We start from the raw sequence: 115,343 nt of genomic DNA, 5'->3' as shown, positions 1-115,343 counted from the left end.
CTTTCCACACCGGCTATAAACGTGCGGCTGCTGGATACCGGTTGTCCGTTCAGGATCAGGTCCTGGCGTACAGGTTTGGTATCAAACTGGAAAAAGGACTGTCTGAAATCATTATCTCCCTGCAGCGGTTGTAATCCTGCGTTAGCGAACTCTTTTTCCAGGAATACAGCGGCTTTTTCCGCACCCGATTTAAACGTTTCGCGGCCTTCCATATCGTCTGCCGCTAAAGTTGACAGGATACGTTTCACCTCCGCTTTCTTTATTTGCTGTCCCTGAGCAAACAGGGCAGCCAGGCATAGTGCAGGTAGTGTTATAAAGTGTTTTCTCATGTTGTGACCTTTCCGGGTTACGGTTGATTTTGGGTTCAATATATACAATATAGCAAACAAAGCGGTACCGGGAGTATGGGGACAGCTAATATTTTTGGTAACTTTCACCCCGATATGTCTAATCCGATAAGACCAGATGAACACCGCCAGAGTGCGGCAGAAAAGGAATTTGAGAATAGTATCCGGCCCCGGGAGATCGTAGATTTCTCCGGGCAGGACCAGATCATCGAGAACCTGAAGATTTTTATCAAGGCCGCCAAGATGAGAGGGGAAGCACTGGATCATATCCTGTTCCATGGACCTCCCGGACTGGGTAAAACGACCCTGTCCCGCATCGTGGCTAACGAAATGGGGGTAAACATCAAAGAGACCTCCGGACCTGTTATAGAAAAACCCGGCGATCTCGCGGGCCTGCTCACTAACCTGGAAGATAAAGACGTGCTCTTCATCGATGAAATACACCGGCTCAGTACTGTAGTGGAAGAATACCTGTATTCTGCCATGGAAGACTACCGCATTGACATCATGATTGACACAGGCCCCAGTGCCCGTTCCATACAGATTACCCTGCATCCTTTCACACTGATCGGGGCTACTACGCGTTCGGGTTTGCTGACAGCTCCGCTCCTGTCCCGTTTTGGTATCAAATCAAGACTGGAATACTATAACGCAGCCACACTGCAGAAAATCATCTGGAGAGCCTCCGATATACTACATACAAAGATCACTTCAGATGCAGCCATGGAAATAGCCCGCCGTTCCCGTGGTACTCCTCGTATCGCAAACGGATTACTCAGACGTGTACGTGATTTCGCACAGGTAATGGGGAATGGTACCATCGACCTGGAAATAGCGCAATTCAGTCTGAAAGCCCTGAATGTAGATGAATACGGACTGGACGAAATGGACAACCGTATACTGCAGGTGATCATTGAAAATTTTAAAGGTGGCCCTGTAGGTATTACCACCATCGCTACAGCAGTAGGTGAAGAATCAGGTACGCTGGAAGAAGTATACGAACCGTTCCTTATACAGGAAGGTTTTATCAAACGTACGCCAAGAGGCAGGGAAGTAACAGAGAAAGCCTATATACATCTTGGTAAAGCGCCAAGGGGCGGAAGCGGTCCAGGGTTATTATTCTGATTACATTATTTACAAGCCGGTATAAAAAACTTAAGGGAGCAAAAGCTCCCTTACTTGTTTCCTCCATATAACACTCTATATCCATGTTAGGACCGCGTCTGGCGCAATAATTCTCCCCTCCCTGATTCTTTGATTTAGTCTATTATTCAAATACGCCAGAGCGCTATCCCTCCTCCAACAGAGTAAGTGTAGGTTGTACAGCTATATTTTTACATCACGTAGAACTTATGATCAACATTTTGCGTCGTTTCCGGCAAATGATGATCGTTCAGCAATTGCTTAAGATCACGTTCAATGTTTCTTGAAATTGTTGTCATCGGCGTATCCGTTGGTTTATTATCAAACGGATCCTGCAGATGAATGGCCATCTTTTCTATCAAGAGGAAAGATGCTGCAATGGCTACTACCAATGGTACTTCAATCAAACCGAAATACTCTATCAGTGCAAACGGTAACAGCAGTATGAAAAAGTTCATTGCAAAATGAATATACAGACTGTACGTAGCCGGGAACACGGTGTTTTTAATACGCTCACATTTACCCATTGCATCACACAGACGGCTTAATGTCTGGTCAAGTGTTACCTGCTGGAATTCATTGAGCCAGCCTTTTTTCAGGGCATAGTTCAGATCCCTTGCATGCAGATCGAGCAAGGCCATTGGTATGTTTGCGAATCTTGATACGTAAGCAACCTCTCTTTTAGAGATATGCTTTTCCAAACCATCTTTTCCATCCAGTCCTCTCAGTGACTGACTAAGTGCGTAACACCAGGCTATCTGTCTGCGTACCATTCTCTCTCTGAAGTGATTGATTTCCTCAGATTCATAGGCAGAGTCGTCAACAAAGGACAGCACCTGTCGGGTAAAAGATCTTGAATCATTTACTATCGCACCCCATATCGTTCTTGCTTCCCACCAGCGGTCATACGCCTGGTTAGAGCGGAAGGCGAGCAACAGAGATATTACAGTACCCATTATCATCGGCACAGACAATGGAATTGCCATGTGCTTCAGGTTAAACCTGTCATGCAGTATTACTATGATTAACGTATATACCGCTACAAGCAGGACCTCATATTTGATTTTCCCGAAAACGTATTTAAACGGGATATTGTTTTTCAATAACATCGGTAACGGTTTTAATTGGTCTATGCTTCAAATAGCTCAGACATTGCAGATACCAGGAACTTCTCTTTTCTTGGAGCCAGTGGTACCTGATGTACAGGATATTTGCTTTTCCGGATCAGCTCAGCAGGATTGTAACTGTTGGGACCTGCTTTGCGGAATTCTTCTTTTGCGGCACATGCGATCACATCTATGTTGTGATACAGCAGGAAATTTCTGAATATTCCTTTGCCATTACCTATCAGGAACTCTGTTTTCATGGATTGAATAACAGAGGCATATTTGTTTTTGATGATCTCACATGCATCTTTATAATCTGCCGTGATCAGATCCTGGTGCGCTGATCTCCGGGAGAGCATCATCAGGTCCATGATCGATGTCGGCATTTCTATCGCGTGCATCAGAACTATGTTTAACGGTTCACCTCCAAAGCGCTCAACCACACCGTGTACTACGCGCAGAGACCTGATAGAAAAATCCGTTGGAATCAATACGTGCTTCATTGGTAATTATTTTAACACAAAGCTACCGGCACGAGGTTAGCAACAGGTAAGGAACAGATAAAAGTTGTTTAAAAAAGAGGTAAAAATGCTGTAAGAAAAACAGCGTTAGGTAAGAAAGGCACCAAAAAGCGGTAAGAAAACGGTAAGAATCACCTGGAAGGAGTATACGTAGGAATGGTGATGCGGATCTCCGTTCCCTGGTTCTGGTGGCTGTTTACAATGATATTTCCACCATGTAGGCGCACGATATTCCGCGCCAGCGGTAAACCGATTCCATACCCTTTATAACCGCTGGTGTTAGAAGCGCGGAAGAAAGGATCATATATAAAGGGCAGGTCCTGGGTAGGGATACCGATACCATTATCTTTAATAATGATGATATTGTCGTGATCGGTAGCAGCCAGGGCGATAGATGCCGGGCGGTTATCTGAGTATTTGCAGGCATTCTGCACAATGTTGCTCAATGCCAGCTGTAGGAGCTGCGGATCGCCCAGAATGACCAGTTTATCTTCTTCTTCCGGCAGCATAGAATAGTCTATTTCTACCTGGTTATCAGGATTGATACGGTCAATCGTTTCTTTTACAGTGAATATGAGCTCGTCCGTACGAATATGTTCCAATCGCTGTTTCTTATCGGTAAATCCGGTTTGGGCGAGACTTAACAGACTCTTTGTGATATGTTCCAGTCGCTCTGCTTCCTTCAGGATAACAGAGAGGGACTGCTGGTATTGCAGTTCGGAGCGTTGTTTGTTGAGCGCCAGTTCTGCTTCTCCGATAATAGCTGTGAGGGGCGTTCCCAGTTCATGGGAGGCATTGCTGACAAAGTTATTCTGTGTTTCAAACGCCGTTTCCAGGCGGTCCAGCATATTATTGAAGGTCATCGCCAGTTCACTCATTTCGTCATCACTATCCGGCTTATCGAGGCGCAGATGCAGGTTATGTGCCCTGATATCCTTTACGCGGGAGGTGATCAGTCTGACGGGCCGCAGGATATAACGGGAGAAAAACAAGCCTGTTGTGACAATGACTATAGCTGCAATGATCAGACAGATCAGCAATGTTCTCCTCAGTTCGGTCATGAACTCCTGTCCGAAGACGTTACTGGCGGAAACAATGACGATATAACGGCCGGATTCATTCTCAAATAATACGCCCTGGAAGAACGTATCCCTGAAGCGATAAGTGGCTTTACCAGATGATTTTACTTTATCATAGAAGGTATTGCGTAAGGGTGATAGTTCGGAGTAATGTGGCGGTTTACCGGTTGTGTCCAGCCGGATGAAGTATTCCCGTTCATGTGGCAGCCGTTCCAGGTGTTCATTCCTGATCTCGGCATAGGCCGCGCTGTTTCCCTCATCCTTTGTCAGTCTGGCCCTGGCGGCGATATACGCCCTGATCTCAAGGCGTTTGTAGAAGTCGTCGAAGGACTGTCTGCTAATAAGAAAATAGGCAAATGCGACCATCATGAGTATGATAGAAACAGTCAGACCGGTAAAAAGGCCCATTATCTTATTACGTATCGTCATTCTTCTTCTTTAAGCATATATCCCATACCGACCACTGTCTGTATCAGTGCCGGCTGGTCTTTGCGGTTTACTTTTTTACGCAGGTAATTGACGTATACGTCCACTACTTTGGTATTCATATTAAAGTCAACGCCCCAGACGTTTTCCAGTATTTCCATCCTGGATAATACCCTTTTGGGATTGCGCATCATATATTCCAGCAGCCGGTATTCGGTAGCGGTCAGCACAATGGTTTGTCCGTATCTGCTGGCGCTTTTGGTATTGAGGTCCAGTTCCAGATCGGCTACTTTCAGCACATTACCGTTACTCTGTGTTACAGCTGGTGTAGCTGCGGCAGCTGTGTCATTGTTACGACGCAGCAGGGAGCGGATACGGGCCAGTAATTCGGCCTGTTTGAACGGTTTTACCAGATAGTCGTCAGCACCGCTGTCAAGGCCTGCCACTACGTTTTCGGTGGAGCCCAAAGCGGTCAGCATAAGGATAGGCGTGGTTAATTGTTGTTGTCGCAAAGCCTTACACACGGCAATACCGTTCATACCCGGCAGCATGACATCGAGGATGATCAGCTGAAAGTTATTTTCGGTGGCCATCTGTAGTCCCGACTGACCATCCAGTGCAACACTGACATCATAGCCGGCTTCTGCAAGATAGCGCCGTATAAAGGAGACTACCGACGGTTCATCTTCTATTAGTAAAAGTTTCATTACATCTCTGATATGCTTTGCTACAAAACAAAAAACTCCCGGCGCGGAGTGATAAAACCTCGTTCGCCGGGAGCTTTCCCATTATACTCTCGTAATATGATCAGTCCTTTACTACCAGGCGGAAACCATTACCATGGATATTGACGATCTCGATATCCGGGTCTTCCTTCAGGTATTTACGCAGTTTAGCGATATAAACGTCCATACTGCGGCCGTTGAAATAAGTATCGCTGCCCCAGATCTTTTTCAGGGCCAGCTCTCTTGGCAGCAGGTCGTTTTTATGTTCGCACAGCATACGCAGCAGTTCGTTCTCCTTAGGAGATAAAGTGTGTGAATCGCCGTCTCTGGTGAGTGTACGCAGGCGTGCATTGAATGCATAACGACCGATGCGGAACTCGTGCTGTTCTTCTTCTTTGCTGTTCAGTTCCTGGTTACGTTTAAGGATCGCTTTGATTTTGAGCAGCAACAGTTCACTGTCAAAAGGTTTGGTGATGTAATCATCAGCGCCCAGTTTGTAGCCATGGATCACATCTTCTTTCATTGTCTTGGCAGACAGGAAGAACAAAGGAATATCCGGATCAACGTCGCGGATCTCTTCTGCCAGTTTAAAACCATCCATATTAGGCATCATGATGTCCAGCAGGCAGATGTCAAATTTCTCGCGTCTGAACGCTGCCAGCGCGAGTATACCATCACGGCACAGTTCTACGTCGTAGTCATTCAGTTCGAGATAATTCTTCAGTACCATACCCAGGTTGGTATCATCTTCTGCCAGCAATATTTTTGGCTTACGCTCTTCCATATTCAATAAAGTATTAATGTGCAAACAAATATAGGTATTATTATAGTCCGCAAATGGCAGGCCATTGCATACAGAACGTTAAAATTAGGTAAAAAGAGGATGACAGCCGTCAGGAAGGGGGGTTATTTACTGATCAGGGATGTAAAGTTATAACGGAGGTTTTTGTATTCGACCATATCTACCTTGATACTGCCTACAGAGATGGGACTATCTACGCGCAGCGGTACTTTATTCCCGTCATCGCTCACCCACACCAGCATTTTCTCACCACCTTCAAACATAGTACCCTGGATCAGCAGGGGAGCAAATTTGATCGCGCGGAACTTACCGAACTTGGTGGATACGGTTTCCTTACCGATATAACGGATATAGATATTGTATAATTTTTCATCCAGGTACATATTGAAGTAGATCTTGTCACCTGGTTTATACTTATCAAAATTAATGTTACGGGCGTAATAGATAGCACTGATCACGTCCTGCGTACACTTAGGTATCTTCAGGGTAGACTCGTTACTGACAGCGGTATTTTCTGCATGATTGAAGGTAACGTTCTGGTATATCTTATAACCGCCTTCATTTACATTTCTGATAAAACGCAGGGGTTGGAGGGAGGCGGTATCGACAAAGCTTTCATATTTATCCCTTACTTTAAAGAACCAGTCGTAGGTGCGGAATGTTTTACCATCTCCGGAGATGTGGTATACGTCTCTTCCGTTCAGTTTCTCCAGGTTACAGGTAAATGTAGCTTCTCCGGCTCCTACGAAGAGTTTTCCCAGGTTGTAATATACCTTGAACGTGATAGTTTCACCTGCCCGGAAGCTGGTATTGGTAAGTCCGCAGAATTCATTCTGATTCTGGGCTGATACAGGGCGAATAGTGGCCAGACAAACGATTAATAGTAGAAGGAACCTCATTTTGATGAAAGCTATTTTTCCTTAAAAATCTTTATTCCGAGCAACAACACACTTCCTAAGATGGCTGGCAAAACCAGGTTGATTACCCAGATGCATACAGTGGCAGCGATAATTCCCGGACTATTGGTACTCAGTAATCCCATAAAGTACAGGCTGACTTTCCCTCTGAGTCCAAGTTCCGCAATAGCGATAGTAGGTACCAGGGCCATTACAAGATAAACAACAGCATTCATCAAAAAACCTTGCCACCAGAGCATCTCAACGCCCAATGTGTCAAGCAAAATCAAATACTGTGCCGAGAAGACTACGTATCTGACAGCTGAAAGCAGGAGTAAATGTTCAAGGTCACCGGCTGAGTAACGAACAATGATCTGTACAAATACCCGGGCTTTTCTCAACAATGGGATCTTTTCAAATATCGCCAGGATGATCTGTAGTCGAAAATATAACAATATGACCAAGGCGCAAATAACTATTAGCAATCCTAACAGGATTTTCTCCCAGAAGTGAGGGGCGAAATAACCATTTCCCTTTACCAGCGGGAATTTGTTGATATAGTAGCAGAGACCTGTTAACCCAAAAATAATAGTGACAAGCAGCTGACTGAAGCTACCGACCATGGTAGCGGCAATTCCTTTCAGTTTGCTGCGGTTGTTCCGGAGGTATAGTACCCTTCCTCCATACTCACCGATACGGTTAGGGGTATTGATGGAAAAGGAGACGCCGGAAAGCACTGCGCTGAAAGCGCGAAGAAATGATATATGTTGTAACGGCCTGACTAACAGCTGCCATTTACGGGCTTCCAGCCCCCAGTTCAGCAACATGCCAATGAGTACCAGTACTACGGTGAGTGCACCTTTCTCTTTCAGGGTGGCCATCATCTGCCATAAAGAAGCCTTCAGATTAGGCTGATGCAGCAATTGTGTATAGATGGAATAGGCTAACCACGTAAAAAGCACTGCTCCCAGCAGGTAATTGAGAATTATTTTGGTATTTTTGTTCAGACATCAAGATTTTGGCAAAAATAAACTGTGGTTGGCAAACAAGTCAAAAATAATTCTGGGCATTGACCCCGGTACGCTTGTGATGGGTTACGGACTGATACTTGTGGAAGGGTCTAAGGCCAGCCTGCTGGACATGAACGTACTCAAGCTGTCCCGTCATAAAGACCACTACGAAAGGCTACAACTGATACACGCCCGTGTACATGAACTGATACGCGAGCACAAACCGGTTTCCTGCGCAATTGAAGCTCCTTTCTTTGGTAAGAATGTGCAAAGTATGTTAAAGCTGGGCCGCGCTCAGGGCGTAGCGATAGCGACTGCAATGCAGGCAGGAGTACCCGTAACGGAATACGCTCCAAAAAAAGTCAAACAGTCCATAACAGGCAATGGTAATGCCGATAAGGAACAGATTTGGCAGATGTTACAAAGAATATTACATTTCAATGAACGTCCTGAATTCCTGGATGCTTCCGATGCGCTCGCAGTAGCGGTTTGTCATTTCTTCCAGGAATCAAGCGTAATACCGGATACACGTAAAGCCAAAGGATGGGAACAGTTCCTTCAAAAAAACCCCGAAAGGATTGTAGGATAATATTTTGTATGACAGATAATTCCAGGTTTAACGCTGACGTTTTTCCAGAAGTTCATAAATTGTATTTACTTTGAAGTAAAATCTTCATAGAGGCCCCTGTAAGGTACTCGGGGCTTTACACCATTAATATGGTATTTATATAATCAGCATCACAAGCTATGAAAGCAAGAATCCTATTGGTGGAAGATGATCAGAATGTTGGTGCGGTAACAAAGAAACGACTGGAAGAAGCGGGCTACGACGTGGTACATAGCACAGACGGCCAAATGGCCTGGGAGCAATTCCAGTCGCGGACCTTTGACATATGTTTACTGGATGTTGTTATGCCTAAAAAAGACGGCTTTACACTGGCAGAACAGATCCGTAGAAAAAATGACTTCATTCCCATACTCTTTCTGACCTCGAAAGCGCTGGATGAGGATAAAATCAAAGGTTTCAAGACCGGCGCAGATGATTACATAACCAAACCTTTCAGTATGCAGGAACTCCTGCTGCGAATAGAAGTATTCCTGAAAAGGAGTAAAGCCGCTCACAACACGTCAGAAAAGCGCACACAATACAATATAGGCAAACTCACCTTTGACTATAATGATCTTATTCTCCGTGAAAAAAACGGAGAGGTATCAAGTACACTTACACAAAAAGAAGCCGACCTGTTAAAGTATCTGTGCGATAATGCTAACAAGACACTCAAACGGGAAGAAATATTATTTCACGTATGGGGCAAGGATGATTATTTCCTTGGCCGCAGCATGGATGTGTTTATCACCAAACTCAGGAAACATTTTAAGTCTGATCCTTCTGTCAAATTAGAAACCCTTCATGGGGTAGGGTTCCGCTTTAACGTTCCAGGCCAGCTATAATCTGCTGCTGTACAGCCTTGAATTCCTCTTCTGTCATTTTCAGCTTGGGCCGCGCAAAATTCATATCATCCGCCGTGTTGATAGGTATCAGATGCATGTGCGCATGAGGCACTTCAAGCCCTACAACGCTTATACCTACACGATTACAGGGAAAGTTACGCTCTATCGATTGTGCAATAGGTTTCGCAAACAGCAACCACTCACCCAGCAGATCATCCGTTACATCAAAAAACTTGTCTATCTCTACTTTAGGCACTATCAGCGTATGACCTTTCACTAACGGAAAGATGTCCAGAAATGCATAAAAACTATCGTTCTCGGCTATCTTATAACTGGGTATTTCGCCTTTGATGATCTTTGTGAAAACAGACATGGGTTTTGTTTTAATCCGCATAAAGTTATAAAAAAAAGCCCGCCCTTGCTTGGAAACAAGGGCGGGCTTTTTATGTTAAAAAACGCTTAATTATATAGTGATGTTCTCGATCTTGAACTTCAGGCTGCCATTAGGCGCATGCACATCAGCGATCTCACCTACAGCCTTTCCTAACAATCCTTTCCCGATAGGAGATGTCACAGAAATCTTGTTCAGTTTCAGATCAGCCTCCTTCTCTGAAACCAGCTGATAGGTAACTGTCTTCTTATTAGCCATATTTGTAATAGTTACCTTACACAATATGGATACTTTAGAGGTATCAATAGAATCTGCTTCTACTATTCTTGCTGTTGCAATAGCGCTCTCCAGTATGGCCACTTTTGCTTCGTGCATACCCTGGGCTTCCTTTGCAGCATCATATTCAGCATTTTCTTTGAGGTCACCTTTTTCCCTTGCTTCCGCAATAGCCCTGGCAATTTCTGCGCGGCCCTTGGTTTTCAGGAAACTGAGTTCCTCACGCATCTGGTCAAGGGTCTCTTTGGTAACGTAGTTTATACCAGACATAACGTTATGTTTTAGAATAAAGAAAAAAAATCAACGCCTCCGTTTGCACAGAAGCGTTGCAAGATTGGTATACCGCAAATATAATATTTTTTACATCACCTCGCCGATTTCATGACATAAATATTGTCATATATACGGTATTTATAATAGAATATACGGGCGATTCCCTCCCTTAAATAATGTGCAATTTCTCTAATACAATCCTCGCCATTTTGATGCTGGCTTCATGAGAATAACCTCCGATATGCGGCGTCATTACGACATTCGGCATATGAAGCAATTTTTCAAACTGTGCTTTTTCCGCTGCACTGTAAGTAGCCAGTTTCTCATTTTCCAGTACATCCAGACAAGCGCCTGCGATGGTGCCTGCCTCCAATGCTGCAATAATGTCAGGCGTGTTTACGATCTTTCCTCTCGCCGCATTAATAAAACGGATAGGCTTTTTGAAGGATGCAAAGAATGTCGTATTAGCCAGGTGATGTGTTTCATCCGTCAATGGCAGGTGCACACTTACCACGTCTGCTTTCTCATACAGCTCTTCCATTGTTGCTTCCTTTACATATTCATCACTGAACCCGGTCTTGTATTTATCATATGCCAGGATCTCCACATCAAAACCTCTCAGCTTACGGGCAAAAGCACCACCGGTATTACCATAACCGATGATACCTACCGTTCTGCCACCCAGCTCAGTAGCCCTGTTGCCATCACGCTCCCAGATTCCTTCACGCAGCTCCAGGTTGCTCTTCAGAATATTGTTCATCAGTACAAGCAACATACCCACTGCCTGCTCTCCTACTGTATCTCTGTTGCCTTCCGGACTGCTTACACAACGGATGCCTTTGCTTTCTGCATAATGCACATCGATCAGTTCCATACCGCTTCCCAGTCTGCCAATCCACTCCAGTTGCCCGGCGCGGTCCAGCATACTTTTATCCACTTTGATCCTGGTCGTCACAATCATACCGGTACAATCCGGGACGGCGGCCACCACTTCATCATATGTAATAGACGGCTGGTAACTAACTTCGAATCCTTTTTCTTCCAGCTTGTGAATCAAATAATTATGCACCCTGGCGGTGATTAATACTTTCCTGCTCATAACATCTTATGGGATAATGCTGCAAAATCAGCCACACTCAACTCTTCTGCTCTTTTGTTGAAAATGCTGTCCTGCAAAACTTCTTTAGCAAATAAACCCTTTAACGGATTACGCAACTGCTTGCGCCGCTGTCCGAAAGCCGTTTTTACCAGCACAAAAAACTTCCGTTCACTGGCGATATCATACGACGTTTCCAGCCTGTCCAGCCTGATAACGGCGGATTTTACCTTCGGCGGCGGATTAAAACAGTTCTCATGCACTTCAAACAGGTATTCCACCTTGTAAAATGCCTGTGTCAGCACACTCAGGATACCATACTCCTTCCCTTTCGTAGCCGCAATGCGCAATGCTACCTCCTTCTGGAACATACCCACCACGGAAGGTACCTGCTGGCGCCATTCCAGGACACGGAACATGATCTGCGAAGAAATGTTATAAGGGAAATTGCCGATCAGATTGAACTCGCCCTGGTAAGGAACAGGGGTATCGAGAATACTTTCATTGATGATCTTGCCCTGAATAGCGGGATAGGTCTTTTCCAGGTACTGTACCTTTTCAGTGTCCAGCTCTACTGCCTTGAAGTGAACATCCGGTATCTGCAGCAGGTATTTGGTGATGGCGCCTGCTCCGGGGCCGACTTCTACTATCTGCTGCCCGGGATTTACAGGTAATGCCTCCACAATTTTCCTGCAGATATTTTCATCCTTCAGGAAATGCTGTCCCAGCGATTTTTTGAGTGTATACATGATTAGCCTGCAAAATTAAGGAAAACTTAGCAGCAAAGCTGCAAGATAGAGAGGGTATGCCTGTACAGCTCCCGGCTAATATTCTTATATTTGCCCATTATTCTCAATTTAGCATGAGTAGCAACACCCATACAAATAAACCGGTTATCGGCATTACAGTTGGCGATATCAACAGCATAGGCACAGAGCTTATCATCAAAACCTTTGCTGACGCCAGAATGCTTGAGTTCTGCACGCCGGTGATATTTGCTTCCAATAAAACCATCAACTTCTACAGGAAGCTGATGAACGAAAATAACTTCAACTACCAGAGCGTGAAAGAATTCGCCCGCCTGAACCACAAACAGGTGAACGTCTTCAACTGCTGGGAAGAAGAAGTACAGATCACTCCCGGCGTACTCAACGAAGTAGGTGGCAAATACGCCGCCCGCTCTCTGGCAGTAGCCATCGAATGCCTAAAGGAAGGACATATTCAGGGTCTGATCACCGCTCCGATTCACAAAAAGAATATCCAGGGCGAGCAGTTCAACTACACCGGCCATACGCCTTACCTGCGCGATGCCTTCGACGCAAAAGACGTGCTGATGTTCATGACAGCCGACAACATGAGAGTGGGTCTGCTGACGGAACACGTTCCTGTAGCTGAGATCTCCAAATATGTGAAAAAGGACAACATCCTGGCGAAACTGCAGATGATGGAAGACAGTCTGATCAAGGACTTCGGTATTGACAGTCCACGCATCGCTGTACTGGGCCTCAACCCACACGCCGGCGACGATGGTCTGATTGGCCAGGAAGAGATCACAGAGATCATTCCTGCTATCAAACATGCCAAAAACAATGGTCTGTTATGCTTTGGCCCTTACAGTGCCGACGCCTTCTTCGCCCGCAATATGCACGAGCAGTTTGACGGTGTACTGGCAATGTACCACGATCAGGGACTTATACCTTTCAAATCTCTGGCAACAGGAAATGGTATCAACTATACGGCCGGTCTTCCGATTGTACGTACCTCTCCTGATCATGGTACGGCATTCGATATCGCTGGTAAAAACCTGGCTGATCACAACTCTTTCCGTCAGGCTATTTTCACCTGTCTGGATATCCTGGAAAAGAGAGAAACATATGCGGAAAACACCCGTAATCCGCTGAAGAAAATAGAACTGGCTTCCGAATAGGAAAGCCTGTAAATACAAAGAGAAAGGGAGTCCGCCATTCTGGTGAACTCCCTTTCTCTTTATAATCATATCTATATATGAAAGGATATAATTTCCAGCATTCCTTTCCGCTCCCCTTTATACACCCGGTTCTGCCCATTCAATGCCAGTTCTGCCGCCTGCATATCATAAACTTCAATCAGATCAGCATCTAACAGGGATAAGAGATTCAGAATCTTTTTACGGCTGAATTGCTGTAGACGGCTGCCTATATAACTCTCCATCGTATCAAGCATCTCTGTGGCTTTAGATACCGAACCTACCGGCAAACCTTCCGCATATTCCATATAGTCCATGATCACCGCATTCTGTTTGCTGCTACTGGTGAAATTGCGCATAATACTCAGGAACTGCTCTTCAGAAATATAGTGCATGATACCCTCAAAGATGATCAGCGCCGGCTGCTGCGGATCATATCCGGCATCTGCCAGTGTGCGCATCAGCTGAGCAGTATTATTGATATCCGCCTGTAAGGTGTGGAGTCTTTCATCAGAGAAATGAATCGCGGCATAGATCTCCTGTTTCTCCCGCATATTGGAACTATCCACCTCATAAATAGTCAGATCGCGATCAGGGAAATACTCCGTGATCTGCAAACCCAGGGGGTCCAGTCCGGCGGCCAGGATACAGATCTGCGGCCGCGGATGTTGTGTCATCAGTTGTCTGATTATCTGCCGTATGATCCTTTTTCTGATCAGTAATGCTTCTCTGAATAAGGGCGTGATCCTGCTCAGTTCATCCGCCAAACCTTTTACCTGGCTAAAATCAATGTGGGACAGATACGCCTTTCCAAGGCCTTCTTCATACAAACTTTTGACATAGGTCAGTACCAACGCCGAAGTGGAAGCCACGCTCAGCTTATTCACACCAGTTTTCATGGAATTTACATTTTCAAGGTTAACAGATGACAGGGCTAGTTTGTTAACGTGTTTTTAAAGATACTACGGAGGACTGACATCGCCTTGCAGGCAGAAACTCTGAAACAATTAGGAATTAGGAATTAAGAATTAGGAATTAACGGGCAATAGCTTTATTAGTATGGAATAAACTGCTGATATAATTGACACAATAAAAAAGGCCGGACTTGTGATATAGTCCGGACCTTGAAAAAGCAATTCTTAATTCTTAATTCTTAATTCCTAATTCCTAATTCTACTTGATTTGTGCAAGCAGCCCCTTCGTATACGCTTCCCCCCAGTGTGGTGCAATACCGCTGGCTGGCTTGAAGGAACTGAATTTCTGTAAGGCTACTTCAAACTTCTTCTTTGCTTCTGTTTTGCTACCACCAAACTGCTCTGGTGTATAGAATAAAGACTGGCCCTGCAGCATGTATACTCTTGGATTCTCCTGATTGATCTGATTAGCCTGTACCAGCAGATTGGCGGATTCCATACCGTATTTCATACCTCTGTTCATCGGGTCTACACGGATACGGGAAGTAGCGATCAGTGATTTAATACAGTTGATCTCATCGTTCTTAGGACTGATAGCCTCTGCCTGTTCGATATTCACCGCTGCCTTATCAGCCAGATCGTCTACCTTATCATTGTCTTTCTGCATAAATGTGCTCATCACATAGCAATAACCTGCATAATAGAAGGGCAGCCATTGTGATTTTTCAGCAGCACCGATACGCTCAAATGTATTGGCAATTTCAAGTAATCTGTCAGGGGTAAAATTGGTGGAATCATCCAGCATGGCTACCTGTTTGGACATTGCGCCTTCGTATTGTGCGCTCTGCGCCATGGAGGCAGAAGCCAGACCAACTAACAGACAAATGGAAAATAAGATACGCTTCATTGTGAGTGGTTTAAAAGTGTTTAAAGTGTTTATATATTGGTTTTAGAATGGGCTACATGTTGTTGATTACATCCTGTCTTCTGTCAATACCGAAGTTCATGAACATACCGATATAGATAAATCGTGGCATATTCGGAACGATCTCTTGTCTGCGCAGTTTATCAGTTGAATAACGGTAACCATATACCTGTTTGATATTAGGCGCATTAGATACAGACAGGACGAAGATGGTGAACGCCTTACGGATAGAAGTCAGGTAACTGGCACTCAGTCCGACAGAGTTGTACGTCATCGTTTTTTCTGACATGAACTTATTTTCCGGCAGATTCGGATTGTAATATGGTCTGCCTGTGGAAAAGCTGTAAGTCACACCCAGATTCGTAGTAATAGCCGGGATATAGTATTTGTATACTACGCTCACGGTATGCTTTGCAGCAAAATCAGGCTGTACTTCAAACGGATAATTCAGGTAATTACGTTTGGTATCCAGGTAAGAATAAGAGATCCAGTAATCGGTATTCTTAAAGGTCTTTTTATCACGCCAGAACAGCTCAATACCTTTGGCATAACCTGTACCTGTCGTACTGGTATCCATTCCGGTTTTAACCAGGTCGTGATACTTTTTGTAGAAGGCTTCCACACGCAGTGTATAGTTCTTGGCTACGAGCTGATAACTGGCAATGTAGTGTGTGGCCTTTGTGAATCCCAGGTCATTTTTAAAGCGCAGGTACTGTTGTTCAGGTTTCTGGTAGAAGTCACCATAAGCCAGCGACACCTGACTGTTACCTGTCAGTCTGTAAGCCAGTGATGCACGGGGAGCGAAATTAGCTTTCGCCAGTATGGAGGTATATTCTGCTCTTCCACCTACACGACCCAACAGTCTTGGGGTGAAATAGATATCGCTTTCTACGAATCCTGCGGTATAATTATCTATATAGTTAGCCTGCCATCCACCGAAGTCTGACTTTTCAACACCATACTGGTATTCCCCGCCGAAACGCAGTACAGAATACTGTCCGAGTCCCTTAGTAAGCACCAGGCGAGTCTGTGTCAGCTGCGATACATTTTTACCATGTAAAGGATTAGATTTCTTCAGGGTATCGAGGTTCAGGTCATCCGAATTGGAGCTGAAAGAGAAACCGGCATTCAGTTTCCAGTCATGTCCCAGACTTTCTTTATAAGTCAGGTTAGTATAGACGTTTTTATTTTTCAGTTCAAAGAGTTCATCAAAACCGGGGTACTCCAGGCTCGGACGGATAGTGCCCATATTAGTCTGGTTATAGTATCCATAAAATTTGATCATACCGGTAGAAGAGGTTTTCCTTCTGAAGTTGGCGGAAGTACCAATGATTTCCGGGTCTTTGCTGAAAGCGTATTTCGGCTTTACCACACCGAGGTAAGGTCCGAGATTGGTATAGTCAGCTTCTACCCCATATGATCCTTTTTTATCTTTCATCAGTTCTTCCAGTCCGCCGCTCACACCGATTACGGAAGCACCCAGGGTATAGGAAGAGCGTTGTGGCAGGTCAGTTGATTCCAGGATCAGTGCGGAGGACAAGCCCTGGCCGTACTGCGCGGAATAACCGCCGCTGCTGAAGGTGGTTCCTTTGAACAGGAAAGGAGAAAAACGGCCTCTTCCTGGTTGGTCAGGCAATCCTGAAAAGAAAGGGTTACGTACCATCATTCCGTCGATAAAGGTCTGTGTTTCGTAACCGGTACCACCACGTACAAACAGACCTTCTCTGTCATTCGTCTGTTGTGTACCCGGTAAGGTCTTCAGTGCATTCACGATATCTGCACCGGCGCCGGCGGTGGTGACGATATCCAGCGGTTTCAGGACGGTGGTTTTACCTTCGTCGCTGGCTTCAAAGCTACCTGCACTGATAGTCACTACTTTCAGATCGTTCACATTATTTCTCATGACAATATTGATCTCCTGAGGACCAGTAATGAAGATCTTCTGTTCCTGGCTGGTAAATCCGAGCAGGGTGGCGGTGATATATTGCGTTCCTTTTGTGTCGGTGGTAAATGAGTATGAACCATCTGCTGCGCTGGTAGCCCCGTCGTAAGAGTCTTTAATAGAGACGTTTACCCCTTGCAACGGGCGCTTTTTGCTATCAGTGATCTTACCGGAAATCCGTTGCTGTCCCATCATACAGACCGGTAAGAGCATTGTTAACAGAATCAGGTTAAAGTGTTTCATGGGGGAGTGTGAATTTTTAACAAAACTACTTGGGCTGCCGTCCCTTTTCAACCCATTAAAGGCAAAGGGAGGGAATAATATCGGTGAAAACAGGGGAATTGTCGGTAGGAATAGCGCGTAAAGATAGGGAAATAAAAAAGCCCGTCGGTAAAACCGGCGGGCTTGATAAAAGATTATGCTGATTAAGCGAATCTTGGTTTCAGTTCGTTAGCCAGAGTTACCATGCGTTTGATACCATCATCAGGCAGGTTACCCTTCTTGAATTCACCCAAAACTTCAGGCAGACGTACTTCCATTTCGTTCAGGAACGCTTCTTCGAATGCTTTTACATTCTTAACAGGAACGTCACGCAGCAGACCCTGTGTACCCAGATAGATCATTGCTACCTGTTTTTCCACAGCGTATGGAGTAAACTGTGCCTGTTTCAGGATTTCCACGTTACGGGCACCTTTATCGAGTACTGCTTTGGTTGCAGCATCCAGGTCACCACCGAATTTGGAGAACGCTTCCATCTCACGATATTGTGCCTGGTCCAGTTTCAGGGTACCAGATACTTTCTTCATGGATTTGATCTGTGCGTTACCACCTACACGGCTTACGGAGATACCTACGTTGATCGCCGGGCGGATACCTGCGTTGAACAGGTTGGATTCCAGGAAGATCTGACCGTCAGTGATGGAGATTACGTTTGTCGGAATGTAAGCGGATACGTCACCAGCCTGTGTTTCGATGATAGGCAGCGCTGTCAGGGAACCACCACCTTTTACCAGGTGTTTGATTGACGCTGGCAGGTCGTTCATCTGTTGAGCGATGTCATCCTTGCTGATTACTTTCGCCGCACGTTCCAGCAGACGGGAGTGCAGGTAGAATACGTCACCAGGATAAGCTTCACGACCAGGAGGACGACGGAGCAGCAGAGATACCTCACGGTAAGCTACCGCCTGTTTAGACAGATCATCATAAACGATCAGTGCAGGACGACCGGTATCACGGAAGAACTCCCCGATGGCAGCACCAGCGAATGGAGCGTAGAACTGCAGAGGAGCAGGATCTGCCGCAGAAGCTGCAACGATGGTAGTGTAAGCCATAGCGCCTGCTTCCTGCAGGGTTTTCATCACACCAGCGATGGTAGATGCTTTCTGACCTACTGCTACATAGATACAATATACTGGTTTACCAGCGTCGAAGAATTCTTTCTGGTTGATGATAGTGTCAATACAGATCGCGGTTTTACCGGTCTGACGGTCACCGATCACCAGCTCACGCTGACCACGACCAACCGGGATCATCGCATCAATCGCTTTGATACCTGTCTGCAGTGGTTCTTTTACTGGTTCACGGAACAGAACACCCGGAGCTTTACGCTCCAGTGGCATTTCGTACAGTTCGCCAGTGATTGGGCCTTTACCATCGATAGCAGCACCCAGCGTATTTACAACACGACCAACCATGCCTTCACCCACTTTAATGGATGCGATCTGGCCGGTGCGGCGTACTTTAAAACCTTCTTTAATCTCTCCGGATTCACCCATCAATACCACACCTACGTTGTCTTCTTCCAGGTTCAGTGCGATAGCTTTTACGCCGTTTTCGAACTCAACCAGTTCACCGTAACCAACGTTGTTTAATCCATAGATACGAGCGATACCATCTCCAACCTGCAGTACTGTACCTACCTCTTCCAGGTCGGCAGCAGCATTGAAGTTGCTTAGTTGCTGGCGTAATATCGCCGAAATTTCATCAGGTTTTATCTCCACCATAATGTATACTTTTTAAAAATAGTCGTTAGAAGAATGAATATAACGACAACAGCTTTGCGTGTACGCAGCGGCTGCTGTTAATTGTATTATCTGATATTGTGAACGTAAATATTCTCAGCAAATTGCTTTTTGATATCGTTCAGATCACGCAATACAGAAGCGTCGAACAGGTTGTTATTTGATTCCAGTACGAAACCGCCGATCAGGTCAGGGTTTACGGCTGTTTCCAGTGTCACCTTTTTATCGGTACCAGCCTGTACTTTGGTTTTGATAACATCCAGTATAGCTGCATCCAGTGGAACAGCGGTAGTGATCTTTACTTTGCTGATGTTTTTCAGCACATCATACTGTCTGCTGAACTCCTGCGCTATTTCAGGCAGGTTACCTTCCCTTCCTTTCACTACCAGCAGCTTTACGAAAGCAGCAGTAATAGCGCTCACTTTACCGTCGAAGATAGCAGCAAGGATCTGCTGTTTCTTGTCAGGCTTGATGATCGGACTTCTCAGCAGAGCTACTACGTCCGGGTTGGTTTTGGACAACTGTTGCAGGAACTGCATATCAGTGTGTACAGCTTCCAGCTGACCCTTTTCGGAGGACAGATCTACCAGAGATTTTGCGTAGCGGGATGCTAAACGGGGATTCTGCATATTATATATCTTTTGGCCTTTCAAGCTGAAAGCTACAGGAAAAGGACAATCATGTCATCTATCTCCTGTAGCTTTCGCCTTTCAGCCTATCGCTTTAGTTTAATTTGATTTCTCCTGCCAGTTCTTTGATGTAGCTTTCCTGAGCTGTTTTGTCAGTCAGTTCTTTGCGTAACACCTTCTCAGCTACTTCAATTACCAGTTTACCTACTTGGTTTTTCACATCTGTCAACGCAGCCATCTTCTGGTTGTCGATAGCAGTGTAAGCTTCGCTGATGATTTTCTTAGCTTCCGCCTGGGCCTGAGTTTTAGCTTCGCTGAGGATCTGATCTTTAGCATCTTTTGCCTCTTTCAGAATCTTGCTTCTCTCAGCTTTTGCCTCTGCCAGTACGTGCTCATGTTCAGCTTTCATCTGAGCCATTTCTTCCTTTACTCTTTCAGCAGATGCGATAGCATCAGCGATAGATGTTTCCCTTTCTTTCAGCGTAGAGAGGATTGGTTTCCACGCGAATTTCTTCAGGATAAGGAATACTATTACGAATATGATTAATGAAATGAAAAACAAGCCTAACGCGGGCTGTAACAGATCCATGAGTATGAATATTTAATTTGTTCGCAAGTTGTTTGATAAGCAATCAGGATACACATCCTTAAAGTGAAGATTACTGCATCCTTTGCCCTGTGCGCCAGATGCAGTAATAAGTTAGCCTTACAGCACTACTGCCAACAGACCAGCGATAACGCCGAACAGGGCAACACCCTCTACCAGCGCCGCAGCCAGGATCATGTTTGCACGGATGTCGTTCGCAGCTTCTGGCTGACGAGCGATAGACTCCAGCGCGCTCTTACCGATGTTACCTACACCGATACCAGCTGCGATAGCAGCGATACCAGCACCGATAGCACCACCAGCTTTAGCCAGACCTGCTGAAGCAGCAGCAGCAGCAGCAGCTTCAGGAGCAGCCTGCAATAAAACAGTTAAAATTGCCATAATGAATGTGTATTTATAATTGATTACTAATTTGTCCTAATGAAATATATTAATGGTGCTTGTTGTCACCTGCATGATGATCATCGTGGTGAGCCACTTCCATACCCTGACCGATGAATACCGCTGTCAGGTTAGCGAAGATGAATGCCTGGATAAAAGCAACCAGCAGTTCCAGCATCATCATGACGATGTTGAACAGGATGGTGATCGGTAAGAAACCGTAACCAGCCGCCTTGTTGATGGAACCAAAGATGAATACCAGGGAGATAATGCTCAGGATGATGATGTGACCTGCCAGGATGTTGGCAAACAGTCGGATCATCAGAGACACCGGCTTAGTGAAGATACCGATGATCTCTACAGGCACCAGGATCGGTTTAACCCAGCCTGGAACCGGTGGGTTCAGTATGTGAGACCAGAAATGCTTATTAGCACTAACCATAGTTGCAATAAAGCTGATCAGCGCCAGGGCGAATGTCACAGCAATATTACCGGTTACGTTAGCAGAACCTGGTAACAGACCCAGCAGGTTATTGATTAATATAAAGAAGAAGAAGGTCAGAATGAACGGAGTATAACGTTCTGCACTGAGACCTGGAATGTTCGGTTTTACCACTTCATCACGGATGAAGATGATCACCGGCTCCAACAGGCTCTGCAAACCTTTAGGCGCTTTCTTGGAACCTCTTGTTGTATAAGCTTTCGCTACAGAGGTCATCAGCCAGATCAGCAGGATCGCTCCGATGATCATGGAAGTGATGTTCTTCGTGATAGACAGATCGTAGATTTCAGCTCCGGTCGGATTATCATTTGCATCTACTGCAATGATCCTCTCGTCAGGATACTTTGACTCTTCGAGCCTCTTTTCCTCACGGTAGTGCTTGTTTACCAGACGATAACCTTCATGAGACGCATGGCCATGATGGAACGCTGAGGAAGAAAAGCTGCTGATGCCTTTCTCTTTGCTGTAGATAATAACAGGCAGAGGCAGAGTCACATGTGACTCTCCAAGGCTGAACAGGTGCCAGTCATGGGCATCCTTAACGTGGCCAAGAAGTACCTCTTTGGCGTCAAAACCCTTCTTCGGCTCCTCATGAGCTTCTGAAGTATTCGCAAACGTGTTAAAACCGCTTATGCAAAATGCAAGAATAAGGGCTACCAGTCTATATTTGGACAGAGTGTAGGAAATCACCGCTTTCTGAAATTTTGCGCAAAGATAGCAGTTTTATTATCAAAAAGGTGAGCGATTCCAAAAAATATATACAACTAAAGAGGGACCGTCGAAAGCGGTCCCTCTCGCGCATAACATATTGAATTATTTACTTAAATGAAACATATTTCTGCTCAGCGGCTACAATTAAATTGAAGAATTCTTTCATCTTCGGGAACGCTTCCGGCTGTATGTTGTCCCGGATATTTGTTTGAAACACCCGCTTGATTAACAACTTATTAGGAGCAGGTTTAATATATGTCAGCTCATATTTCATATTCCCGAAGCTCGCCTGCACGTCGGAAGGTACCTGATCAAAGGCTTTTCCCGCCGGCAGCTCTATCTCCACTTCCGTGTTATAGCTGTCTACATTCTCATACTTCCAGTACTCAAACGGATACTGACGTGCTTCGTTATTGAAGATATCCACCGTCGCTACTATGTCCAGTAACGGCGGCTTCAGCATACTCAGGTCCCCTACGCTGATGACGTCATTCTTTACTGTATAGGTTTCATCCATCGTCACCGTATCACTCAGATTGTCCAGGTTCCGGAAAGCAAACTTCTCCAGTGTCACCGGATTACGGAACTGTCCGGACACCGCTTCCTGCAGATCCTGCTTCAGCTCGTCCTGCGCTTTTTCGCCATAACTGTTGCGAAAACCGGACGCGACCTCCCCATTGGTAGTCACCACCGTATTAATATGCAGGTCAGCGTTATCTACCAGGATCTTACTACGACGATGCTTGATGACGTTGAAGTTAGCTGTAGGCTCATATAACTGTATGAGCTCTCCGCTTTTATACTCATAAGGAATATTCAGTACCTGTGCCCCTGCCAGACTCTGTGGCATCGCATTGAATGGCAGGTGATTATCCGTCAGTTCCAGTGTACGGTAGTTCGCCCCATCCTTATACCTTGCTACACAATGGTTAAACTCCATGGATGGCAACTGCATACTGCGCTGACCATTACCACGGGTGCTCACCAGTACCAGGTTAGCATCCATACCCGCCTTACGGGCAAACGATACAAATAACGCTGATAAATCTTTACAGTCACCCAGACGGGTATTCAGCGTTTTAGAGGCTCGCTGTGGGATGTAAGCACCCTGTCTGAAGGAAACAGAACTGTAGCTGATGTTTTTCTCTATGTAATTGTAAATACGCTGCGCCTTCTCATACTCGTTCAGCCCTGCAATACCTGAAGGGAATATCTCTTTATAGGCAGCATTGATGTCAAAGTCTTCTTTGGATTGAATACGTGTGATATCGCTGTACCACTCCGCAATATAATCCCAGGACTTCACAGTAGACACGTGCAGTACACTACCGATATCGCTTGCTGACGGACTATAACTTTCCTCCTTCAACACCGGCAGATTCTTCATTTCCCACGTATACAAACGGAAGTTCTCATGCTTGCTTTCCACCGGCTTGATTCCATTCACATTATTGACCAGCTCATAGTAGATCGGCACCTGGTCTGCTACCAATACGCTATACCTGGCCGTCAGCGTCGGATTGAAGGCTGAGAAATAAAATTTATCCCAGTATTCACGTCCCAGACGACCGATCCCATAACTACTGAGTTTATAGCTCAGGTACACGATATCGCCTGGTTCCAGACGGGTATATACCAGCTCATTGTCATATGTCTCAGCAGGTATCTTCGCACCACTCGCCTTCACCACTTCTGCTTTAACAATCGTCAGATCTTCATACACACTGTTGTAAGGAATACGGATTTCCTTCCAGTAATCCAGCCCTTCTTTGTTGTTGATATAGACCGCAGAGTTCATCACGCGTTCACTTGCGCCTTCTCCATACAGCACGACTTTATTGTCATTGAATACGTAACTGTAACTCTTTGCAGTGTCTTTCTTAGACTTCAGGTATTTACTGATCTCTGCATAGTAATCGGTCTGCGGGAAGTAACTGAACACATCCGGTTTATTTTCCAGTTCACGTATTTTCTCGCGATATGTATAAGCGCCGGAATACAGGCTCAACGCCTGTTTGTAATATTCAAGCGCCTTCTGCTTATCCCCTTTCTGTAAATAAGCACTGGCAATATCACCCAGCGGCTGATGCCGGTAAGGACTGATCTGATGTTGTATCTGCAGATAGTAGATGGCAGAATCATATTCCTGCCTTGCAAAGAAATGTTTTACCAGCGGCTCATACACATCAATATCATAAGGCGCCATAGCCGCCATACGTTTCAATGTCGCCACTCCTTTTGCCATTTCATTCTGCTGAAAATACACATTCGCTAATTCATACCCAAGCTCACTGTTGAAATACGACGATTGATAGGTCTCCAGTACTTTCAACGCTTCTGCGGGTTCTTTTACCATCTGCATTTTGTACTGATACATGATCGTCGCTATCGCCGGATGCGATGGATACTTTTCATACGCAGTCTTCAACAATGCAATCATGCTGTCTATGCGTTGCAGATAAGCATTCAGATATAATTTCTTCAGTACAGTTGTAATCTTCTCGCCATTCGTTGCTTCCATCTTATTCACAAGATCGAGCGCTTCACTGTACTTCTTTTCCTTTTCCAGCTGACTTTCTTCCGTTGCTCTTACCTGGTAGTTTTCAGGATCCAGCAGTTTGATTTTCTCTGACAATTCTGAAATAGCCGTTCTGTCGTATTCATAAGACAAGCCCTCTATGTATTGATACAATACCAGCGGATTCTCCGGATACTTTACAAACAGACCATGCATGGCCTCCTTGGCCTTATCATGCTCTGTATTACGGGTATATACTTTAGCAAGCAGCATTGGAAAAATCGGATCCTGCGGATACTTTCCCATCTGCTCTTTAAAGTACACTTCTGCAAAATGCGGCAGTCTGATTACGGCATCCGTGCTTTTGTCAACCTGGTATTCCTGCAGATCGCTGGTACCAGTGATCCCCTTTAATGGTGCATATTTATCATCTGTTAAGCGAACTATAAAATTGGGTATGTTATCATTGGTAAAACCGATCTGTACCAACACACGGTTATATCCTTTTTTCAGATGACATCTGGCGCTGTATTTATCCATTTCTGTGGTCAGCTCTTCCTCTTCTGACATGAGCAATTTATCATTGACCCATACCTTCTGAGAACCTCTGCCTCCTGTGGAAATGATCGCATCTTTATCTGCATCCGCGTACACAAATGTCTGCGCATATCCTACGCCCGTTTTGGAAGCGAATAATGAACCCACAAATGACCATCCGGCATCATCTGCAAATAATGGCTTAAACCAGTCTATAGTAGTATTGTTGTAAGAAGAAAAGCCCTTACCAGCCTTAGATTCCTTTACAGGGGCGTAGTCTTTATTGAAACCACTTCCGCTGATGTTATCAAACACGCCGACAAACTGCCAGTTACGTAAGGCGCCGATCCTCGCATAATACCATTCAGCACTGTCCCGGCGCTGTCCGTGAATAAAATGCAGCCCTTTGTAGTAAGTAGCGGCAGCTTTCAGTGAACCATTGAAGCGGGGTTCATTGAGAATCCTGTTGAGATTGGATAATTGTTTTCCGGTCTTGAACCCATATTCGCCAAGTACAGCATCATTAAACCACAAGGCATATACGTAAGGGTTTACTTCAGTCAGTACATCCAGGGGATTGGGATACTTGTCAAGAAACGTTTCACTGTTGCTTTCGTAAGCCTCCAGTAATATCAATGCCGCTATGGCATTGTTCTTTTTCGCAGGATCGCTTTTCAGCGCTTTCCTGAAATACTCGACTGCGCGAGTTTTGTCCTTTTTGTTAAGTGCGTCCCATGCTTTTTCATAATCTCCTGCGAAAGCGGCAACAAACGAGAAGAGCGATAACAGCGTACAGACAACAATAAACTTTTTAAAGCAGCTCATAAAATAGGTAGGGATTATAGTTGTTTCACTACCTCTAAAATAATGAAACTAGCTCATATTCACCCCTGTCTGCTTAAACTGCATGCTGTGTAACTTATAGTAGAATCCTTCCAGTTTCAGAAGCTCTTCGTGGGTACCCATTTCCCGGATCTCCCCTTTATCCAGCACAATGATCTTGCTGGCCTTACTGATAGTAGATAACCTGTGCGCGATGATGATAGAAGTTCTGTCAGATATCAGCTTGTCAATAGCGCGCTGGATCAGCATTTCAGACTCTGTATCTACTGAGGAGGTAGCTTCGTCTAATATAAGGATCGATGGATCGTACAATAATGCACGTACAAAGGAAATCAGCTGGCGCTGCCCCAGGGAAAGGGTACTTCCTCTTTCCATTACCTGGTAGTCATAACCGCCTGGTAACTGTAAAATGAAGTCATGCAGTCCAATCAGGGTTGCGGCCTGCTCCACCTGCTCCCTGCTGATAGCCGGATTACGCAGCGTTATATTTTCATACACCGAACCTGCAAACAGGAACACATCCTGTAACACTACACCTATCTTACTGCGTAACGCTTTCAGTGTAAAGTCCTTAATATCTGTTCCATCCAGCAGTATACGGCCTTTCTGTATTTCATAGAGGCGGTTCAGGATGCTGATAATAGTTGTTTTGCCCGATCCTGTATGGCCTACTATAGCGATGGTATCTCCCGGATTAGCGCTGAAGTCAATGTCTTTCAGCACATATTCGGCATCCTTATAGGCAAAATACACATGATCAAAGGTGATAGCGCCTTTCATACCAGCGGCATCTTTAGTGCCATTGTCGGCAATATGATCGTCGCTGTCCATGATACGGAATACGCGTTCGCTGGCCACCATTCCCATCTGCAGGGTATTGAACTTATCCGCGAGCATACGCAGCGGACGGAATAACATGTTCAGGTACATGATAAAAGCAATCATCACACCTTGCGTGACCTCATAGTTCAGCACTTTATTAGCGCCCCACCATACCATCAGACCAAGGGAAATAGCCAGTATTATTTCCACAACCGGAAAGAATACGGAGTAAGCGAAGATGGCGTCAATATTGGCAGTACGGTGTTCTTTGTTGATCTGGCGGAAGCGCGCATATTCACGTTTCTCACCAGTGAAAGCCTGTACGATGACTACCCCTGTCAGGTGTTCCTGTACAAAGGCGTTCAGTGCCGATACCGCATTTCTCACCCGGTAGAAAGACTTGTTGACGCTTTCCTTGAAGATGTAAGTAGCGATGATCAATACCGGGAAAGGAGAAAGACTTATCAGTGTTAAGCGCCAGTCTTCGATGAACATCACCACCAGGATGGCAATGATCATCAGCATATCGGCGATAATGGAGATCAGTCCTTCTGAGAAAACATCGTTAATGGCCTCAATATCGTTGATGGTACGGGTTGTCAATGTACCAATAGGCGTCTTATCAAAAAAGCCAAGGTTCAGGTGTACGATCTTTCTGTATACTGCCACACGAAGGTCTTTTACGACCGACTGCCCCAGCCAGTTAGTGAGATAGGAGAAATAGAAACGCATGACCGTTTCCAATAACAGGAGAATGACCTGTACGATAGTGATATAGATCAGCATCTGCATCACCTGACCCGCAATATATTTATCAACTGTTAGCTGTATCAGGTATGGCCGCATGGGCGATATAACGGCAAGTAACACCGTCAGGAACATCGAAAGATAGAACGAGCGCCTGTATGGAACTGCATAAGTGAATATCCTCCTTAATAAGCTAATATCAAAAACCTTCTTGACCGCTGTATTTTCCACCGTACAAAAGTATAAAGAAAAAGCCCTCCGGCAACATTGCCGGAGGGCTTTTTCTTTATTTCATAATTCCTTTACTTGTCTTCCTTCATGATCTGTTTGTAGGCCTTGATAAAAATAGCGCCCAGGTTTTTGTGCGGAGGCACATAGTCGCTGAACAGCTCCTTGTTACGGGCGTCGCCTGCAAAGCGTTTGCCCAATACTGCCCACATCTGTACCCAGTCAACATTCTTACCGGCACGGATCGTCTCGTCCAGGGTGCGGATAATCGGTTCATTCACGAAACGCGTACCCACCTGCTTAGAAGAGATGATATGTGCTTCAGGCGATTTCTGCAATACAATCGCAAGGTTATGATAACCACCACAGGAACCCAGTACAACAATCTTCGCAGAGCTCTGTAAGTTATCCAGTGTTGTATTCACATGATAACTGTGACCGCGGTGGATGAATACGGTCGGATGAATATCATTTTCATCCAGGTATTCACTCAGCTTTTCGATCGCTGTTTTATCTTCCGGCTCTTCCAGTGGCAGGTTGGCGTAGATGGTGATCGGCTTGCCTTTGGTAGACTGAATAGTTGTCCAGTATTTGTTTTTACTGATCTTCCACTCGCTGGCAGGGAAGTTACCCATGAAGCTCACGTATGAATCATGACCATCTTTATCTCCATAGAAGAATACCTGCTGGTATACACGGCCGCTATCGCTCAGTAATGCGTTATAAGTCACGAAGTTGATCGGGGGCAATTGCAGTTTGGCGGCCATCTGACTCGCTTTGGTAGAATCGCTGCCGCTGTTGTTTTCCGTATCGAAAAGACTGCCCAGCAATTCATAGATCACGGTACCTCTTCTGTCTTTCTTACGGGATACGAACGTATAGTTTTTCTGCACTTCTTCACGCAGGAAAGCCAGTAATTTCGGATCGCGGATACTACCAAATGAGTTGGCTACGTCCACCGCATCTTCCAGGTCTTCTGTTTTCTCAAGACTGCTCACATACTTCTTCATGAGGTAGTTTGCATTCTCCGGCGCCATTGACTTCAGGAAGTTGTCCAGGGTATTAAAACCGGCTGCCATAGCGATGAACTTTTTGAACCTGTCAAATTCCACCAGCATCAGCAGACTGTCTCCACGTGGAGGTTTCATACGCGCCATCATCTGATCGTATAAACCGGCGTTATTATGATTAGTATAACTGGAAGTATACAGCTCTTCCTGACCGTTTACAATCAGGTAGTACAGTTCTTCCGGGCTAAAGTCTTTTACAATTCTGAAACGCACATTGGCAGGCTCTTCATGCAGGTCGTTCATCTCACGGATGTAACGCAGGGAGCGTGCCTGCATATTTTCCAGCATGGCTTTCAGACCAATGATGTTTTCTCCGTTGTTCTTTCTGTGCTGCAGCACAATGGCGCTTTTCACCAGTTGTCTGAAGTATTTATCCTCATTTTCTACTACGGCAGAAAGTTTGTCCACGGTTGTTGTTCCTGCCATCAGTTCATCGATAAACGGAAGGATCAGTGTAGAATTACCGGAATTACCTATCTGTACGATCAGCTGTACGATCGGATCAGGATTCTTTTTAATGGCGGTAGCCACCGGCGTATATGAAGTAGCGTAAGTCAGCACCTGGTTAGGATACTTCCTGGCTACGGCTGCAATAACAGAGTCTGTAGCCGGATATTCCAGGTAATTGCCTATCTGGGACATCACCGTTTCCAGGTTATTGAAAGCAAATTTTGCAAACAATACTCCGCGGGCGTCTTTATACCCCGGGTTGTCTTTGAATGGCTCTATCATACGTTCACCTGCGTCGAAAGACAAAGGATAAACATAAGGTAGAATACTTTGACCCTTTATATCAGCCTTCATCATCTCACGGTAAGCGGTCACCATCACGGGCGCCTCCTCCGGGGCGATCCGGGTGTAGGTACGTTTGATGTTATAATCGTGGATCATCACATAGAGCCCGGACAGGTATTTGATCTTCAGACGATGGTCCAGGGCAGAATCCAGTTCAATCTGGGTCTGCATATCGTCAATCTGTTTGATGAGCGCATCCGTCACCTGCAGATTGATCGTCTGATCATCCGAAACACGTACCAGGTCGTCCGCCTTTCCGTCAAATTTCAGTGCGGCAGCCTGTTCTTTATCGATATTATCATGGAAACCAATTCGTCCGATAGGTATATCAATTTTCTGAGTCGTCTGAGCATGCACCAGGGTCACCTGTAGGGTAACCAGCAATAAGATAACAGTTATAAATCTTTTCATTAATGTAAATAGGCTTTACTCTTACTTTATAAAGCTAGTATAGCAAATTTACGACCAAAATACTACAGCGCCGCATTTCCGGCCTTTTAGGCGTATTTTTGAGCATCCAAAACAGTGAGTGTCACATGCAAACGTTTATCAGTGATCTATCCGGGAAAACATACCCTGCTTCTGAGAAGGTTCATTGCCGGGCTGTCAGCAAGAATGTCCTGGAGCTTTTACAGAAAGAGCACCCTCAGATTACCAGTAAATCCCACCTCGCAGTCTCCGAAATAAATGAGTACCGGCAAAAGTACCTGGAACACCTGTTTTCAAAGGAAATCGGTGCGTTGACGGAGATGGAGAAAATGGTGCTGGATAAGCTAAAAGAGCATCAGACGCTGACTGATAAACTGGATGACGGAGAAAACCCGGCCACATTTTCCTTCGGACAGCGGGTAGCCGATAAGATCGCTTCTTTTGGCGGTAGCTGGACTTTCATCATTTCCTTCCTGGTATTCATTCTGCTCTGGATGGCGGCCAACATTTACTGGCTGGCTAACAAGGGCTTTGACCCCTACCCTTTTATCCTGTTGAACCTCATTCTGTCCTGTCTTGCTGCCTTACAGGCGCCGGTAATCATGATGAGCCAGAACCGGCAGGAAGAAAAGGACCGTCAAAGGTCGAAAAACGATTATATGATCAACCTTAAATCCGAACTGGAAGTAAGGATCCTGCATGAAAAGATCGATCACCTGATCCTTCATCAACAGCAGGACATGATGGAGATACAGCAAACACAGCTGGAAATGCTGAATGAAGTGAACCAGGCATTGAAAAAAATCGCGGGAAACGGTAATAACCATAAACATACGAATGAAAAACCTGTTTAATAATACTATAATACCATAGACAAAGGCAGGCAGAAATGCTGTACTTTTGGACTACTTATATCCCTGTACTGTTCTACGTTGTGATCGAATTAACAATTAGATAATGTTAATTTTTCATTAATAGCAAAGCCGGCGTTATAATTTTGTGTCGTCTTTAAAAAGTCAAAGTATATGATAGACCAAGCGGTTGCAGGTAAAATATTGGTGGTGGACGATGAAATCGACATTCTGGAAATTATCAGCTATAATCTGAAGTCTGCAGGATATGATACCATTACGGCAAAGGATGGCAGTGAGGCTGTACAGAAAGCGAAAGTATTCCGCCCCGACCTTATCATGCTTGATATCATGATGCCAAACAAAAACGGTATCGATACTTGTCGGGAAATAAGAAAATTGCCTGAATTTAAAGATACGATGGTGCTGTTCCTGACAGCCCTGAATGATGAAAAATCAGAAATTGACGGTCTGAATATGGGTGCAGATGACTACATCGCAAAACCAATCAAACCAAAATTGCTGGTAAGCCGTATCAACGCGCTTTTCCGCCGTCTGCACAAACCTGAAGATACACAGGTACAGCTGGGCGATCTGATCATCGACCGTGAAAAATTCACTGTAACATACAAGGGCCAGGAAATCATACTGGCTAAGAAAGAATTTGAGCTGTTGCAATTACTGGCCTCAAAACCCGGCCGTGTATTCCTCCGCAATGAGATTCTCAATCAGGTGTGGGGTACGGAAGTGATTGTAGGCGATCGTACGATCGACGTACATATCCGTAAAATACGCCAGAAAATAGGTATTGACCTTATCACCACTGTTAAGGGAGTTGGTTACAAGTTCGAAATGTAAGCCGCTACTCAGATCTCTACCATTTAACCACCATTATTCGTAACGGCGATACGCTAACGGGTATTGCGTATCCAGTCTTGTGTGTTATGTCAAGTGAAAAATTTGGTTTAATTTCCCGCTATTATAGCAATTACTCACTATGGAGTATGTTTAAAGCCAAAAATCTTTCTCCGCAGAAACTGGCAGGTTTTACTGCCCTTATACTTTCAGCCATCATTACGCTGGGCACGGTGCTGATCAATGCTCCGTGGAAGATCGTTCTGATAGCTTTTTTACTGACGTTCCTCGTCTCTTATTACCTGTATCTGTATACGTTACAGAACTTTATCTACAGGAAAATAAAACTCATTTACAAATTCATTTACCAGACCAAAGCGTCCAAGAGGGAAGAATTCTTTAACAAGAATATCCTGCCCCTGAAAACGATCGAAGAGGTAAGTGAAGATGTAGAGAAATGGGCCAGCCAGAAAAAAGAAGAACTCGACAACCTTCGCCGTAATGAGGAATTCCGTAAAGAATTCCTGCTCAACCTCAGTCATGAGCTGAAGACGCCGATCTTCGCCGTGCAGGGGTATATCCACACACTGCTGGATGGCGCACTGGAAGATCCGAATGTGAATAAGCTGTTCCTGAAGAACGCTACCAAAAATATCGACAGACTTTGCCGTCTGATTGACGACCTGGACGAAATATCCAAACTGGAAAGTGGTGAAATGACCATCAACGCGGAGAACTTCGTTATCCAGGATCTGATCAAAGACGTATTCGATACCCTGTCTCTCAAAGCCAACACCAAAGGCATCAAATTCAACGTGAAGAAAGGCTGTGAAGCACCGATACACGTATTAGCCGATAAGGAAAAGGTAAGACAGGTACTGATCAACCTCGTAGATAACTCTATCAAATACGGCCGTACTGATGGCCATACCGTCGCCAGTATCTATGTAATGGACGACAAACGAGTATTGATGGAAATATCTGATGATGGTATCGGTATTGCAGAAGAACACCTCCCACGTGTATTCGAACGCTTCTACCGTACAGACAGAGCCCGCAGCCGCGATATCGGCGGTACGGGTCTGGGCCTGGCCATCGTGAAACATATCATTGAAGCACACGGTCAGACCATCAACATCCGCAGTAAACCTGAAATCGGCTCTACTTTCGGCTTTACACTGGAATCAGGAGAATAAACTTAGAAACGGTATTGCAGTCTGCAGGTAAACACATTATCCGGCAGATCATCTGTATATCCCTCTAACGAAGTCCCTTCATTCTTCACAATGTCGTAATACAACATCACCTTCATATTAGGGTTGAAATAATGCACATACCCCAGTCCAAAGGTATTGTAACGGATATCCGCAGCTGACATTCCACTGCCGGTTGCGCCGATCTCTTTCCCTTTTGCCTGTTTGTTAGGATCATACCAATCGTATTTTAGTACGATCAGATCTCTCGGATTACCAAGGTTTTGCATATAATACAGATACGCTCCATCAAACTTACGGATATACAGTGGTGAATTGACCCCTCCACTGGCGGGAATAGTTCCCGGCGTCTCTGAAGTAGTGGCAGTAGCTGTCTGTGTACCACGCAGGTACTCCAGACGGAATTCAGTCGCTCCCTTGCCCTTTCCGTTCGGGATACGCAATTGCATATCTGCTCCATAGTAATGCCTTGGAGCAATCTTACCCATATTGGTCGCTGTAGAGTCAACATAATAAGCAGGTTTGCCCGATTGCAGCCCTGTTCTGTAGATATTCCGGGTGAACTGCTCCATCCCGCCATACAATATGGAAACAGCTCCGGATAAGCGCCAGTTACGACTATTCAGTTTTATCGGTTTAACCGCCCAACGGGTGATGATGTCCTTATGACTGTCAAAGTCGCTGGTTGCTGTAAGACCTTGTCCATTGAACAGCCCGACGTCTATCTTCATAAACTTCAGCGGGTGATTAGGACGGCGGGGTTCAAAACTCACCATGGCCCCGATATCACGCTCCGTACGCATCAGAATCTGCGACATACGGCCACGTTCAGGGGTCTCACGATCTCCTGATGACAGATTCACTTCATAACTGATCGGACGGGCAAACATACCCGCCGTCAGGGAAAACACATCCCATTTATTTTCGAAAATACGGCCGAAGAAGTCTCGGATAAACACCCCTCTTTCTGTTCCATCAAACTGGAAAGCGAATTGCACCATCGGCATATGATCGTCATTATAACGGGCATAATCCAGGCGAAAACGGCCACGGCGTAAAGAGAACCTGTTATCTACCTCATCAGGAAAATTCCCTGCGGCGTAACTGTTTATCCCCTTGTGTGTGGCATACTGAAACTGTGGCTGGATATAGCCACTAAAACGCACAGCGTCATACTTCTGATAAAGAGAGAACATGCCTTTACCCACGCTGGTGGTAGTATCGATCATGTCCATCAGAAACTGGCCCCGGGCAATCCCGGAACATAACAAAGGCAAGCAAATGATTGCCATATGTTTTAGTCGCATTCAGGAAAATTTGCGCAAAGCAACGGAAAAAGAATCTGATAACAAAAACTTAACAAACCAAACAGCTCGTCAGTTGTATAATTCCTCTAAATAAAAAGGGCTATCCGCCTCTAAGCAGGATAGCCCTAACATATTTTTATGCCCGGAGGCGTCGTTTTTAGAACTGCAAATAAATAGGCATCATGGTCTCGGAAGACTTCACCTGGATCAGGATCCAGAAGAAGATCACCATAATCGCCACATTCGCTACCACAGGTACCTTTGACAGGGACTGTTCTGTAAATACTTCCGTACGTTTCGGCAGGAAATGCAGTATAAAGCCCAGCAACATTACCCAGAATACTGCGGTGTAACCATTATAAAGCTCCAGCCAAACTTCCGGTTGAAAATCAAACGCTACCTGGTGCAACAGGCTCCAGGCGTCCTGGAAAGTGCTGGCTTTGAAGAATACCCAGCAGAAGCAGACGAAATGAAAGGTAACAATGATACCACCCACTTTCAGGACATTCCCCAACCAACCGGTAGCACCGCCACCGCGTTTCTTCAGCCAGTCCAGGCGTACCTTATCTACTGCCAGTGCGCCACCGTGCATCGCTCCCCAGAAGATGAAATTCCAGTTCGCACCATGCCAGAAACCACCAATCAGCATGGTCAGTCCCAGGTTAATGTACTGACGGAACTTCCCTTTACGGTTACCTCCCAGCGGGATATACAGATAGTCTCTCAGCCAGGAAGACAAGGAGATATGCCAGCGACGCCAGAACTCTGTAATATTGGAACTCTGGTAAGGAGAATCAAAGTTTGGCGGAATCTTAAAGCCGGTCCAGCGGGCGATACCTATAGCAATATCAGAATACCCCGAAAAGTCACAATAGATAATCAGCGCATAACCATATACACCGAGCAGACATTCCAGACCGGTGTGTTTGGAAGGATCATCGAAAATATATTGTACAAAGTTCTGGTAGATAAAGTCGGAGATCACCATCTTCTTGAACAGACCGGCCATGATCAGGTACATCCCTTTTCCGATGTCTTCGGAATTCAGTTCATACGGCTTATCGATCTGCGGAATAAAGTCATGTGCCCTTACGATCGGTCCCATCATCAGTTTAGGGAAAAATGACAGGAAGAAAAGGTAATCCATGAAACTGTCCACCGGCTTGAATTCTTTCCTGTATACGTCTACCGTATAACTGAGGTTCTCAAATGTATAGAACGAAATACCGATTGGCAGCATCAGTTTCAGGAGAGGAATATCTCCGTTGGATACCTGGTTGACGATACCAATAAAGAAGTCGGTGTACTTGAAATAAAACAACAATCCGAGGTTCAGCACGATACTGAGTATCAGCAGCCCCTTTCGTTTTCGGTCATCTTCTGACTGGTAGATCCAGCGGGACAGATTAAAGTCAACGATCGCTGAAAGAATTACAAGCCCGACAAACATGCCGCAGGCTTTATAGAAGAAATAAAGTGAAAAGATGGTGAATACAGCCACCCTCCCTTCTTTACTTCTGGATACCGCCAGGTAGCAGAGTAAAAAAGTGGCAAAGTAATACAGGAAAAAAGCGCTGTTTAACAGTAATGGATCATCTTTATGGTACAGTAGGATATCCAGCAGCTTATTTACATCGATCATTCAGCGATATTTTTATGAGTCTTTTCTACTTTTAAATATTTGTCGTAGCTGTTCCGCAATGCCTCGTACAGCAATTTACCCTGCAACTGATACCCACGGGCGTTGAAGTGGATATGATCGCCAGACCAACCACCCGCGAAGGCTTTTGCCATCGTTTTATTAACGGCGTTGAAGTTCCAGCAGGCCAGTCCGTTTTCCCGGCAATAGCTCATCATTTGCTGTGTAACGACGGCTATATAAGGGTTCGGATAATATGCGATACGGTAATACGTCTTATATTTTTTACCCACCTTCTTCCGGAAAGCCTTTTTGCTGACACGCTTACACTCAGGAGGCGTGGTCATCACGATACAGGCATTTGGCTGATGCTTCCGGATCATATTCACGGCATCATCCATCTGTGTACGGAATACCTGTGAGTTCAGTGCGCCATAGGCTTCGTTGGTACCCAGAGAAATAACAACCAGTTGCGGCTGCATTACCTCCATTTCGGAAATGAGGGTGTTATTGTTGTCGTTGTAATGCTGAAACATGGCTCCGTTGATCCCTACGGCGCTATACAGCACCCCATTATGCCCGTTCTGGAGTAATGCTCCATAAAAGCGGAATGGCGCTGTATTCTGACGGTCCCATCTTACCTGGAAGGATTGTACCGGCTCCGGAAAGGTAACAGAAGCCTTTCTCAGGGTTGTACCGGCGCCTTCAAACGGTGTGGCGGATATATCTACACCTGCACCGGGGATCGTAACCGGTGCATCGTTCGGACCAGCATCATAAAACAGTTCTGCCTGACGGATATTGTTATCCATTTTTTCGTCGTCCTCCCGGCCATTATAGGCCAGTGCCGGCGCTTCATTCCTGGAAGTGAGCACGATAGCGCCCGGTCCCAGTATATCGGTAGACTTATTCCTGTCAATGATCTTGTCTACATCCCACCTGCCGGTACTGTTCCAGCGATAGTCTGAAGGACCATTTGTATTGGCAAGATTATAGGGGAATACCCATCCCCGGCCCGCGCTTCCAAAATCCTGTTGCAGGAAAAAAGCAGTCGTAAACGGAAAGAAGCCTGCCTGTATATGGGAATCTCCCAGGTGCAGAACAGATACTACGTTGCTATCAGCATGGTGCAGTGCCTTGAAAAAACGGTATAGCGCCGTATCCTGGGCAATAGTATTGCTCTGACCCGCAACGACGCTGCTGATGGTAGTCAACACTCCTGTAAATAAACTGATAATTCCTTTCTTACTGGCGTTCCAGCTGCTTATATTCATCCATCATCGCTTTATACAGCAGCGCCCCTACTCTGGCCGCTCCCTGTCGGTTAAAATGCGTGTAGTCCTTATTAGCCAGCACCGTGTCGCCTTCTACCCAACGGATCATGGAATTGTGTCCACCCATTGCAGCATAAAGATTCCAGTAGGCGGCTCCGTGTCCCTTCGCCAGCTCATGCTGTACTTTGAGCAACGCAGTTACGCCTGGTGCGGTTACATAATTTCCACTTTTCTTGTATGATTTATCGGCTGTACTTATTACGAGGAAAGAAGCGTTTGGCAGGTCATTACGCAGTGAATCCAGTACCTTTTTCATTGGGTTGCCATACCAGGAATAATCGGTCAGCTCTGGTTTCCACAATACGTTAGCCCCATAGTGCAGTACGATCAGATCATAGGGATGTTCTGACTGCATCTGCTGTAAGAGTTTACCGGACAGCTTTCCCAACTCAATACCACTGATACCGCGGAAAGAGTAGTTGTCCACATAAACACCGGTGTCTCCTTCAAAGGAAACGCCATACAAGGGCGCTGCGCTACCGCCGGCCCATTTGATAGTCACCTGTTTTGAATTGGCAGAATCCACATGCAGAGACAGTCTGTTCACTGTCTGATGACCGGATAATGCATATGACTTATTATTTATGGAAATATTACCGGAAGCGGAAGGGCCATACAGCACGCTCACCTGCTCAAATTTGCTCAGACCGCGTTTTTTAACAGACTGGTATTTGATCCAGCTGGATTCTCCCGGCATAAAGGTGTGTCCGGAAATACCCAGCGGCAGACTGGCCGGTGGCAATTGTTTATAGCTATAATCTTTCCAGTCTTTAGAGAAGGTATGCGTGATGGTTGTTCTGAAACCGGCTACAACTGAGGTTACGGGTACAAAGCCAACGCCTTGTCCGCCAAACAGTCTTTGCAGACTGTCTCTCAGGTCTTCCGTGATCAGGTCGCCCTCAATCATGGAATCACCGAAGTAAGCGATACGTACTTTCTTTCTTTTTTTAGCTTTCAGTTCATCCAGCGCTACCAGGAAATGCTCCAGTCCTGCCGTAACAGCGCTGTCACTTCCTACTGGCGGATGATAATTCAGAATGCCTGTATAAGTAGCAAAATTATGAAAGTGATCAGGATCGGGTATAGCAGCTGCTGCAGCCAGACTGGCCGAATCTTCTGTTACATTTACAGCCGTATCCGTTGTACCGGGAACGGGTACTGTAGCATAAGCAGTGGTATCAATTTCTTCTGAAGGGGGTACAGGGGCGTCCTTTCTAACGTCGGCCAACAGGTCCAGGGGACGGGTTGTAAAATCTTGGATAGAGAAGCTGTTATTGATAAGTGACAACGCCACTAAACACACTAAAGTCCCCGCGGTGATGTAGAAAGGATAGGCAGATTTATTATTGCCGGACATAGCTGCTGAATCTGATTTGTTCGTATAAAAACTACAAACTATAAATTAACTCCCCGTGTATGCCATTTGCTCATCCAGTTTGTACAATTTATAGCGACTGATCATGCTTGTAACTCTTTTCACCCATTCATGGCCTGCGGACGAATATCCCGCATGGTTCATGTGTTTGAGCCAGAGTTTGTATTCAGTGTTTCCTTTCAATGAAGAGAACCACTTCTTTTTGCTCACCATATTCGCAAAGTAATCAAACGATGCCTCTGCGTTGGCGAACTCTTTGTATCTGGAGCGGTAGGCCACTCCTTTCTGTTTGTGAAGGGTATTACGTCCGACAATCCCGAAATGGTTGTGCAAGTATTTTGCATTCTTACTGGTCCCCATTCCCGACTCAAGCATAGCTACGCCCATTATCACACTTGCCGGTATACCTGTTTCATTCATAATACGGATAGCTGTAGGCTTGTACTTCTTCACATAATTAGTTACCGAACGTTGTGAAAAAGCCGAATTGCCTATCAGCAAAAGTATACCCAGCATTGCACAAAACCATCCCCTGCTGAACATTTTCTTACATGTCATGGCAGAATTGTTTTTTGTTTTGGCAATATAGTTGAAATATTTGTACAATATGACTATAACTTGTTAAAATTTAATAATCTGTTCTAAATTAAATTCCCGTCGTTTAGGGGCTCCTCTTCAGTTAGCACCAATCCCCCTTAACACCGTTTTATCAGCATCAAGGGGGATTCAGTTCTTTGTGCCACCCACTTAGTCAAATTCCATGCCAGTCTATTTCACCAGGCTGATCTTCAGCTCATTCAGCTGAGCCTGATCAATTGCGCTAGGCGCGTCCAGCATCACATCACGGCCGGAATTATTCTTAGGGAATGCTATAAAGTCTCGTATTGTTTCACTTCCACCCAGCAGCGAGCACAGGCGGTCAAAGCCGAAGGCAATACCTCCGTGTGGCGGTGCACCATATTCAAATGCTCCCAGCAGGAAGCCGAATTTATGGTTTGCCTCCTCAGGGCTCATACCGAGCGCTGCAAACATTTTTTCCTGCAGGTCACGCTGGAATATTCGGATGGAGCCACCGCCCACTTCTGTACCGTTCAGCACGATATCATATGCATTTGCCTTGATGTCTGCATATTTGGACAGGTCATTCATCCATTCGATATGCTCCGGTTTAGGAGATGTAAACGGATGGTGACGGGCTACCCAGCGGTTTTCCTCTTCAGCATATTCAAACAGCGGGAAATCGATCACCCACAGTGGCTTAAATACATTCTTGTCTCTCAGTCCCAGACGTTCGCCCATTTCCAGGCGTAACTCACTCATTGCCTTGCGGGTGCGTTCCTCTTTACCCGCCAGCACCAGGATCAGGTCACCTGGTTCTGCCTGACATTTTGCCGCCCAGCCCTTCAATTTCTCTTCATCAAAGAACTTATCGACAGAGCTTTTTATTGTTCCATCTGCATTATATCTCGCATAAATCAGACCACTCATGCCGATCTGAGGACGTTTTACCCACTCAGTCAGTTCATCCAGCTGCTTACGGGTGTACTCAGCACAACCTTTTGCACAGATCGCTACCACCAGTTCAGCATCGTCAAATACTTTGAAGTTGGCGCCTTTAGCGGTATCGTTCATGTTCACCAGCTTCATGTCGAAACGGATATCCGGTTTGTCATTACCGTAGAACTCCATTGCATCATCCCAGGTCATACGCGGGAAAGCATCCTCAAAACTGATACCCTTGATTTCCATGAAGATATGTTTCATCATGTTCTCAAAGGTATTCAGGATATCTTCCTGGTCAACAAAGCTCATTTCACAGTCGATCTGTGTGAACTCCGGCTGACGGTCAGCACGTAAATCCTCGTCACGGAAACATTTTACAATCTGGTAATATCTGTCATAACCACTCACCATCAGCAGCTGCTTGAAGGTCTGCGGAGACTGTGGCAACGCATAGAACTCATTAGGGTTCATACGGCTTGGTACCACGAAGTCACGTGCACCTTCTGGTGTAGACTTAATCAGGAAAGGGGTTTCAATATCCATGAAACCTCTGCTGTCCAGATAGTTACGCGCAGATCTGTTTACACGGTAACGCAGTTCAAGGTTCTGCTTTACGATGTTACGGCGCAGGTCAAGGTAACGGTATTTCATACGCAGCTCATCTCCACCATCCGTATCATCCTGTACAGTGAAAGGAGGCGTTTTAGCTGCATTTAATATAGTAAACTCACTAATCGTGATTTCAATATCACCCGTAGGAATATTTGGGTTTTTATTAGAACGCTCAGTTACAGTACCTTTTGCCTGTATAACGAACTCACGGCCCAGCGGCTGTGCGTCCAGCTGATCATTGAAAGACTCTCCGAACAGCAGCTGTGTAATACCATAACGGTCACGCAGGTCGACAAATGTGATACTTCCGAATTTCCTGATTGTCTGAATCCAGCCAGACAACGATACCTGTGTGCCCTGATGCTCGAGTCGTAGTTCGCCGCAAGTGTGCGTTCTGTACATATAATTATATTATAAAGTTCAACTTTTTGTTTTCCGGGGGGTCGAGGCCCAAACGGTGGGCAAAGATACAGTTTGCCGCCAGCATTTCTAACCCTTATACCTGTTAAAAAAGCGTTTAATGTCTGTATCTGCCCGCAGCGGCTCTTTTTGCAGGATATGTGCCACAAATTCCGCTGCCATAGCAGGCGCCAGGGACGAACCTTTGGTACCAAGCCCGTTAAATATACCTAAAACCGGTGATTCCGGATGTAGACCCATCATCGGACGGCGGTCTGTTCCTGAAGGTCGTACTGCCGCCACATGATCCAATACTTCGTAGGGCACTTTCAATAACTGCTGTACCCCCTTTTCCAGGTATTCCCGCTTATCCGGCGTAGGTGCTTCATCCGGGAAGTCCCAGGCAAAAGTCGATCCTACCCAATACATCTCTTCTTCCCGGGGTACCAGGGACACACTTCTCTTTACAATATCGGGTGTGGAAAAACCAGGTACTTTGATATTCAGCACCTCTCCTTTGTTCAACAGGAAAGGGATGTAGTTAAACCAGGGATTATTGACGATAGCCGCCCCTTCGCAGAAGATCAGGTAGCGGGCGCTGATATCGCCATAGGTGATGCCATCAGCATTTACTTCCAGCCTGGAAAGCTCCATTTTCTCCTCTAGCAGACTATTATGTGCTTTCAGATAATCCCGCCAGGCGGGTAACAGTTTACTGAGAACGACCGTGCCCCCTTTCACAATGGCAGCGCCAAAAGGCTGATCCAGCCATTGCTCATAACGGGCGATCCGCTCGTCTGACGGATCTTCCATATAGGACAATCCCGCCGTCCGCTCCATAAACGCCTGTTTCAGCTGTTCAGATGGCAGTACATTATAGATATCTCTTTCTTTGAAAACGGTAATACCCAGCAGGGCTTCCAGTTCACGGTAGACCTTGACCGCTACCGGATATATTGCATCATACTCCCAGGCGACAGTAAAACGACGGCCAGATACGGGGTTGACTACACCCGCCGCCACGCGGGATGCACTATTGGGTTTATATTCATCCATGACCAGTAATGACTGTCCCGCCTGCATCAGCGTATAACTCAGGACAGTACCGGCAATACCTTGTCCTATAATCAGAAAATCTACCTTCATTTGGGCTGCAAAATACAACCCTTTCCGGCTATTCTGCCCGGAGACTCTTCACAGGATTCATCAGCGCCGCCTTTACCGACTGGAAACTGATAGTCAGTAAAGAGATCGCCACTGCCGCCAGTCCTGCCAGCAGAAATACCCACCACTGTATCGCTACCCGGTAGGCATATTGCTGTAACCAGACTGACATCGCCCACCAGGCAAAGGGGAATGCAACTACACAGGAAATCAGCACCAGCTTCAGGAACTCTCCGGATAATAAGGTAGTGATACTGGCGACACTGGCCCCCAATACTTTTCTGATACCGATCTCTCTTGTTCTTCGCTCGGCAGTATAAGCCGCCAGCCCAAACAATCCAAGACAGGAGATAATCAGCGCCAATATCGCAAATACGCGGGATAAGCGGTTTACCAGCATTTCCGACTGAAACATATTATCGAACTGATCGTCTACGAAAGTATAGCCAAAAGGATAAGCCGGACTCGCCGCTGTAATAACTTTTTCAATCGCCGCTATGGCTTTCTCCGGCGCGACAGAAGCTTTCAGACGCAGATACATCACATTGGCTACCTGCGGCATATTATAAAACAATACCGGATCAGAGGTGCCATACATGTTGCCATAAACATAGTCTTTCACCACCCCTGTCACCGTCAGGAACAGAGGAGCACCATCATCCGTAGTCATCTCTATCGTTTTACCGATTGCACTGCCTGTGCCCATCTTTTTAGCCAGCGCAGCTGTAATGACAACTGATAATTTATCCGTGCTTCCTTCATTAAAGTCTTTTCCATCTATCAGCTGCATCCCCATGGTATTAAAAAAACCGGGACTAGCCAGTCTTGTTGACACCACCAGGTCACTGTTTTCAGGTTTTCCCTGCCAGCTCAGCGAACTGGTATTATTCCCGTCATACAGGGTAGGATGATCTGACAAGCCAATATTTTCTACTACCCCTGTTCTCAGCAATTCCTGTTTGATAGCATCATAGCGATTCAGCATATCTCCCTTCAGATCTATGCTGATCAGGCGCTCCTTCTGAAAGCCGATGTCACGACTCTTGACATAATGTATCTGTTGATAGATCACCACCGTGCAAACAGTCAGGATGATAGATACAGAGAACTGTAATACCACCAGCCCTCTTCTGATAAAACCGGCTCCGCCCAGTTTCAGATTAGCGCCTTTCAATACACTAACCGGGTTGAAAGAAGAAAGATAAAAAGCCGGATAACTACCGGCGATCAATCCACAGAGCAAGGTCACAACAAGCAGAGCTGCAATATGTACAGGATTACCTAATCCTACCACGAGGGTCTTACCCAGCAATGGTCCTGCAACAGGCAATATCAGCGCCAGCAATAATACCGCCAGCGCACAACCTGCTGCTGCCATCAGAATTGCTTCACCAATAAACTGCATCACCAGCCCTTTCTTATCTGCACCCATTACCTTACGTACACCCACTTCTCTTGCACGTTTTTCACTACGGGCCGTAGCCAGATTCATAAAATTGATACACGCGATCAACAGGATAATCCAGGCCAGTATGGAAAACATGCGGACATAGGTAATACGGCCTCCCGCCTGCTTACCGTTATCAAATTTGTTATACAAGCGCCAGTCATTCATACTGAATAAAAACAAATGATTGTTGGTTTCTTTCGACCTGCGCTGTACGAAAGGATAGAGTTGTTTATTAATCGCCGCTACATCTGCACGCGGACTCAGTTCTACGAATGTCAAAGGAGAACAGTTGGCCCATACAGACAACGAAGCTTTATTCTGCTGAAAAAAGAGGTCAAATGATGCCACCCATTCAAAACGAAATGAGCTGTTTTCCGGTTGATCTTTCATCACACCGCTTACCAGGAATTCCTGTTTGTTGTCTACTTTCACCCTTCTTCCTACAATATTCTTATCATCACCAAAGATGTTTCTGGCTGCCTGTTGCGACACAACAATGGAATATGGTTCTTTAAAAGCAGTAGCGGGGTTTCCTTCTATAAAGGGAATAGTGAACATGGAAAAGAAGGCGGCATCGACGTATCTGCCGCTGGCATATACGGGTTTATCACCGGTATTAAAAAGGAAGGAAGGTGAAAAGTCTGTCATACGGCAACTGTTCACGATACCCGGAATCTCCTCCCGGATAGCCGGACCTGCCAATCCCGGCGTAGAGCCGAATGTACGGATATCACCGGCGTAATCGGAGTTGGTCATCACCTCATACAGCCTACCCTTTTTGAGATGCACATTGTCATAATTCAGCTCATCTTCTACCCATAGGAAGATAACACCCGCACATACAATACCTATTGCTAAACCGAATATATTCAGGAAGCTGAAGGTTTTGTTTTTCCAGAGGCTGCGCAATGTGGCTTTCAGATAACTTTTAAACATGTTTGCTCGCTTTTATATGACATCTACCGGGAAAGGCCCCAAAAGAATGCCACTCAAAATACAACTGAATATCAATATCTTAAAAACCATCTATTGTCCGGTTTCGGTACAAATCTGTCCGGTTTCAAAAAAAAAGCGGATGGTTGCCCATCCGCTCTTGCTATCTGGATAAAGGTTTGTTCTACTCGGTCACTTTCACTCTGATACCTTCACTGTGTGCGCTGAACTCAGGCGCATACATACACTGTGCAGTGCTGATACCATTGCTGAAATTACCCTGGTGTGTTACAAACAGGGTGTATTCAAACACATAGGTACCTTTTGGCAAACTGCTAAAGAAGAAATTAGTACTTGCATCTTTCGTGCTTTCGTAATAGCTCACACCATTCTGCCATTTACTGTCACTGATGACGTTTTCAGGTTCAAAGCAGGCGGCACGCATATCTTTCAGGTGTACGTATTCCATGTCACGGTCAACACGCATTACCACACGCACTTTTACTTTGTTGCCCACTTTCAGACTATTGCCATCTTCAATCGCTGTCAGCACAGGACCGCTCGCAGTATTCTTATGGATGAATAACTGTTTCTCCAGTTTCAGCGGTGTTTCAGCACCGGTGATCTTATCCAGCTGCTCAAAATACTGCCAGTAAGCGGCGCCCCATGAAGGCTGTCCTTTGCTGCCTTTCACAGTTACAGCGATGTTGCCCATAGCAGGTTTTACCTCAGTTGTGTTCAGTTGTTTTTTGAAGTACCCCGTACCGGCTTCTGTTTTTTCTGTCGTACTGCTAACAGTCGTATTACCCGCTTTGATCGTTACTTCCGGTGTTGCGTCCAGCCAGTTGCTGCCACCCAGCAACATGGCATAACATGCATCAGCTGTTGCTTTCGTCGTATTCCAGCTATTCGTCTGTTTGTTTTTCAACAACCAGGTTTTCATATCACCGACTGCAACTGAATCATTGCCCACTTCTTTAAAGGCAGCGATCAGCATCGCCTGTGTTTCAACCGGTGCTTCATACCACCAGTAACCACCACGCAGATCCTTCCAGGTCATACCAGTTTCAGGATTATTAATCGCACGTTCTTTCAGGGAACGTACGATATCTGTCGCTGTTTTATTATCTCCGCTTCTGTTGAATACAAATGCGAGCATTCCCTGTTGATAGATACCCATCTTCGTCCAGTATTTCTTCGCCTGTGTGATATAATACTGATAAGACTCTCTGAATTCAGCAGGAAGGGGTTGCTGATCTTTCAGCAGACTACGGGTATACAGATAATGTGTTTCGATATAACCGATCTGCTGTGCATTCATATCTGCCTTCAGCTGTTTCAGCCTGTGGTAAGTATCATCGGTTGCTTTATCTGCATAGTGGATACCTTTGGAAAGGATATCATCTGCATCTTCCAGTTCTTTCTGTCCCAATGCGTCTAATTCACGCAGACGGCCTAAACCGGCAAGGATATATTGTGTGATATAACGGTCTTCCCACATGCCGTTGAACCATGGGAATGCTCCGCTGTTCAGCTGACGTTCCTTTAACTGTTCGATCGCTCTGTGTTGCTCGCTGCTCATACGTTGCAGATCAAACAGCAATGCAATACGTCTCTTCTGCTCTGCTTCATTTTTCGCTTCCAGTACCCATGGTGTTTCCTGCAACAATACTGATTTCAGTTCTTCATTTTTCTGCAGGTTACTCTGCAATGCAGCAGTGTCTGTTGTGCGCCATTTTTCAAACATACTTTTTACACCTGGCAATGTATTCGCGATATGCGAAGCAAGCGTATTTGCATAGTACCTGTTAAAGATCTGTTCAGAACATTCATAAGGATATTCCATCAGGTAAGGCAGTGCCTGTACAGCATACCATGCAGGATTTGAAGTAAACTCCAAAGTAAAGGCATGTTGCTGTAAAGTCTCAGATTCTCCGCTTTTCAGCAGCTTAGGCATGGTGAAGTTGCGCGTACCGTCGCCACGCATAGAGAGTGGTAATGTTTCTGTTACCAGCATGGTATTCGTCAGTACCGGTAATGCATTTTCTTCACCATCGCTGTATTTACCTGCCTGTGCAACTACACGGTATACCAGTGAACTGTTAAAGTTGAATGGTATCTGTACCGGAAAGTTTACAGCGGTGCTTTGTCCTTTCTCAACAGTGAAATGTTGTGTAGGGAATATGTTCTGGAACCAGCCATCTACCGGTTGCATGGTCGTTGCATCCAGCAGTTCCAGTCTTGCTTCACCATGTAAGGAGCTATCAGCCAGGTTGCTGATCTTCGCAGAGAATTCGATCTTATCTCCTTCACGCATGAAACGCGGTGCATTCGGCTGTACCATCAGTGGCTTCTGTGTTACGATGCTTGTTTCAGCAGTACCAAAGGCGGCATCTTTTGTATGCGCCAGTGACAGGAATTTCCAGCGTGTTAATGCTTCCGGAACAGTGAATTCAAACGTGATATTACCATCTTTGTCTGTACGCAGATCAGGCAGGAAGAAGGCTGTTTCGTTGAAGTTTTTACGTGGTTGGACTTTCGCTGTCTCTGCTTCTTTAGCAGCTTTTGTTCCATATCCAACTACTACAGATTCATTGAGTGCTCCCGGTGCTAGCGCCGCCTGATCGGCAGCAAACCCATTACCAGCTACTTCCATCTCTTTCGCCGGCGCTGCCGGAGCAGGTACTGCCATAGCAGCTTCCGCTCTCATTCCACCAGCAAGCGTTACACTCCTCTTCATCATCATTCTTCTTCTCTCCTGCTCATACCCTACTATGCTTATTTCCTGCTGTGTTGCATTTTTTTCCTGCAACAGTACATATGCACCTGATAAATACCAGTCAAACCAATTAATGTCATCATAAGAGAATGGCGTAGCCGGTGGAATTCTTCTATCTCTGATATCATCACGCTGTATAGCACGGGCTGCTTTGAAGTTATCTCCTGTCCAGTACCTGAATGCATCCAGGTAAGGATACAGGGATGGCGCCATCCAGTTCTGCATACGGAATTCATCCAGTGATGCATCATACATGGAGGCCAGCATTTCTGCAGCGACCCGTTCGCCTTTATACCCTTTTATCTGTACCTGCCATTTCTCTTTCTCACCTGGTTGCAGTTTATCGCGATGTGATGCGATCGTAATATCCAGGTCTTTGTTGGTCCATGGCACACTCACCGTTTCTGCAACGGTATACAGTCTGTTATCTTTTACAAACGCATACTGTAATACCACGTTTCCTCTGTCGCTTTCCTGTGCAGTATAGTCTTTGTTTTCAATGCTGCCATTGATATCAAAGCTGCTGAACAGTTCTTTCTTATCAGGATGTTGTGACAACTGTAATACATGTACATCTTTTGCAGAGGAACCGATACGCAGCTGTCTTTTTTCTCCTGGTTCGATACTTTTAATATCGCTGTATTTCCATACATACACAGGATAGGAAGGTTTCTTCGCCTCCAGGTCGATCACTTCAAATACCTGTTTCTGTGTTACTTCTTCACCATACTTATCTTTTGTACTCACTTTCAGTTCGTACCAGCCGGCAGCTAATTTCTGCTTACCTAATGCCACTCTTGATTGTGCACTGGTTGTAGCAGATTGCGTCAGCACTGCATTTTCTCTTGTCCAGCTTTCCTGCTCGTTTTCATCTCTGTAGATATCGTGCGGGAACAGTTTTTCATATTCCGCCTGCGGGATGATAAACTGATCCGGTTTATCCCAGTACCTGCTTCTCAGCAGACGTGCAGAAGGTTTCACCGGACTAACAGTCACCGCCACATCCGCTGATTCGAAATTGCCATTCAGGTTCTGTGTAACGATGCTGACAGAATCCAGGTCTTTCGCCTGTACCCTATCTGCCAGATTGATCCTCACTTCCAATGCCTGATAACCTGCATTCACGGTCTGATCACCGCTATGTGTTTCTCCGTTGAGATCTGTTACTGTTGCTGATACTTCATACGTGAAGATCGGCTTCAACGACGCTGGTATTTTCAGATCAGGTAATGCGGCAAAGGATATGTTGAATGTACCATCTGCACCTGTCTTTGTTTCTCCATGTGCAATCTCATGGGAAGCGCTCTGGTAAGGCATTCTCCACATCATCCAGGGATAAGGGAAACGTGCTCTTCTCACGATCCTGTATTCTACCTTTGCACCATCGATATTATTACCCGCATAAGCCAATGCTTTTGCCGTTACTTTTACGGAATCGTTCACACGGTAAGTACCACGTACCGGCTCAAATTCTACATAGAATTTAGGACGTTTGTATTCTTCTACGTTAAAGGTAGTATACCCTTCCCCGCCTGGTTCCTGGATATGGAATTCACCATTCAGACGGCCTGTTGGCAGTGTGAATTTACCAGCGTAAGTACCAAATTCACCGGTGGTCACTTTGATACTGTCTACCAGTTCTCCGTTTACATCATACAACTGTACAGTGGTATGCAGGTCAGTTACCACACGACTGCCTTTCTCTTTCTTTGCTAATACGATTCCTTTGAAATAAAGCGTTTGTCCCGGACGATAAATAGCCCTGTCGGTAAACAGGAAGCTGCTATGCTTATCCTTCATTTCATCGGACTCCTGCTGGTATTTATAACTATATACGTATTTGTGTTCGTCGATAAACAGGTCGTCATTCCCATTGACCCATTCCATTCTAACATACTCACGGTTATTATCCCACTTCACATCTATTGAGCCATCCTTACCTGCGGTGTATGTCTGAGACAGTGTCATTTTTTCCTTACTTCCTGTATTTTTCTGCGACCATATTTTTAATGTGGTACCAGGTAAAGGCTGACCCGTCTGACGATGGAGCGCGTAATATTTATTAGTGATATCACTTTCGTTATACTCACGCAGTATGTAACTGATGTTAGACACATGTACAAACTGTACTGCCAGCAGATTATCCTTCAGAGAGAATTCTTTTTTCACACTTGCCACAATCATATACATCCCCAATGGCAATGCATCTATTTTGATTTCGGCGGAATGTGAACGGTAATCATCAGCCCCTGTCAACCCCTGCTCCCAGGATTTAACAGGCTGCTTTTCCAGCATCAGCCTCCAGTAACGGTTTGTTGTATCACGATAATCGCTCTGCGCAGCGCGCAATGCAGCACGGAAATCTTCATCGATACGTACTGCTCTCAGATAGATCTTATCAGTATTACGGTAAGTGACCAGGGTACGGAAAGGCTGATCGGGGAGGTTTACCAGTTCCGTTTGCAGTTGCAATTGTTTGCGGCTGATATTTGCCAGCAGGTCGCCGCAACTGGCGCTACCCATTGATCCCGGCGCCAGTTTAACACCTTTTTCACACAATTCTCTGGCTTTCTTAGATGCTTCAGACGGGGTCATTCCATCGATATTCGCAGCATCTTTCTGATTGCTTTGTGTATAGTAATAACTCGCAAGCTGTGCGAGCACCTGCGTTACTTCCTTCTCACCTGCATAAGCCTGTTCCTGTGATTTCAGCAAAGCCAGGTAGGCTGCATCTTTTTCAGGCATTACAGATACCTGGTTCACATAGGCTGTTCTTTCCAGGTCCAGGTTCAGCAGTGATGTTTTTTCTTTCGCGTGCAGACGCATCAGATCCTGTAATAACAGGAGCGCTTTATATTGAAGGGAAACCGTATCGGTCGTAGTGAATGCATGTTGCATAAAAACAGCTGCCGGGGCAAATGCAGCAGGATCTGTCACTTCGAATTGATTTTCCGGACTGGTCACCAGGCTTTCTCCTGATTTGTAATACTCCAGCGCACGGTGTGCAAGCAGGTCATACAAGGTAGGACGCAGTTTACGTGTATTGCCTACCCCTTCTTTTATGATATCATTGTATTGGCTGATATCTGTTTTTTTCAGCAGTTCAACATCCTTCAGGGATGCTGCATAGGCTGATGCTATTTCACGATGAAGACGGGCTTCGCTCCAGGTGGATACATCCATGGAGGTATCGCCCTGTACGTCGGTGCGGTTGTACAATTCATACCTGTTATTCTGCAGGTATCTCAGCAGGGATTCCGCCTGTATACTTTTCAGTATTGCGCGGGAAGCCGGGGAAAACGACTGGGTTTTCCAGCGGGCTACCTGTCCATTTTCGGGGATACCGTCTTCTACCTCAGCTACATACCTGATTCTGTAGATGTACGTTTTAAGTAACTGGGATTCATGCTGTTGTTTTGAGGCATTTTCAGCAATGGCGTCCAGTTCCTGTAGGGCCGATTTGAATAGATTCTTGTCATTTAACTCTTTTACCTTCTTCCAGTGCGAGTCATAATTGAACTGTGCCATAGCGGTTGTACAGCTTAGGATTAATAAAATAAAAGCAATTCCGATTAAACGCATGTGGGATAGCATTTGATATTCAGTTTGTCTCCGGAACAGGATGCAATTTCTGCTCCTATTCCACAGGGTTCCGTTGTAAAAGTCAATAAAAATATGTTGGGGCGAAAAAAAAATCCTCCCACGGATTAAACCGGAGGAGGATTAATATCACATAATCTATTGATTATTATGCCTTAACAGCTTTCAGTACTTCTGCCATTGTTTTACCAATGTTAGCAGGGCTTTCTACTACGTGAACACCACATTCTGCCATGATCTTCATCTTAGCAGCTGCTGTATCGTCAGCGCCACCGATGATTGCACCGGCGTGGCCCATACGACGGCCCGGAGGCGCAGTCTGACCAGCGATGAAACCAACTACTGGTTTAGTACCGTTTTCTTTGATCCATTTTGCAGCGTCAGCTTCCATGCTACCACCGATCTCACCGATCATGATGATGCCAACAGTTTCCGGATCGTTCATCAGCAGTTCAACCGCATCTTTGGTTGGAGTACCGATGATTGGGTCTCCACCGATACCGATAGCGGTAGATACACCCAGACCAGCTTTAACTACCTGATCAGCAGCTTCATATGTTAAAGTACCGGATTTAGATACGATACCGATGTTACCTTTCTTGAATATAAAACCAGGCATGATACCTACTTTAGCCTCTTCAGCAGTGATTACACCTGGGCAGTTAGGTCCGATCAGGCGGCTGTTACGGCCAACCAGGAAGTTTTTAGCCCTGATCATGTCCTGAACAGGAATACCTTCAGTGATACAAACGATCAGTGCGATACCAGCTTCTGCAGCTTCCATAATAGCATCTGCAGCGAAGCCTGGTGGAACGAAAATGATAGAAACATCAGCGCCTGTTGCTTTTACTGCATCGTCAACGGTGTTGAATACCGGACGATCCAGGTGTTTACTGCCGCCTTTGCCTGGCGTAACGCCACCTACTACCTGCGTACCGTATTCGATCATCTGTGTGGCATGGAAAGTGCCCTCTGTACCGGTAAAGCCCTGTACAATCACTTTGCTATTCTTATTAACTAAAACACTCATCGCGCTTGGTTTATTGTTTTATAATAGATATCGGCAAAATTAAAGTCCTAATGCCAATTTCCAAATCAATCTTTTTTTAACTTATTCCGCCAATCCTGACTCTGGAACATTTCCATCTGCCGCATTTCTTTCGCGTCGCGGAGGAAATCGGATGCAAAGATAAAGTCATTCAGCTTCTCATCTTTACTGAAAATGATCTCTTTATTACTTCCTTCCCACTGCTTACGCCCTTTATACATATATACAATATGGTCGCCGCTTTCCATTACGGTGTTCATATCATGCGTATTGATCACCGTTGTGATGTTATACTCCAGTGTTAATTCTTTAATCAGCTTATCTATCAGCAGAGATGTCTGCGGATCCAGGCCCGAGTTAGGCTCGTCGCAAAATAAGTATTTGGGATTCAATACAATAGCCCTTGCAATACCCACCCTTTTCTTCATACCACCACTGATCTCCGCAGGGTATTTCTTAGCCGCATCTTTCAGCTGTACCCTTTCCAGACACTCCATGACACGGTTTCTTTTGTCCTTGATGCTACCCTTTCCGAACATTTCCAGGGGAAACATTACATTTTCTTCTACTGTCATACTGTCAAACAGGGCAGATCCCTGAAACAGCATACCGATCTGCTGGCGGACTTCCTTCTTCTCATGCTCGCTCATATTGGTAAAATCTCTGCCATCGTAGAGTATTTTACCTTCATCCACCGGCATCAGTCCCACCATACACTTCATCATTACCGTCTTTCCACTACCACTGCTCCCGATAATCAGGTTCACTTTACCGGTCTCCATCACGGCAGAAACATCCGGCAGAATGATCTTATCACCAAAGCCCTTCTTAATATTAACCAATTCAATCATAAACAATTACGAATTAGGAACCAAACTACAAAACGCTGAATAATGCCTTTCTTTCTGTCTGTAATGGGCGAATTTTCTTTATAACAGGAGTGCTGCCAGCAGGTAATCCATGAATAATATAAGGACGCAGGTCACCACCACCGCACTGGTACTGGCTTTACCGATCTCTAAAGCTCCTCCCTGTACATTATAACCATAGTATGAGGGTACACTGGCTATAATAAAGGCAAATACGAATGCCTTAAAGAGGGCGAAAAATATATTATATGCTCTGAAGTCCTGTCTGAGACCCTGCCAGTATTGTTCCGCTGAAAGGATACCTCCCAGTTCTCCCGCCTTCTGGCCACCCCAGATACCCAGGAAACCGGCAATGGCAATAAGACAAGGTATCATAATGATAGCAGCCAGGATCTTAGGCATGATCAGGTATCCTTTAGTATTGATACCCATGATCTCCTGAGCGTCAATCTGTTCAGATACACGCATATTCCCCAGTTCTGAGGCGATCTTGGAACCTACCACACCCGCCAGTACGATACAGGTCAGTGTGGGTGCAAATTCAAGTATGATGGTGTCTCTTACTATCTGTGCAATCGTTGATTTGGGAATAACAGGGCTTATCAGCTGATAGGCAATCTGTAGGGTGGTTACCCCTCCCATGAACATCGAAATAATCAGTACAATCCCTAATGATCCGATACCGATATCAACACATTGGCGCATAAACTCCTTCCAGAACATACGCATATTTTCCGGACGGGAAAACATGCCCTTGAGCATAAGCAGGTAGCTTCCGAAATGATGAAAGAATCTAAATTCCATAACTGGCCAAAGATAGGGAAAAATAGTTGGGACTACATAGCCCCCGGCGGGTTCCGGCTATTTAAGACTTTTCACCAGCAGGCGCTTCAGACTACGTTCGATGATCTCACCCATTGTCTTACAACGTGAAAAGACAGCATCGTCATAGTACTCTGCCAGTTCATGCCCCAGCTGACTTATTTTTTCGGGAAAGGACACCCGGTCCGTCATGATCACGTCTCTCAGGTCCTTTATGCGATGCCGTTGGGTTTTGATCCTGCGGGCAATAACAGAACGTTCCTCCTGCTGGTACTGCTTTACTACCTCCGCATTCAGGTGTTTCATCGCCAGTTCCACAAATACCCTGTTCTCCTTGAAAAACTGTGGCATATATAAGGTACGTTTGCCTTCATAGAACTGCTGGTCAAAATCGATTGCCCTGATCCGGAATTGTACATCGTCAAAATCCTGGGTAATGTCAAATACGAAATTGTAGGAACGCATGTCTCCCAGTAAGCGTACAAAACAACGCTCATTGAACTTGACGAATTCCTTGGCAATACGTTTAGGGTTAAACTCCGGCCGGTTCATATACTGTACGATAAACTGATCGCCAGGTACGCCGGCAATATGCTCTTCGATCAGCGTATTGCCATCAACAATAAAATTGATCACGTAAGGAGATAAGATGTGTTCCAGCTCCAGGCCGTAAATACGGGAAGCATCTGCCACTTTTATATAGAAGTAGTCATACACGTCATTGTATGTGTTACGTATCCTGATACGGAAAGGATGGGAATTACCAAAGGTGCAGAAATCAATACGCTCCACTTCCAGGTGTTCCTCCGCGGTGAAATCACCCCCTGCTTTCATAATAGAATAAATCCTCTTCAGGCCCGCGTGCAATTGCTGATGCATACTCTGCGGATAAAAAACTGACTCCCATAGGGTGTCCTTTCCATCCTTATCGTATACCGGAATGCTGTTATCAAAATAACGCATCTCCTCGTAAGAGACAGGTAATTTTACCTCTCGTTCGTATAATTTAAGATACCCTCTGAATGAAGGATTCAGCGGGAAAAAAGCCTTCTTTTTTGATATATGCTGCAAAACAATTAGGAATTAGCAATTAGGAATTAGGAATTGGTAAGCCGCAAAGCATCACTCAGTTCCAAACTTTTTATTAAGTTAATAACTTAATACCGTTATTAACTCCTATTCAGGACATTAATACAGAAATTCCTAATTGTTAATTCCTAATTCCTAATTCCTAATTGAAATTACTTCTTCCCGTCGCAACACTTATGCTGTGCATCCACTACCGCAATATTCACCATGTTCACAATAGAACGAACGGTGCTGCCCAGCTGAAGGATGTGCACGGGTTTCTTCATACCTAAGAGTACCGGACCGATCGCATCGAAGCCCGCTACTTCCTGGAGAAGGTTATATGCGATGTTACCTGCCGCCAGATTCGGGAAAATCAGCGTATTTACCTCCTGTCCCAGCAATTCACTGAAAGGATAACTATCCTTCAGGATCTCCTGGTTAAAGGCCATCGCCGCCTGGATCTCACCATCTACGATCAGGGTTGGATCTTTCTGTTTTACAATGTCACGCGCCTTTGCTACCAGCTGCGCTTCCGCTGTACCGCTGGAACCAAAGCTGGAATAAGACAACATCGCGATACGTGGCGTGATGTTAAATTGTCTTACTTCATTTGCTACCAGCAGGGTGATTTCTGCCAGTTCTTCCGCTGTAGGGTTGAAGTTCACCGTAGTGTCTCCCAGGAACAGCGGACCGCGTTTTGTATTGATGATATACATACCGGCCACGCGTTTTGCATTCGGCTCCATACCGATTACATGTAATGCCGGACGAATTGTATCAGGGTAGTTACGTGTCAGACCGGAGATCAGCGCATCCGCTTCTCCTGTTTCAACCAGCATACAACCAAAGTAGTTACGCTCACGCATTACTTTCTTCGCTTCATATTGGTTAAATCCTTTACGCTGACGTTTTTTGAAGAACAGTTCACCAAAATGATGACGTTTCTCACTCATTTCATCGCTCTTAGGATCGATGATCACCGTGTCATCCAGTTCGATACCGTTTTCTGCTGCCAGGTTACGGATACGCAGTTCATTACCCAACAGGATAGGATACGCAATACCCTCTTCCCTTACTACCTGTGATGCCTTCAGTACTTTCAGGTTGTCTGCCTCCGCGAATACAACCTTACGTGGGTCCTGACGGGCCTTGGTACCGATTACGCGGAACAACTGGTTATCCAGACCCAGACGTTTGTTCAGTACTTCCACATAAGCATCCCAGTCTGTAATAGGCTGCTGCGCTACACCGCTGTCCATAGCAGCTTTTGCTACCGCAGGGGCTACGTGGCTCAGCAAACGCGGATCCAGTGGTTTCGGGATGATATATCGCGGACCGAAAAACAGGTTCCTTTCATTGTAAGCCAGGTTCACGATATCCGGTACCGATTCCTTTGCCAGTTCTGCCAGCGCATGTACGGCTGCCAGTTTCATTTCTTCGTTGATCTGGGTAGCACGTACGTCCAGCGCTCCACGGAAAATATAAGGGAAACCGAGTACGTTGTTTACCTGGTTAGGATGATCTGAACGACCCGTACACATAATGACATCAGGACGGGATGCAACCGCCAGATCATAAGCGATCTCCGGATCCGGATTGGCCATTGCAAACACGATCGGATTATCCGCCATGCTCTTGATCATGTTAGGGGTAACCACGTTACCAACCGACAGACCAACAAATACGTCAGCGCCTTTCAGCGCTTCCGCCAGTTCAGTTACCGTAGAAGTAGTAGCGAACTGTTTGTGCATATCTGACAGATTAGGACGTGTGGTATTGATCACGCCATCCTTGTCAAACATGATGATATTTTCTTTGTTTGCGCCCAGTGACACATACAGTTTCACACAGGCCATGGCAGCCGCACCGGCGCCATTTATAACTATATTAACCTTGTCAATGTCTTTTTTTACCAGTTCCAGGGCGTTCAGCAGAGCTGCGCTGGAAATGATGGCCGTACCATGCTGATCGTCGTGCATAATAGGAATTCTCAGTTCCTTTTTCAGCCGCTCTTCTATCGCAAAGCACTCAGGACTTTTGATGTCTTCCAGGTTGATACCACCGAAAGTCGGTTCCATGGCTTTCACAACCTGTACAAACTCGTCCACGTTCTTTGTGTTCAGCTCAATGTCAAACACATCGATATCTGCGAAGATTTTGAACAATACAGCTTTACCTTCCATTACCGGTTTACCCGCTTCCGGACCAATATCGCCCAGGCCGAGTACTGCCGTACCATTACTGATTACCGCTACCAGATTTCCTTTGGCGGTATATTTGTACACATTCTCTACGTCTTTGGCGATCTCCTTACATGGCTCTGCTACTCCGGGAGAGTAAGCCAGTGAAAGGTCCCATTGTGTCTTGGTGTTCTTTGTAGGTATTACTTCAATTTTTCCAGGCCGCCCCAATGCATGGTAATCCAATGCATCCTGCTTGTTCTGTTTTCTTGCCATTTCAATAAAAGATTGTTCTTGGGCGTGCAATATACGAAGTATTGAAAGAACAGTGAGTACCACGAAAGAGTAGGTTCACAATATTTACTTATTTTTACCCGGTAAATCTCCCTGACAAACATGATACAACGCATTCAAAGTCTTTACCTTTTATTAGCGGCTGCGGCCGGTATCGGTACCTGGTTCCTGAATATCTGGAAAGCTACCCTTAACGACGGATCAATCAGATATTTTAATGCACAGTCGAGCTTTATAGTGTTTCTGGTGCTGATGCTGGTGGTAGGATTGGCCCTGTTTTGTATTTTCCTGTTCAAAAACCGCAAATTACAGTTCAGACTGACCATACTGAATATCCTGCTGTCTGTTGCAGCAATTGCCCTGCAATACTTCAAAGTACAGGATACTGCTAACGATATTCAGTCCCAGGGCAAACTGATCACTACTGCCACCTATCTGCCAGGCGCTTTCCTGCCAGTTCTGATATTTATCTTTTTGCTGATGGCTGCCAGAGGCATTTTCAAAGATGAAAAACTGATTAAGTCACTGGACAGACTGAGATAAATTAGGAATTTTCAATTAGGAATTGGGCTGTCCCAATGTATTTCCATAAAATGAAAAAGCTGCGGAGATCATCTCTGCAGCTTTTTCATTTATCCTGATGCCATTTCAGCACAAACACATTTAATTACGAATCAATGAATTATAGGATTAATTCCTAATTGTTAATTCCTAATTCCTAATTATTTACAAGTATTTTCCTGTATAACTCTCCTTCACATCCTTCAGCCCTTCCGGCAATCCAGCATACAATAACTGTCCGCCACCGGCGCCCCCCTCAGGTCCCAGGTCAATTACCCAGTCAGCACTGCGGATCACGTCAATATTGTGTTCAATTACCAGTACGCTATGTCCCTGATCAATCAGGGCGTTAAAGGAAGCCAGCAGTTTCTTGATGTCATGGAAGTGAAGACCGGTAGTCGGTTCATCGAAGATGAACAGGATATGTCCCTGTGCTTTTCCTTTACCGAGGAAAGAAGCCAGTTTCACACGCTGTGCTTCACCACCACTCAGTGTATCACTACTCTGACCGAGTTTCACATATCCCAGCCCTACATCACTCAGCGGACGAATCTTGTTACAAACGTCTTTTTCATCTTTGAAGAAATCCAGGGACTCTTCCACGCTCATTTCAAGTACGTCATAGATGTTTTTGCCTTTATAGGTCACTTCCAGTACTTCTTCTTTGAAACGGCGGCCACCGCAGGTTTCACATTGCAGGTGAACGTCTGCCAGGAACTGCATTTCTACAATTACTTCTCCTTCTCCTTTGCAGGCGTCGCAACGACCACCGTCCACGTTGAAAGAGAAATGTTTTGGCTGGAATCCACGCATTTTGCTCAGCTGCTGCTTTGCATACAGGTCACGGATTTCGTCATATGCTTTGATATAAGTAACCGGGTTGGAACGGGATGATTTTCCGATCGGATTCTGGTCAACCATTTCGATCTGTGTGATATCATCTACAGCGCCTTTCAGTGCACGGTGCTGCCCTACGCGATCTGCAAATTCACCCTTCAGTTTCATGAGTGCCGGATAAAGGATCTGTTTTACCAGTGTGGTCTTACCGGATCCGCTCACACCGCTCACAACAGTCAGTACCTGTAAAGGGAAATCGACATCGATATTTTTCAGGTTATGTTGACGGCATCCTTCCAGGGAAATCGCTTTTTTCCATTTACGGAGCTTGATCGGCGGCTCAATGCTTAATTGGCCGCTGAGATATTTACCTGTCAGACTTTTACTGTCTTTCAGGATCTCCTGGTAATTACCGGCGAAGATCACCTCACCACCCAGGTGACTGGCCAATGGTCCCATATCGATGATATAGTCGGCTTCTTCCATCATCATTTCATCGTGCTCTACTACGACCACGGTGTTACCCAGGTCACGTAGTTCTTTCAGTACACCAATGAGACGATGGGTATCGCGGGCGTGCAGACCGATACTTGGTTCATCGAGTATGTACATGGAATTGGTCAGATTACTACCCAGCGAGCGGGTCAGCTGTATACGCTGACTTTCCCCACCACTTAATGTGTTGGCCACACGGTTCAGGGTGAGATAACCCAGACCTACATCCAGTAATGTCTTCAGCCGGTGATCAATTTCTACCAGGATTCGCTTTGCTACCTGCTGATCATATTCTGACAGTTGCAGCTGCTGAAACCATTCGTAGAGGTTGCTTACCGGCATATCTACCAGTTGTGCGATATTAACGCCAGCCACTTTAATGTATAAAGCTTCTTTTCTCAGGCGGCCACCTCCGCACTCCGGACAACCAGTCCGGCCACGGTAGCGGGATTGCAGCACACGGTACTGTACTTTGTACAGGTTCTGCTCCACCATTTTGAAAAACTCGTTCAGTCCGTAGAAATGCTCGTTCCCCGTCCAGAGCAACTGAACTTGTTCATCTGTAAGATCAACGATTGGTTTGTGGATCGGGAAATTGAACTTACGGGAGGCTTTTATCAGTGCTTCTTTGTATTCGCCCATCTTCTCACCTCTCCAGGGGGCGATGGCGTTTTCATATACACTCAGGCGTTTGTCAGGTATTACCAGATCGGCGTCAATACCGAGTACCTGGCCGAAACCTTCACATACAGGACAAGCACCGTAAGGGTTGTTGAAGGAGAACAGGTTGGGTACCGGCTCTTCAAACTGCATTCCATCGAGTTCAAAACGGTTGGAGAAGTGTTTCATCTCTTCACCATTTACCTCTACGAGACAGTCGCCCTCGCTTTCATAAAAAGCGGTTTGCACACTATCGCCGATGCGGTGCAGGTCATCCTCTTCAAATTCCTTTGCCACGAGTCGATCCACCAGCAGGTAAGCCTCCTTGGGCAGCGCCGGTTTCTTTTCATCCAGCAATTCTTCGATACGCAGCAGAGCGCCCTTGCCTTTTTCCTTTACATACAGACGGGAAAAACCTTTCTGCATCAGGATCTGCAATTCTTCTTTCACGTCGCGTTTTTCGTGACGGCGGAAGGTAACCAGCAATTGTATCTTGGACCCGGCAGGCAATTTTTTGATATAATCAACCACATCACTCACCTCGTGTTTCTTTACGAGCTGACCGGAGACAGGAGAATATGTTTTGCCGATACGGGCGAAAAAGAGGCGGAGGTAATCGTATATCTCCGTCATAGAGCCCACGGTAGACCGTGGTGTACGGGTGATCACTTTCTGCTCGATGGCAATGGCAGGACAAATCCCCTTGATGTAATCCACATCAGGTTTGTTCATGCGCATAAGGAACTGACGGGCATAAGCGCTGAGGCTCTCCGCATAACGGCGCTGGCCTTCAGCATACAATGTGTCCATGGTCAGTGAAGACTTGCCTGAACCGGAGACTCCGGTTACCACTACCAGCTTGCTTCTTGGAATGCCTACGCTAACATTTTTGAGGTTGTGAACGCGTGCGCCCTTAATGAAAATCTGATCTTGCGTACTAACTGACTGAGCTTCAGTTATTGTTTCCGTTTTCTTCACTTTAGTAGCCATAATAGATGTAAAAATACTGAAAGTAAACCATTCCGGCAGCATTCCATTCTACCTGAATGCGTTATAGGCAAAACCTGCAAGGGCCGCTCAATTCCGTGGGGTTGTGGCTATATTAAATGACAGGAAAATTGCACAAATGAGGGATTGTTTTATTGAACTATTACTTTATATTTGCATTAGATGAAACCTGAAGGTCTTCCCAGGTTCATATTTATAACCGCTAAAACTACCTATTATAGCATAAACTCTACACATTTTTCCTACGACTGTCACAAGTCCTATTTTTATTATAAACCCGCTATTGTAGAAGTTTATGCAAATAATGTACAAACTAAGTGATGAGCAGCTAATTACCCTCTTCAAAAAGGGTCACGCTTCGGCATTGGAAGAATTAGTGCACAGACACAAAGATAAGCTCTATACCTCTATCGTATTACTTGTGAAAGACGCTTTCCTGGCAGAAGACATTTTCCAGGATACCTTTATAAAGATTATAGATACTATCAGAGCTGAACGCTATACGGAAAAAGGAAAATTCCTCCCCTGGGCGATGCGTATTGCACATAACCTGTGTGTGGATCACTTCCGTAAAATCAAGCGTACTCCTATCATCAAGACCAGCGACGACAAAGATATTTTCAACGTATTGAATTTCAGCGAGAGCAGTGCAGAAGAAAAAATGATCACGGCACAGAGCCACGATCGTGTAAGACGTATGCTCGACCTGCTGCCGGAAGAACAGCGTGAGGTGATCATCCTCCGCCACTACGCAGACCTCAGTTTCAAAGAAATTGCCGATCTCACCCAGGTGAGCATCAATACCGCATTGGGCCGTATGAGATATGGTCTGATAAATCTCCGGAAGATGATGACGGAGAAACAGATTTGTTTGTAATCCTTTTTTTGCTTGCCATCAACGGGCGGCCGGGAGACTCCGACCGCCCGTTCTTATTTTCCTATACCAGGTTCTCGTAAATCATCGCGGCGCCCTGTCCTACTCCCACACACATGGTGGTCAGTCCATACTTTGCCTGTGGCCTGCGTTTGAATTCATGCAACAGTGTAGCTGCAATCCGCGCGCCCGTACATCCCAGCGGATGCCCGATGGCGATGGAACCTCCGTTCACATTGATCTTCGAAGTATCTAATCCCAGATCACGGATACAAGCCAGGGCCTGTACGGCAAATGCTTCATTCAATTCAATCAGATCAAGCTGATCTACCGTCAGTCCCGCCCGGTGTAATGCTTTCTGCGAAGCGGGTACCGGACCGATTCCCATAATCGAAGGATCTACACCTGCCACCGCCATTGCCTTTATCTGCATCAATGGTTTCAGGTTATACTGTTTCAATGCCTGCTCTGATACGATCAATACACAGGCAGCACCATCGTTGATACCGGCAGAATTACCTGCGGTAACACTTCCTTCTTTGGCAAAAGCAGGTTTCAGTCCTGCCAGCTTTTCCAGGGAAGTTTCCCTTGGTGGCTCATCATCGCTGATAATTACCTGTCCCTGTTTATTAGGTGTGATAGCGATCGGGATGATCTCTGCCGCCCATTTACCGGCATCATATGCGGTTTTATACTTCAGCTGGCTCTGATAAGCAAACAGATCCTGTTCCTCCCTGCTGATGTTCCACTGACGGGCAACATTTTCTGCCGTTTCGCCCATGGAATAGGGATGATACATGTCTGCCAGCTTCTTATTGGTAAATCGCCAGCCTATTGTAGAATCATACATTTCTGTTTTACGGCTGAAGGCGCCGTCTGCCTTTGGCATCACTAACGGAGCGCGGGTCATGCTTTCCACCCCTCCGGCAAGATATACGTCTCCATCACCACACATAATAGCCCTTGCGGCATCCATAATGGCCTGCATACCGGAGGCACAGAGGCGGTTTACCGTATTACCCGGTACCGTCACGGGCAGTCCGGCCAGTAATGCAGCCATACGGGCCACATCCCGGTTATCTTCACCGGCCTGGTTGGTGGCGCCGGCTATAACATCTTCAATACCAGCAGGATCTAATGTCGGATTACGTTCAAGAATGGCTTTGATCAGGTGAGCCAGCATATCGTCTGGCCGGATCGTACTCAGAACCCCACCATAACGGCCTATTGGGGTGCGGACCGCGTCTACTATGTAAGCAGCTTGCATTGCTTTGATGGATTGCTTTGGTTAATAAAGGTTGTAAATGTAGTGGAATCAAGGGTAATACCAATACAGTAGCCGCTTTCTCCGTTAAAATGGCTTGTTTCTTCCATTAAACCCTTACTACGACGTAATTAGGCCGTTATCTCTCCGTTCATGAACGAAGCGGTAACGGCGTAATGGCGGTATAGTAACGATATAATACGGAGAAATAGCCGGATATTACCCGGAAATCCTTATCTGGAAGGGATCTACCCGTTTTCTGATGGTCCGTGGATAAAATGTCGTACCTTTGCCGCTTACTACCGACTGCCGTAAGGCAGACATTATCTCAATTAAAGGTCAGGAATGAAATCGGGCAAAACAAATATCCGGCACCTCAGCTTACCGGAATTACAGAAATACTTTGGGTCTATAGAGGAAAAGCCTTTCCGCGCCAAACAGGTGTATGAGTGGCTGTGGCTGAAACATGCTACCAGCTTCGACGCTATGACCAACATTTCCAAAGACTTACGCAGTAAACTGGAAGAACATTTCACACTTCCGGCAATCACGACAGATACTACCCAGCACAGCGACGACGGCACCATCAAGAGCCGTTTCAGGCTGCATGACGGGCATATGGTGGAAGGGGTATTGATCCCTACGGACACCCGTCAGACTGCCTGCGTATCTTCCCAGGTGGGTTGCAGTCTGAGCTGCAAATTCTGCGCAACCGGTTATATGGACCGTAAGCGTAACCTGGATTTCGATGAAATTTACGATGAGGTTGCCCTCCTGAACCAGCAGGCAATGGAAGCATATGGCAAGAAGCTCAGCAATATCGTGTATATGGGTATGGGAGAACCACTCCTGAACTATAAAAACGTATTGCAGTCTATTGAGCGCATCACTTCTCCGGATGGTCTGGGTATGTCGCCAAGACGTATCACCGTATCTACTGCCGGGGTAGCCAAAATGATCCGCCAGCTGGGAGACGATAAGGTGAAGTTCAACCTCGCATTATCCCTGCACGCTGCCAATGATGAAAAACGCAGCCAGATCATGCCGATCAATGATACCAACAACCTCAAGGTACTGATCGAAGCATTGAACTACTTCTATAAAGAAACACAAAACCAGATCTCCTTCGAATATATTCTCTTTAAGGACTTTAACGACTCCTTCAAAGATGCCGAAGAGCTGATCCGCATATACCGCCAGGTACCTGCAGATCTGGTCAACATTATTGAGTACAATCCAATTTCCAACGCCCGCTTCATGAAACCTGATGAGGACGTTGCCGAGGCATTCATGGAATACCTGTCCAAAAACAGAGTAAATGCCCGTCTTCGTCGTAGTCGCGGTAAAGACATCGATGCGGCCTGCGGTCAGTTGGCTAATAAAGGTTGATCAGTTTCCTGCAAACAATTTTCAAAAACAAACAGATGAGAAAAAATACACCTGCTAAGAAAGGATTTTCCCCTTTCAAGGAAAATAAAAGCAGCAGTTCCAATAAAGGTGGTCAACGCTTTGGCAACACTGACCGCAAAAGAGGTGATGACGAAAAGCCGGGTCGCGGCGATAAAAGAGGTGAACGCCCTTTCCGCAGCGAACGCAGTGATAAAGAAAACAATGGCCGCGAAGCATCCAAAAGAGGTGAGCGTCCTTTCCGTCCTGCACGTAAGGACGACGATAACAAGGAGCGCGGAGATTTTAAAAGAAACGAACGCCCTTTCCGCCCTGCACGCAAAGACGACGATAACAGGGAGCGCGGAGATTTCAAAAGAAATGAACGTCCTTTACGTCCTGCACGTAAAGACGATGACAATAAAGACCGTGGCGATTTCAAAAAAAGTGACCGCCCTTTCCGTACCGAACGTAAAGAGAATGATGGCGAACACAAAGGTCCACGCGGCTTCCGTAAGGACGGTGGTGAAAAACCAGCTTCTAAACGTCCTGAAAGAGATGAAAACGGCCGCAGACGCCGCATAGAGCCGGTACGCAAAACGGCCAGCGGCAGAACGCCATTCAAACCAAAGCCACAACAGGCGGACGACAGTGCTTTCCATGGCACTGACGATAAAAAAGCCGGTAAACGCGGTAGCAGAGACGAACGTCCTACGCCAAGCGGCTTTAACCGTAAAAAATATTTCGATACTGCTAACGAGCGCTTTGCCGGTAAACAGGATCGTAAACTGGCTACCAGAAGGGCTCGTCATGAAGATGATTCATATGGTAAAAGATCGTCTAAGAATGAAGAATCCGGTAACGCACCAGGCGAAATGCCGCTGAATAAATACATCGCACACTCCGGCCTTTGTTCCCGTAGAAAAGCAGTGGACTTTGTCAAGGAAGGAAAAGTGACCGTAAATGGCGAACTCATTACTGAGCCGGCGTTTAAGGTAACTGCAAAAGACGAAGTAGCGATCAACAACAGGAAGATCAATATCCAGAAAAACCTGGTATATATTCTGTTGAACAAACCAAAAGGATACATCACTACCACTGATGATCCGGAAGGCCGTAAAACAGTCATGGAACTGATCCAGGACGCCACTACAGAAGAACAGCGCGTATATCCTGTAGGCCGTCTTGACCGTAATACATCTGGTTTGCTGCTGCTGACCAATGATGGCGAACTGGCGCAGAAACTGGCGCATCCGAAACACAATATCAAAAAGATTTATCACGTAGGACTGAATAAACCACTGACCAAAGCGCACTTTGAAAACATTCTGCAAGGGGTGACTCTGGAAGATGGTGTGGCCAATGTAGATGCACTTGGATACGTGGAAGCCGGTGATAAAACACAGGTTGGTATTGAAATTCACAGTGGTAAAAACCGTATCGTACGCCGCATTTTCGAACACCTAGAATACGAAGTGGAAAAACTGGACCGTGTTACTTACGCCGGTCTTACCAAGAAGAACATCAACCGTGGTAAATGGCGTTTCCTGACAGAAAAAGAGATCATCCTTCTGAAGCACTTTAAGTAAATTATGCGCATTAACGACATCATCATAAAAGAAACGGCAGACTTTGTTATTCTGAACAAACCTGCAGGTATGCTGACCATTCCGGACAGGCATGATAACCAGCTGGATTCCCTCCAGGGATTGCTGAAAAAGCATTACGGTGAAATCTTCACGGTACACCGCCTGGATAAAGACACCAGTGGCGTGATCCTGTTTGCCAAAAATGAGGTAGCCCACAAATATTATTCGCAGCTGTTCGAAGGCCGTAATGTGAAGAAATTCTATAAAGGCCTGGTAAACGGACAATTACACCCGGAAACCGGCAGCGTGGATGAAGCCATTATGGAGCATCCGACCATCAAAGGCAGAATGGTGACCAACAGAAAGGGTAAAAACGCCCAGACTGACTATCAGGTATTAGAAGCATTTGGCCTCTACAGCCTGGTGCAATTACAGATCCATACAGGCCGTACCCACCAGATTCGCGTACATATGAAGCATCTGGGCCATCCGATCGCCGTAGACGAGCTATATGGTACTGCTGCGCCGGTTTATCTGTCTGCTATCAAGAAGAACTATAAACTGGGTAAAAGAGTAGAGGAAGAACGTCCGCTGCTGAGCCGACTAGGACTGCACGCGTGGCAGTTGCAATTCAAAGATCAGCAGGGAGAAGAAAACGTGATTGAAGCCCCGCTGCCAAAAGATATTCAGGCAGTTGTAACGCAGCTGCGTAAAAACAGCGGCAGAAGCACAGAGCTGGTTTTATAAAAGCGTATACAGACTATTGATATACAGGCGGTTTCGGCAAGAGACCGCCTTTTTTTGTGCCCCGCCCTAGCCTGTTATGTACCTACCTCCTGCCTATCCCCTGCGTATCAAGTCCACCTCCTGTCCATTATAACTTCATCACAACGATATTACCCATAGTACTTAATTAAAATGTTAAAGGCGGTACCTGGCATCGATGCTACCTGGGACCGCCTTTACAGACTGGTATAAAAAGAAAAAACGGGGAGAAATCCCCGTTTCGTAAAAATCAAAAACCAACCATTAAAAAATCTTATGAATAAAAACCTGACACATATAAGGTGCAGGTTTTAAACGAACAAGTTTATCAATTTTCTTACTTGTTAACAGCTTTCTGCCTTATTTGTTCGGCTGAGGCGTTGTTCTTAAGTAAGGCTTAACGATCTTATGACCTTTTGGGAAACGACCCGGAATATCTTCGGTTTTCACCGCAGCGGTCACGATAACGTCTTCACCATCAACCCAGTTTGCAGGAGTCGCTACGCTGTAGTTAGCAGTCAGCTGCAGAGAGTCGATCACACGCAGAATCTCATTGAAGTTTCTGCCGGTTGAAGCCGGATAAGTGATCATCAGTTTTACTTTTTTATCAGGTCCGATAATGAACAAAGACCTTACTGTAAAGGTTTCTGAAGCATTCGGATGGATCATATCATAAAGATCGGAAACTTTCCTGTCTTCGTCAGCGATAATAGGAAACTGAACATCTGTGTTCTGTGTTTCGTTGATATCGTTGATCCAACCCAGGTGTTTTTCCAGTGGATCTACGCTCAGCGCCAGTACTTTTACATTACGCTTTGCGAAATCGTCTTTAAGTTGTGCTGTTTTACCTAATTCGGTAGTACATACGGGTGTATAGTCAGCCGGATGTGAAAATAATACTCCCCAGCTGTCTCCCAGGAACTCATAAAAATCAATATCACCCTGTGAAGTCTTAGCCTGAAAGTTCGGTGCGGTATCTCCTAATCTTAAGCTCATAAGTTCTCTTGTTTTTAGAGTATTCAAAAATAGGATTTTCCTACAAATATTATAGACTTTGCGATGATTTTTCAAAAAAAAAATCCCTGCCTGAAGAACAGGCAGGGCGGAGTTAAGACAAACAACTGGACGCAAAAGGTATTAGGGATAACGCTTACCTAGAAGCGCAACACAACACCGTAGGGGTTACCGGGTCGCTTTTTCGGGGTTATCAGGGTTTTTCAGGGTTCATTCAGGGGTTCACAAGAATAGTATGGGGTACGAGTTTATAAGGTCCTTTCTTTCCAGGCATAATATGCCAGTGTAAACTTAAGATCGTCTGCCAGATCGGATTTTTTACGTGCTGCGTCTTCATCAAATTCCAGTTCAATATAGCCGAGGTACAGTTCATAGCTCTTGTGGAGCATTTCCATACAATGGTCTATTTTTCTGACGTAATGGGGTACGCTGGCAGAAGGTAATGGGGTCACCTGCTCTATATAGTAGCATTCACCTGCTGTATATTCAACCCAGTGGCCGTTCTCGCGGTTTCCGGGGCGGGCTAACCTGAAATACATGTTATCAAACAATACTGCTTTTCCCAGCTCCATCTCCAGATCTATCATATCCGGGATTTGTTCCATGTTTTCCAGCTTCTGTACAATTGTCATCTGCACAGCATCACTTCTGTCCTGTACATAGCGTAACATGGTATTTAACACTTCGTAGGTTGTGATGAAGTCACAACGCTGCCAGGTATCATCTTTTTTGATGTGGCCCCAGAAGGTTAAATAATTGGTATCATCCAGGATGATCTGGCCAACTGATATTGCTTCGGAGGTACTAACAGTAGCGGTATTTGTCTGTTTCATAACCGATTAGTTGTTGATAACGATACAAAGATACCGGTGCAAAACGCAGAGAATTTGCGTAGCGAATTTTAACTATTTTTATCCTCTAAATATTTCCATGCATGCCTAAAAACAAGGATGCTGTTTCGCGTTATCGCTGGATAGACGAGCGTTTACGCAACAAGCGTTTGAGAAAACCCACCCTGGAGGATCTGATTGAATTCGTATCCGGGAAAATGGACACCACCATTTCCGTACGTACGATCCAGAAAGACATCCAGGACATGCGCCATGACCCCGAACTGAACTATAAGGCGCCTATCCTGTACGATCGCAGTACAGGCACTTATCGTTATACTGACGACACCTACTCTATCAATAGTCTGCCCATAGATGAAGCGGATCTCCAGGGGCTGGAAATCGCCATCGGTATACTGGAACAATTCCGCAGTCTCCCTGTCATTGTGCAGTTTGAGGACGCTATCCTCAAAATAGCGACCAGCCTGAAAAAGAACAGGGAAGTACTGGAGCACAAAGGACTGATCAAATTTGCCCGTACCACACAGTACAAAGGCGCTGCGCATATTCCCTTCATCGTAGATGCGATCAAAGGCAGGGAAGTGATACGCATCGCCTATCAGAGTTTTGACCGGAATGAACCGAAAGAACACTGGGTAGAACCGTATCACCTGCGTGAATACCAGTACCGCTTTTACCTGATCGGTAAAAGTCAGAAGGCAAAAGGTGGTACCCTGCTGACATTCGCACTGGACAGGATCGTAGACATCTGGCCGACCAATAAAACATTCGATGAAAAGAACTTCGATGATGCCAGCTATTATCAGCACGCTATCGGCGTGACGGTACCGCAGGGAGAACCAGAAAAAGTGATACTGGCATTTACCCCATTGCAGGGTAAGTACATTAAATCACAACCTATCCATCCTTCACAGCAGGTTGAAAAAGACAATGACAAGGAATGCCGCATTTCTATCAATGTTGTGATCAATCATGAATTACAGATGCTGCTGTTGAGTTATGGCGCAAACGTAAAAGTGCTGCAACCTGCGTCACTGACAGAAAAGCTCTCCGCAGAAGCTAAAAAAATGCTGCAAAATTATTCATCTTAAAATCACAGGGAATGTCCACCTCCTTTCAGATATCCGGTAACCTGATAGATATCCTGCAACAAAAGATCTATCCGGCTACCGTTACCGTTGAAAACGGCCGTATCGCCCGTATTACAGAAGACGCAACGACACATGAACAGTACCTGCTGCCTGGTTTTGTAGATGCACATGTGCACGTAGAAAGCTCTATGCTGACGCCCTCACAATTCGCCAGACTGGCCGTTGTACATGGTACCATAGCTACGGTTTCAGATCCGCACGAAATAGCGAACGTACTGGGTGTACAGGGTGTTGAATACATGCTGGAAAACGGGAAGACCGTTCCCTTTAAGTTCTGCTTCGGCGCGCCTTCCTGCGTACCCGCAACCATCTTTGAAACAGCAGGTGCTGAAGTCACAGTTGCGGATGTAGAAGCATTACTGCAAAAACCGGAAGTACTTTATCTCACAGAGATGATGAACTTCCCCGGCGTACTGCATGAACAGGCAGATGTAATGGAGAAGATTGCAGCGGCAAAACGTATCGGTAAACCTGTTGATGGACATGCACCTGGTCTGCGGGGCGAAGACGCAAAAAAGTATATCGCTGCCGGCATCAGTACAGATCACGAATGTTTTACCGCAGCGGAAGCATTAGACAAACTGCAATACGGTATGCATATCCTGATCAGAGAAGGCAGTGCTGCTCGCAACTTCGACGCGCTCATACCACTGTTACAGGATCATCCTGAAAAGATCATGTTCTGTAGTGATGATAAGCACCCGGATAATCTTGTAGAAGGACATATCGATGCACTGGTAAGAAGAGCATTGGCATTAAAGATTGATCTGTTTAAAGTACTGCGTGCGGCCTGTGTGAATCCGGTATTACATTACAAGATACCTGCCGGATTATTACGCGTAGGCGATCCTGCTGACTTTATCGTGGCAGATCATCCCGACACATTCAACATCAAGGCAACTTATATCAACGGTCAGCTGGTCGCCCAAAACGGAGAAACATTGATCCCTTCTGTCATTGCACCGGTGATTAACAACTTTGCCTGTACACCAAAATCAACAAGCGATTTTCGTATTACCGCTGACGGTATTACGGCGAAAGTAAAAGTGATAGAAGCGCTCGACGGACAACTGATCACCAATAGTTTTACAGAGACATTGCCTGTTGTGGACAATCAGTTATTCTCTTCAACAGAAAAAGACATACTGAAACTGGCGGTCGTAAACCGTTACCAGGAAGCGCCTGTCGCATTGGGCTTCATCAGGAACTTTGGTTTTAAACAGGGCGCTATTGCTTCATCCGTTGCGCATGACAGCCATAATATCATCGTAGTCGGCGTAGATGATGAAAGCATCGCAGAGGCAGTCAATGCAGTCATTACACATAAGGGCGGTGTAAGTGTAGTGAGCAATAGTGAAGTGAGCATATTGCCGTTGCCTGTTGCCGGGTTAATGAGCAACTTAGATGGTTATGAAGTAGCGGCACAATACAGTCAGCTGGACAAAGCGGCGAAAGCACTGGGAAGCAAACTGGATGCGCCTTTCATGACATTATCATTCATGGCGCTGCTGGTTATTCCGCATCTGAAACTGAGTGACAAGGGATTGTTTGACGGAGATCATTTCAGCTTTACAGCAGCTATCTTATAGCATATTGATTATAATTGCAGGTATATGCATACATATACCTGCAATTTGTTTGTCACACTGCCCACAAAGCCCCGCCTACACTATCTTTTTCAGCACCTGTTACAGATGCCAGTGCATTTGGTTCCTGTCTCCAGCGCAATGCCCCCAGTAATGCAATCATCAGCGCATTCCTGAAAGGTTCTTCCTGAACAGTTACCGTAATATTTTGTACCTGTAACGCCTGCTGTATTGTCTCTACCAGGTAGGTATTCTTCGTACCACCACCTGTCAGTAAGAGATTATGCGTTACACCTTCTTCCTGAGAAGCCAGTTGTCGTACGGCTACCGCAATCTGCGCGGCAATGTGCTGCGTATAAGTATTCAGTTTCCCTTGTGTTGACAGCTGATGTTGCTGGATCATCGGCAGAATAGTACCGGTTCCGAATTTTGCTGCCAATGTCTTGGGGTATTTTTCATTGTAGAAAGCCAATCCGTTCAGCGCATCCAGCAGTTTCTGATCGGTCACACCGCCAGCTGCCAGTTTACCTTCTTCATCAAATGCACGGCCCAGCATTCCCGCCAGGGTATCCAGCACATAATTAGCCGGACAAACGTCCCATGCGATCAGCTGACCATCCTGTTCCGCTGCGATAGTCGCATTTTCTCCCAGGTTCACCCGGAAACGGTAATCCGGGAACAGCAGTTGTTCTGCCACCGGCAGTACCGGCGCTCCTTTTCCGCCTAAAGCGATATCCATCGCACGCAGATCACCGATCACCGACAGGCCGGTAACGGCAGCAATAGCAGCGCCATCTCCCAGCTGGGCGGTCATTTTCTGTGCAGGCACATGGAATACTGTATGTCCGTGTGCAGCAATAAAATGTACTTTATGGTCGAGTTCATGCTGTGTAATGAACTGATTGATAGCATGGCCGGTAAAATGTCCATATTCAGCATGGAGCAACAGGTAATCCCGGGCAGACAGTTTTGCCGCAGCACTCAGTTTTTCCTCCCATTCGGAGGTATATGCCAGGCGTTCTGCCGCCTTTATTTCGTAAGTCCATTTTCCACGTACTTCTGTCAATGCCACAAAAACCAGGTCCAATCCTGCCAGCGAAGTACCTGACGTTACACCAATTACATTATAAACCATGCGGTAAAATTTGTGCAAAAGTAAATAATGTGCCGCTTTCATCATTTTTTTTCAGGTTTTATGGAATCAGGGGGTGGTCGTGCATCTTAAATGCGGACTTAAAACAATGTGCCATGCAAAAACATCTCACGCTGCTGCTCCTGGGCTTTATGGCTTTCAGTATTGCAGGTATACCTAATGAAGGATTTGCACAATCGATCGCCAGGCTTTCCCCTGCAACTCAATCTTTTAAAATTACAGGCCGGGTAACCGACCACAATAACAACCAACCTCTTGCCGGCGTCACCATCAGGATACGTGGGAAAGGCAGCAATTCAGGCACAATAACGAACATTGATGGCCGCTTTGAGATGCTGATAGATACTACAACGGTGGTCGACGTGATGTACATTGGATATAAAACTAAAACCCTTACACTGCGAAAAGGCCGGTCCAGATCATCATATATGATTCAACTGGACCCGGTTAATACAAGTTTGCAGGAAGATGTCGTGGTAAACGCTATGATAGTACCAGAGGCGCCAAAAACTGTAGCTGGTTCACCCGTTGTAAACGCTTACATGAAGAGCGCCAGTCCGGCATTTTACGGTTCAAGAGCGCCACAGTTCAATACGGAAGACTATAGTCCTGTGAATGAAAACCGCTTTCATACGGTGGCCAGTGATCCGCTCAGTACCTTTTCCATTGACGTGGACAGAGCTTCTTATTCCAACGTCCGTCGTTTTCTGAATGAAGGCAATATGCCACCGGTAGATGCGGTGAGAGTGGAAGAAATGATCAACTATTTTGATTATAAATACAGTAATCCAACAGGTAACACACCGGTAGCCGTACGCACTGATATGGCCATATGTCCGTGGAACACCGCACACCAGCTGGTGCGCATTGCCTTAAAAGGGAAAGATGTAGCAAAAGATAACCTGCCTCCTTCCAACCTGGTATTTCTGATCGATGTATCAGGTTCTATGAGTGATGCGAAGAAACTGCCACTGGTAAAACAGGCGTTCAAATTACTGGTGAACCAGTTAAGACCTGTTGACAGGGTAGCGATTGTGGTATATGCCGGCGCTGCAGGACTGGTACTGCCATCGACTTCCGGCGATCATAAAACAGCGATTCTGGATGCCCTGGATAAACTGGAAGCCGGAGGATCCACTGCTGGCGGAGAAGGCGTACAACTAGCCTACAAAACAGCTACTGAATATCTGCTGAAGAGTGGCAACAACCGCGTGATCATTGCGACAGATGGCGACTTTAACGTTGGTCCTTCCAGTGATGGCGAACTGCAACGCATCATCGAAAAGAAACGCGAAAAAGGCATATTCCTTTCCGTACTGGGTTTTGGTATGGGTAATTATAAAGACAATAAGCTGGAATTGCTGGCTGACAAAGGAAACGGTAACTACGCGTATATCGACAATTTCGAAGAGGCACGCCGCACTTTTGCCACCGAATTCGGCGGCACTCTGTTCACCATTGCAAAGGATGTGAAGCTGCAGGTAGAATTCAACCCTAAGTATGTACAATCGTACAGGCTGGTAGGTTATGAGAACAGGCTATTGAATAATGAAGACTTCAATGATGATAAGAAAGACGCCGGCGATATGGGTGCAGGTCATACCGTGACTGCCCTGTACGAAGTGGTTCCGGTAGGCGTACAGACCGGTCAGCCGGCCGTAGATCCTTTAAAGTACCAGCAAAATCAACCTGTGTCCGGCGATAACACGGAAGTGCTAACTGTAAAACTGCGGTATAAAAACCCGGCAGACACCAGCAGTCAGCTGATTTCCCAGGTATTGCACTGGAAACGGCAGGATATCAGCGCAGCGCCTGAAGATTTCCGTATGGCCACTGCTGTTGCGGACTTCGGACTGCTGTTGCGTAACTCCGAACACAAGGGGAACGCCAGTTATGAGCAGGTATTGAAATTAGCCGGAAATGCCCGTGGGACGGACGAAGAAGGCTATCGGGCGGAATTTATTCAATTGGTAAAAAAAGCACAATTAATCAGTAACAATCATGGCACTAAATAGTTCGTTTTAGCCGGCCTTTCTTCATTGTTTTTCCCAGGTGGTTCAGGGTTTTAGGATCCTGAACCACATTTTCGTTACATTATTGTTATTAAGCCTTCCGGGCTTTGAAAATTTTGGTATTTTGCACCCATGATAGTGAATCTAAGTAGTACCAATTCGTTAGTGGGAGAATGGCTAAGTGAGATAAGAAGCGCAGAAATCCAGACAGACCGTATGCGTTTCAGACGCAATATGGAAAGAGTGGGCGAAATCGCCGCTTATGAGATCAGCAAAACATTGGAATACGAGGAGAAAGAAATACAGACGCCGCTTGGTATCGCTAATTGCCGGGTATTAAAACAACAACCTGTTCTCGCTACTATCCTGAGAGCTGGCCTTGCATTACACCAGGGTTTGCTGCACTACTTTGATAAAGCTGATCATGCCTTCATTTCTGCGTACCGTAAGCATAAACACGACGGTACATTTGATATCAACCTTGAATACGTATCCAGTCCGTCTATTGATGGCCAGGTAGTTATCCTTTCAGATCCCATGCTCGCTACCGGCGCGTCCCTGGTGAAAACCATCGAACACCTGCAAAGCCTGGGTAAACCAAAGCATATCCACCTTGTAGTAGCCATCGCCTGTACCGTAGGAATTGAATATGTACAAAGACACGCCGACAACAATCTGAGCATCTGGGCCGGTGACATTGATGACGAACTAACGGCCAAAGGCTATATTGTACCCGGACTTGGAGATGCCGGAGACCTCGCATTTGGAAATAAGCTACAGCAGTAAGAACCTATTAATCGTGAGAATGGATCAATTTCAAAAAAATTGAGTAGTCAGCCAAATAAAAACTAGACTGTTTAAGCATTCATTTATAACACTTTAGGGATTTCTCTAACACAATGTTATATATTTTTAATTTGGAATATGAGTAGCATTGTGTACCTTCACATGGAACCATGAGAAAACCCTATACTTATAAGTATTTTTTTATGAAAAAAGTGTTGCTGTTTTTCACGATTGCCCTTTATCTGATGAACCCGGCCAGGGCGCAGGATCCGCATTTTTCGCAGTTCTTCGCCTCCCCACTCACACTTAATCCGGCAATGACTGGCCTGTTTTCAGGCGATTTTCGTGTCTCAGGGAACTATCGTTCACAGTGGAGCAGTATTTCGACTCCATTTACCACCGGGACCGCGGCAGTGGACTTCGGCATTCTGAAGAATGTATTGAATTACACAGACATCTGGGGTGTTGGTGTAATGGCGATGTATGACAGAACCGGCGGTGGTGCACTGACCTCTACATACCTGAGTTTTAGTACGGCCTACCATAAAGGACTGGACCCGGAAGGGAACCACACCCTCGCAGTAGGTTTACAGGCTACCCTGGTACAAAAACGTCTGGACCAGACGAAATTGATATTTGAAAACCAGATCGACAATAACGGGTACAATCCTGCTATTCCGAATGGTGAAACATTCGTCAATCCGACCATCTCTTATTTAGATCCGAATATCGGTATCTTGTATAATGGACTTGTGGGCGAATCATCCAATATATATCTGGGTGCGTCTTATTATCATATTACCCAGCCTACTGAAACCTTCATGGCGCAGAACAACAACCGTCTGACCTCCAGGTATACAGTACATGGTGGTGGTTCTGTACCAGTAAATGGGGCTAACCGCATCCACTTCAGTGCTATATTCATGAAGCAGAGTACTGCATCTGAAATATCATTCGGTGGCGCTTATGGTTTCAACCTGAACGGAGACGATGAAAATCCAACCACGTTCTATCTGGGTAGCTGGTACCGTGTTAAAGATGCGATTAACCCGTATCTCGGTCTTGAGATCGGAGGTTTCACCTTCGGTGCTTCATATGACACGAACGTATCTACGCTGAGACCAGCGTCTAACTATCGCGGAGGTATAGAGTTATCTCTTATCTACATACATAGACGTAACGAAGGAAGCAAATACAGAACACTCTGTCCGAGGTTCTGATCTGATAAAAAGATATTTCAAAAGAACCTGCCAGTTGCATAAGCTGGCAGGTTTTTTATTGTCCGTATATATTTTTTACCATTGTTCCACTGATTTTTAGTTATTTACAACCGGATCAATGCTTATAGCGAATAACTAACCACTAAAATCCAGGATTTTGTTTTCATTCAGAGAAGTACTGGCCGCCATTCAGGCATATGGGAAGGCGCATCAGTTTATTATGCAGCACAGGTTATGGAAGTGGATACTTGTGCCCGGTATCCTTTACTGCATATTATTTATGACGGGCAGCTATTTTGTCTGGGGATATTCCGGAGAGTTTGTTGAATACCTTTTTAACCTGCTTCCGCTTAAAATATGGATCCAGGATCTCGAAAGCACCTGGGTCAGTTTCTTTTTCATTCTACTGGCCTTCTCCATCAGGATCATGATATTGCTGCTGTATTTTTCCTATTACAAATATCTCTTTCTGATATTAGGTTCTCCCTTGTTTGCCTACCTCTCGGAAAAGACGGAGGCTATACTGGAGAGACGTGATTTTCCATTCAGTATGCAGCAGTTCCTCAAGGACATGGGCAGAGGGATCGTTATCTCACTGCGTAACATGCTGTATCAGACTATCTGCGTAATATTCCTGATCATACTCTCATTTATACCGATCGTTGGCTGGATCACACCACTGTTCGCCTTTTTTATAGAATGTTATTTCTATGGTTTCTCCATGGTTGATTACAGCTGTGAAAGGCATCAAATGAGTCCGAAACAGAGTATCAATTTTATCAAAGGACACAGAGGCATTGCATTGGGCAACGGTATGGTGTTTTACATCCTGATGTTCATTCCCGTACTGGGATGGGTAATGGCTCCTTCCTATGCAGTCATTGCCGCAACTATTCACTTATCCGACAAACGATTATTGCATGGCGCAACCTGGTAAGGTATACCTGATACCCACTGTACTCAGTGCAGACACGCTGCATACCATTCCTGCGTATGTGACGCCGGTGGTACAACAGATCAGCGTATTCTTTGTGGAGAATGAGCGTACAGCCAGAAGATATTTAAAGGCGCTTGATAAAAGCATCAACATCGATGCCCTGCAATTATTACTGATGTCTGAACATCAGCCTCCTGATACCGCCCTGGCAAAACAGCTACTGCTTTCCGGTAAGGATATCGGTGTGATCAGTGAAGCGGGCTGTCCGGCTATTGCAGATCCGGGACATCTAGTTGTACAGGTGGCACATGCCATAGAAGCCCCTGTCATTCCTATGGTTGGCCCTAACTCTATGCTACTCGCACTGATGGCTTCCGGTATGAATGGACAGAACTTTCAGTTTGTCGGCTATCTGCCGGTAAAACCACCCGAAAGAATCAAAGCGATCCGTGACCTGGAAATGCAGTCACAGAAGAAACAACAAACACAGCTCTTTATAGAAACACCTTACCGTAATAACCAGTTGCTCAAAGACTTACTGGATAACTGTAAAGACAACACACAGATATGTGTAGCGGCTGATATTACAGGGCCGGAAGAGTTTATCCGGACGAAGACCGTGAAGGCGTGGAAACAGGTATTACCGGAACTGCATAAGAAACCAGCGATATTTCTACTGCTGGCGCAGTAATTCAATTAAGAATTAAAAATTAAGAATTAAGAATTGTGGTAAATGCCTCCAGACCGGATGATTTACCCCTAAGCTATAAAGCAAGAGCCTGATCTGTTATTAGATCAGGCTCTTGCTTTATAGTAAGCTGTAATAATCAGCTTAATTCTTAATTCTTAATTCTTAATTCTTAATTCTTAATTCTTAATTCTTAATTCTTAATTCTTAATTCTTAATTCTTAATTCTTAATAATTGACATCTCTCACCGTAATCACACTATCTACAATAAAATTGCTAAACCCTCTCCATGGCACTGCTCCCAGGTATTCCTTGTAATGCAGTTCTACAAACTTGCCGCTGGCAGTCATTAACTGTTGTGCGATACGCTCGTCGGCCACTGAAAACTGGAACTCATTGGATTGCAGGGCGCCGGGCTGTTTGGAGCGGTAACCACTCTGAATGAGGCGGCCTTCATAGGTTTTGAAGACATAGCCTTTCTCCACGAAGTAGTTGAGTTCTCCGGCTTTCACGCCACGGCCAAATACGAAATAGTATTTGTAAAGGAAGAACACCACTAGTGCCAGGAGCACACCTCCGACTACCATAAAAAGAAATCTGCGCATATTGTTTATTTGATCTGGTAAGGATTACAATCCATATTTATCGATCAGGTAGATCAGTCCTGCCATGCTGAATGCACCCAGTTCCAGCTCTCTCTTGTTCACGGCTTCGAAGGTATCGTTTGCAGCATGATGCAGGTCGAAATAACGCTGGGAATCAGGCATCAGTTCTCCCATTGGGGTACCGATCGCTTCGTACAGTTCTCCTACGTCCACGCCACCGCCAACAGCTGTAAAATCGTATACGTCATATGGCAGGAAGAGTGGCGCCCATGATGCGATCTTTGCACGCTTTTCATCAGGCATCATCAGGGAGAAACCACGTGGGGTAAAACCGCCCGCATCACTTTCCAGTGCGAATATATGATGCTCTCCCTTTGCTTTCGCTACTTCTGCATATTTCTTACCACCACGGGTACCATTTTCTTCGTTTGCAAACAGTACAACACGGATGGTATGTTTTGGTTTAATGCCCAGGGCTTTGAATGCACGCAGCAGTTCTACGGACTGCACACAACCCGTACCGTCATCGTGTGCGCCTTCATTTACATCCCAGGAATCCAGGTGACCACCTACAGTAATGATCTGATCAGGTTGTTCGGTACCACGGATTTCACCGATTACGTTGTGACCAGTGGTATCAGGCAGCATTTTACAGCTGGTACGGAGGTACAATTTCAGGTCAGACTCTCCTTTCAAACGGTTGCTCAGGAGGTCAGCGTCTTCCAGACCAATCGCCACGGCTGGGATCTTAGGGAAGGCTTCGTCATACTTCATGGCGCCGGTATGCGGCAGGTTATTCGCCCCATGGGTCATGGAACGTACCACTACCGCCAGTGCACCATATTTGGCGGCACGGCTGGCGCCCTGGCCACGGTATTTCACCGCATCGCCATAAGACTCAAACGTATGGATCAGCTCTGGTTTGAAGTGATAGTTATAGAAAACGATCTTGCCTTTGATCTCGTCTTTTTTCGCCTCCAGGTCTTCAAAAGAAGCCACCTCAATTACCGGAGCGGTAATACCTGCCGGCGCACTGCCTACGGAGTTACCCAGGGCCAGTACGTTTAAAGGCGGTATAAAGTCGCGACGGCGGGAAATAATACGTACTTCTTCCTTGGCGCCCCTCACCCAGTGTGGCACCTGGCAGGCCTGCAGATATACGGTATCCGCATTGGCATCTTTCAGTACCTTTTCACCCCATTTCTCCGCTTTCACCATCTGTGGCGATCCAGCCAGACGGCCGCCTACCTGCTGGGTAAGCTCTTTCAGATTGGCATATGCCTTACTGTGCGTCAGCACTTCGTTAGCAAGGCTTCTCAAGGCCAGGGAATCATTCTCTTTCTGTTGTGCACATACCGGAACGGTGATGGCCAACAGTGCCGGCAGCAGGTAATTTCTCATAAACACAGTCGATTTTAAAGGACTAAAACTAATTAAATAAGACTGTTATTCAAATGGGTACCTCATACATTAATCGGACATGACAACCTTAACATGCCGCTAATCCCAATTAGCGGGAGTGGCAAATTAAAATGTTATAATTTTGTAGTCTGTAATTAACGTAAAAACTGTGTTCTGCGTGAAGCGTTCTGCATTTCGATGCTAAACGTCTGGCACTGACGTTTAGCGTTTTAAAGTTTTAAATAACAACACATGCGAATTGGAATAGTATGTTACCCTACTTATGGGGGTAGTGGCGTACTGGCAACAGAACTGGGGAAGGCACTGGCAGATAAAGGGCATATGGTCCATTTTATCACTTACCAGCAACCTGTGCGACTCAATGCCTTTCATGCCAATATATATTATCACGAGGTGCAGGTTCCTACTTACCCGCTATTTGATTTCCCACCCTACGAGTCTGCACTGAGCAGCACAATGGTAGATGTCATACTGAATCAGCAGCTGGATCTGCTGCATGTGCACTATGCCATTCCGCATGCCTCTACAGCTTACCTGGCAAAACAGATTGTGAGCAAGCAGGGCCGTATCGTACCGTTTATCACAACACTCCACGGTACAGATATCACCCTGGTAGGTAAAGATAAGACCTACGCCCCGGTAGTTACCTTCTCTATCAATGAGTCGGATGCTATTACGGCTGTATCTAACAACCTCCGCGAAGAGACTTATAAATCATTCCAGATCGAGAAAGATATCGAGGTCATTTACAACTTTGTGGACACCGAGCGCTTCAAACGCCGCTCTTCAGAACTCATGCATTTCAGGAATGCGATTGCGCCTAACGGCGAAAAAATACTGCTGCACGTATCCAACTTCCGTAAGGTAAAACGGGTACCGGATGTCGTAAAAGTCTTCCAGAAAGTAAGAGAAAAGATCCCTTCCAAGCTGCTGCTGGTAGGTGATGGTCCGGACAGACCTGCTATCGAGGCGATGTGCCGTGAGATGAACCTCTGCGGTGACATCCGTTTTGTAGGTAAGCAGGAACAGCTGGAAGACGTGATGTCTATTGCTGACCTCTTTGTATTGCCTTCTGACTATGAAAGTTTCGGTCTGGCAGCACTGGAAGCCATGGCGGCAGAAGTACCGGTTATTTCTTCCAATGCGGGTGGTTTGCCGGAAGTCAATATCCATGGTAAAACAGGTTTCCTGAGCCCGGTAGGAGATGTTGACAGCATGGCTGAAAATGCCATCAAACTGCTGGAAGATGAAAAACTGCTGGCTGCGATGCGTAAAGGTGCGCTGGAACAGGCACAACGCTTCCACATTGACAATATCATTCCGCAATATGAGGCGCTGTATGAAGAAGTGATGAACAGAGCCCTGGAATCTGTTGATAAATAAGTCTTTAAGCCTTTTTACATAAAAGCGGCGGTCAGGGTATACTGACCGCCGCTTTTTATTGTCGCGTGCTAATCCATCCTGGCCCTGGCTAAGAAATGCCAGATTCATCATAGGGCGAATCGGTCCGGACACCCAAATGCGGGAATTGTGAAGTCCCCTGGCCAGCCTCTGTTATCATACGGAAGCCCCATAAGCGTAAATAGCGGAAAGACATCCTCAATAAAAAAGCCCCCGGAAGCTGATCCGGGGGCTTTTCAATATGTTATTCGGGTAGTTATTTCTTTCTGATCCAGAACTCAGGGTTCTGTTTCTGTATACCTCTGTAGATCTGCAGCTCAACCTCACCCAGGTTCTCCAGTTCATTGGTACCCGCTGTACCGATCACCTGACCGGTGCTTACCCTGTCACCTGTTCTTACATTTACACTCTGCAAACGGGCATAGTTGGTAAAGTACTGGCCATGTCGGATGATCACAAGGGAACCACCACCCGGAATCACAGCTACCGTTCTCACTTCACCCTGGAAGATCGCTTTTACAGGAGCGCCTTTGCCGGTTCCGATAATTACACCATCATTCTCTACCGTGATCCTTTCTATTACCGCGTGCTGCTGACGACCGAAGTGACCTATGATATGACCGGAACTTACCGGCCATGGCAGTTTACCACGATTGCTTTCAAAGCTTTCTGACAATGCCAGCGCTTCCGGTGTTGCTTCCAGGACGTTTTCTGTACGGACTGGCTTTTCGGGCTCAGGAGCAGGTGTAGCAACCGGTGGTTTCGGCGCAGGCTCAGCTGGCTTAGGATCCGGTTTATCAGGTTTATCGTTGGCCGCGACAGCGTTGTTATTATTTGTATTCTGGGCAGCGGCGGCGGCTTTTGCAGCAGCGGCATTTGCAGCAGCAAGAGCAGCAGCTTTTCTGGCAGCTTCTTCTTTTCTGCGTTTCTCGTCAGCAGCAGCTTTACGCTTGGCGGCAGCTTCCTCTTCTGCCTGTCTGCGGGCAATTTCTATCTCACGACGGATAACCGCCTGAATAGCAGCCTGTACTTTCTGCGCGTCTTTTTTGTTCTTGGTGATGTCGGTCATTAACTCTTTCTCACGGCCCTTCAGATTGGTCAATACCTTATCTTTCTCCTTCTTATCCGTTTCAAGGATTGTACGCTGTTCCTGCTCCACTTTCAGGGTGCCGGAACGTTTTTCTTTCTGTTCCTGCAGACTCTCAATCTTCTTGCTCAGCAAGACCCTGGTTTCCAGGATATTGTCGGCCTGTCTGCGCCGGTAATCACGGTATTGTTTCAGGTATTGGTATCGCTTGATCGCATCATTGAAAGTCTCAGCCGAGAAGATGAAATTCAGCATGTCATAAGTACTGCGGTTCTTATACGCATATACGACCAGCTGTGCATATTGTGACTTCAGCGTATCCAGGTCTTTCTCCAGGGTTTTAATATCCCTGTAGGCAGAGTTAATATCGCCATTGATGAAGTTGATCTCTTCGTTGATGTTATTGATAAGACGGGTACGTAAAGTGATTTTATCGCGCAGGGCCCTTAACTGGCTGACACTTTCACGGGTAGATTTCTTTGTATTCTTCAGCGCTTCATTCGCTTCATCGATCTCACGTTGCAGTTCTTTTTTTCTATGCTCGAGTTCTTCCCGCGACAATTGGGGAGCCTGTGCATGCAGCAAGGCCGGTAATAAACCTAAGATCAATACAAACGGGAAAAACTTCTTCAGATTCAGCATGATGGTTTTAAAGATAGCTGCAAAATAGCAATTTACAAATTTCAGGTACATTCCAATACATTCCTACTCTCTTGAATAACCAGAGGGAATGGTGAATGGAAAGCTTAACGGCTGTTCGAAATCTATTTTGTTAAATTCCATATTGATCTTTGTGTAGTTCTTCTCTTCCACAAAAACCCGCCTGAGGGTAGCAAATTTAACTTTATCCAATGATTTGTATTCACCATAGGTGAGTTCGATAGACCGCCTGCGTGTACTATCCTTATCCATCACCTTACTTTGTTGCAATACATAGTCATCAGCAAACACATTGAACAGACTTGTGAACATGGTACTATCGCAGGTGAAAGAGATCACGGAAGGTGTCTTTACAACCTGGTATACTGAGTCCGTCAGATAGATAGGATTACCGATGATCAGGTCCTGTAAGGTCTTGAAATCAAAGGGAATATTCAACAGATCTTTTGCGTTGTTCATATCACGGAGATATGCCACTTTATGAAACTTATCAATCGCTTTCAGACTGTCCGGAGTGATAATCGCCCTGGCTACTTCTCCGATGATCGGTACAGATACGGATATCCAGATGATGCTGTCTTTATGCAGACGCATGTTAGCGTTAATGCCTGACATTTGTTTGGCTTCCGTTTCGAAATCAACCTTTAATTTGGCGGAGAAGGTGGTAAAATTGATATAGTTACCCCGCAGTTTTGCGAGCATTTCTTTATTAAAAGTATTTGCAGCAGCAATGGATGCGCTGTCTGCTGCTGATGCCTGATGATGAGTGGTATCCGTTACCGGAAAAGACGTACCTGCTATCTGGCGGCTATGCCTGCATGAAAAGAGTCCCGTGCTTACAATACCTAATACTATCAGTGCTAATGTTTGCTTCATCATGATCTTTAATTCAATACATTCCCTGTTTCACCGGGAAGTTCGCTATTCCCTTTCAGTTGCAAGTATATACCGTTTTTCTGCAATTTTGCGGGCTAACCCTACCGAATTAGCGCCCTTTTGTTTGGCCAGCTGCCAATATTCAAGCGCCTTATCTACCTGGTGGAGATTAAACAGGATATCCCCATAGTGTTCCAGCATACCTGGATTATCACGTGCATCTTCTTGCTGTAAAGCTTTTTCCATCCATTCTCTGGCCTGTTCATAACGGGCCATACGAAACAGGATCCAGGCGTAGGTATCCATAAAATTGGCGCTTTCAGGTTCCAGTTCCAGTGAGCGCTTAGACATACTTTCTGCTTTGCTCAGCTGCTCTCCTCTAAGTGAGAGATAGTAACTGAAATTGTTCAGCACAAGCGCATCATTGGGTCTGATTGCCAGCGACCTGTCGTAACAGCTATCTGATAACTGATGCTGACCGGTAGCATGATAGGCATCTCCCAACAAAGAGTAAACATCTGCCCGGGTGCCTTTATCACCGTTGTTTGCCGTCTGCACAGCCATATTCAGCGCATCTATAGATGCAGGATAATTTTGCAGCAAAAAGTTAGCCACCCCTTTGAAATAATGACCCATAAATTCCTTTGGAAAACGCTCAGATACTACTGAGCTCACTTTCAGGAGGTTAGCGGATTCCTCTTTACGGGAGTAGATCCACATTAACTGGTACCATACGGTAAAACGTGTGGAATCCAGTGTAACTGCTTTGTTATAATCAATCAGTGCACTATCCAGCATACCGGCCTGAGAATACATATCAGCCTGTAATGCATAGGCTTTCGCCTCTTCAGGATGTGCATTGATCACCAGCTGTGACAGCTGTAATCCTTCTTTCAGTTTGCTGGTATCCAGTTTCTGCATTTGCAGGTAAGGATATACATAGGCTACTTTCTCGTCAATGCTGTAATCAGGATTGGTGAATGCACGGGTCAGGTACTTCCAGTACAGTACGGTATCACCATCCTTTTTAGCATAGCCGGACAACGCTATTAATGCCCTCGGATTGGTGGAGTCGCGGTCCAGCACTTCTTTGTAAATGGCTGTCGCCTCTTCCACGCGATCATTGGAATTGTAGATATCTCCGAGAACCAGGTAATACCTGACCTCTTCCGGGTTCTGGTTAATGAGCTTCTGCACTTCAGCAGCCGCGTCATCTATCCGGTTTAGTTTCAGGTATAAGCGCTGCTTCTGAAAGGCCAGTTCTTCTACCAGCCCTGTCCTTGCTTCAAGCGTATCAAATACGATCAGTGCCGCTTCTGTTTTATCTGCCTTGGACAGGAACATACCCTTATTGTAGATATACTCTTCATTTTCAGGATACCTCCTGGAGAGGCGGTCATATACAGCCGCAGAACTGTCAAACTGGGCATTCACACCGAATGCATCTGCCAGCGTTATCTGGAACCACTTATTAGTCGTGTCCATATTGGCTGCCCTGCGGGCAAAGCCCAGTGCATATTGCGGATTCCGCACCTCGATGAAGAGGCGGGCCAGCTCGTAATAGGCAGTAGGATTGTTCCTTTTCAGGCGCAGGTAGTCAGAAAACTGGGTGATGGCAGTACGGTAGTCGCCTAGCAATTTCGAGCGTTCCGCAGAGAAGAAAAGACTGTCAGCCCTTTGTTGCAGGAGAGATGAATCCCGGATGACGTGCACTGTCCGGGAGGCAGACTGACGGGAGGCAACGGATTTGCCGGTGCGGCAGGCAGTCCCCAACACACAACAAAAACCTGCCAGTAACAAAGACAACCGGCTTACGCGTCTGCAGAAAGCCGGCAGACTGTTTATTACGGGCAAGGTTTTATCGTTATTGTGGGTTCTGAACATTTATTAAGATTTACCGGTGTGGCCAAAACCGCCGGCACCACGTTCTGTTTCTGTCAGCAGCTCCACTGCTTCCAGCTGGGCCTGTACAAATGGCGCGATCACCATCTGTGCAATCCTTTCACCGTGGGCAATTGTCTGTGGCTCGTTGGACAGGTTGATCATAATGACCTTGATCTCTCCTCTGTAATCCGCATCAATTGTGCCGGGTGTGTTCAGAAGGGTTAAACCCTGCTTGATTGCCAGACCGCTGCGAGGTCTGATCTGGGCTTCATAGCCAGTCGGTAGTTCCATGAACAGACCAGTAGGAATGAGCATCCGCTCCAGTGGTTGCAAAGAAATAGCTGTTTCCAGGTTAGCCCTGAGGTCCATCCCGGCCGCTTCTGCTGTGGCATAGGCCGGCAGCGGATTTGCGGATTTATTGATGATTTTAACTGTAATAGCTGCCATTGATGCAAAGGTATTTTAAATAGTCCATAGTCGGCAGACTACAGACAATTGGTTGATTTACGATAAGTTATCATGCCTTTTCCAGAAGTACGGTCGCATATGCCACCACTCCTTCCTCACGCCCTACAAAGCCCAGCTTTTCAGTAGTAGTGGCTTTGATAGAGATCTCTTCTGTTGAGATATTCAGGATATCCGCAATGGTTTCCTGCATCTGTACTACATAAGGTTTGATCTTAGGCGCCTGCAGGCATAATGTGCTGTCAATGTTTACGACCTGGTAACCTTTCTCATTGATCAGTTCCAGTGTACGTTTCAGCAGTATTTTGCTATCAATGTTTTTGTAAGTGTTATCTGTGTCAGGGAAATGAAGACCGATATCCCCGAGACTGGCAGCTCCCAGCATAGCGTCGCAAATGGCGTGTAACAGCACATCCGCATCACTATGTCCCAGAGCGCCCTTGTGGTGTGGTACCAATACTCCACCCAGCCAGAAATCTCGTCCTTCTGTTAACTGGTGAAAATCTACCCCTAGCCCGATACGCAATTTAGTCATGACAAATGTATAAACTTTGAAATATAAGCTTTTAAAAGCTAAAGTTATCGCAAATTAAAAATCCTCCGGCGATTTCCGGAGGATTCTTATATTTTAAAAAAACATTAACTATTTCAGTTCCAGTGATTACCAGGTGTTGCTGTTGTCTTCCTCATGGTGATCCAGGTCGAATACCAGGGAGAAACGGAGGGTATTGGACAGCGGGTTACGCTGAATACCATTACCGGAAGGTACCAGATAGGAGAAGTTGAGACCGAACATGTTATATTTCACACCCAGACCAGCGGTAGCGTACTTACGGTTACCCTTGTCTTTGTTTTCGTAGAAATAACCGGCACGTACAAAGAACTGATCACGGAAGGCATATTCACCACCCAGCGACACGGTAAACTCTTTCAGCTCTTCACCAAAACCACCTGGTGCATCCCCAAAAGAGGAGAAGATACCGGAGATAGTGGATTTCTGACGATAAGCGCCTGTACTATCCGGCGTAGGTACCATCAGTTTATTCAGATCCAGCGCCAGGGTCAGTTTGTTGGTCTCGTCCAGGCCGAAAGCGTAGGATGTACCCAGACCGAAATTGGTAGGCAGGAAGTCTTTATTGGTTGCAGACTCCGTATAGGAGATCTTGGTACCAATGTTGGTCAGTGCCAGACCTACGTTCCAGGTATTTACACTGTTGTCAGACTTTTCGTAGTCTTTTGTATAGAAGAAAGAGAGGTCAGTAGCGAAAGCAGTTCCAGGCTTAATCACACGGCCATTGATATCGCCGCTGGCAAGATTGGAGTAGATATAACGTCCGGCCAGGGCTACAGAGAAGTTATCAGATAACTTACGTGCATAACCTGCATCAAAAGCAAATTCACGTGGACGATAATCATATGTTGGCATACCGGTAATATCAGTAAAGTTGATAGTACCTAATGAGAAATAACGTAATGAAGCGGAGACGGTCTGCATTTCATCCAGCTGGTAATAACCAGACAGGTTAGCCAGAAATACGTCATTCACCAGTTCCTTTAACCATGGGGTGTAGGTAACAGAGATATTGGAGCGGGATTTTGCAAAAGCCACCTTGGAAAGGTTCCAGTACATGGAATTCGCATCCGGAGATGTGGCAATACCTGCATCACCCATTGCGCCAGCCCTTGCATCTGGGGAAATACGCAGGAAAGGTACGGCTGTATTAATAGTGTTTGTTCGACCATCGAGCTGACCAGATCCAATCTGAGCACTCGTTGACAGAGAAAATAGGATGCAACAAATAAAGACAAGGTTGATAGTCACCTTTCTGATCATGCAATTATACATGCAATAGTGTTTAGAACGAGTTGTAAAAATAGTACGAAATTCAATATGTTCAATAACAGGGGCCTGGTAAGGGACGTGCGAATTTAGTTTTTGCATTTTGATGCATAGGTTAAAATACAGATACTTTTCCGCCTAAAATCGATGTTTTACCATTCGCTGTTACCAAAATACTATATATATACATTCCAGGCGGCACCCTTGCTTTGGAATCGTTGGTTCCATCCCAGGATGCCCCTACATAACGGCTACCACCATCATTTATTGTATGACGCATAGTTTTTATTTGTTGCCCTGTTATCGTATAGATCCGCACGATTACATCCAGTACCTGGTTCTGTTGATTATGCTCAAACGTGAACTGTGTCTGGTCGTGAAACGGATTAGGATAACAGCTGGCTTTTCCTACCGTCATCCCGGATGACTTTATCACCCGGAACTGCAATGTGGCCTTACCTGAGTTATTATGCGTATCCCAGGCCCTGATGGACATTGTATGCGGACCTTCTGTAAGATTGTACAACGGGAACCGCACATGGCCTTCCTGGTAGCTGTCTGTTGTGGCTTCGAAGAAGTTATTCAGTATGTAATACTGCCCTTCATCATTGTCCAGTGTCGCGATCAGATCATGCCCTATTCCATAACCGGAAGTATTGATGCCCTGATCATCCTTCAGATGCAACAACAGTACCGGATTCTCAGCAGTCAGCCCTCCATTGCGGAAATACTCATTGTCCAGATATGCTTTAATAACAGGTCCCGACTGATCTTGTTCAATACCATCAGCCGTACCGCCTATCTGCACACCGGTGTAGACGCCACCTGCCGCCATAATACTGTTAGCCGCATAGAAACTCAATGCACCAGCGCCTGACTGGTAATCGATATCTGCCGGCACTACAAATGTGCAGGAGAACCACCCATTCTGAACGCTCTGCTGGCCACGATAAAGGATATTCTGACGCTGGTAATAAGCTGCTTTGGTGCTACCTGCATCATTGCCCAATGTATACTGCAAAGCAGGTTTATCATACACAGTGGTATACAAGGTACCCTTGTAACTATCCTGCCGTATGCCCTGTTCATCTTCCAGGTGACCTTTCACCGTATATTTACCCATAGCTTTCAGCGTATCAGGAATATCACCAACAGCTTTCCCATTGATAGAATCAGTCACCACGTGATACTGCGGAAAAGCCAGCGTCAGCGCAGGATCCCCCAGCAACTGAAACTTCCGGTTGTTAGGAATGTCAATGAGCGTAGCAGATGTTTTATTCTTCGCCAGCATAGCCGCTTCTCCCAATGTTGGCATACGACCATCTTCATGGGGTGTCAGCAGCCTTTCCAGATAGTTAGCATTCATTACCTTGTTGGAAGCAGAGAATACTGTTCTTGTAGTGGTCATCAAGGCGATACCGCCACCCTGCTCCTTCAGCAACAACTTTTCTCCCAGGGAAACATAGGCCGGGTTATCAAAAGGTGCAAAATCGCACGTTGCAGTGATAAACAACGGCAGTCTGCCACCATTTTTCCAGGTATCCAAAGAACTTTCTTCCAATATGACCTCTTCTGCCAGCCGGGAATAGCTACCATGGCCCGTATAGTTCCATATCAGCGTTCCGTCAAAAAGATCTTCTGCAATAGCAGTATTGACTGCCGGATATCGGCTACCGCCTGGATCTGCTATTTTCGGATAGGCATCCAGGTATATCTTTTTGATATTGCCTGCCGGCCATTGCGTACTCACTATCTGGCTCATACTTTCTGCGTCCTGCAGATGCAGGTTATCATCACCGTCATCTGCCACAATAGTGATATGTTGCTGCCAGCGACCATAGTTAGCCGGCACATTATATCCAATGATCTTATTCACCACAACTTCTGCCTGTGAAGGCTGTTGTACCGGCAATCTGCCTATTGCTACATCCAGCAGATTTACTCTGCCGTTATCATTGATATCATCTGCATCATCCAGAAAACCAAAGAAGTCATCTGAAGGATAGGCATATACAGGATCTGTAGAGATGGTGCTTTGCCAGGTAGGTATCATGTTCGTATTACCTGCTATCCTGTTTTTATAGTCGTAGGAGGCATCTCCGAATAATAACAGGTATTGCAGTCCTCCACGGTCATGACACATCTTCACAAAGTCCCTGATTGCCGTAGGATCCGGCGTACCGGAAGCAAATTCGTTATAGATCTCATTCACCGTTACCACTCTCACGTTCAGCCCATCATGTGTACCATGCCAGGCAGCCAGTTTGGAGGCTGCTGTTCGCAAAGACGGAGTGGTCACTATCAGCATATTTGTGCCATTGATGTCGTGTAAGTCCTGATTAGGTACTACTCCGCCCTTAATAAGCGGCAGGTCCTGTTTTCCGTCAAATGCCACATATTCATGCAATGTGCTGCAATCTCTTGAAAACGTGAGCATCGTACCTGTCAGCTGTGTATTGAGCCGTACCGGTGATAATGGTGTTGTCACATCCAGTACGACTGTCGCGCTATTCGCCTCTCTGATGCGATACTGTGCTGTCTGCCCCGGAGCGACAGATATTGCATCGCGGAAAAACAGCTGATCCAACCCTCCTTTTTTCAAGGGATAACGTGCCTGTACACTCACATAATCCAGCCATCCCTGCGCACCGCCACCACCAGGTGTGAATGTAAGTTCAACAGGTAATATATCACCTGTATAACCAGCGGTATAATAGCCTGAGGCCACCGCTGCAAAGGATTCAAATATATTGCCACTTACAGGCGATAAATTAAGCGTACCGACGACACTATTCCCAATCTTCAAGGAAAATCTGCTGGTACTGGTCCCTCTGGCAGCTACCCTTAGCCCTACTTTCAGTGAGGTAGGCGCCTGTTCCATTGGAAATGAAAGACCCAAAGAAGGCTTTACGCTACTGAAATTAGTACCCCACCATTGTTTACCACTGCTCAGGAAATTGATGCTATCGCTCTCATGCCATACACGGTAATCATAGCTGTTGACGGTAACAGTGGCAGCAGGTGTACTCATATCCCGGGCTACTCTTTTTCCCCGACCGCTTACTACAGTTACAAAATACCAGGCAGTATCAGTATACAGGTTTGTGCTCCGCGTAAAATTTCCTCCCTGGTATTGCCAGCTGTGAGGACCCGGCGCATAAAAAAACAGCGCATCTTCCTGCTCCAGAAGGGCAACCTCCGGCAAATCGTCGTGTCTGCTGACAGCATTGCTTTCAGGCAACATTTGTCCGCCAGTACCATATAATCTTACTTCACTGAGACTCCCGCTGATACCGATTCCGTTGAGCAGAGACTTATCTATTTTGTAGATGCCTTCCCGGGTTACACCGAGCTTATACCAGCTCCCTTGGGAAAGCACTGAATGTGCAGCGTAAGGTCCACCTCTCCCATTAGCTCCCGCTACCGGCAGGTAACAGGCAAGTAATAAACAGAAGAAGACGGTTAGCTTCATAGTGGTTATTTGCGCAAACATAATAATTATAAAATATATTTATAGGGCGAAATCAGCCAATAGGACAGTTGTCACGAAATGTCTGCATGGGACAGCCTAATTGTATTTCAGCTTTTTATAACATGTGAAGATACACAGGCGGGACATTTTATGACATAGTATTTCCGCTGGGTATAATAAGTAGTCGTATTGCAGCGTTCTATTAGCGGTAGTTGCTGCCTGTAGCCGATGAAATAAAAGATGAATGAAAGGGACTGATAACCGGAACAGGAAATTCGTATATTTACGTACCCGGGGGATCGCAAAAAAGGAAGTAATGGAGTGATATGTATGTAGTAACCATATATCTATGAATCATAAAACCAACGCCACCTACTACCAGCAACCACCAGAAAGCCATTGGCAGGGATTACAGTTAAGATTAACTTAATACGTAGTTCAGCCCGTCGTAAGAAATACAATCAACTGATTATCAATATTATAAACTCTACAAACCGGTGAACGCTTACAGATTAATTATTTTTACTATAAAATAAAATATCCTACATTTGCGTTTACCAATAACATCAAATAAAAAAGCTGAATCGCATGCATAGATTAACCTCTGTCTCAATGCTCTTAGGCGCCAGTATAATTCTGTCAATGTCCGCATGTTCATTTGGCAAGAAAAAGGAGAAATCCTCTGCTACTGGCTGGAATTACAATGATCCTAAGATGGGTGGTTTCAGTGTGGCCAAAAATAAGGACCAGCAGACTGGTCCGGGTCTTGTTTTCGTGCAGGGCGGTACCTTCGCCATGGGAGCGACTGAACAGGACGTAATGGCTGACTGGAATAACATCCCTAGACGTATTACTGTTTCTTCCTTCTACATCGATGAAACGGAAGTGGCAAACGTTCACTACCGCGAGTACCTCTACTGGTTACGCCGTATGTACGATGAATCCTTCCCTGACGTATACCGCAAAGCTTTACCGGACACCCTGGTATGGCGTAGCGAATTGGCTTACAATGAGCCACTCGTAGAATACTACTTCCGTCACCCTGCCTACAACGATTATCCGGTAGTAGGTGTGAACTGGAAACAGGCCGTTGACTATTGTAAATGGCGTTCCAACCGTGTGAACGAAAAAATGCTGATCGATAAAGGTCTGCTGTCTCAGAATGATATGAAAAACCAGTCTGACGACAACACCTTCGATACCAAAGCATATACTGCGGGTCTTTATGAAGGTATCCCTGGTAAAATGTCAAAATCTACCAAGGAGCAGTTCAGAAACGCAGATGGTTCTCCTCGTACCGCTCAGTTCGAAGATGGTGTAATGTTACCAAACTACCGCCTCCCGACAGAAGCTGAATGGGAATACGCGGCACTCGGTTACATCGGTCAGAACCCTGGCCCTTCTAAGAAAGAAGGTAAACGTGGTGAGGAGTTGATCATGAACAAACAGGTTTATTCCTGGGGTACCAACAACAGCGGTCTGAGAGATATCCGCCGTGGTGCATGGCAAGGTCAGTTCCTGGCGAACTTCAAACGTGGTTCCGGTGATAACATGGGTATGGCAGGTGGTCTGAATGACCGTGCATCTATCCCTGGTCCTGTAATAGCATTCTTCCCGAACACTTTCGGTATCTATAACATGTCAGGTAACGTGAGCGAGTGGGTACTGGACGTTTATCGTCCGCTGAACCCCATCGACGGTGATGACTTCAACTACTTCCGTGGTAACAAATTCCAGACTACCTATATGAATGGCGAAAGCGAGCCTGAAAAAGATAGCCTGGGTCACCTGAAAATGCGTGACGTAACTGACGAAGAAAGTGCTAACCGTCTGAACTACCAGAAAGGTGATGTTATCAACTACCTTGATGGTGACTCCCTGTCTAACGTAGAATATGGTTACGGTATCACTTCCCTGATCAACGACAAATCTCACGTTGTAAAAGGTGGTAGCTGGAACGACCGCGCTTACTGGCTGTCTCCAGGTGCACGTCGCTACATGCAGGAAGATATGGCGACTAACACAGTAGGTTTCCGTTGTGCAATGGACCGTGTGGGTAGCCCTGAAGGTAACAAGTTCAAAACTGGTCAGCTGTTCAAGAAACAACGCCAGAAAAGATAGTGCTGGAAACAGTGCATACAAAAAGCCCTCCTGGTTCCAGGAGGGCTTTTTTATTTTACCAGTAGCTTATCTGCTTTCGCTTATTGCCAGATCTCAAGGATCTCTTCTGTATGATTCTTTGTATCAGGCTTCACGATAATCTTATCAATCACACCCTTTTCGTTGATCAGGAAAGTCGTACGATGTGTGCCGTCAAAAATGCGTCCCATGAACTTCTTCTCTCCCCACACGCCATACTGTGTATGTATCATTCTGTCCTCGTCTGCCAGTAAGGGGAAAGGCAGCTCATATTTCTCGGTAAACTTCTGATGCCTTTTCTCGCTGTCCGTACTGACGCCTACTACTGCAAATCCCTTTTTCAGCAAGGCCTGGTAATTATCTCTCAGGTTACATGCCTGGGCTGTACACCCCGGCGTCATGTCTTTCGGATAAAAATAGAGGATCACTTTCTTTCCTTTCAGATCTGTCAGGGATACCTGCTTTCCTTCCTGGTCAATGCCCTTGAATATGGGCGCTTTGTCCCCTTCTTTCAAATGTGTCATTCTTTACTCCGTGCTTTCTATCTTGTAAAAGTAATGGTCTGCTCTTTTGTATTACCAGCAAGGTCGGTCACCAGTAAACGCAGACTGTGTTTACCGGCTTTACAATGCTCATCAAATGTATAAGTGATTGTATTGCCTTTACGGGAGAACATCAGCCATTTTCCATCCAGTTCAGCCTTGTAGGCTTTGATACCAGAATTGTCGCTGATGGTAAAAGACAGTCTGGCTGCCTTCGCTAGGTTTGCACCATTCTTAACACCGCCCAGTAAAGCGATTTTAGGCATCACGGTGTCCACTTCCAGGTGGAAGTTACCCAATTCTCTGAACTCCCCCGTATACCAGCCATTATCCAGCTTGGTACCCACAATGGTCTCTCCCAGCCCTTCACGGATCATTACTACCTTGTTTTGCAGTGCCGCAGGAATCGCTCTGTCAGGCTTAATACGCAGGGTAAAGTAGTCGTGTATCGGTATTAATGCCGTATGCAGCCTGAAAATAGAGGAAACTGATTTAGACTTCTCTCCTGCCGCGATCTCTGCATAATTAAAGCAGATCCTATCGTATAACGCTTCTTCATCCAGTGAAAACTCTACCTGGTTGTTTTCAAAGATATTCCTGGATTCAGCAAACATCGTATTGGCACATTTGGTCGGCTCTATTGCCTCTCCGCTCTGCTGCAAAGAGAACTTGACAGTCGTAGAATTGCCATAGGCATCCTTTACCAGCAATTTTACCGGATGGGGGGTGCCGTCTGACAGGTCAATGGTACCGTCTCCCTGCACATCCTTATAGATACCGAGCTTGTTGCCTGGTACGGAGAACAGCAGCTGCATCCACGGACCACCACCTTTTTTCAACTTGTAGTCCACATGCGCGTTGATATACCTGGACTCGTCAAAGCCAATGTTATCGATCTGGAAGCCACTGTTAGGCACATCCTTATCAAACATCACCACTTCATAGATACCGTAGCTGTTAGGCGCATTGCTCATACGGTCTACCGCATTCAGGCCGATACCCGCAACGGCAGCCCTCACCTTCACTACAGGCGTGACGGTTACATACTCGCCTTCTACTTTCTTTACCGGCAGTATCAGTGGCGTCTGGTCATAGACACTTCTGTCCATGTCATAAATCGCTATCCTGGTTACTTCAGGCGCTTTCGTATCGGGAATATCGAAACCGAACAGCAATGGGTTCAGCGGCTTCTCTGTATGTGTATCTCTGACCTCAAAGTGCACATGCGGACCAGCAGAACCACCGGTATTACCGCTCCAGGCAATGAACTCTCCTTTTTTAACAGGAAACTTGTCTGCAGGGATCTTCAGGTCGGTAGCCCAGCTCTCTGCCGCATATTGCTGTTGCTTTACATACTGCTCCAACGCCGGGAAAAAACGGTTCAGGTGACCATATGTAGTGGTATACCCGTTCGGGTGGGTGATGTAGACGATGTTGCCATACCCTGTATGAGAAACGCCGATCCTGCTGACATAGCCATCTGCCGCTGCATATACGGGCAGGTTTTCCTGTTGCTGGGTCTTAATATCAATGCCCGCGTGAAAGTGATTGGGACGAAGCTCTCCATAATTACCCGCCAGTTGGATAGGCACGTTCAGCGGATTGCGGAAATACCCCTGAGGGTAGTTCTTTTCCGGTAATTGAGCGTGTAACAGCTGAGGCACCAGGATGCATAACCCGAATATTCGTTTTATCATGACGCAAAAATAAGGCGATTTAAATGATTGCCTACATTTGTAATAACCAGAATCTCCTCATTATGAAAGGAAGAGTTAGTCAGGTGCTTATACATATTACCGGTTGCGTGATCTTTCTGGCACTACCAATCGTATTCTCACCGGATGCCAGCAATCTGTCAGACCTGTGGAGATACCCACCTGCCCTGAAAGATTTCCTGGTATACCTGGTCATCCTGCTGTTCTTCTATTTCAACTATTTCGTCCTGATCCCACAGTATTACTTCCGTCGGAAATATCTGGCATTCTTCCTCATTTCGCTGATCTGTTTCACAATCATTGTACTCTTACCCAATATGTTGGTGGACTTCAGAGGCGGTCCTCCGCGGGAAGGTTACGAGTGGCCCGCCAATAATCCCATGCCGATGCCTTCTGACAGGCATCCACACGAAATGCAGCACTCTCCGATGGAACAGGCAGACGAAATGAGCCGTCAAGGGAACGATCATCCATCGCTTCCGGACAGGTCTTTTTCTCCTCAACCTCCTCCTGGTATGGGCCCAGGCGCCCTGCCACAGTATAATCACCATCCGGTATCCCGTTCTATTTTACTGGATATCGGACACCAGGTATTCCTGTTTCTGGCGGTATTCTTTTTTTCCCTGATACTCCGCATTACGGACCGATGGCGACAAACAGAAAAAGAAAAACTCAATGCAGAGTTATCTTATCTGAAAGCACAGATCAATCCACATTTTCTGTTCAATATCCTGAATACAATCTATTCGCTGGCTGTTGAAAAATCAGATCAGACAGGAACAGCTGTCGTCAAACTATCACAAATGATGCGTTATGTGATCAGCGACGCCGGGCACCAACTGGTGCCGCTATCCAGAGAAATCGACTATCTGCGTAATTATATCGAATTACAGAAAATGCGTTTCGGCGATCAGCTTCCCCTGTCCTTTACAGTAACAGGACAGGCTACCGGCCAACTGATTGCGCCGTTGATACTGATCTCGTTCGTTGAAAATGCATTCAAACATGGCGTCAACGCAGCTGAAAATACCGACATTAAAATAACTGTGAACATACTGGAAAATCGACTTCATTTTTCTGCATTTAATAACAAGGTGACCATAAAGGAATTGCCGGAAACAGAAGGTGGTATAGGTCTGGAAAACACGTGCAAACGCCTGCAACTGCTATATCCTGCCAGCCATACGCTGGTGATCAAAGATGAAGCAACTTATTTTGAAGTATCTCTCTCATTACAATTATCATGACCATACAAGCGATCGCCATAGACGACGAATTACCGGCGCTGAAACTCATTGAAAATTTCTGTTCAGAAGTAGAGGGTATACAATTACAGAAAACGTTCAACGTACCGGCAGATGCATTAAAGCATATCGGGAAATATCCCGTTGATCTGCTGTTTCTTGATATCAATATGCCTTCTGTTACAGGCACTGATTTCTATCGCTCCTTACAGCAGGAAGCCATGGTCATCTTTACTACCGCACACGCGGAATATGCGGTAGAAGGATTTAATCTGAATGCCGTCGATTATCTGCTGAAGCCTTTTACATTCGAACGCTTCCAACAAGCCGTGCAAAAAGCACAACAGCTTATACAATCCCGGCATACGCAGCCCGCGGCTACGCCTCCGCTTGTATTCAGGGTCGACTACGGACTCACAAGAGTACAATTGAATGAAATACTCTTCATTGAAGGATTGGACGATTACCTGAAAATACACCTGCATCAACAGGCACCACTCATCGTCAGAATGACAATGAAAGCCTTGCTGGAAAAACTACCGCCACAATCATTCATTCGTGTGCACAGATCTTTTATCGTCGCGCTCGACCGGGTGGAACAGGTACGCAATAAAACCATTCATATTGCCGGACACGAAATACCTGTCAGCAGCAGTTACGAGACGGCTTTCTTTAGTCAGTTCAGGCAACAGTAACGCGTTTACCGCAACAAATACTCCCTTTACCTCAATCTTATGGCCATGTGCCGTAATAGGGAAATATTTGTATGGGTAACGCAGTTATATCACTGACTAAACCAACTCACAATGGAAAGAAAAGATTTTCTCAGAAACGGGATGGGCATACTGGGCCTCGCTTCCATCGTACCAATACTGAATGCGTGCGGAAAAGATAATGATACAACCAGTACGGATACAGATACAACAACAGGCACAGATACAGAAGGCGGTTCCTGTACCGTAACAGATACAGAAACTGACGGACCGTATCCGCTGTATAAAAGCAGAGGTTCCTCCATTCAGCGCGTAGATATTACAGATGGTAAAACGGGTCTCCCATTAAGTATTACCATCACGGTACGCAATGTAAAGGACAGTTGTAATGTAGTTAGCAATGCACGTGTGGACATCTGGCATTGTGATAAGGATGGATACTATTCCGGTTATAGTAATACAGGATATCTGGGTACACAGGACAACAGCGCACTGGTATTCTGCAGAGGTTTACAATATAGCGATAGCAACGGCCGGGTAAAATTCATGTCTGTTTATCCGGGTTGGTATACAGGTCGTGTCACACACATACATGCGCAGATCTATGTAGATAGTTCACTGAAACTGACCACGCAGATTGCTTTTCCGGATACGATCAACACAGCGGTTTATAAGACCTCATTATATAGTGCACATGGACAGAATTCCATGACGAATGCACAGGACAATATTATTATGGATTCACTGGACAATGAACTGGCAACGCTGACTGCCAACACAACCACAGGGGGGTATGATCTGACACATACTATCTACATTTCTGCTTAAGTAACGGGTGAGCACTTGTTACCAAAGCAAAAGGACCAGCGATTGGCTGGTCCTTTTTAATATGTTGCTGTTGGGTGTATCTGTTAAATACTATTCAGCTTTTGCTTCTACCTTATGTTTTTTAGGGTAGTTGAACAGTGCACTTGTGATGATAGGAATCAGGAAGATAGACACTGTGATGATGGAAGTCGCCCAGTCAGCTTCATGGCTTTCCAGGAATTTGGAAGCAGCTGTTTCCGGGAAGAAATGTTCGTAAATAGCCAGCATCAGTTTGATACCCAGTACACCGATTACCAGGAATGCGGCTGTTTCCAGGAAAGGATACTTTTCCATCAGACGTACGAAACCCTGCGCTACAAAACGCATCGCCAGGATACCGATAAATACGCCGGTCCAGATCAGTACGATATTATCACTGAACGCAACTGCTGCAAATACGTTATCGATAGAGAAAGCGAGGTCCATAATTTCTACCAGCGCTACTGTAGCCCAGAACTGACCCATCCAGCCGATAGTAGATTTATACAACCAGTTCTGGCTTTTGTCAATTTCCTCCGCTTCTTCTTCTACAACGCCAGCTTTTTCAGCCCGGGACTTCTCTGCTTTCTTTTTAAAATAGTCAAAGGTCAGGTACAGGAGATAAAGACCACCGATTGGTTTCAGCCACCATACTTTAATGAGGAGAGACGCAAACAGCAGACAGATACCACGGAAGACGTAAGCTCCGATAATACCATATTTCAGGGCTCTGTTACGTTGATCCTTAGGCAGGTCCATTACCATTGTAGCCAGTACAGCCGCATTATCCACCGACAACAGGCTTTCAATAATAATCAGGTTTCCAACGATCAGTAACGCCGGGATCGGGTTATCCATGATCTGCTGGAACATTTCAGCGATTTGCATAGTTGTTTGTTATTTTCTTGTTTTTTGTTGATAGACTAATTGTTTACGAGTTGTACCACAACAAGCCGTCCCCCTTCTTCCTGAGACAGCAGCAGCTGTTTATTGTCCGTCAGCTCCACCATCGAGTTCACCGGAATATCTTTCCCTTCGGTCACGTCTTTCAATGATGTAAGCGTTTGATTGACAAGTTGCCACTTATTATTATGAAATACAAAATATCCCACCGGTTTTTTCTGCTGATCTGTTAGTCTTTCGTTCGGATAAATGTTTCGATTCACATGCCAGGGATACAAATACTGGTTATGATAAACCATTAACCGGTGATTTTCGGGCGTAAAGCTACCCGGTTTTCTCGACCAATACAAATTGAGTACAGGTAATTGTCCGCGATAAGGTGTATTACAATGTGGACAGCAGGGGCTGGTAGTATTGTCAAACACGAACCATTTCTGGTCGCAATTCTTGTTCTGGCAAGGTTGCAGCAGGTCTACCGTTTTGATCAGCGCCTGCTCCCATTCGTCTGCCGTAGGGCGCATGGACGGATTATGTAACCCGTCAATGAACGCTTTATCAAACAATTCCTTCAGGTAAGGGCCACAGATAGTATACGGGACCTTACTGACGTCTGCCCAGGGCAGATGTGTCGGTTTTACCTGATCCAGACGCGGCCGGTTGGAAGCGTCTGTCGGATGTTCTATAAACAGCGCTTTCGCTCCCATAGACAGCTCTTCGTCCTTCTGCGCATCCGTATCGTGGATCTTTCCGCCACGCAGCGGATGACGGTACAGCAGGTACATATAGATCATGACCGCCAGGGCATGCCTGTCAGTTGCGATACTAGGCAGTTTACGGGCCGGATCTTCTTTTGGAAGATGTTTGGTCGCCATTACTTCCGGAGCGATGAAATCCGGCGTACCGATCACGTCAGGAGGAAATTTGCCGGGTACCACCAATCCGTCGATATCTATAATCGTCGCACTACCGGTACGTGGGTCTATCAGCACGTTTTTGTAAGAAAGATCGGAATGCGCCAGTCCGGCGGCGTGCATCCGTCTTACCGCACGTGCGATCTTGATATTGATAAGGAAAAATTTGAACCAGTCTCCCAGTTCGCTTGGATCCAGGTGCAGTTTAAACTGACGGCTCCTGAACTGCGGAGAGGCAAACCAGCGGCCTTCCTTTTCCTTACCCGCGATGGAAACCATCTGGGCGGCGCCGGCATTATATCCTGTGGTAAAAAAGAATTTCTGCTGATACACCGGCACGATAATACCGGTCTTTCCATCACGTTCTACAATATTATTGGGCCAGCAGAACAGATCTTTCCAATATTCGCCTCCCGGCTGATTGAAGATCCTGTCCCGGAAAACGTTGACAATATTGTTGAGCCGCTCTTTGGAATTGAAATCCTGTTTATCCCGGAAGAATGCCACGACATATGACTTATCCGGAGAAAAGTATACATCCTTCATTCCTCCCTGCATAGGATCACCGTTATCAACATATTGATAGGTTTTCCCGTCCTGCGCTGTTACTGTGATTATGTTGCTCATGTAATCCCTTATCAGTATAAAATAGCAATGGTACGATCGTCATGATTGCCCGGAGACCAGAAATCCAGCCAGCTAAGCAGGCATTCCTGTACTTCTGCGGGGGAACCGGCAAAGTTTACTTTCGCACCATCTTCATTGATGCCGTTCAGATCCTTCCACAGCTCGCGCCAGACCTCATTTTTCTGGAGATTGGCGTCCGTCTGGAACTTAGGATCAGTAATACCATCTGTCATCAGCAGCAATGCTGTGAAATCGGGTACTACTTTGAAGCGGATACGGTTCACATAAGCGCCGTTCGCGAAAATATCAGACATAGTGAGGAAACGCGTCTGTCCGGCAAACTCACCACTATCAGGCGTACCCATGACAAAAGCCTCGCCTGTAGTGTCCTGGTAGATGCCGATACCGCCATCCCCTACCCAGAAAGAGCTGATCACATAACCGGCAGCATATTTCTTCACCAGGGCAAAAATAAGGGTCGTGGCATAATCTTTCACTTCCGCTCCATTGTCCTGGGCTTCCTGTTTAATTTTTCCCTGTGCGATGAAAGCCAGCTTGCCGAGTTGCTCGATAAACTGTACGCTCACTTTTTTCTGGTTATCTTCACTGGGATCGCCAAGATAAGCAGCAATGGCTTCTTCCAGTATAGTAATCCTGTCGCTGGCAAGCAGTTCCTGGAAACTGGTCACGGCCGCTTTACACGCTATATTAGCCCCTTTGCGGCTGTATTTTGCAGAACCTGCACCATCGGCTACGGATATGATACCCCATCCCTTTTCAGCATTAAAATCGCAACCAAAGCTATCATCTCTGAACTTGCCTTCGTGCGCATGACTGCGTCCTCTCTTTGAAGCAATAACCAGCTTACGGTCGCCAAAAGGTAGCGTCACCGCGTCCTGATCGGGCTGCCAGTATTTATCTTCTTTATCAGAAGGCAGATACTGCCATAATGATTTCGGGTCCGGGTTCACGACAAGATGTATTTTCTTTTCGGAAAATGCTCTGTCAGCCGGATGATGCTTCAAACGGAACAACAGTGACAATATAAATTCGCCCTGCTGCTTTGGTGTACCGGAGATCGTATTGGTAGCTTCATCAAAAGCAATACCCAGTTCTGGTGGTATGCTCCAGTCAAAGTCGCCCATCTCCTGTAATCCCAATGCCACAGGATCAAATGTGAAACTGTATGCTTTATTTACCCTGCCATTTGGCATTGTAATATGCTTCTGCAGGATATCGTCGATCATTGATCTTTCTTTCCAGGATTCCACTATATCGTTTTGAGATTTTATAATCATCTGCACGGCCTGAAGGATATGTTCTTCCTGTATAAACTTTTCGAACAATGCCTGCTGGTTTTCCCTTACAGTATTGCCTTTGTGCCTCAGCAATGATTCTATAAAAGACTGATCGTGTTTCGTCATTATCCCTGAGTTCTGTTAATATCCAGGTGCCCGTCACCAAAGCCGTATTTGCCTTGTTTACCACACCAGGAGCAGGTACTTACCTCCTCCTGTCCTATGCAATGTACCTTTCCGCAGGAACAGACACTGAAACCGTACTGGTTACCGCAGCACGGACAGGTAGGAAATCCTTCCAGTTCATCAGTGCTCACCTTGCTGTTGAGCACACCGCCTTCGGCAGACAATTCAAAATACATATTATCTACAGGAAATGCACCGTTGAGGCGGTATCCCATAGACTGCATATCGAGCCCGCTGATATTTACAGGACGCAACCCTTTCTTATACTTGATCAGATAAGGTTTGCCGGTGTTCTGGCACTTGGCGGCAAAGATGGCGTAATTGGTATCTATGACTCCAGGCTTTACAGGTGGCAGCTTATCCACATCCACCTTTTCAATCACACCGTCGCTCAGCTTGGCTAGCTCTATACCAGAACCGTTGTTGCTGACGCTCACACTGCTGGATTTAATGGATGCAGTCACCCATCTGAAGAATTCTTTGTAGGACTGTGGCGTTGCGTTTTTAAATAACAATACCGTCTCTGTGAGTTCCTTCAGGGCACTCAGATTATTTTCATCTCCGAAGGAGATTGCAATCAGGTTTGATTTGTTTTGCCAGTTCTGCTTCCATTCACGGACAGCAGCGCTTGTATCATCAGTTGGTGTACCGTCTGTGAAAAGGAATACGATCGGTTTCCAGTCGCCTTTCTGTGTAGCGGTGGTGTGTATGGTATTCTTACGCATTTCATACATCAGGTGTCCCAGGCCATTACTGAGGGAAGTACCTGCGCCGATTGGGAACTTAGGCGGATAGAAGCTGATCACTTCCTGCAATGGTACTATTGTTTTTGCCTGACCGGCAAACACGATGATAGATACCCATGCAGTTTCCAGTGCATATGGGTCAGATTTCAACTCTTTTATGATGGCTGCAAGTCCTTCCTCAACAAACTGAATTTGTTCTCCTACCATAGACTCAGAAACGTCTATCAGGAAATAAATGGGTAACCTTCTCATCGACAAAAATAATTAAGTATGAGCAGGATGATCAGTAAGATGATCTGTGTCATATCCACAGACAATCCTGTACCTACCTGAAACGGCTTGATACCACTGAATAAGCTCAGTACGGGTTTGAAGATACTTTTGAAAAAACTGAATGCCTGCTTATAGGTGCCGGTTAAGCGCTCCTCATAAGGCAGCAGTTTGGAATATAAAAAGAGTCCTACTATCAGGATATTAACGATCAGATATAATAAAAACATTGGTATAGTTCTTTAATGTCATGCCGGCTGTACCGGTATGAGCGATGGTTATGTTGTACAGCGATTGCTGCCAAATCTTTTTAAATAATTACATGTACTTCTGCCGGTGGTGGTGGCAGTTGTATTTCTTCTGTTGTACCCACACTCTTATTGCCGGTACCGATAGATGCTGATACCCATTTAAAGAAGGACATCAGTGTTGAGCTATCTGCGGTATCGAGGTGTACAACATTATCAGTCAGTTCTTTCAGGAAACTGTCCTGCGCTTCTGCACCGGCGGCACAGGCGACCAATGCAGCAAGGTTTTTACTTTTCACTTTAGGCACGACTTCACGGAAAGCCGCCAGGTCGGAAGGCTTACCATCCGTCATCAGAAACAGTAAGGGGCGCCAGTCGCCTTTCTGCGTATCGCTGCCCTTTGCAACTTCCGCATCCAGTTTTGAGCAAAGCATTTCAAGCGCTGCGCCCATATTGGTGGGCCCTGATTCAGGCGTTGTGATCTCGGGTAACTGTAATGACTCCAAAGCAGTCAGTGGCAGCAGCTGTTTCACTTCACGATCAAACGTAATAATACTGATCCACACTGACTCCAGGGCAAAGGGGTCCTGTCTTAATTTTGACACCAATACCTGCAATCCGTTTTTCACTGCTTCTATACGTTCGCCGCGCATGGAGCCGGAAGTGTCAAGTAACAGGTATACCGGAAGACGTCTCATACTCTTATAATAATGTCAGGTCCATTAAATAATTAGGAATTACGAATTAGTAATTAGGAATTAGAAATTGAGAATACTATTCTCCATCGAAAGTTAAGAACAACAAGATGACAAGGTCATATCAGATAATAACGCATTTCAAAAGGAGAAAGCGTTTATTAACATTAATTCCTAATTCGTAATTCCTAATTCCTAATTGTCAAAATGCGCTTAAGCGTATTTTGAAAGGAACTGTTCCAGTCCGCCGCTCTGTCCAATACCTACCGCTTCAAAACGCCATTGGTTTTCGCGTTTGTAGATACGGCCGAATTCAACTGAAGTCTCGATAGAGAAATCTTCTCCCAGTTCATATTTCACCAGCTCTACATTTTTCGCAGCATCATAAATGCGGATAAATGAATTGCGGATCTGACCAAAATTCTGTTTACGCGCAGCTGCTTCATGAATGGTAACAACCACACAGATTTCTTTTACAGCAGGGTTAATAACAGAGAGGTCTACATGGATGGTTTCATCATCGCCATCACCGGCGCCAGTACGGTTGTCGCCGGAATGTTTTACAGCGCCATCAGGAGATTCCAGGTTGTTATAAAACACGAAATACGGATCTGATATGATCTTCCTGTTTTCACCTAAGAGAAATACAGAAGCATCCAGGTCACATTCTCCGCCTGTATGTGATTCATTGATATCCCATCCTAAGCCAATAGTGAATTTTGGTAATTCGATATTGGCTCTTTCTCCTTTTTGCAGATTGATTGCCATGATGGTATTTTTTTTTGAAGATGATCAAATAAAAAGTTTGCGTTGTTTCTGTACTCTTCCATCTGGTGATAATTATTACCAATGCAGCAATCCGCCAGCTCCTGCAGGAACCCATGCGTTTGTTTCATCAGCAATTTTTCATACTCAGCAAATGGCGCATTAAGTATGAATTTCACCACTCTTGTATTGAAGCGGAAGGAAGATGATCCTATCACGGCTTCAAGACTCTGTAAGGAATGTACACTATAGTAGTTTAACTTATTTTCTATGTTGGGATGAATATCCTGGTTCTGCAACTGTGCATAGTACAGGTAATAAGCATCGTTGCTCAGCCCGAATTTCTTCAGCAGATTCCGGATGATCAGTTCATGGCTACCCGTTATACGGATGTCATCTGTAAAGATCAGCGTTTTACCTGCAAGAAATTCCTTATCCAGATGGTATTTGTCATTGATGATCAGCGCTTTCCTGCTTTCCATATCCAGCGCGCCATAGTCAATGCTATAAGTTTTATAGCGATGGATCTTAGCGGTATCTGCCGGGTTATATCCCCTCATGCATAAATAACGGTTCAGCATTTTTACAAATGCTGTCGTCATATGATAAGAAGCAGTAGGGATAGTGGTATATGGGCTGGGTAACACGACCAGCTGTTCATTCTCTGACAATCTGTCTCCGTAAGTAGCAATGAAACCTGTAGCCAGTGCAGTACCGAATGCCTCCGCAACAGCGCCATCTCCAAATTTGAAGCAGCTGTAAGCTGCAGGATCAAACGGAAAATGAGCGTCATCTACAATGCTATGTAAGGCATAAACATCTTTCATGTAACAACTTGTTTAAGGGGTTATGAACAATGTCAGTCAGTGTTGCAGTTATACCCAAACGTTGTGCACCCTGAACATCGGCAAGCTGGTTATCACCCAGATGCCATACCTCCGTGGATAAAAGGTCTGTATGCAGTGAAGCAGCTTTGTCCAGCATCCGGTTGAACATTTGTACATCCGGTTTTGAATAGCCGGTTTCATCTGAATACAACTGAAATGCAAAAAGGGCGTCCCATCCCCATTCTGCCATTAGTTTACGTAATGTACGACCCTGAATAAATCCCGTGTTGCTCAGCAGGTTGGTTGTAATGCCCTGTTCCTGCAAAGCGGCTAACAACGTTGTTGTGTCCTCATACAAATGCAATGGAGCATACTGAAAGAAAAGTGCCTCGGACAAACTGTAGAATTCCTCCAGTTTGTCCGGGTGAACACTTTTAATATCTATTCCCAACAGGTGCAGACATAACAGATACATTTCGAATGTATGCACGTTGCGTCCGGTAATTTCGTTCATGTTGTTGATGAGCACATCTGTTTCTCTGAACACGGCTTCTACTTTTTCCGGCGCAAATGCCTCCAGGGAAAAGAAAGAGCGGAACAGAGCTGCACGCTTCGTTTTGAAGGAAGGATGCGAACGGATCAGCGTCATCCACAGATCGAAAGATACGTGCCTGATTTTTCCCATGTTACACGACGATATTCACTTCCGGTGGAGGCGGTGGCAATTCATTCAGTCCGGCTACTTCTTTATCGCCGCTTTCTACTTTCTGGCTGCCGGTGCTTACGGAGGCAGACACCCATTTGAAGAAGGCTTTGATCGTAGCGGCATCTGCCGTATCGAGTGAAACAACGGTATTGGTGATCTGCTTCAACAGGTTCACATCAGCGCCATTGCCCGCGGCACAGGCTACTGTAATACCTATTTTGGTATTCTGAAAGGCATTCAATCCGTTCTGCCATGTATCGGTGGGAATACCATCTGTCATCAGGAAAACCAGCGGTTTCCAGTCACCTTTTACGTCAGGAGTAGATTTTGCTACTTCCCTGTTGATACTGTCAGCCACCAGTTCCAGCGCGGAACCCAGAGAGGTACCGCCTGAAGCCTTTAATTCAGGCATCTGGAAAGAAGACAGATCTGTAAGCGGCACCAGCTGGCGCGCATCACTGTCAAAAGTGATCAGGCTGAGGAATGCAGTTTCCAGGGCATACGGATCCTGTCTCAGGGTAGAGATCAGTACCTGTACACCATTTTTCACAGCTTCTATGGGCTCACCGCTCATAGAGCCAGAGGTATCCAACACTAAATAAACTGGTAATCTTCTCATGAATGACTCTTATAGAAAGGGTTAATTAATAAACATAGTTCCGCAGGATTTCCACGAAGCTATCAGCTGGCTGAGGATCTCCCAGTGCTCTGAATTTCCAGGTACCGTTATTACGGTATACTTCTGCAAATACCAGTGAGCACATATTGTTATATGAAGCGTCTCCGGAGAGGTTAAATTTAGCGATCTCTTTTCCGCTGTTATCTACTGCGCGGATGAAAGCGTTTTCGATACCACCGAAGTGCTGGTTACGCTGACGGCCCTGGTAGACAGATACGATGAAAAGGATCTTCTCATATTTCGCGTCCAGGCTATCCAGTTTCACAATGATCTGCTCATCATCGCCATCGCCGGCGCCGGTACGGTTATCGCCTGTCAGCCAGATATTGCCTGACGGATGACGCTGACTGTTGAAGAAGATCACATCTCCCTGGTACAGGCTCAGGTTACGACCGTCGTTTGTCTGTACGGTTTTACCTAAGTCAGCTACTTTACCATTTTTATCAAGCAGGAACGCAATAGCATCCAGATCAAATTCCTCTTCCTTACCACCTAAAAGTTTGCCAAAAAAGCCGCCGCTTTTTTTACGCACGTCCCAACCAAGACCAATGGTTACAGTTGACAGATCGAAGCTTTCACCTTTATCATTTTTGCGGAGGTCAATGGTTTGTCCCTTAACTAAATTAATTGCCATAAAAGTTTTATTTCAATAGTGTGTTGATAGAATAGACTATTTGATGATTTGTCCTTTGTAGTATTTGCCCAGGAAATAAGCCAGGTCTTCTTTATATCCGATACCGGATGCCTCGAAACGCCATTTGCCATCTCTTTGGTAGAGGCGGCCGAATTCAACGCCCGTCTCTACGGAGAAATCTTCTCCCAGCTCGTATTTAGCTATTTCCTCGCCGCTTGCATCATCAACGATACGGATATATGAGTTTCTTACCTGACCGAAATTCTGTCTGCGTGTAGCAGCATCGTGGATGGTTACAACAAACAGTATTTCTTTGATATCAGCATTTACTTTGGACAGATCCACCCGGATGGTTTCATCATCTCCGTCTGCACTGTTTCCACCGGTAGGATCGTCGCCTGTATGGAGCAGGGCGTCATCCGGTGACGTGGTATTACCGTAGAATACAAAGTAACCTTCGCCAGGAATTAACCTGTTATTATCAATCATAAACGCGGATGCATCAAGATCAAAATCATTGCCCGTCCCCTCATTTGGATTCCAACCCAGACCTACGCTGATTTTGGAAAGCCCGATGTCGATTTTTTGTCCCTTCGATAAATTAATTGCCATGAAATCTTAAAGTTTGCAGGGTTTAAAATGTATAGTGATTATTGATTAACAACTGTTGCGATCATGCATTCAATACAATGTAGGTGATAAATATAACCAGAATATATCAGAACATGCTGCCCTGCATCAGGTTACAATTTGTGAATATATTTAAAATTATATATTCCGTGCCAATTTTAGTCATAAATATTTAGTTAAATCGGTAGTATGACTCATTTATCACCCATTTACACAGTTATTTAACATGTAGACGATTATCAGCGGTTTTTATTCTAAACCGATTTTCATACTTTAGGGCCGCCAAAGTGGAAAACCTAATGTCAATCACAGTAACACAGTTAAGCAAGGTATACGAAGAGCAGCGGGCAGTCAATGATATTTCCTTCTCGCTGAATAAAGGCGAGGTAGTGGGTTTTCTGGGTCCTAACGGGGCCGGCAAGAGCACTACCATGAAGATGATCACCGGCTACCTGCCTCCGAGTGGCGGTAATGCCAGCGTATGCGGCTATGATGTAGTGACGCATCCTATGGAAGTCAGACAGCGTATCGGCTACCTGCCGGAAGCCAATTCTCTCTATAAAGACATGTACGTCCGGGAGTTCCTCAGCTTTATCGCTGAAGTACATAAACTGGGCAGTAATAAGGAAAAACGCATTTCCGAAGTGATCGCTATGACCGGTTTACAGCCGGAAAGCAAGAAAAAGATCGGGCAGTTGTCCAAAGGGTACCAGCAGCGTGTTGGTTTGGCCCAGGCACTGATACATGATCCGGAAGTGCTGATCCTGGACGAGCCAACCTCCGGTTTCGATCCCAACCAGCTGGTAGATGTGCGCGATCTGATCAGGGAACTGGGTAAAACCAAGACCATCATGCTCAGCACACACATCATGCAGGAAGTAGAAGCCATGTGCAGCCGGGTTATCATCATCAATAAGGGTAACATTATTGCGGACGATTCCCTCCAGAACCTGCAACAAGGCGACCAGCAAAATGGTTATATCCAGGTATCTTTCGGCGCACCGCTTCCTGCAGAGGCGGAGCTGTTGCAGATACCGGGCGTAACGCGGGTAAAACAGCAGGACGGCGGTACATGGCAGTTATTTGCCGCTAATCTGGAAGATGTACGCAAAAACCTGCTACAATTTGCTTTGATAAGTAACCGGAACATCCTTTCTTTGCAGAGCAATTCACAAAGCCTGGAGTCAATCTTCAGGGAATTGACAAAGTAGGGGGTTCCCTGGACACTCAATATACCCGGGAAACCGATAACTTACACATTATCATATTAAAACAACTAAACGACAATGAGTACCATTTCATCAATCCATGCAAGGCAGATCCTTGATAGCCGTGGCAATCCAACTGTAGAGGTAGATGTAACCACAGAAGACGGTCACTTTGGCCGTGCAGCCGTTCCATCCGGTGCTTCTACTGGTAAACACGAAGCAGTTGAACTGCGTGATAATGACAAAGCCGTGTACATGGGTAAAGGTGTTATCCAGGCAGTAAACAACGTGAACGATATTATTGCAGAAGAACTGGTAGGATGGGAAGTGACAGACCAGGCCGGTATCGATAGATTCCTGATTGAACTGGATGGTACTGAAAATAAAGGTAAACTGGGTGCTAACGCTACCCTGGCTGTGAGCATGGCCGTTGCAAAAGCAGCTGCTGACGAAGCTAACCTGCCACTGTACCGTTACCTGGGTGGTGTTAACGCTACTACCCTGCCTATTCCGCTGATGAACATCATCAATGGTGGTGTGCACGCTGATAACAAAATCGATTTCCAGGAATTCATGATCGTTCCGGTAGGTGCGTCTTCCTTCTCTGAAGGTCTGCGCTGGGGTGTTGAGGTGTTCCATCACCTGAAATCCGTTCTGAAAAAGAAAGGTTACAGCACTAACGTAGGTGACGAAGGTGGTTTCGCACCAGAAATCCAGAGCAACGAAGAAGCGATCGAAACTGTAATCGCAGCTATCGAAGCAGCTGGTTACAAACCAGGTGAGCAGATCGCTATCGCACTGGACGCAGCAAGCAGCGAAATGTTCAATGACGCTGATAAAACTTACAAATTCTACAAAAGCTCCGGAAAAGTAATCAGCAGCGAAGAAATGGTTGCTTTCTGGGCTGAGTGGTGCAAAAAATACCCAATCGTTTCTATCGAAGACGGTATGGCTGAAGATGACTGGGATGGCTGGAAAAAACTAACTGAAGCTGTTGGTGCTACCGTACAGCTGGTAGGTGATGACCTGTTCGTTACCAACGTTAAACGTTTGAAAACAGGTATCGACCAGAGCATCGCTAACAGCATCCTGATCAAAGTAAACCAGATCGGTACTGTTACTGAAACAATTGATGCAGTGAATATGGCTCACAAAGCAGGTTTTACCTCTATCATGAGTCACCGTTCCGGCGAAACTGAAGATACTACCATCGCTGACCTGGCAGTTGCACTGAACTGTGGCCAGATCAAAACCGGTTCCGCTTCCCGTACTGACCGTATGGCTAAATACAACCAGTTGCTCCGTATCGAAGAAGAATTGGACAACGTTGCGTATTATCCGGGAAAATCCGTTAAATTTGGTAAGAAGTAAGAAACAACGCTCGATTGAGTCTCGTACGTCGAATTTCGGGATCTGATCTTTGATGACGATATTTTAATTAGTGGTCCATATTCGCCGGGTTTTGATTTACTTCAAAACCCGGCTTTTTTTAACATCGTCTTTAGTCACACACTATTTTATGCCAGGTTTAAAATCCATCAAACTGCCAGCTTACATGCGAAACAAATACTTCGTTTCCGCAGCTGCTTTTTTTGTATGGCTGGCATTCATCGACAGCAAGAATTTCCTCTCCCAGTACGAACTACAAACCGAAGTCAATAAACTGGAAGGCCAGAAAGCCTTCTTCATGGACGAAATTAAGAAGACCAGAAAAGAACAACAGGAACTACTGTCCAGCCCCGAAAAGCTGGAGAAATTCGCACGTGAAAAATACCTGATGAAAAGAGATAATGAAGACCTGTTCATTATTACAGAGAAAAACTAACGATGCCGGTCCACGTTACCGTTATTCCTTTGCCGTCCACCGTTCCGCGCAGTCTGGTTATCTTTGGTTTCGAAATATTTCACTTAGTCTGACAATACTTCATCCATAATCTCCGTTATAATATTAGCAACTAATCAATTGTATTAAAAATATATTGCATGGGGAATTCTACACACTCATTTTTTGCCTTAAATTCTGTAACTAATAGCGCCAATAAATTAAAGACAATGACTAATCAGGACCCGGAATTATCCCGTGAAGAGGAGCTGTGTCTGAAGCAGACCAGGAAAGCGCTCGATACCATTCGTTTCTCACCCAGACCAGAAACATTACAGGCTATCGCAGACTATGCGAAAAAGGCAACTACGCCTTCGAAATAACCTAATGAGTATCAAGGTACTGGCTGTAGGCCCGTAAAAATAATTACGGACACAGGCATCTCTACCACTACACATGTTGTGTATTTGCAGCATATGATCTTTGCCCTATCTTTACAGATATGACAAAGAAAGAGCGCTTTGCCTTCGTACTCAAGTATTTCGAAGAACAAGCTCCCAACGCGGAGACAGAACTCATTTACGACAATCCTTATCAACTGCTGGTAGCGGTGATCCTGTCGGCGCAATGTACCGACAAACGTGTCAATATGACCACCCCCGCTATCTTTCAGGCATATCCGGATGTGGCGGCGCTCAGTCACGCCACATTTGATGACCTGTTTCCGCTGATCCGCAGTATCAGCTATCCGAACAATAAGACCAAACACCTCATCGGTATGGCCCAGATGGTCGTGGAAGACTTTAACGGAGAAATCCCTGCCACCGTCGATCAACTGGTCAAACTACCAGGCGTCGGCCGTAAAACAGCTAATGTCATCACCTCCGTGGTACATCAGCAACCTAATATGGCCGTTGACACACACGTTTTCCGTGTATCCGCCCGTATCGGTCTGACAACCAATGCCACCACTCCCCTGCAAACAGAAAAACAATTACTTAAATATATTCCCACGGAAAAAGTGCATATCGCCCACCATTGGCTGATACTGCATGGCCGGTATATCTGCGTGGCCCGCTCCCCGAAATGCGAGGAATGCGGACTTAGGCCCGTATGCAAATATTACCACTCTCTCGTCCGGGGTAACTAACTGACTATTATGGGAAAACCCTTTCTGACAGCAGCCTGGCGTAACCTCCTCATGATCAATTTTGAGGCTGATCCAGCTGTACTGCAGCCACTTGTGCCTTATAATACCGAACTCGATACCTGGAACAATACACTATATATCAGCCTGGTAGGCTTCCTCTTTAAAAATACCCGTGTAAAAGGACTTTCCCTCCCCTTCCATCGCGATTTTGAAGAAGTCAACCTCCGTTTCTATGTCCGCTACAAAGAAGACGGCAGCTGGAAAAGAGGCGTCGTATTCGTAAAAGAGATCGTCCCTAAACATATGATCACTTTTGTAGCTAATACAGTATATAAAGAGAAATACGCAATCCATCCGATGCGCCATCAATGGCAGCATACACCCGATAACCTGTTGCAGGTCAGCTATGAATGGAAAGTGAAACAGGACTGGAATTTTGTAAAAGCAACTGCCGAAAAAGAAGCCCTCCCTATTACACCTGGCAGCGAGGCTGAATTTATTACAGATCATTACTGGGGGTATACACAGATGGCGGCTGCACGTACAGGAGAATATCAGGTCAGCCATCCACAATGGCGCACACACCGGATCATTGATTACAGCTACCGCTGTAACACAGCTGCTCTATACGGACCTGCTTTTGTTCCTATGTTGCAGCAGGCGCCGGTATCCGCATTACTGGCGGAAGGCTCAGATATCAGTGTCATGCCGAAAAAATTGCTGTAAATCATAACCATCCGTACTACTAATTTGGAATTTCGTTTATATTTTACTTATCTTTTGCCGTTAAAGTTTTATTACAGCGCATAAAGTCTAAAAATCGTTATGAAATTAGGTACTCGCTTTCAACTATCGTTCATGATGTTCCTGGAGTTCTTCATTTGGGGAGCCTGGTTCGTTACTATGGGAACTTTCATTTTTAAAAACCTGGCAGCAGGCGAAACCGAGGTGAGTCTTGCCTATCTGACCCAGTCTATCGGCGCCGTAATTGCTCCGTTCATCGTGGGTATTATTGCTGACCGTTATTTCCCTGCACAGATCATCCTGGGAGTTATTCACGTAGCAGGCGCTATCCTCCTCTGGTTCTGCGCAGGTGCTACCAACTTTGATAGCTTTTTCCCGCTGATTCTGACCTACATGGTACTGTTCATGCCGACACTGGCGCTGGTGAACTCCGTATCGTTCGGGCAAATGCAGGATTCCAGTAAAGATTTCCCTGTGATCCGTGGCTTCGGTACTGCCGGCTGGATCGTAGCAGGTATCACCATTGGTTACCTGGCTTGGGAAGAAAAAGGCATGCTGCCAAGCACCTTCAAAATGGCTGCTGCTGCATCTGCGCTTTTGGGTGTCTACAGCTTCTTCTTACCTAACACACCTCCTGCTAAAAAAGGACAGAAAATCTCTGTCGGTGAAATACTTGGTCTGGATGCTATCAGACTGCTGAAGAATAAATCTTACCTGATGTTCTTCCTGTCTTCTGTAGCGATCTGTATTCCGCTGGCCTTCTACTATAACTTTACCAACCCCTTCCTGAACGAGATCGGTATGAAAGCTGCCGCAGGTAAACAGGCACTGGGCCAGGCATCTGAGTTCATCTTCATCATGATCATGCCGCTGTTCTTCAAACGTCTTGGTGTGAAGAAAATGCTTGGTCTGGCAATGCTGTCATGGGTACTCCGTTATGTACTGTTTGCATTCGGTAACGTTGATGCAAACTACTGGATGCTGATCGGCGGTATCGTACTGCATGGTATCTGTTACGACTTCTTCTTCGTAACCGGTCAGATCTACACCGACCAGCTGGCAGGCGAACGTTTTAAAAACGCTGCTCAGGGTATGGTAACACTGGCTACTTATGGTGTAGGTATGATGATCGGATTC

General features: G+C 45.7%; 96 protein-coding genes (2 of these 96 cut by a window edge). 31 read left to right on the top strand and 65 right to left on the bottom strand.

Annotated features, from left to right (window positions below; translation table 11 throughout):
* Positions 1-329 carry the 5' portion of a M28 family metallopeptidase gene (locus tag CPIN_RS06205; protein ID WP_012788926.1) on the bottom strand. The gene continues 976 nt to the left of window position 1, outside the view, so only the first 329 of its 1,305 coding nucleotides appear in the window; the start codon lies at positions 327-329; the stop codon falls past the left edge of the window.
* Positions 330-443: 114 nt separating this feature from the next.
* Here CPIN_RS06205 and ruvB point away from each other — a divergent pair, with 114 nt between their 5' ends.
* A complete protein-coding gene (gene ruvB / locus CPIN_RS06200) occupies positions 444-1,472 on the top strand; it encodes a Holliday junction branch migration DNA helicase RuvB (protein WP_044217991.1) in 1,029 nt (342 codons plus the stop codon).
* Between the two features lie 209 nt (positions 1,473-1,681).
* On the opposite strand, the gene CPIN_RS06195 is transcribed toward ruvB, so the two are convergent.
* From CPIN_RS06195 to CPIN_RS06165, 7 genes are all read right to left on the bottom strand, one after another.
* Entirely contained in the window at positions 1,682-2,599 is a 918-nt protein-coding gene (locus CPIN_RS06195) for a bestrophin family protein (RefSeq protein WP_012788924.1), read from the bottom strand.
* Between the two features lie 20 nt (positions 2,600-2,619).
* Positions 2,620-3,099, bottom strand: coding sequence for a putative universal stress family protein (locus CPIN_RS06190; protein ID WP_012788923.1), 480 nt, complete (start codon positions 3,097-3,099; stop codon positions 2,620-2,622).
* Positions 3,100-3,248: 149 nt separating this feature from the next.
* On the bottom strand, positions 3,249-4,625 hold the full coding sequence (locus CPIN_RS06185; protein WP_012788922.1) for a sensor histidine kinase: 1,377 nt from the start codon (positions 4,623-4,625) through the stop codon (positions 3,249-3,251).
* The gene (locus CPIN_RS06180; RefSeq protein WP_012788921.1) at positions 4,622-5,329 is read right to left on the bottom strand and encodes a response regulator transcription factor; all 708 of its coding nucleotides are present in this window, start codon (positions 5,327-5,329) and stop codon (positions 4,622-4,624) included. Before CPIN_RS06180 ends, CPIN_RS06185 begins: the two co-directional genes overlap by 4 nt.
* A 100-nt stretch (positions 5,330-5,429) precedes the next feature.
* On the bottom strand, positions 5,430-6,131 hold the full coding sequence (locus CPIN_RS06175; RefSeq protein ID WP_012788920.1) for a response regulator transcription factor: 702 nt from the start codon (positions 6,129-6,131) through the stop codon (positions 5,430-5,432).
* Positions 6,132-6,253: 122 nt separating this feature from the next.
* Positions 6,254-7,048 (bottom strand): DUF3108 domain-containing protein, encoded by a 795-nt coding sequence (locus CPIN_RS06170; protein WP_012788919.1) that lies wholly within the window; start codon positions 7,046-7,048, stop codon positions 6,254-6,256.
* An 11-nt stretch (positions 7,049-7,059) separates the two neighbouring features.
* On the bottom strand, positions 7,060-8,007 hold the full coding sequence (locus CPIN_RS06165; RefSeq protein WP_071820365.1) for a lysylphosphatidylglycerol synthase domain-containing protein: 948 nt from the start codon (positions 8,005-8,007) through the stop codon (positions 7,060-7,062).
* Between the two features lie 76 nt (positions 8,008-8,083).
* Between CPIN_RS06165 and ruvC the strand changes: the two genes are divergently transcribed.
* Both ruvC and CPIN_RS06155 read left to right on the top strand, forming a co-directional pair.
* Positions 8,084-8,644 carry a crossover junction endodeoxyribonuclease RuvC gene (ruvC, locus tag CPIN_RS06160; RefSeq protein ID WP_148230513.1) on the top strand — a complete coding sequence of 187 codons (561 nt, stop codon included), beginning with the start codon at positions 8,084-8,086 and terminating at the stop codon, positions 8,642-8,644.
* 158 nt (positions 8,645-8,802) lie between these two features.
* The gene (locus CPIN_RS06155) at positions 8,803-9,507 is read left to right on the top strand and encodes a response regulator transcription factor (protein WP_012788916.1); all 705 of its coding nucleotides are present in this window, start codon (positions 8,803-8,805) and stop codon (positions 9,505-9,507) included.
* Here CPIN_RS06155 and CPIN_RS06150 read toward each other — a convergent pair.
* The 4 genes from CPIN_RS06150 to rsmA form a co-directional block, all read right to left on the bottom strand.
* Positions 9,485-9,880, bottom strand: a complete 396-nt coding sequence (locus CPIN_RS06150) for an HIT family protein (protein ID WP_012788915.1) — start codon at positions 9,878-9,880, stop codon at positions 9,485-9,487. The two genes, CPIN_RS06155 and CPIN_RS06150, sit on opposite strands and share 23 nt — an antisense overlap.
* A gap of 90 nt (positions 9,881-9,970) precedes the next feature.
* Positions 9,971-10,444 (bottom strand): transcription elongation factor GreA, encoded by a 474-nt coding sequence (gene greA / locus CPIN_RS06145; RefSeq protein ID WP_012788914.1) that lies wholly within the window; start codon positions 10,442-10,444, stop codon positions 9,971-9,973.
* Positions 10,445-10,616: 172 nt separating this feature from the next.
* Positions 10,617-11,546: an NAD(P)-dependent oxidoreductase gene (locus tag CPIN_RS06140; RefSeq protein WP_012788913.1), complete on the bottom strand. Its 930-nt coding sequence runs from the start codon at positions 11,544-11,546 to the stop codon at positions 10,617-10,619.
* A complete protein-coding gene (gene rsmA, locus CPIN_RS06135) occupies positions 11,543-12,292 on the bottom strand; it encodes a 16S rRNA (adenine(1518)-N(6)/adenine(1519)-N(6))-dimethyltransferase RsmA (protein ID WP_012788912.1) in 750 nt (249 codons plus the stop codon). The genes CPIN_RS06140 and rsmA overlap by 4 nt, the downstream gene beginning before the upstream one ends.
* Positions 12,293-12,405: 113 nt before the next feature.
* Between rsmA and pdxA the strand changes: the two genes are divergently transcribed.
* A complete protein-coding gene (gene pdxA / locus CPIN_RS06130) occupies positions 12,406-13,470 on the top strand; it encodes a 4-hydroxythreonine-4-phosphate dehydrogenase PdxA (RefSeq protein WP_012788911.1) in 1,065 nt (354 codons plus the stop codon).
* A 71-nt stretch (positions 13,471-13,541) separates the two neighbouring features.
* Here pdxA and CPIN_RS06125 read toward each other — a convergent pair whose 3' ends face one another.
* The 11 genes from CPIN_RS06125 to CPIN_RS06075 form a co-directional block, all read right to left on the bottom strand.
* Positions 13,542-14,387 (bottom strand): class I SAM-dependent methyltransferase, encoded by an 846-nt coding sequence (locus CPIN_RS06125; protein WP_012788910.1) that lies wholly within the window; start codon positions 14,385-14,387, stop codon positions 13,542-13,544.
* A gap of 274 nt (positions 14,388-14,661) precedes the next feature.
* A complete protein-coding gene (locus CPIN_RS06120) occupies positions 14,662-15,309 on the bottom strand; it encodes a hypothetical protein (RefSeq protein ID WP_012788909.1) in 648 nt (215 codons plus the stop codon).
* 52 nt (positions 15,310-15,361) lie between these two features.
* The gene (locus tag CPIN_RS06115; RefSeq protein WP_012788908.1) at positions 15,362-17,512 is read right to left on the bottom strand and encodes a TonB-dependent receptor; all 2,151 of its coding nucleotides are present in this window, start codon (positions 17,510-17,512) and stop codon (positions 15,362-15,364) included.
* Between the two features lie 182 nt (positions 17,513-17,694).
* On the bottom strand, positions 17,695-19,272 hold the full coding sequence (gene atpA, locus CPIN_RS06110; RefSeq protein WP_012788907.1) for a F0F1 ATP synthase subunit alpha: 1,578 nt from the start codon (positions 19,270-19,272) through the stop codon (positions 17,695-17,697).
* An 86-nt stretch (positions 19,273-19,358) separates the two neighbouring features.
* The gene (gene atpH, locus CPIN_RS06105; protein WP_012788906.1) at positions 19,359-19,919 is read right to left on the bottom strand and encodes an ATP synthase F1 subunit delta; all 561 of its coding nucleotides are present in this window, start codon (positions 19,917-19,919) and stop codon (positions 19,359-19,361) included.
* Between the two features lie 94 nt (positions 19,920-20,013).
* Positions 20,014-20,508: a F0F1 ATP synthase subunit B gene (gene atpF, locus CPIN_RS06100; RefSeq protein ID WP_012788905.1), complete on the bottom strand. Its 495-nt coding sequence runs from the start codon at positions 20,506-20,508 to the stop codon at positions 20,014-20,016.
* Between the two features lie 117 nt (positions 20,509-20,625).
* Positions 20,626-20,907, bottom strand: a complete 282-nt coding sequence (gene atpE, locus CPIN_RS06095; protein WP_012788904.1) for an ATP synthase F0 subunit C — start codon at positions 20,905-20,907, stop codon at positions 20,626-20,628.
* Between the two features lie 49 nt (positions 20,908-20,956).
* Positions 20,957-22,099, bottom strand: a complete 1,143-nt coding sequence (atpB, locus tag CPIN_RS06090; protein ID WP_012788903.1) for a F0F1 ATP synthase subunit A — start codon at positions 22,097-22,099, stop codon at positions 20,957-20,959.
* A gap of 127 nt (positions 22,100-22,226) precedes the next feature.
* Positions 22,227-26,000, bottom strand: a complete 3,774-nt coding sequence (locus CPIN_RS06085) for a DUF3857 domain-containing protein (protein WP_012788902.1) — start codon at positions 25,998-26,000, stop codon at positions 22,227-22,229.
* A 48-nt stretch (positions 26,001-26,048) separates the two neighbouring features.
* A complete protein-coding gene (locus CPIN_RS06080; RefSeq protein ID WP_012788901.1) occupies positions 26,049-27,818 on the bottom strand; it encodes an ABC transporter ATP-binding protein in 1,770 nt (589 codons plus the stop codon).
* Between the two features lie 71 nt (positions 27,819-27,889).
* A complete protein-coding gene (locus CPIN_RS06075; protein ID WP_012788900.1) occupies positions 27,890-30,091 on the bottom strand; it encodes a hypothetical protein in 2,202 nt (733 codons plus the stop codon).
* A 125-nt stretch (positions 30,092-30,216) separates the two neighbouring features.
* Here CPIN_RS06075 and CPIN_RS06070 point away from each other — a divergent pair, with 125 nt between their 5' ends.
* The 3 genes from CPIN_RS06070 to CPIN_RS06060 all read left to right on the top strand — a co-directional run bounded on the left by CPIN_RS06070 (position 30,217) and on the right by CPIN_RS06060 (position 33,011).
* On the top strand, positions 30,217-30,963 hold the full coding sequence (locus tag CPIN_RS06070; RefSeq protein ID WP_012788899.1) for a DUF1003 domain-containing protein: 747 nt from the start codon (positions 30,217-30,219) through the stop codon (positions 30,961-30,963).
* Between the two features lie 171 nt (positions 30,964-31,134).
* Positions 31,135-31,818, top strand: coding sequence for a response regulator transcription factor (locus tag CPIN_RS06065; RefSeq protein ID WP_012788898.1), 684 nt, complete (start codon positions 31,135-31,137; stop codon positions 31,816-31,818).
* Between the two features lie 146 nt (positions 31,819-31,964).
* On the top strand, positions 31,965-33,011 hold the full coding sequence (locus CPIN_RS06060) for a sensor histidine kinase (RefSeq protein WP_044217979.1): 1,047 nt from the start codon (positions 31,965-31,967) through the stop codon (positions 33,009-33,011).
* A gap of 2 nt (positions 33,012-33,013) precedes the next feature.
* On the opposite strand, the gene CPIN_RS06055 is transcribed toward CPIN_RS06060, so the two are convergent.
* From CPIN_RS06055 to CPIN_RS39770, 14 genes are all read right to left on the bottom strand, one after another.
* Positions 33,014-34,321, bottom strand: coding sequence for a putative porin (locus CPIN_RS06055; protein WP_012788896.1), 1,308 nt, complete (start codon positions 34,319-34,321; stop codon positions 33,014-33,016).
* 172 nt (positions 34,322-34,493) lie between these two features.
* Positions 34,494-35,978, bottom strand: coding sequence for an MBOAT family O-acyltransferase (locus CPIN_RS06050; protein WP_012788895.1), 1,485 nt, complete (start codon positions 35,976-35,978; stop codon positions 34,494-34,496).
* Positions 35,975-37,249, bottom strand: coding sequence for a GDSL-type esterase/lipase family protein (locus tag CPIN_RS06045; protein WP_012788894.1), 1,275 nt, complete (start codon positions 37,247-37,249; stop codon positions 35,975-35,977). The genes CPIN_RS06050 and CPIN_RS06045 overlap by 4 nt, the downstream gene beginning before the upstream one ends.
* Entirely contained in the window at positions 37,221-38,666 is a 1,446-nt protein-coding gene (locus CPIN_RS06040) for an SGNH/GDSL hydrolase family protein (protein ID WP_012788893.1), read from the bottom strand. Before CPIN_RS06040 ends, CPIN_RS06045 begins: the two co-directional genes overlap by 29 nt.
* Before the next feature lie 45 nt (positions 38,667-38,711).
* Positions 38,712-39,242 carry a glucosaminidase domain-containing protein gene (locus CPIN_RS06035; protein WP_012788892.1) on the bottom strand — a complete coding sequence of 177 codons (531 nt, stop codon included), beginning with the start codon at positions 39,240-39,242 and terminating at the stop codon, positions 38,712-38,714.
* 210 nt (positions 39,243-39,452) lie between these two features.
* Positions 39,453-41,201: an aspartate--tRNA ligase gene (gene aspS / locus CPIN_RS06030; RefSeq protein WP_012788891.1), complete on the bottom strand. Its 1,749-nt coding sequence runs from the start codon at positions 41,199-41,201 to the stop codon at positions 39,453-39,455.
* An 87-nt stretch (positions 41,202-41,288) separates the two neighbouring features.
* Entirely contained in the window at positions 41,289-42,344 is a 1,056-nt protein-coding gene (locus CPIN_RS06025; protein WP_012788890.1) for an NAD(P)/FAD-dependent oxidoreductase, read from the bottom strand.
* Between the two features lie 28 nt (positions 42,345-42,372).
* Positions 42,373-44,748: an ABC transporter permease gene (locus CPIN_RS06020; protein ID WP_012788889.1), complete on the bottom strand. Its 2,376-nt coding sequence runs from the start codon at positions 44,746-44,748 to the stop codon at positions 42,373-42,375.
* Positions 44,749-44,929: 181 nt separating this feature from the next.
* A complete protein-coding gene (locus CPIN_RS06015) occupies positions 44,930-51,052 on the bottom strand; it encodes an alpha-2-macroglobulin family protein (RefSeq protein WP_052306749.1) in 6,123 nt (2,040 codons plus the stop codon).
* A 220-nt stretch (positions 51,053-51,272) separates the two neighbouring features.
* Positions 51,273-52,154: a succinate--CoA ligase subunit alpha gene (sucD, locus tag CPIN_RS06010; protein ID WP_012788887.1), complete on the bottom strand. Its 882-nt coding sequence runs from the start codon at positions 52,152-52,154 to the stop codon at positions 51,273-51,275.
* A 65-nt stretch (positions 52,155-52,219) separates the two neighbouring features.
* A complete protein-coding gene (locus CPIN_RS06005; RefSeq protein WP_012788886.1) occupies positions 52,220-53,023 on the bottom strand; it encodes an ABC transporter ATP-binding protein in 804 nt (267 codons plus the stop codon).
* A gap of 78 nt (positions 53,024-53,101) precedes the next feature.
* On the bottom strand, positions 53,102-53,845 hold the full coding sequence (locus CPIN_RS06000) for an MlaE family ABC transporter permease (protein WP_012788885.1): 744 nt from the start codon (positions 53,843-53,845) through the stop codon (positions 53,102-53,104).
* A gap of 57 nt (positions 53,846-53,902) precedes the next feature.
* Positions 53,903-54,934: a hypothetical protein gene (locus tag CPIN_RS05995; protein ID WP_012788884.1), complete on the bottom strand. Its 1,032-nt coding sequence runs from the start codon at positions 54,932-54,934 to the stop codon at positions 53,903-53,905.
* 170 nt (positions 54,935-55,104) lie between these two features.
* Positions 55,105-57,390 (bottom strand): NADP-dependent malic enzyme, encoded by a 2,286-nt coding sequence (locus tag CPIN_RS39770; RefSeq protein ID WP_012788883.1) that lies wholly within the window; start codon positions 57,388-57,390, stop codon positions 55,105-55,107.
* A 120-nt stretch (positions 57,391-57,510) separates the two neighbouring features.
* On the opposite strand from CPIN_RS39770, the gene CPIN_RS05985 reads away from it, so the two are divergent.
* Complete coding sequence (locus tag CPIN_RS05985) at positions 57,511-57,951, top strand: DUF4293 domain-containing protein (protein ID WP_012788882.1); 441 nt, start codon at positions 57,511-57,513, stop codon at positions 57,949-57,951.
* Positions 57,952-58,134: 183 nt separating this feature from the next.
* Here CPIN_RS05985 and uvrA read toward each other — a convergent pair whose 3' ends face one another.
* Positions 58,135-60,951 carry an excinuclease ABC subunit UvrA gene (gene uvrA, locus CPIN_RS05980; RefSeq protein ID WP_044220951.1) on the bottom strand — a complete coding sequence of 939 codons (2,817 nt, stop codon included), beginning with the start codon at positions 60,949-60,951 and terminating at the stop codon, positions 58,135-58,137.
* A 322-nt stretch (positions 60,952-61,273) separates the two neighbouring features.
* On the opposite strand from uvrA, the gene CPIN_RS05975 reads away from it, so the two are divergent.
* Positions 61,274-61,846 (top strand): sigma-70 family RNA polymerase sigma factor, encoded by a 573-nt coding sequence (locus CPIN_RS05975; protein ID WP_012788880.1) that lies wholly within the window; start codon positions 61,274-61,276, stop codon positions 61,844-61,846.
* Positions 61,847-61,907: 61 nt separating this feature from the next.
* Here the strand turns inward: CPIN_RS05975 and CPIN_RS05970 are convergent, their stop codons facing one another.
* Positions 61,908-63,110, bottom strand: a complete 1,203-nt coding sequence (locus tag CPIN_RS05970; protein WP_012788879.1) for a thiolase family protein — start codon at positions 63,108-63,110, stop codon at positions 61,908-61,910.
* 342 nt (positions 63,111-63,452) lie between these two features.
* On the opposite strand from CPIN_RS05970, the gene rlmN reads away from it, so the two are divergent.
* From rlmN to CPIN_RS05955, 3 genes are read left to right on the top strand one after another with little or no spacing between them, the layout of a single operon-like run.
* Entirely contained in the window at positions 63,453-64,496 is a 1,044-nt protein-coding gene (gene rlmN, locus CPIN_RS05965; protein ID WP_012788878.1) for a dual-specificity RNA methyltransferase RlmN, read from the top strand.
* A 35-nt stretch (positions 64,497-64,531) separates the two neighbouring features.
* Positions 64,532-66,082, top strand: coding sequence for a pseudouridine synthase (locus tag CPIN_RS39305; protein ID WP_012788877.1), 1,551 nt, complete (start codon positions 64,532-64,534; stop codon positions 66,080-66,082).
* A gap of 3 nt (positions 66,083-66,085) precedes the next feature.
* Complete coding sequence (locus CPIN_RS05955) at positions 66,086-66,829, top strand: RluA family pseudouridine synthase (RefSeq protein WP_012788876.1); 744 nt, start codon at positions 66,086-66,088, stop codon at positions 66,827-66,829.
* Between the two features lie 378 nt (positions 66,830-67,207).
* Here the strand turns inward: CPIN_RS05955 and CPIN_RS05950 are convergent, their stop codons facing one another.
* Both CPIN_RS05950 and CPIN_RS05945 read right to left on the bottom strand, forming a co-directional pair.
* A complete protein-coding gene (locus CPIN_RS05950) occupies positions 67,208-67,843 on the bottom strand; it encodes a peroxiredoxin (RefSeq protein WP_012788875.1) in 636 nt (211 codons plus the stop codon).
* A gap of 266 nt (positions 67,844-68,109) precedes the next feature.
* Complete coding sequence (locus CPIN_RS05945; protein ID WP_012788874.1) at positions 68,110-68,694, bottom strand: hypothetical protein; 585 nt, start codon at positions 68,692-68,694, stop codon at positions 68,110-68,112.
* 101 nt (positions 68,695-68,795) lie between these two features.
* Here CPIN_RS05945 and CPIN_RS05940 point away from each other — a divergent pair, with 101 nt between their 5' ends.
* Positions 68,796-69,803: a helix-turn-helix transcriptional regulator gene (locus CPIN_RS05940; protein ID WP_012788873.1), complete on the top strand. Its 1,008-nt coding sequence runs from the start codon at positions 68,796-68,798 to the stop codon at positions 69,801-69,803.
* Positions 69,804-69,814: 11 nt separating this feature from the next.
* Positions 69,815-71,452 (top strand): adenine deaminase, encoded by a 1,638-nt coding sequence (gene ade / locus CPIN_RS05935; RefSeq protein ID WP_012788872.1) that lies wholly within the window; start codon positions 69,815-69,817, stop codon positions 71,450-71,452.
* Positions 71,453-71,504: 52 nt separating this feature from the next.
* On the opposite strand, the gene CPIN_RS05930 is transcribed toward ade, so the two are convergent.
* A complete protein-coding gene (locus CPIN_RS05930; RefSeq protein WP_012788871.1) occupies positions 71,505-72,584 on the bottom strand; it encodes an anhydro-N-acetylmuramic acid kinase in 1,080 nt (359 codons plus the stop codon).
* A 113-nt stretch (positions 72,585-72,697) separates the two neighbouring features.
* On the opposite strand from CPIN_RS05930, the gene CPIN_RS05925 reads away from it, so the two are divergent.
* The 5 genes from CPIN_RS05925 to CPIN_RS05905 all read left to right on the top strand — a co-directional run bounded on the left by CPIN_RS05925 (position 72,698) and on the right by CPIN_RS05905 (position 78,248).
* Positions 72,698-74,617, top strand: a complete 1,920-nt coding sequence (locus tag CPIN_RS05925) for a vWA domain-containing protein (RefSeq protein WP_012788870.1) — start codon at positions 72,698-72,700, stop codon at positions 74,615-74,617.
* A 129-nt stretch (positions 74,618-74,746) separates the two neighbouring features.
* Complete coding sequence (upp, locus tag CPIN_RS05920) at positions 74,747-75,400, top strand: uracil phosphoribosyltransferase (protein WP_012788869.1); 654 nt, start codon at positions 74,747-74,749, stop codon at positions 75,398-75,400.
* Between the two features lie 203 nt (positions 75,401-75,603).
* Positions 75,604-76,620, top strand: coding sequence for a PorP/SprF family type IX secretion system membrane protein (locus CPIN_RS05915; protein WP_012788868.1), 1,017 nt, complete (start codon positions 75,604-75,606; stop codon positions 76,618-76,620).
* Positions 76,621-76,777: 157 nt separating this feature from the next.
* Entirely contained in the window at positions 76,778-77,557 is a 780-nt protein-coding gene (locus CPIN_RS05910) for an EI24 domain-containing protein (protein ID WP_012788867.1), read from the top strand.
* Positions 77,541-78,248, top strand: a complete 708-nt coding sequence (locus CPIN_RS05905; RefSeq protein WP_012788866.1) for an SAM-dependent methyltransferase — start codon at positions 77,541-77,543, stop codon at positions 78,246-78,248. The genes CPIN_RS05910 and CPIN_RS05905 overlap by 17 nt, the downstream gene beginning before the upstream one ends.
* A 225-nt stretch (positions 78,249-78,473) precedes the next feature.
* Here the strand turns inward: CPIN_RS05905 and CPIN_RS05900 are convergent, their stop codons facing one another.
* Positions 78,474-78,851, bottom strand: a complete 378-nt coding sequence (locus CPIN_RS05900; protein ID WP_012788865.1) for a hypothetical protein — start codon at positions 78,849-78,851, stop codon at positions 78,474-78,476.
* 24 nt (positions 78,852-78,875) lie between these two features.
* On the bottom strand, positions 78,876-80,252 hold the full coding sequence (locus CPIN_RS05895) for a M20/M25/M40 family metallo-hydrolase (protein ID WP_012788864.1): 1,377 nt from the start codon (positions 80,250-80,252) through the stop codon (positions 78,876-78,878).
* A gap of 252 nt (positions 80,253-80,504) precedes the next feature.
* On the opposite strand from CPIN_RS05895, the gene bshA reads away from it, so the two are divergent.
* Positions 80,505-81,656: an N-acetyl-alpha-D-glucosaminyl L-malate synthase BshA gene (gene bshA / locus CPIN_RS05890; RefSeq protein WP_012788863.1), complete on the top strand. Its 1,152-nt coding sequence runs from the start codon at positions 80,505-80,507 to the stop codon at positions 81,654-81,656.
* A gap of 274 nt (positions 81,657-81,930) precedes the next feature.
* Here the strand turns inward: bshA and CPIN_RS36385 are convergent, their stop codons facing one another.
* The 7 genes from CPIN_RS36385 to porU form a co-directional block, all read right to left on the bottom strand.
* Positions 81,931-83,403, bottom strand: a complete 1,473-nt coding sequence (locus CPIN_RS36385; protein ID WP_012788862.1) for a murein hydrolase activator EnvC family protein — start codon at positions 83,401-83,403, stop codon at positions 81,931-81,933.
* A gap of 63 nt (positions 83,404-83,466) precedes the next feature.
* Positions 83,467-84,300 carry a lipoprotein insertase outer membrane protein LolB1 gene (locus CPIN_RS05880; RefSeq protein WP_044217960.1) on the bottom strand — a complete coding sequence of 278 codons (834 nt, stop codon included), beginning with the start codon at positions 84,298-84,300 and terminating at the stop codon, positions 83,467-83,469.
* A gap of 42 nt (positions 84,301-84,342) precedes the next feature.
* Positions 84,343-86,181: a tetratricopeptide repeat protein gene (locus CPIN_RS05875; protein ID WP_012788860.1), complete on the bottom strand. Its 1,839-nt coding sequence runs from the start codon at positions 86,179-86,181 to the stop codon at positions 84,343-84,345.
* Between the two features lie 3 nt (positions 86,182-86,184).
* Positions 86,185-86,628 (bottom strand): dUTP diphosphatase, encoded by a 444-nt coding sequence (gene dut / locus CPIN_RS05870; protein ID WP_012788859.1) that lies wholly within the window; start codon positions 86,626-86,628, stop codon positions 86,185-86,187.
* Between the two features lie 70 nt (positions 86,629-86,698).
* The gene (ispF, locus tag CPIN_RS05865) at positions 86,699-87,181 is read right to left on the bottom strand and encodes a 2-C-methyl-D-erythritol 2,4-cyclodiphosphate synthase (protein ID WP_012788858.1); all 483 of its coding nucleotides are present in this window, start codon (positions 87,179-87,181) and stop codon (positions 86,699-86,701) included.
* A 126-nt stretch (positions 87,182-87,307) separates the two neighbouring features.
* Entirely contained in the window at positions 87,308-88,492 is a 1,185-nt protein-coding gene (porV, locus tag CPIN_RS05860) for a type IX secretion system outer membrane channel protein PorV (RefSeq protein ID WP_012788857.1), read from the bottom strand.
* 109 nt (positions 88,493-88,601) lie between these two features.
* Positions 88,602-91,958, bottom strand: coding sequence for a type IX secretion system sortase PorU (gene porU / locus CPIN_RS05855; protein WP_044217954.1), 3,357 nt, complete (start codon positions 91,956-91,958; stop codon positions 88,602-88,604).
* A 642-nt stretch (positions 91,959-92,600) separates the two neighbouring features.
* Between porU and CPIN_RS05850 the strand changes: the two genes are divergently transcribed.
* Positions 92,601-94,079, top strand: coding sequence for an SUMF1/EgtB/PvdO family nonheme iron enzyme (locus CPIN_RS05850; protein WP_245552089.1), 1,479 nt, complete (start codon positions 92,601-92,603; stop codon positions 94,077-94,079).
* Positions 94,080-94,159: 80 nt separating this feature from the next.
* Here the strand turns inward: CPIN_RS05850 and bcp are convergent, their stop codons facing one another.
* Entirely contained in the window at positions 94,160-94,621 is a 462-nt protein-coding gene (gene bcp / locus CPIN_RS05845) for a thioredoxin-dependent thiol peroxidase (protein WP_012788854.1), read from the bottom strand.
* A 17-nt stretch (positions 94,622-94,638) separates the two neighbouring features.
* Positions 94,639-96,336, bottom strand: coding sequence for a peptidoglycan DD-metalloendopeptidase family protein (locus tag CPIN_RS05840; RefSeq protein WP_012788853.1), 1,698 nt, complete (start codon positions 96,334-96,336; stop codon positions 94,639-94,641).
* Between the two features lie 62 nt (positions 96,337-96,398).
* On the opposite strand from CPIN_RS05840, the gene CPIN_RS05835 reads away from it, so the two are divergent.
* From CPIN_RS05835 to CPIN_RS05825, 3 genes are all read left to right on the top strand, one after another.
* Positions 96,399-97,601 (top strand): sensor histidine kinase, encoded by a 1,203-nt coding sequence (locus CPIN_RS05835; RefSeq protein ID WP_044217949.1) that lies wholly within the window; start codon positions 96,399-96,401, stop codon positions 97,599-97,601.
* The gene (locus CPIN_RS05830) at positions 97,598-98,293 is read left to right on the top strand and encodes a LytR/AlgR family response regulator transcription factor (protein ID WP_012788851.1); all 696 of its coding nucleotides are present in this window, start codon (positions 97,598-97,600) and stop codon (positions 98,291-98,293) included. The genes CPIN_RS05835 and CPIN_RS05830 overlap by 4 nt, the downstream gene beginning before the upstream one ends.
* A 111-nt stretch (positions 98,294-98,404) precedes the next feature.
* Positions 98,405-99,139: a peptidase associated/transthyretin-like domain-containing protein gene (locus CPIN_RS05825; RefSeq protein WP_012788850.1), complete on the top strand. Its 735-nt coding sequence runs from the start codon at positions 98,405-98,407 to the stop codon at positions 99,137-99,139.
* Positions 99,140-99,229: 90 nt separating this feature from the next.
* Here the strand turns inward: CPIN_RS05825 and CPIN_RS05820 are convergent, their stop codons facing one another.
* The 12 genes from CPIN_RS05820 to CPIN_RS05765 all read right to left on the bottom strand — a co-directional run bounded on the left by CPIN_RS05820 (position 99,230) and on the right by CPIN_RS05765 (position 109,264).
* Positions 99,230-100,045: a MeeY/MeeF family manganese export membrane protein gene (locus tag CPIN_RS05820; RefSeq protein WP_012788849.1), complete on the bottom strand. Its 816-nt coding sequence runs from the start codon at positions 100,043-100,045 to the stop codon at positions 99,230-99,232.
* 35 nt (positions 100,046-100,080) lie between these two features.
* The gene (locus tag CPIN_RS05815) at positions 100,081-101,598 is read right to left on the bottom strand and encodes a helix-hairpin-helix domain-containing protein (RefSeq protein ID WP_012788848.1); all 1,518 of its coding nucleotides are present in this window, start codon (positions 101,596-101,598) and stop codon (positions 100,081-100,083) included.
* Positions 101,599-101,609: 11 nt separating this feature from the next.
* On the bottom strand, positions 101,610-103,022 hold the full coding sequence (locus CPIN_RS05810) for a PP2C family serine/threonine-protein phosphatase (protein WP_012788847.1): 1,413 nt from the start codon (positions 103,020-103,022) through the stop codon (positions 101,610-101,612).
* The gene (locus CPIN_RS05805) at positions 103,022-104,080 is read right to left on the bottom strand and encodes a TerY-C metal binding domain-containing protein (protein ID WP_012788846.1); all 1,059 of its coding nucleotides are present in this window, start codon (positions 104,078-104,080) and stop codon (positions 103,022-103,024) included. The genes CPIN_RS05810 and CPIN_RS05805 overlap by 1 nt, the downstream gene beginning before the upstream one ends.
* Positions 104,077-104,328 carry a YggT family protein gene (locus CPIN_RS05800; protein ID WP_012788845.1) on the bottom strand — a complete coding sequence of 84 codons (252 nt, stop codon included), beginning with the start codon at positions 104,326-104,328 and terminating at the stop codon, positions 104,077-104,079. Before CPIN_RS05800 ends, CPIN_RS05805 begins: the two co-directional genes overlap by 4 nt.
* Positions 104,329-104,408: 80 nt before the next feature.
* Positions 104,409-105,044: a vWA domain-containing protein gene (locus CPIN_RS05795; protein ID WP_012788844.1), complete on the bottom strand. Its 636-nt coding sequence runs from the start codon at positions 105,042-105,044 to the stop codon at positions 104,409-104,411.
* A gap of 210 nt (positions 105,045-105,254) precedes the next feature.
* Positions 105,255-105,809, bottom strand: a complete 555-nt coding sequence (locus tag CPIN_RS05790) for a TerD family protein (protein ID WP_012788843.1) — start codon at positions 105,807-105,809, stop codon at positions 105,255-105,257.
* Positions 105,743-106,633 carry a phosphoribosyltransferase family protein gene (locus CPIN_RS05785; RefSeq protein WP_012788842.1) on the bottom strand — a complete coding sequence of 297 codons (891 nt, stop codon included), beginning with the start codon at positions 106,631-106,633 and terminating at the stop codon, positions 105,743-105,745. The genes CPIN_RS05790 and CPIN_RS05785 overlap by 67 nt, the downstream gene beginning before the upstream one ends.
* Entirely contained in the window at positions 106,608-107,318 is a 711-nt protein-coding gene (locus CPIN_RS05780) for an HAD family hydrolase (protein WP_012788841.1), read from the bottom strand. Before CPIN_RS05780 ends, CPIN_RS05785 begins: the two co-directional genes overlap by 26 nt.
* Before the next feature lies 1 nt (position 107,319).
* Positions 107,320-107,958: a vWA domain-containing protein gene (locus CPIN_RS05775; RefSeq protein ID WP_012788840.1), complete on the bottom strand. Its 639-nt coding sequence runs from the start codon at positions 107,956-107,958 to the stop codon at positions 107,320-107,322.
* 25 nt (positions 107,959-107,983) lie between these two features.
* Complete coding sequence (locus CPIN_RS05770; RefSeq protein WP_012788839.1) at positions 107,984-108,652, bottom strand: TerD family protein; 669 nt, start codon at positions 108,650-108,652, stop codon at positions 107,984-107,986.
* Between the two features lie 36 nt (positions 108,653-108,688).
* On the bottom strand, positions 108,689-109,264 hold the full coding sequence (locus tag CPIN_RS05765; RefSeq protein ID WP_012788838.1) for a TerD family protein: 576 nt from the start codon (positions 109,262-109,264) through the stop codon (positions 108,689-108,691).
* 317 nt (positions 109,265-109,581) lie between these two features.
* Here CPIN_RS05765 and gldA point away from each other — a divergent pair, with 317 nt between their 5' ends.
* The 7 genes from gldA to CPIN_RS05730 form a co-directional block, all read left to right on the top strand.
* Positions 109,582-110,493, top strand: coding sequence for a gliding motility-associated ABC transporter ATP-binding subunit GldA (gldA, locus tag CPIN_RS05760; protein WP_012788837.1), 912 nt, complete (start codon positions 109,582-109,584; stop codon positions 110,491-110,493).
* A 75-nt stretch (positions 110,494-110,568) separates the two neighbouring features.
* Positions 110,569-111,861 carry a phosphopyruvate hydratase gene (gene eno, locus CPIN_RS05755; protein ID WP_012788836.1) on the top strand — a complete coding sequence of 431 codons (1,293 nt, stop codon included), beginning with the start codon at positions 110,569-110,571 and terminating at the stop codon, positions 111,859-111,861.
* A gap of 184 nt (positions 111,862-112,045) precedes the next feature.
* Positions 112,046-112,315, top strand: coding sequence for an FtsB family cell division protein (locus CPIN_RS05750; protein ID WP_222838183.1), 270 nt, complete (start codon positions 112,046-112,048; stop codon positions 112,313-112,315).
* 227 nt (positions 112,316-112,542) lie between these two features.
* Positions 112,543-112,695 carry a hypothetical protein gene (locus CPIN_RS38900; protein WP_186774289.1) on the top strand — a complete coding sequence of 51 codons (153 nt, stop codon included), beginning with the start codon at positions 112,543-112,545 and terminating at the stop codon, positions 112,693-112,695.
* A 119-nt stretch (positions 112,696-112,814) separates the two neighbouring features.
* Entirely contained in the window at positions 112,815-113,462 is a 648-nt protein-coding gene (gene nth / locus CPIN_RS05740) for an endonuclease III (RefSeq protein WP_012788833.1), read from the top strand.
* 9 nt (positions 113,463-113,471) lie between these two features.
* The gene (locus CPIN_RS05735; RefSeq protein ID WP_012788832.1) at positions 113,472-114,188 is read left to right on the top strand and encodes a YqjF family protein; all 717 of its coding nucleotides are present in this window, start codon (positions 113,472-113,474) and stop codon (positions 114,186-114,188) included.
* A gap of 99 nt (positions 114,189-114,287) precedes the next feature.
* Positions 114,288-115,343: the 5' portion of a nucleoside permease gene (locus CPIN_RS05730; RefSeq protein ID WP_012788831.1), read on the top strand. It continues 153 nt past the right edge of the window; 1,056 of the gene's 1,209 nt are visible here — the first part of the coding sequence; the start codon lies at positions 114,288-114,290; the stop codon falls past the right edge of the window.

The sequence above is a fragment of the Chitinophaga pinensis DSM 2588 genome (assembly GCF_000024005.1).
In the GTDB taxonomy this organism is placed as follows: Bacteria; Bacteroidota; Bacteroidia; order Chitinophagales; family Chitinophagaceae; genus Chitinophaga; species Chitinophaga pinensis.
The sequence above is the reverse complement of the archived record's forward strand: the minus strand, read 5'-3'. Positions and strand labels throughout refer to the sequence as shown.

Coding starts and splice junctions, on each gene's coding strand:
- ruvB (WP_044217991.1), top strand. CDS start 444: ATGTCTAATCCGATAAGACCAGATGAACACCGCCAGAGTGCGGCAGAA.
- CPIN_RS06195 (WP_012788924.1), bottom strand. CDS start 2,599: ATGTTATTGAAAAACAATATCCCGTTTAAATACGTTTTCGGGAAAATC.
- CPIN_RS06190 (WP_012788923.1), bottom strand. CDS start 3,099: ATGAAGCACGTATTGATTCCAACGGATTTTTCTATCAGGTCTCTGCGC.
- CPIN_RS06185 (WP_012788922.1), bottom strand. CDS start 4,625: ATGACGATACGTAATAAGATAATGGGCCTTTTTACCGGTCTGACTGTT.
- CPIN_RS06180 (WP_012788921.1), bottom strand. CDS start 5,329: ATGAAACTTTTACTAATAGAAGATGAACCGTCGGTAGTCTCCTTTATA.
- CPIN_RS06175 (WP_012788920.1), bottom strand. CDS start 6,131: ATGGAAGAGCGTAAGCCAAAAATATTGCTGGCAGAAGATGATACCAAC.
- CPIN_RS06170 (WP_012788919.1), bottom strand. CDS start 7,048: ATGAGGTTCCTTCTACTATTAATCGTTTGTCTGGCCACTATTCGCCCT.
- CPIN_RS06155 (WP_012788916.1), top strand. CDS start 8,803: ATGAAAGCAAGAATCCTATTGGTGGAAGATGATCAGAATGTTGGTGCG.
- CPIN_RS06150 (WP_012788915.1), bottom strand. CDS start 9,880: ATGTCTGTTTTCACAAAGATCATCAAAGGCGAAATACCCAGTTATAAG.
- greA (WP_012788914.1), bottom strand. CDS start 10,444: ATGTCTGGTATAAACTACGTTACCAAAGAGACCCTTGACCAGATGCGT.
- CPIN_RS06140 (WP_012788913.1), bottom strand. CDS start 11,546: ATGAGCAGGAAAGTATTAATCACCGCCAGGGTGCATAATTATTTGATT.
- rsmA (WP_012788912.1), bottom strand. CDS start 12,292: ATGTATACACTCAAAAAATCGCTGGGACAGCATTTCCTGAAGGATGAA.
- pdxA (WP_012788911.1), top strand. CDS start 12,406: ATGAGTAGCAACACCCATACAAATAAACCGGTTATCGGCATTACAGTT.
- CPIN_RS06125 (WP_012788910.1), bottom strand. CDS start 14,387: ATGAAAACTGGTGTGAATAAGCTGAGCGTGGCTTCCACTTCGGCGTTG.
- CPIN_RS06120 (WP_012788909.1), bottom strand. CDS start 15,309: ATGAAGCGTATCTTATTTTCCATTTGTCTGTTAGTTGGTCTGGCTTCT.
- CPIN_RS06115 (WP_012788908.1), bottom strand. CDS start 17,512: ATGAAACACTTTAACCTGATTCTGTTAACAATGCTCTTACCGGTCTGT.
- atpA (WP_012788907.1), bottom strand. CDS start 19,272: ATGGTGGAGATAAAACCTGATGAAATTTCGGCGATATTACGCCAGCAA.
- atpH (WP_012788906.1), bottom strand. CDS start 19,919: ATGCAGAATCCCCGTTTAGCATCCCGCTACGCAAAATCTCTGGTAGAT.
- atpF (WP_012788905.1), bottom strand. CDS start 20,508: ATGGATCTGTTACAGCCCGCGTTAGGCTTGTTTTTCATTTCATTAATC.
- atpE (WP_012788904.1), bottom strand. CDS start 20,907: ATGGCAATTTTAACTGTTTTATTGCAGGCTGCTCCTGAAGCTGCTGCT.
- CPIN_RS06085 (WP_012788902.1), bottom strand. CDS start 26,000: ATGAGCTGCTTTAAAAAGTTTATTGTTGTCTGTACGCTGTTATCGCTC.
- CPIN_RS06075 (WP_012788900.1), bottom strand. CDS start 30,091: ATGAAAAGATTTATAACTGTTATCTTATTGCTGGTTACCCTACAGGTG.
- CPIN_RS06070 (WP_012788899.1), top strand. CDS start 30,217: ATGCAAACGTTTATCAGTGATCTATCCGGGAAAACATACCCTGCTTCT.
- CPIN_RS06065 (WP_012788898.1), top strand. CDS start 31,135: ATGATAGACCAAGCGGTTGCAGGTAAAATATTGGTGGTGGACGATGAA.
- CPIN_RS06060 (WP_044217979.1), top strand. CDS start 31,965: ATGTTTAAAGCCAAAAATCTTTCTCCGCAGAAACTGGCAGGTTTTACT.
- CPIN_RS06055 (WP_012788896.1), bottom strand. CDS start 34,321: ATGGCAATCATTTGCTTGCCTTTGTTATGTTCCGGGATTGCCCGGGGC.
- CPIN_RS06050 (WP_012788895.1), bottom strand. CDS start 35,978: ATGATCGATGTAAATAAGCTGCTGGATATCCTACTGTACCATAAAGAT.
- CPIN_RS06045 (WP_012788894.1), bottom strand. CDS start 37,249: ATGAATATAAGCAGCTGGAACGCCAGTAAGAAAGGAATTATCAGTTTA.
- CPIN_RS06040 (WP_012788893.1), bottom strand. CDS start 38,666: ATGTCCGGCAATAATAAATCTGCCTATCCTTTCTACATCACCGCGGGG.
- CPIN_RS06035 (WP_012788892.1), bottom strand. CDS start 39,242: ATGACATGTAAGAAAATGTTCAGCAGGGGATGGTTTTGTGCAATGCTG.
- aspS (WP_012788891.1), bottom strand. CDS start 41,201: ATGTACAGAACGCACACTTGCGGCGAACTACGACTCGAGCATCAGGGC.
- CPIN_RS06025 (WP_012788890.1), bottom strand. CDS start 42,344: ATGAAGGTAGATTTTCTGATTATAGGACAAGGTATTGCCGGTACTGTC.
- CPIN_RS06020 (WP_012788889.1), bottom strand. CDS start 44,748: ATGTTTAAAAGTTATCTGAAAGCCACATTGCGCAGCCTCTGGAAAAAC.
- CPIN_RS06015 (WP_052306749.1), bottom strand. CDS start 51,052: ATGGCACAGTTCAATTATGACTCGCACTGGAAGAAGGTAAAAGAGTTA.
- sucD (WP_012788887.1), bottom strand. CDS start 52,154: ATGAGTGTTTTAGTTAATAAGAATAGCAAAGTGATTGTACAGGGCTTT.
- CPIN_RS06005 (WP_012788886.1), bottom strand. CDS start 53,023: ATGATTGAATTGGTTAATATTAAGAAGGGCTTTGGTGATAAGATCATT.
- CPIN_RS06000 (WP_012788885.1), bottom strand. CDS start 53,845: ATGGAATTTAGATTCTTTCATCATTTCGGAAGCTACCTGCTTATGCTC.
- CPIN_RS39770 (WP_012788883.1), bottom strand. CDS start 57,390: ATGGCAAGAAAACAGAACAAGCAGGATGCATTGGATTACCATGCATTG.
- CPIN_RS05985 (WP_012788882.1), top strand. CDS start 57,511: ATGATACAACGCATTCAAAGTCTTTACCTTTTATTAGCGGCTGCGGCC.
- uvrA (WP_044220951.1), bottom strand. CDS start 60,951: ATGGCTACTAAAGTGAAGAAAACGGAAACAATAACTGAAGCTCAGTCA.
- CPIN_RS05975 (WP_012788880.1), top strand. CDS start 61,274: ATGTACAAACTAAGTGATGAGCAGCTAATTACCCTCTTCAAAAAGGGT.
- CPIN_RS05970 (WP_012788879.1), bottom strand. CDS start 63,110: ATGCAAGCTGCTTACATAGTAGACGCGGTCCGCACCCCAATAGGCCGT.
- rlmN (WP_012788878.1), top strand. CDS start 63,453: ATGAAATCGGGCAAAACAAATATCCGGCACCTCAGCTTACCGGAATTA.
- CPIN_RS39305 (WP_012788877.1), top strand. CDS start 64,532: ATGAGAAAAAATACACCTGCTAAGAAAGGATTTTCCCCTTTCAAGGAA.
- CPIN_RS05955 (WP_012788876.1), top strand. CDS start 66,086: ATGCGCATTAACGACATCATCATAAAAGAAACGGCAGACTTTGTTATT.
- CPIN_RS05950 (WP_012788875.1), bottom strand. CDS start 67,843: ATGAGCTTAAGATTAGGAGATACCGCACCGAACTTTCAGGCTAAGACT.
- CPIN_RS05945 (WP_012788874.1), bottom strand. CDS start 68,694: ATGAAACAGACAAATACCGCTACTGTTAGTACCTCCGAAGCAATATCA.
- CPIN_RS05940 (WP_012788873.1), top strand. CDS start 68,796: ATGCCTAAAAACAAGGATGCTGTTTCGCGTTATCGCTGGATAGACGAG.
- ade (WP_012788872.1), top strand. CDS start 69,815: ATGTCCACCTCCTTTCAGATATCCGGTAACCTGATAGATATCCTGCAA.
- CPIN_RS05930 (WP_012788871.1), bottom strand. CDS start 72,584: ATGGTTTATAATGTAATTGGTGTAACGTCAGGTACTTCGCTGGCAGGA.
- CPIN_RS05925 (WP_012788870.1), top strand. CDS start 72,698: ATGCAAAAACATCTCACGCTGCTGCTCCTGGGCTTTATGGCTTTCAGT.
- upp (WP_012788869.1), top strand. CDS start 74,747: ATGATAGTGAATCTAAGTAGTACCAATTCGTTAGTGGGAGAATGGCTA.
- CPIN_RS05915 (WP_012788868.1), top strand. CDS start 75,604: ATGAAAAAAGTGTTGCTGTTTTTCACGATTGCCCTTTATCTGATGAAC.
- CPIN_RS05905 (WP_012788866.1), top strand. CDS start 77,541: ATGGCGCAACCTGGTAAGGTATACCTGATACCCACTGTACTCAGTGCA.
- CPIN_RS05900 (WP_012788865.1), bottom strand. CDS start 78,851: ATGCGCAGATTTCTTTTTATGGTAGTCGGAGGTGTGCTCCTGGCACTA.
- CPIN_RS05895 (WP_012788864.1), bottom strand. CDS start 80,252: ATGAGAAATTACCTGCTGCCGGCACTGTTGGCCATCACCGTTCCGGTA.
- bshA (WP_012788863.1), top strand. CDS start 80,505: ATGCGAATTGGAATAGTATGTTACCCTACTTATGGGGGTAGTGGCGTA.
- CPIN_RS36385 (WP_012788862.1), bottom strand. CDS start 83,403: ATGCTGAATCTGAAGAAGTTTTTCCCGTTTGTATTGATCTTAGGTTTA.
- CPIN_RS05880 (WP_044217960.1), bottom strand. CDS start 84,300: ATGATGAAGCAAACATTAGCACTGATAGTATTAGGTATTGTAAGCACG.
- CPIN_RS05875 (WP_012788860.1), bottom strand. CDS start 86,181: ATGTTCAGAACCCACAATAACGATAAAACCTTGCCCGTAATAAACAGT.
- dut (WP_012788859.1), bottom strand. CDS start 86,628: ATGGCAGCTATTACAGTTAAAATCATCAATAAATCCGCAAATCCGCTG.
- ispF (WP_012788858.1), bottom strand. CDS start 87,181: ATGACTAAATTGCGTATCGGGCTAGGGGTAGATTTTCACCAGTTAACA.
- porV (WP_012788857.1), bottom strand. CDS start 88,492: ATGTATAATTGCATGATCAGAAAGGTGACTATCAACCTTGTCTTTATT.
- porU (WP_044217954.1), bottom strand. CDS start 91,958: ATGAAGCTAACCGTCTTCTTCTGTTTATTACTTGCCTGTTACCTGCCG.
- CPIN_RS05850 (WP_245552089.1), top strand. CDS start 92,601: ATGTCCGCATGTTCATTTGGCAAGAAAAAGGAGAAATCCTCTGCTACT.
- bcp (WP_012788854.1), bottom strand. CDS start 94,621: ATGACACATTTGAAAGAAGGGGACAAAGCGCCCATATTCAAGGGCATT.
- CPIN_RS05840 (WP_012788853.1), bottom strand. CDS start 96,336: ATGATAAAACGAATATTCGGGTTATGCATCCTGGTGCCTCAGCTGTTA.
- CPIN_RS05835 (WP_044217949.1), top strand. CDS start 96,399: ATGAAAGGAAGAGTTAGTCAGGTGCTTATACATATTACCGGTTGCGTG.
- CPIN_RS05830 (WP_012788851.1), top strand. CDS start 97,598: ATGACCATACAAGCGATCGCCATAGACGACGAATTACCGGCGCTGAAA.
- CPIN_RS05825 (WP_012788850.1), top strand. CDS start 98,405: ATGGAAAGAAAAGATTTTCTCAGAAACGGGATGGGCATACTGGGCCTC.
- CPIN_RS05820 (WP_012788849.1), bottom strand. CDS start 100,045: ATGCAAATCGCTGAAATGTTCCAGCAGATCATGGATAACCCGATCCCG.
- CPIN_RS05815 (WP_012788848.1), bottom strand. CDS start 101,598: ATGAGCAACATAATCACAGTAACAGCGCAGGACGGGAAAACCTATCAA.
- CPIN_RS05810 (WP_012788847.1), bottom strand. CDS start 103,022: ATGACGAAACACGATCAGTCTTTTATAGAATCATTGCTGAGGCACAAA.
- CPIN_RS05805 (WP_012788846.1), bottom strand. CDS start 104,080: ATGAGAAGGTTACCCATTTATTTCCTGATAGACGTTTCTGAGTCTATG.
- CPIN_RS05800 (WP_012788845.1), bottom strand. CDS start 104,328: ATGTTTTTATTATATCTGATCGTTAATATCCTGATAGTAGGACTCTTT.
- CPIN_RS05795 (WP_012788844.1), bottom strand. CDS start 105,044: ATGAGACGTCTTCCGGTATACCTGTTACTTGACACTTCCGGCTCCATG.
- CPIN_RS05790 (WP_012788843.1), bottom strand. CDS start 105,809: ATGGCAATCAATCTGCAAAAAGGAGAAAGAGCCAATATCGAATTACCA.
- CPIN_RS05785 (WP_012788842.1), bottom strand. CDS start 106,633: ATGAAAGATGTTTATGCCTTACATAGCATTGTAGATGACGCTCATTTT.
- CPIN_RS05780 (WP_012788841.1), bottom strand. CDS start 107,318: ATGGGAAAAATCAGGCACGTATCTTTCGATCTGTGGATGACGCTGATC.
- CPIN_RS05775 (WP_012788840.1), bottom strand. CDS start 107,958: ATGAGAAGATTACCAGTTTATTTAGTGTTGGATACCTCTGGCTCTATG.
- CPIN_RS05770 (WP_012788839.1), bottom strand. CDS start 108,652: ATGGCAATTAATTTAGTTAAGGGACAAACCATTGACCTCCGCAAAAAT.
- CPIN_RS05765 (WP_012788838.1), bottom strand. CDS start 109,264: ATGGCAATTAATTTATCGAAGGGACAAAAAATCGACATCGGGCTTTCC.
- gldA (WP_012788837.1), top strand. CDS start 109,582: ATGTCAATCACAGTAACACAGTTAAGCAAGGTATACGAAGAGCAGCGG.
- eno (WP_012788836.1), top strand. CDS start 110,569: ATGAGTACCATTTCATCAATCCATGCAAGGCAGATCCTTGATAGCCGT.
- CPIN_RS05750 (WP_222838183.1), top strand. CDS start 112,046: ATGCGAAACAAATACTTCGTTTCCGCAGCTGCTTTTTTTGTATGGCTG.
- CPIN_RS38900 (WP_186774289.1), top strand. CDS start 112,543: ATGACTAATCAGGACCCGGAATTATCCCGTGAAGAGGAGCTGTGTCTG.
- nth (WP_012788833.1), top strand. CDS start 112,815: ATGACAAAGAAAGAGCGCTTTGCCTTCGTACTCAAGTATTTCGAAGAA.
- CPIN_RS05735 (WP_012788832.1), top strand. CDS start 113,472: ATGGGAAAACCCTTTCTGACAGCAGCCTGGCGTAACCTCCTCATGATC.